The organism is uncultured Aquimarina sp. (genome assembly GCF_947500065.1).
GTDB lineage: Bacteria > Bacteroidota > Bacteroidia > Flavobacteriales > Flavobacteriaceae > Aquimarina.
The window spans coordinates 57,672-173,014 of sequence record NZ_CANMQT010000003.1 but is presented as its reverse complement, the minus strand read 5'-3'; the positions used below and the strand labels follow the sequence as shown (position 1 = coordinate 173,014).

The window sequence follows — 115,343 nt, the reverse complement described above, 5'->3', positions numbered from 1 at the left end:
GGCTTTGTAAAAGAAGAAAACATGAGTTCCAGTAAAATTAAACCCCTCAAAATTCAATTGAATTTTGAGGGGTTTATAATTTATAAAATGTTGTAACGAATTAGCTATTTATACAATAAACTTTTTAATTTTCTTCTTAGACATTGTTTTTACCTTTTTGAGCTTACACTGTAAAGAGTAAAACAAATACGATAAGATAATTTATTGTCATTAATTAATAGCTATCGTAGAACCACATCCCGAATTTGCACTATAGACCTTATTAGTTGTAGTACTATAATTGTAGCTTCCACCAGACTTTGTTTCTATTTGTAAATAAGCATTTGTATCACAACTCCAAGTTGCTGTACTACCACTATCAATTCTAGTACCTCGATTACTACTCCCAGATTTACCTATATAAATGGTGTTCCCTGTATTATTGCGTAGTGTTACTTTATTTCTTGCCTTTGCGCCTTGATAATTTTCCTCGTTTTGCTTTATTCTTCTCTGTAAATCTTTGTACTCAGGTGTTGCTTTTATAGAGTCGTTATAACGTTTAATCTCTTCATCTCCCGCATTACGTGCTGCTTTAATTTTAGCAATATCACTCTTATCCTTAGCTGTAAGTGTATAGGCAGTTTGTTTTGCTTGCATAGCTTTTACATAATTGGTAAATTTTTCCACAAGGTTTATACTTTTTAAGTATTTATGAGTTGGGCTAAGTCCCGCGCTGTTAAGCTTTTGTTTCATTTTTCCTAGAAAACCACCTTTCTTTTTTTTCTTAGTAGTAGTTTCACCATTTTTAACCAGTGCATATACCTTAGTTATATCATTAACAGAAGGTACTCCTCCATCTGGAATTTTATCTAAAATAAAAATAATGTCATCTACAATAACATACCCTTCTTTTGTGTAGGTATGTTTCATATTCATGGTATGAGGATAACTGTCCATTCTACCATAATCACTTAATTCTGTTTCGCCAATTTCTCCCCAATCTTTTGATACTGGTTTTCCAACAAAACCAACAGGAATTCCACCACCTATTCGCAGTATGCTTACTTTAACTTTAGGTAACGACCTTGCAAAGTTACAGGTGCCTCCTCCATTTGGCGATATATCAGTAAAACCTTCGTAAATTGCATTTTCCCCATTGGCTTCAAGGGCTTCGAAGAATGATTTTTGCGCCTGCAAGGTTATTGTACACAAGGCACATATGGTAAGTAAAATTATTTTTTTCATGATTTATTTTGTTATGTTAATTTTTTGATATGGGCTATATCTTAACTCGCTTGCTGAAGAACCTTTTAATCTTAAAAAATATTCTCCTGTGTTTGGAATATAAGTTGTAAAATTTGATGTAATGAATGAATAACCTACTACATTATTGTCTGTTACAAATCTATTTGTTGCAACCTCTCCTAACTTATTTAAGTCTAAATCATAGATTTCAACACTTAAATCTAGGCCATTGGCAAGAGCCCAAGACCCTCCAAAGAAAAAATCGAATCTTTGTCTAGTCGGTAAGTTTAATTCGATCAAAACTGCAGAACTTGTATTTCTTTCTACAGAGAAGAAAAAATTATATAAAAAACCATCTTCATCTCCGTCAACCATAATGTAAGGTCTATCAGGTGAAATGGCTGGAATATTAATTTCTAATTCGGTGTTACTTTCTTTTTCTATAATAAAAGCTTTGTAAGTATCTACTTTAGCTTCAAATAACTCTTTAGTAAAGTTTAATATGTTTATACTTGGGTTAGTATCATCTTCTGTGTTTGAAAATTGAAGAGGTAACGTATATTCTTCCTTTAATACATCTCCTTTAATTTTTATTTCATAACTGTAAGCACTATTATATCCTTCAACTGATATCTCTGCATCCCAAGAGTTGTTGATTACATCTCCTAAATTAAAAAGAAAATAGGTGTCTCTAAAGTTCGAGACTGTTTTTGTGAAATAGGCTTTTGTAATGCTTTTGTCTTTTGGAGTATCTTCAATATTGTCATCACTACCTCCACACGATGCTAATTGCAGTCCAATTATTAAAATAAATAATCCCTTTTTTAAATTTTCCATTTTATATCATTAATAATTAATATTTATGCTAATTAACTACTAGAATATAAAATTTCATCAATCCACTTTATGAACTGCGAATTGGATTCATCAAGTGAAAAAAGTCACAGTCTGGATATTATATTTGTTATAAACTCTTCTTGTTAGGCATCGTTAAAATAACTTTGGTGCCTATAGCACCGCGATGTTCGTCGTATAGATCTTCAATGACATAGCCTATGTTTTGATCAAAACGTTTATTAAGAATAGTAAGACGTTTATTAATAGCGCTTAAAGCAAAAGATTCGTGATGATTACCTTGTCTTTTTCTTATGGCCTCTGCCCTTTTTCTGCCTACCCCATTATCTATAATTACACAGTATAAATAATCTTCTTTATACTCAAACGACACATTAAGTCTTTTTTGTCCCTCCTTATGTAATAAACCATGCACCAAAGCATTTTCAAGAAAAGGTTGTATCATCATAGACGGGATATATAAGTCTTGTTCTCCCTTATAAGAAATGGTATAATTAAAAGAATCTCCAAAACGTAATTTCTCAAGTCTTAGGTAAACTTCTAAAAATTCCAATTCTTGATCAACAGCTATAAAATCTTGATTTGAATATGTTAAAGTATTCCGTATAAGATTAGCAAACAAAACGATATAGTCATAAGAAGTTTCAGTGTCTTCTTTTAAGACTAAATCCTGAATAGAATTTAATGAATTAAATATGAAATGAGGGTTCATCTGAGAACGTAAGGCCATTAAGTTGATAGTTAATAGCTCTTTTTCTAACGAAATTTTTTCGAGTTGGGCCTCACGTTCCTTTTCTTTTGTTTTTATCTTTTTTCTTAAATAATATGTGACCAAAGAGATAGAACATACTATAATTCCAAGAAAGAACCACCACGTTTTCCAAAAGGGGTTTCTAATAGTAAAATCTAATGATTTTGTAGCACTATTATTTTTAAAATTTTCGAGATAAGGTTTTACTTCAAAAGTATAATTCCCTGCAGGAAGACTATTATATTTCACAAAATTTACTCCTGTTGTGGTCATAAACCAACTATCATTAAGTCCTTTTAACCTATATTGATAAGTTCCTTTGTGATTGAACAAAAAACCATTTACATTGAATCCAATTTCGATAGTGTTCTTGTCATAATCTAATTTATACTTATCCGTAAGGCTTGTATCCGTATCATTGATCTTAAATGCATTAAAATACACTTCAGGATTCTGATTTTTGAAGCTATTCGCACTATTAATTGAAAACAAACCATTACTTGAGGCAAAATATACCTTATTATCAAATATTTCAATACCAGTTATATCATAAGATAGAACGCCTTCACGTTTTGTGAGCGTTTTAAATGTTTTAGTTTTTAAACTAAGTAATTGAATACTATTGTCAGAGGCAATCCACAATCCATCTGCATCGCCTTTAATTTTTTGAATATTATTGGATGTTAAACCACTTGAAGTCGAAAAATGATGTCTAACCTCATTATCTTTGATACCATAAACACCATCTTTAAACGTACCTGCCCAAATAATACCATCAGAAGTTTGGCTTATGGTTTTTACAAAAATAGGTTTGTCTTTGTATCTAATGGTCTTAGATTGCCATAAAGTATCAAAAACTTTGAGTTCATCAACGTATGCAATCAGTGTTTCTTTTGTTTTAAAATTGTAATGAGAAGCATAGGTTCTTTTGTTTCTAGAAATAAATGTTGGTTGTTCATTAAACTTACCTTCTTTTATCAGTCCAACTCTATAGTAATCGGTATAAAGAAGCGTGTTGTTTTCTAAAATACATATACTTTTAACAGTTTGAAACTGTTCAATTTTCTCAATATTCAGTGAATCATAGTCTAAAACATAGCCGTTTATATCTTTACCTATCAATAATTGATTATAAGAATGATAGAACTTTATTGCCGAAACTCTATCTTTTGTTGGTAGTGTGATCCTTGTATTTTTGTTGGTTATTAAATTATAAAACCCAACATTTCCTTTTGTAGTACCATAAACAACAACAGAATCATTCACCTTATCCAGAGCGGTTATATTAGCATCTTTTGTAGAAAGGTCACTGATCTCTATAGCGATGTTTGGCACAACATAAACTCCGTTATTTAAAGTAGTAAACCAATAATTATGTGCACTGTCTTTTATTATTTTTGAAACATTTAGCGATCCAAAAATTCGTTTGACAAAATTCAATTTTCCATAAATCAATTTATAGATCCATACTCCAGAATTAGTAGCAATCCATATTTCGTTGTTATTTTCAAAGTAATCATAAATTCTTTCGTTTGAAATATCATTTAGTTCATAAATGGGTTTCGCCATTTTAGAGTGTAAATCATATTGAAAAAACACATTTTTATCATTTAAATTTTGATTAAAAAATACAGACGTTCCTATTTTGAAAAACCTTGATTTACCTCGTTTATTTTTAGAAGATTTATTTAATGCCGATTCACGTATCTGAAACAATGGAGCTATATTAACGTTTGATTTTAGATTTAAAATGATATCATTATCTTCTACATAAAAAGTATCATCAATTTTAAATGGAGATCCGAACTTCTTTTTGCTCTGTATTTTTTTGCTGTATTTTTTATCCTTAATATCTATGGTAAGAATGAAACTCCCAGAAAAGACCAACAAATTAGAGCCTGAAATTTCGAACTCGGCAAGTTCTCCTTTTAGTTCTTCACTCAAGTCTATAAATAATTCTAAACGGTTATCTTTTACATAAAAGAATTGACCCGAGATATTGTTGCACCATATCTTACCTGATGCGTCTTGTTTGACACCAAAAACAGATAGACCACGTTGCTGTTTATTGCTATAATTTACAAAGTGTTTACCATCGTATCTAAAAAAACCCTTATCTGCGCATAACCAAACAAAGCCCTTATCATCTTCTATTATATTATAAAACTCTTTATCCGGTAAGCCATCTTTTTCTGAAAGTTGTATAGAAACAGGTTCTTGCGCATCACTATTAAAAACACAAATGAGACATACTATGAATGTAATCTTTTTTATCAATTTAAGGGGTTTGAACTTAGTTTTTTCTGAAATGCTTCAATCCTTGTTCTTGAAATCTTCACTTTGACCGTTTGATCAATCATAGTGATAGTTTGAGCCGTTTTATTAAGTAATTCTACATGATCTAAATTTACAATCCATGTACGATGCGCACGAAAAAATGAGGCGTCTTTTGGTAAAATTTCTTCAAAATATTTTAAGTTTTTACTGGCAATAATAGTTTTATTTCCTATTAACAGTAATTTACTGTAAGCTCCTTCTGCTTGTATCGCTAGTATATCACTTAGATTCACAATTCGCCTGTCACCAAGTTCGGGAATTACAATTTTATTAAAATCTTTTTCTTTTATAGATTTAAGTAAGATATTATAATCGGTTAATGCAGATTTCTGCTTTAGTTTTACTTCTATTTTTTCAATAGTACTATCGAGTTTTGAGCGTTCTATGGGTTTTACTAAATAGTCGATAGCATTAAGTTCAAAAGCTTTTATAGCGTAGTGGTTAAAAGCGGTAACAAAAATGATTTCAAAATTAATCACATCAAAAAATCTCACGATTTCATAGCCAGCATAATTAGGCATTTGTACGTCAAGAAAAACCACATCAGGCTTAAATTTCTTGATTTGTTCAACACCTTCTTCCAGATTACCACAGGTAGTGATAACCTCAATGTTTTTATTTGTTCTGGATAATAAATTACTCAACACATTTCTTGCGCTTAGTTCATCATCTATAACTATTGCTGTAATTGTCTGCACAAAACAAATGTAATGGTTAAATACAAATTCTTGCACTGTATTTTTATAAATGGTAGAATTAGTTTATGAACGCTAAAAGATAAAGTTGTTTTTATAATAGGTATTATCACTAAATAAAGTTATAAATAGTTTCATTTTACACTAACTTTATCACGAAGTATAACATTCTTAAAATCTAAAGATGCTTCAATCATAAAATTGAAGCATCTATTCATGAATAATTAGTTAGTACTTAATTATTTTATTTAACAATTAGTTTTTTAGTAACATCTCTATTTCCTTCGGATTGGATTTTTACTACATAAATTCCGGTATTAAGCCCTAAGCTTTTGGCAGAGAAATTGTTTACACCAGAATTTAATCTAGCTTCGTATTTCTTCTGTCCCAATATAGTATATATTCTAACCATTATCTCTTTAGTACTTTCTGAGTTTATATTAAGAGAGAATTGATCGATTGTCGGGTTAGGGCTCATTTTGAAAGTACTTATACCTTCATCTTCGTTACCCAAAATAGGGGTCAAATCAATAGCATCATTAGTTCTTTCTGATACTAGAGAGCCTCCGCAAGATCCTTCATAAATCTTTACGTTAGAGAATATAGAATTGTTTCCTGAACCAGCATCGTTATCATTGATAAATACTAATCTGTCCATATCTCCTGTATAGAAAGCACCTACTGGTATTACATATGTTGTCGTACCACTAGAATAGTTATCAAAATTTGTTACTCCATAATTTTGAGTACCATGTACTTTGAAATATCGTGACGATGTTAAGGAATTATTATTTTCAAAACCTACTGCGTGAATTTCTCCTTGGGATGTGCTACTAAATTCGAACTCGATAACCGTATTAGCCGTTACTGTATAATTAAGACCAATGTATTTCCAAGTATTATTTGATAAAGACAACGCATCTCCACCACTTCCTATAGAAAAATCTCCTGCACTATCCTGATTAGAGAAAGAAGTAATTGCAAAATCATTAAAATTAATACTATCACAGGTTGGGTTTGGATCTCCAGAACCATTTTGAATACTTACTGCATCAATGGCAATATCACTTTGCCATCCACTATTACCAGATCCTGTTACCACATTAAATCGTAATTGTACACTAGCATCTCCTGCAAATGTAGCAAGATCAACATTAGCTGTAATCCAGTTATTACCTTGTGCGCCATTTCTGCTAAACACAGATTCCCAGGCTCCTTCATTATTTTTTCTTGCTTCCACAGTTAAACTATTTATAGCACTTCCAAACATATGGTATTGAAAACTAAGTGTCGGAGTAGTCAAACTACTAAAATCAAGACATGGTGAATTAAGAATCGCTCTTTTATTAGGGAATCCTGTACCATTGCCAGATGCTTCAACATAAACATATGTGCTTCCGTCCGCTGCGCTACTTGGTCCTGTTTGATTAGAAGGAGTACCTCCAGAGTTTCTTGTGAAGTTTATATCATCACCGGATGTAGCATTGCTCCAATCACCAAAATTATTTTCAAAACTTTCACTGAAAGGGAAAGAAGATATATCTCCAGAACAAGTATCCGTTGGAGGAGGTGGCGGCGGTGTTCCATCAATTGCTCCATCGATATCAAATCGCGAAAAGAAGTCCCAAATTTCTTGAGAAGTACTTACATTTCCTCCATTCCAGCTATGTGCTTTCCCTTGAACTCTAATAAATTCTGCAGTCACACCATTATCTCCATTATCCCAAATAGAACGAGTAGATCCGCCTCCTAATTGAATAATGTCAGGTGTGGAGTCACCATTATTAACTGCAGCCCAATATTCCATTACTTGCTGAATAGAATTATTTGAACCATTACCATTTATAGAAATAACATTGTCATTGCTACCTGTTATTTGCAATACAGCTGTTGGATGTTGGGGTTGGCATTGATTATTAGTTATCCAACTTCTTGTCATACTTCCAGCCACTGAAGCAACAGCCGCAATTCTTGGACTTAATTCACAAGCTAGTCGATAACTAAAAAAACCACCATTTGAAAATCCAGTCGCATAAATACGTTTTTCATTGATATTATAATCTTCTTGGATTTTATCAATTAAAGCATCAGAAAATCCTAAATCGTCCTCATTACCCCCAAAATTATTATTTATTGCCCATCCAGCTAAAAAGCCCAAGCCTTGAGGGGTAACAAATATAAATTGATTGTCTTCTGCCAATTGCCTAAAGTCACTTTGGTTATACTGTGTATCAATATTATTGGTAAACCCATGAAAATTTAAAATAAGTGGAGCGGGTTTACTTGCATCGTAACTTTGGGGAACATAAAGCCGGTATTGTCTTGTTCTTCCATCATTCTGAATGGTGGCATTAATAACCTGTTGCGCATAGGTAGCTGCGGTGGTCATAAATGTAATTGCTAAAAGCAATAAGGTTTTTTTCGTAACGCTTAGTTGAGTTTTCATTTCGAAAGTTTTAAGATTAATTAATTTGTGTTAAATAATTTGCGCCAAATAGTTTAAAAGTATTATGCGTGAATAATAAATAATTGAATGCGGCAAATATAGTTAATTTTATATAACTGTTAATTTTATTCTTAATTTATTACAAAATTCATAATTATGTTATATAAAAAATAACATAACTTCAATTTTTTAAGATCTCTCGTCCATCAAAATCTAGAAGACTTATCCAGCCCAGAGATGCTATACTAGCATTCCTAACATTTTATTTATAGTTTTTTTATTGAAAATTATACACTTATTTATCACTTGGCTTATCACCTCTCTCCTACCTTTTAAATCGGTATGGAGAAATCATTTTAGTCCATAAGTCTATTACTCGGAATGAAATAGTGTAGTATCTATTACACTGTAATAGAAAAAGTAATTACATCCATTTATTTAGTTTCTAGGTAGTATATTTGCCCTGATCATAATGAATATTTCGCGAAAAACAGTCATCTCCTTAAGTACTATGCCTTTTAAAAAATTACACTCCAACATACTAGAGATGCTAGCGTATCTAGAAATAGCAACACCTACCTCTTTTCAGAGCAAGAGTATTCCTGTAATAAAAAGCGGTGCCAATGTATTTTGTACAGCCGAAAAAGATAGTGGAAAAACAACAACACTTATACTTACTACCTTGCAAAAATTAAAATGCGAGGCAGTTGGAAATGCTCCAAGAGCTATAGTTCTTGTAGAAAATAAAGAAAGAGCTGCGGAATTATATGACACTTTTTTAGCATATACTAAGCGTAATTCGTTACGAGTATATATAGCCCACGAAAAGTTTCATATTGATTTGATAAAATCAGAAATTTTTGAAGGTATAGATATTCTTATTTCCACACCTAAGACACTTAATAAGTTGTTTTTATCAAACGGAGTAAGTACGTCTCAATTAAAAATATTTAGTGTAGATGATGCTGAGTTTTTAACTGAAAATTCGGCATATACAGCTATTCTTTCCATTACTCGAGTAATTAAAAAATGTCAGTTTGTGTTATACTCAGAAAAAATACACCCAAAACTGAAACGCTTTGAGTCTAATTTTATGGAATACGCTAAAAAAGTAACCGCTTAGCATTGTATCTGATTTTTGATCTATAACAAAAACTAAAACATGATTATACCAAAACTACACTACATATCACAAGGAAGTTCTCCAAAAATGCATCTGGAAAACATTCAAAAAGCATGTACATCTGGTGCAGAATTAGTACAATTACGTTTAAAAAATCTTTCAGAAAAAAAAATCTTAAAATTAACCGAAGAAGCTAGAGAAATCACATCTCATTTTCAAACCAGATTAATTATTAATGATTATTATAAAATAGCAAAAAAGGTAAAAGCAGATGGTGTTCATTTAGGAAAAACAGACACTTGTCCTACAATAGCGAGAAAAGATTTATATACTTGGCAAATTATTGGTGGAACGGCAAACACTCTAAAAGATTGCGAAACATTAATTGAAAAAGAAGTTGATTATATCGGTTTAGGTCCTTTTAGATACACTATAACAAAAGACAATTTAAGTCCGGTTTTAGGTTTAAACGGTTATACCGAAATTATTGGTGCTTTAAAAACTAAAACACCAATTATTGGTATTGGTGGCATTACTGTACCAGATGTTACTGACATATTAAAAACAGGTATTTCTGGAATAGCAGTTTCTGGAGAGATTACCAAAGATTTTAATACTATTAAAACATTTAACCAATTGCTAAACGCATCTTCAACAGAAGAACAACGTTATACATTCAAATAAAATGATAACGATATTTCATTAGTAAACATAATTTTATATTTCTAATTTCAAATTGTACTAGTAATCTAATTACAAAATGAGTTAAAAACTTATATTCGCGCCATGTGGATGTATTTAGGCCTATTGGCTGCGCTTTTTTTGGGATTACACAATTTATGTAAAAAACATGCGGTTCAAGGAAATGAAGTTTTTCCTGTACTTCTAGGAACAATAGGTTCAGGACTTTTATTACTTCTTCCTGTTTTTATAGGTTCCATCTATTTTCCTGAATATACTCAACAAATAGGATTTCATATTGATAATATCTCCTGGAAGACACATGGTTTTATTTTTATAAAATCGATTATAATGACAACATCCTGGGTACTGGCTTATCAAGCTTTAAAGCATTTACCAATAACCATAGTAACTCCGATACGTTCTGCTGGTCCTTTTTTCACTTTTATTGGCGCTATTTTAATTTATCAAGAGAAACCTAATTTGTTGCAATGGATTGGCTTTTTTCTTATTATTTTTTCCGTTATACTATATTCTAAAATAGGAAAAAAAGAAGGGATTAACTTTAAAAGAAATAAATGGGTATTTGCTATTATAGGCGCAACATTTTTAGGAGCTTCTAGTGGTTTATATGACAAGTTCTTGATTCAGAACTTATCATTGAATCCTCAAACTTTACAATTTTGGTTTTGTACATATACGGTACTAATTTTAGTAGGTATTTTATCTATAACCTGGTTTCCTAATACTGAAAAGCGAAAAAAATTCACCTGGCGCTGGACGATCATTGCGGTTGGTGTTTTATTACAAGCAGCAGATTATTTTTATTTTAAAGCTTTACAAGATCCTGATGCTTTAATTATGCTATTATCCGCTATTAAGCGAAGTCAGATATTAATTGCTGTTGTTATAGGTGGACTTGTTTTTAAAGAAAAAAACAAACGAAAAAAATTAGTTCCATTGTTTGGTATTATGATGGGAGTATTTTTGATTTTGTATTCATAAATCAGTAAAATATACAATCTGATAATATTGATTTTATGCGAGGTGTCGTAATACATACTTTAATGTACTGATATTAATCATCAAACTTTATACACGAATCTTAATTAGTAACTATTTTACTTTCAGCATCTAAAGCAGATACAGTTCCTGCGTATCTAATAAAAGTTCTATGAGTACTATTTACGGTAATGTTACTACTCCAATTTGGAAATAAGGTGATAATCACTCTGTAAGATTCCATATTATTATTTGCTGAAAATTTTATTACATGCTGTTGTCGTTTTTCATCTTTTATCACTTCATAATGATCTGGTATCCCTTTAAATACAATACCTCCTCCATTTCGTGTAAACCGTCTAGGAAGTTGTTGTTCTCCAAAGTATGGTAAATTCATAGCAATACTATCTCCATAAATTTTAATATGATTCGAATTACCAATCAAAGTGATGCCACCAGAAGAACTTCCAGGTGGAAGTAATCCACTATTTGCAATACTATTCATACTGGCTGTTCTCAATGGATACGCCCAATCCGATTCAATGCTAAAGCTTTTTTTCGAAATCAATACTTGCAATGCTTCACTTTTTGCGGTTGGTACTATTGTCTTTTTAGCACTATTACATCCAATCAGCATACCTCCTATCATTAACATAAAAACTAAACTCCTCATCTCTCTATCATTTTGTTTTACAATAAGTTAATAATCAATTTTCATACCGTAATTTACGAATTTTATCCTTTATGGTTCCGTTGTTGACCGCTATTTTAATCTAATTTTGAAATTTATAAAGCTTCATCGCCAGCGTATTCTAAAAATGTACTTACGAATTCTAAAGAGACACCTACCTATACTCTATGATTATATATATTTATAAATTGGTTGACCAAAATAAATTTTGGTTAACCAATAAAAGAATTAACCAACTAACTAATTGACACAATGAACTACTCTTATCCTATTAAAAAAGTCATTTTATTATTCTTTTTTCACATCATAGCTATACATTTTGCAGAAGCTCAGATGGTACATCCTGGCATATCCCATAAGAAATCAGATCTTGATAGGATGAAATATATGGTGGAAGCAAAAATAGACCCTTGGTATACTTCCTATCAAAATATGATTGCTGATTCTAAATCCAGCTATAATTATAATGTTCAAGGAAATGAAAGCTTTACATTATTAGCAAGAGATTCTCCTCGAACCAATTATAATGCTTGGAATAGTGATATTCGTGCTGCATATTATAATGCCATTAGATGGTATGTTAGCAAAGATACTAGACATGCCGAAAAAGCAATAGAAATTTTTAAAGCTTGGTCTAATTTAAAATCAGTAACCAGTAACGGAACAGAAGCACTAAGTGGCGGTATTGCTCATATAATGATTGAAGCCGCAGAAATTATAAAAAGCACCTACTCTGACTGGTCAGCATCTGATATACAAAAGTTTAAAGATATGTTAGTGTATCCTGGATACTCTAACACAACCGTTCCTTCTGATATCAGGTCTAATAGCACATTTTATTGGAGTTCCTATCAAGGAGATCCTGGACGTCACGGTAATCAGGGATTGTCAGGTTGGCGTACGGTTATGGCGATGGGAATCTTTTTGGATAACGAAATCATGTATGATCGTGCACTTAGATATATAAAAGGACAACCACACCGTTCTGATGATTTATCGTATCCATCAGGTCCAAGAACACACACAAATCTTATTGATTCAGGAGAACACGTAGATACCTATAATACTTCACAAGGAAACTCTATCCCTGATTATGGGTATAATGAAGTATTGACCAATTATATTTATGAGACGGGGCAATGTCAAGAATCATCTAGAGATCAAGCACATGTAATGTTTGGTTTGGGATTATTAAACGCTATGGCAGAAATGGCATGGAATCAAGGAGATGATTTATACAGTCACGAAGATGATCGTTTGTTATTAGGATTAGAATATTCATTACGTTATAATGTATCATATCTAGCTTCATATCCTGATCAAACCTCTCCCTGGGAACCAAGTACTTTTCTTCAAGGTTTTGATAGAACTGAAAGATGGTACAGTAAGTCTATAAGTCCAGACGGTATTGGAGGTTTTACAAAAAATCGTCCTAATTGGGAGATGTCTGTAGGACATTATATCGGTAGAGGATTTAAATCAGAAGATGAAGCGAAATGGACATTACGTGCTCGAGACAAATCAATAGAAATAGATGGATATGAACAAGCTGGTTGGACCAATGATGCTCTTGGTTGGGGAGGTCTGACTTATAGGAGGCCATCTGGTTGTTATGGAGATCCAATCAGTGGGTTTACAGCCGGATTACCTGATTATAATATGAATGTTTTACCTATGACCATTGAGGCAGAAAACTATGATTACTCTCCTGTGATTGGAGAAGGAAGAACCTATAAAGATTCTTCTAATGGTAATTCTGGAAATCAATATCGTACTGATGAAAATGTAGACGTACAAACTCGTACTGGAGGTGGTTATAATATAGGTTGGATAGCCTCAGGAGAATGGTTGGCATACACAGTGTATGTGCCAGAAACAGCTACCTATGATATATCTATAAACTACGCAGCGAACAGTGCCAGTGGTAAAATCAAATTCGAATTTGGAGGCAATGATAAAACAGGAGAAGTACCCTTAGCTGCAACGGGAGGAACACAAATATGGAATGATCTTACAGTTAAAACAGGAATCACATTATCTAAAGGGGTACAAAGCATGAAAGTTCTGGCTAGTGGAGCTTCTAACTCATTTAATCTTAATAGTATTAAAATTTCCAGAAATAATGATAATGGAGGATCAGACAACCTCGCCTTAGGAGGAACAGCTACACAGTCATCGACCAATCAAGCACATGGAGGTGCTGCTCCAAGAGCTATAGACAATAATACCAATGGATCGTGGTCAGGAGGATCTGTAACTCATACAGAAACAGAGGTAAACCCTTGGTGGCAAGTGGATCTGGAGTCCAGTTATAGTATTGATGAAATTGTCGTTTTTAATAGAACCGATTGTTGTACAAACAGGTTATCAAATTATACCGTCTCTATTATAAATTCGGATGGAGACACTACATTTTCTAAGTCTTTTACCTCTGCTCCTAACCCTTCAATCACTGTAAATGCAGGTGGAGTAACTGGTCATATAATCAAAGTGCAAATAAATGGAAATGGTACTTTATCTCTTGCTGAAGTAGAAGTATATGGAGAAGCTATTACGACTGGTGGAGGCAACTTCCAATTAATAAAAAGAAATGCTACCGGATTTGCTATTGATGGTGGTAGCGGAGCTGTTGTAGGCAGAAGTGTTGAATTGTATACCAATGTGCAGCATAATAATTTAACATGGACAGAAATTGATCGCGGAGGAGGTTATTATTCATATCAAAAATACAATACCAATGTATGCTTAGATGGAGGATCTGGAGGTACTAATGGACAAGATGTGACACTACAACCTTGTGACGCTTCAGACTATGGTCAGCAATGGGAAAAAATAGATGCTGGTTCAGGACATTATCGATTACAAAAACGAGGAACGAATTATTCATTAGATGGTGACCGTGGCGGCGCTATTGATCAAAACGTATATCTATGGACCTCTGGTAGCACCAATCAAAATCAACAATGGAGGTTTGATACAGTCGAAAATTCTAGATTAGGAACCAACGAAATTAAAAAAACTTATATTAATCTTTATCCTATTCCGCTCTCTGATCTACTTCATATTAGTATTGATGGTTCGAAAACTGCTAAAATATACATCTTCAATAGTGTAGGTCAAGCAGTGCATAATGAGCAAATAGAAAATGGAATCGGTTCAATCAGTTTAGGACATTTACCAATTGGATTATATATCGCAAAGATTACAAATGGAAAAGAGATAATTAACCGAAAGATTTTAATCGAAAAATAATTTAAAAAAGCTTTTGCATATTTTGAAATTGATAATGCAAAACGATCAATAAATTAAATCCAGTTTTAATACTAAAAATACGTTGCTACTAAATAAAGGTTAAATAGCAATGATGAATATTACAATGTATTACTAAATGAGCTACTTTTGCCGGATGCTCAAAAAGAAATATGCACAGTTAGAATTCATTGTCCTGATGGCTTCATTAATGTCTATTGTAGCGTTGGCGATTGATGCGCTATTACCCGCATTAGATATCATTGGAATTAATATTGGTACAACCGAATTAGCAGATAATCAATTACTGATTACTATGATCTTTTTAGGTCTAGGTATCGGTCCGCTAATTTTTGGACCTATTTCGGATAGTGTTGGTAGAAAACCTGTTGTATATATAGGTTTCGCTCTTTTCATTTTAGCTAGTTTTATGTGCATTAATGCCACAAACCTAACAGTTATGATAGCAGGTAGGATTCTTCAAGGAATAGGCCTTTCTGCTCCCAGAACTATTGCAATTGCTATGATTCGTGATAGTTACAGTGGCGATTATATGGCTCGTATTATGTCATTTATTACTGTAGTTTTTATCCTGGTTCCTATTATTGCTCCAGCTTTAGGAAAAACGGTATTAGATCATTATAATTGGCAAGCAATATTTTATATTCAATTAATATTTAGTGGATTAGTTTCTCTCTGGTTTTGGAAAAGACAAGCTGAAACCTTAGAAGTTTCTAAACGAATTCCATTTTCTCCACGTATTTTTATTAATGGAATAAAAGAATTATCTAACTATAAAGCAACCATTGGATATACCCTTATTTCTGGATTCATTGTAGGTTCTTTTTTGGTGTACCTTAGTAGCTCTCAGCAAATTTTCGAACAGCAATATCAACTAAAAGATGAGTTCCCGTATATCTTTGCGTTATTAGCTATTTCTATTGGTACTGCAACTTTTTTGAATGGCACATTGGTTCTAAAATACGGAATGGAAAAACTAGTTTCTATTTCGTTATACGCTTTCTTTGGTATTTCCTTATTATATATTGTCTTATTTTATGGAGTTACAAATCCTAATGTAACCGTCTTATTAATTTTCTTCGGATTACAATTCTTTTCGATTGGATTTTTATTTGGAAACTTAAGGGCATTAGCCATGGAACCTGTTGGTCATATTGCAGGAATTGCGGCTGCGATAACGGGATTTATAAGCACACTAATGGCTGTTCCTATTAGTACTTATATAGGAAGATTTGTTGAAAACACAGCACTCCCCTTATTTTTAGGGTTCTCGATTTGTGCTGCAATATCCATTGGGATTCTACTATATCTAAAAGCTTCCATGAGAAAGATAAAACAATAACTATTAGTTAGTAGAACCTTTATCGTCTGTATTCTTTTTTTCGGGAACGGACAATTCACCATCACCAGCGATAGCAAATTTATCTCTCTTGGATCCATATCCGAAATTAGAAGATCGACGATACTTGTTTTGGAAATCTGCAAACTTTCTTTTTGACCAGGATTTCTCTTTTTTTTGACTTTCCATATGTAAATGTTTATGGTTTAGTTACCTGACTGGTATTCAATTTCCTTTCTAAGTTATATTTTTTTTCAGAGTTAAATAGAAACGTTAACATCAAATTATAATTATTCACCTCATTTTAAATGTTTTAGAACCTTTGATCTGTTAAAGCTTTTGGAATAATTATTGTTTATTTATATATTATAAAAAATAACTTGCAATATGAAAACCTACATTAATTTCGTCCTTTTCTTAGTCTTTTTGATCACTTTCGGATATGGTCAATTTCCAGCTTCTTCTAATGATATTACTAATGTTTCTGATGGTTATGTTGGACATGAAGATGCGCTTATTAATGATGTTATCAAATTAGAGTTCGATAAAAAAAACGCAAAAATTTCTTTTGATTTTGTTTCCGAAGAGACTGGCGGTACTATTAGTGGTCTTGATTTCAAAATATCTTTTAATCCTGAAGATTCTGACAATGCTAGTTTTAAAGGTACAGCTCTTGTAAATACTCTAGATACTGACAATTTTTTAAGAGATGGACATCTGATGTGGGAAAAGTTTTTTTACAAAAAGAAATACCCTAAAATAGCCTTTGAAAGTAAAGAGGTAGTTCATTTTGGTGATAATAACTACAAAGTAATCGGTAACCTTACTATCAAAGGTATTACGAAAGAAGTTATTATTAATTTCACCCTTGATATTACAAAAAACCTTTTAGGTAAAACTACTATATATACTAGCGATTATGGTGTAAATATTCATGATGAAAGGGAGAAAAACAAATTGAATATTGTTTTTGATTTCCCAATCCTTAAATAAATATACTATTAAACATATTTAATGCTCTCATCAAATATATCATAATGATACCTTATATATTTATATTATAAGCTTTTGCAAGCTTTTTTGAGGTTTTCAAAAGTCCATTATTGACAATATTCATCTCTTTTAAACGTGTAATTTCAATCTTATTATCACGTTTATCTTCCCCTTTAGTTATTAATTCTGTAATCATTTTGAATTGTTTTTGTGTATTCATTTTCCCTTTAGTAAAGATACTGATGATTCACAAGGTGTGTAAGGGTATAAATACGGTATTTATGAGGGGCAAAACCCCTATAAAAATAAAATGGTCAGATGTTTTTACATCCGACCATTTTAATAAATACAATATTAGTCTGTTATTAGATTTTATGTCCGTGAATATCTAATTCTGTGACTATTTTATTAAATTTTTTAATTTCTTTTAATTGTGTTGCTTTGTCGCCTACAATTACATATATCATTTTGTTTTCCTGAATATACTTGGCTATGATCGCTTTAAAATCTAGCGCTGTCATAGCAACTAATTCTTTTTGATCATCTTCAATAAACGATGCTGGTTTATTGTATTTACTCATTTCTCTGAGAATGTTAAGCTTATCTCCCAAGCCTTCATAAGCTCTGGTACTTCCTTTCAGAATTTTTGTTTTTGTAATCTCTGCAGAGGCTTCATCAAAACTTTCTCCATAATTAGTAATCATGTCTTCAATGATTTTTAATGATGGTAAGGTAGCATTTGCACGGACACTTGTTCTTACAGTAAAAGGACTTATATTTTTTAGTCCTCTGATACCAGAATATGCTCCATAAGTATATCCTTTTTCAATTCTAAGAGTTTGAAACAATCTACCACTAGATCCTCCTCCTAGAATTTCATTTGCATATTCTAAATTATTAAACTCTTCATTAGTCGATGATAATGCTAAGTTTCCAATAAAAATTACGGATTGTTTTGCATTAGGAACATCTATAAAATATAGTTGATCTACTTGGTTATTTTCAACAGTTTTGAAATCAGGAATTTCCACCTTTTCGGTATTCCAATTTGATGCTAAGGATGATAATGCCGTATTTACTTCTTCTTGATTTATGTTTCCTGCAACATGGAAAACCGCATTTTTAGAAGAAAAATTCTTATAGTGAGCTTTTACATCATCTAATGTAATATTATCAATAGTCTCCAGTGTACCAGAATTCGGCACTCCTAAGATGTGCTGATCTCCATATACAAGTTTATTAAAATTAACCGATGCAATTGCATTAGGATTAGCTTCACGACCTTTCAAACTCGTTTGTAAAGCTTGTTTTAATCGATTGTACTCTTTTTCATCCCATCGTGGTTGTAATATAATTTCTTCTACCAATGCCAGCGTTTCCTTAAAATTCTTAGAGAGACAAGATGCGGTAATTCTAATTTCTTCACTAGAGCTAAACATATTAATAGATGCCCCTAATAGACCGATAGCTTCTTCTAATTCGGCTGGTGTTTTAGTCGCTGTTCCTTCCATCATCAAGCTCGTCATTAAACTTGAAACTCCCGCTTTATCAATAGGATCTAAAAGATGTCCTCCTGCAACAGTAATGTCAAAATTCACTAACGGAAGTTCTGTATTCTCAATTCCGAATATTTTAACACCATTAGCCGCTTGACTTGTCCAGACTTCTGGAGACTTAAACAATGGCAGTTCTCCAAATTTAGGTTCGCTACGATCATGTGCTGAAGGTGTTTTTTCATAAACTGCTTCCTCTCCTTGGCTAACTTCTTCGCTGGCAACATCATTTTTAACCTCTTCAATCCATACAATAGCCTGATTTGAGTCTGTAACAGCAAGATCCAATTGTCCCTTCGGAACAACACTGGTCATTACATAATTTTTATCTTTTATATATGTATTGAATACACGCATAATATCATCCTTAGTAACTGCATTTGTCAATTTTACGGTCTTCGTGATATATCCTGGATCACCATTAAATTCATTGTCTTGTACTAATTGAAATGCTTTACTTAATACTTCACTAAACCCTTGATACAATCCAGTTTCTAATTCCGCTTTGATTTTTTTTAATTCATTATCATCAAATCCATCTCTTTCGAATCTAGCCAACCCTTCATCTATAGCAGCTTTAACACTATCAAGATCTACCCCTGCATTGGCACGTACTCCAAATGTAAATTCTCCAGCTAATTCATTTGATCGTTGAAAGGTAAATGGTCTTGGAGCTAATTTCTTTTCCTCCACAATTACTTTATATAAAGGCGATTTTTTACTTCCGGTCAATAATTGTCCTAAAATCTGTAGTGCATAAACATCTTTATGATATTCCTCTACAGAAGGAAATACCATTCTTAGCTCAGGAAGTTTTGCAAAATTATCTTCAAAATATAACGATTTGCTCTCTGATAAACTTACAGGCATTGGTTTTAACGGAGCAACATCCGGTCCTTTTTCAATCTCTCCAAACCACTTTTTAACCAATTCTTTAGTTTCTTCGATATCAATATCTCCAGCAATAACTAAAGAACCATTACTAGCGCCATAATATTGCTTATAAAATTCTTTAACATCTTCTAGTGTTGCGGATTGTAAATCTGGTAATGATCCTATTACCGTCCAACTATATGGATGACCCTCTGGATATAGATTTTTCCTTACGATTTCATCTGTATATCCATAGGGTGCATTATCTACACGTTGACGTTTTTCATTTTTAACCACCTGTTTTTCTCTTTCTAAAGCTGCCTCAGTAACCGTATTAATCATGTATCCATAACGATCTGAATCTATCCATAAGATTTTCTCAAACGCATCTTTTGGAACTACTTCATAATATACTGTTCCATCGCTCCAGGTTCCTCCATTTCTTTGTCCACCCCATTCCGGAATTAGTTTTCTATTAGCTCCAACAGGTGTATTCTCTGAATCATTAAATGACATATGTTCAAAAAAGTGGGCAAAACCAGTTTTACCAGGTTTTTCTCTATTAGAACCTACATGCATCATCGTAGCTACCGCGACAATTGGATCACTATGATCCTCATGTAGAATAACTTCTAAACCGTTATCCAAGGTGAATTTTTCGTAATCTATTTTAAATTCTATTGTTTCTGAAGCATCCGAAACTTTAGCTTCTTGTTCTGTTTTTGAGCAGGAAAACAGAACCATTGTAATAGCCGTTATTACAATAGTTGATTTAGGAAATGACATAATATGTGCAATTGTTTTGATTAATGAATTATTGAATTTGTTAAAACCAAATGTATAAAAACAAATATTATTTTATTACAAATTAATGGTAAAAGCCGAGAATGAGCCGTGACTAGATAAAGAAAGAGGGATATCCGTAAATTTATTATGTATTTTGACGCCAGGAATACCATTGTCATCTTTTTTTATAGAGACAGCGGATAGATTCACATCTAATATATCAGCAATATAATATTGAAGTGTTTTTTTATACTCTAAAGATTTATCCGTAAAAACTTTCGAAATGAAATTCGTGTCATCAGTATACGCAATGGTATAAACGTACTTTTTTGTTTGTTTTGAAACAGTTTGATACCAATACGTATCAATACCTACCAATGTATCTGCGCAGATAAAATCCCGAGGGTTGTATTTGGGAGATAATGAAAAACGTCTCTGATGTGCTTTGTACACAGCCTCTTTCATACTCCATAACTTCCATACCATTTGATTAGGATTTTCTGCCTTCCAAATTCTATTTTGTTCTGATTCAGTAAAGATTTTTTGTAACCAACCTTTTCTCTGCCAATTACTTTGTACGGCAGCGAGTTCGAGATCTACAATATCATTACCTATCATTTGGCTACTAGTTTATCCTGAATCACCTGTATAGATGCTTTTACTGTGAGCATTTTATCCATACCATCATTATCTATTTCGATACCAAATTCGTCTTCTACATCCAAAATTACATCTACCAGATTAGCAGAATTGATCTCCAAATCGTCAATAAAGTTAGTATCTTCAGAAAGATGCTGAAATTCTTCTTGATTTTGAACATAAGGTTCTATAATAGTTTTTAATTTAGATAGTAATTCTTCTTTTGTCATGAACTTATGATTATGAATATTTTTTAAAGATAATACAAGCATTTACATCTCCAAATCCAAAACTAGCTTTTACCGCAATATTAACGTGTTTGGATAAGGTTTTAGTGGGAATTCTTTCCCTTGCTACGATAGCCTCAATTTCTGGGTGTAAATCTTCGCAATTGATATTCCCAAAAACGAAATCCTCTTTTAGCTGAAGTACTGTAGCTACACTTTCTATACTTCCTGATGCTGCTAAACAATGACCCACCATACTTTTTAATGAATTTATATACGGAAAATCTTTTCCTTTCCTACCTAATGCTTCGCTCCAATTCTGAATCTCTATAGTATCTTTTGTGGTGGCTGTTAAGTGGCCATTAATTACATCGACATCATTGACATGAATTCCAGAATTAATAACTGCTTGTTTGATGCATTCTTTTACCGCCAAACTATTAGGTGCAGTCATACTGCCGCCACTTCGCTGACCACCACTATTTACATGACCACCTAATATTTCCGCATAGATCTTAGCTCCTCTTTTTTGAGCATTTTCTAAACTTTCTACAACAAGTGCTCCTGCTCCACTTCCTGGCACAAAACCACTAGCAGTTGCACTCATAGGTCTAGAAGCCGCAGTAGGATTTTCATTATACTTATAAGGCAGTATTCGCATAGCATCAAAACCTCCCCAAACGTAAGGTCCACTATCACTAGTGCTCCCCGCTAGTATTATTTCTGCTTTTCCAGACATAATACGATCATATGCCATTAAGATTGCCTCTGTTCCTGTACTACAAGCAGAGGAATTGGTCGTGGTTACATTTCCACATCCAATCATACCTCCTAAAAATGCACTAATACCACTTGCCATGGTTTGTATAACAGATGTGCTTCCTAATCTTCTTACATTACCCTCATCTACTTTATAAATTGCTTCTCTAAATTTATCAACTCCTAACACACCTGTTCCGAATATAATTCCTGCATCCCAAAGTGGATCTTCTGTTTTATCTGTGATTGCTAATCCAGCATCTTTCCAAGCATCCAATCCAGCAATTACCCCATATTCTAAACCAGAAGCATTCAAACCTTTTAACTGAACACTATTAAAGTAATCATTTAAGTAATCTTTCCTATATATTGGTTTTCCAGCAATTTGACATGAAAATTTTAATTGATTCAATTCATCAATAAATTGTATACCTGAGGTACCACTTCTGATCGCATTCTTAAAATCTGAAACGTTCGTTCCATTTGGAGCTACCACTCCTAAACCTGTAATCACTATCCGTTTATTATCCATACGATTTAGAAGAATTAATGATAGTAACTATTTTTTTAAACGCCATCTTAGCTTCAGACATAAAAGGTAACAACGGCCAAACATGTGGCATATTTTCTCCAACAATTACTTCCAAAACAACATTACTCCTTTTTAATTTCTCAATAAAAATCTCCTGATCTGGAGCTAATATATCGTCTGTTGCTAAAAATAGATATACTGGCGGGAAATTATTAAAATCTCCATACAAAGGAGAAATAATAGGATCTTTTAATGATTTTTCGCCTGCACACATCTTATTTGCAGATAAAACACCTTTCATGCTTAATATTAGATCTTTATGATCTATTTCTTTTATTTTAGGATTTGTTAAACTAGCATCCATTACAGGTGTTATCGGTATTATCTTATTCGGAAGTTCTAGTTTTTCTTTTATTAATCGTTGTACTAAGGTTATTATTAAATTACCACCCGCAGAATCTCCTACTAAAACAATATTGGATGCTTTGTGACTTTTTAAAGCTTCTTGATATACTTCATAAACACTACTAGTGATTACCTCTATATTGTTTTCTGGTGCTTTGGGGTAATCGACTAACCATGCTATGCTATTAGTTTTAGAAACTATTTTAGATATAAAACCCCAATGTTCTTTAGTCGGACCATATACAAAAGCACCTCCATGAAAATAGAGTATCAAAAGATCTTTGTCCTGCATTTTGGGTTCAATAACCTGTACAATACTCTTCGCTATTTTTAAAGTTGTCGTTTCTTTTCCTCCTACCAATTGTTTATTAGAAACATGAATATCATCTCTTCTCTTTTTTTTATAATTGATAGGATCTTCTGACCAAGACCTTTTTACGCCCTTTAACTTCAGTACTAATTTCACTATTGAATACCCAAAACTCATACACCAACCCTTATTAAACTATCATTCCGGCTATTTCGCCTTTTGCTATTAATTTCTGTTCTTCATTATACATTTCTACCTTACACTTTAGTTTATTAAACCTAAAATATTGTTTTTCCGATTTTACTAATACCTTTTCTCCTGGTAGCACAGATTTATAAAAATCGATTGCAGTACTGCTCATTGCTACTTGAATCTCTTCTTCATTTAATTGATCCTTACGTATAAACATTCCTAAGCACACTAAACCGATTTGAGCCATAATTTCTGTTAGAATAACTCCTGGAGTAATAGGCTGATCTTTAAAATGTCCTTCATAAAAATACTCGTCTGGTTTTAACGTGTAATAACCTTTAACACCATCATTATCTATTTCCAAAATTTCATCTACAAACAAAAAAGGAGCTTGATAAGGTAATTTTTCAATGATTTGTTCTTTTGTCAAAATTTTTACTATTTTTTAAAAGGCACACCCGTCTGGTAATGGCTGAGTTGTTTCTAATTCACTTGCAAAACTAGTTTCTAGAGTTTCTTGCACAAAACCATTTAATACATTTCCTTTAAACACAATATCGCCATATCCTTTAGTATTCATATGTGCTCTTATATACACTATTTGATCTTTAGCAATATCTACTGGACCTCCAGATCGTGTAAAAGGTTGTTCATTTACATGGCTATGTGTTAATATTCTTCGATATAACAGCAATCCATCTTCAGAAATGATTTCCCACCAATCTGCGTATTGATTACATCCCAAATCTGGGCTTTCTATTTCTACATTAAACGTATAACTACGCTCATCTCCTGTAACAGAAACATTTGTGACAGCTGCCGTAACTTCTGGTGATGAAATATCAGTCTCTACACCAGAATCATCATTTTTGGTACAGGCTGTTAATTGCGTAACAATAAAAAACAGATACATCCATGTATTTTTCATATCTACAATACTTTTTTCTTTTTAAGAATTATTTTGACGCCATCCTTTAGGGTAATTGTTAAATCTATTGCCTTAGCAGATACCTCTTTCTGAAATTTTTGTAAACTACAGAAATCATCAAATGTTTTCCCATTAATCATTTGCACATCATCTCCTTGCCTTAATCCTTGCTCCCAGGCTTCGCTATCTACAATTACTTTTACAACCGTTATTCTATTGTTATCATATACAAAAGCACAACCGTAATCCTTACGGGATTCTTTAATCTCTTTATGATCTGTATACAACATATCTCCTTCCAGGCTTAAGAACAAAGTGTTATCCTTCCATAATGTATTACCAATCTTACTGCTCTTTTTACTAAATTCAAAGATGCCATCTACATCTATATCCTCTGCAGTAACTGATGGAAATCTCATAATAGTGGATTTTGACTTATTTAGAGTGCCTCTAAAATCAAAAAAACCAGTATACACTACTCTTTTGGTATGGTTTATATTTTGTATTCGACTATAATCCTTAATGTATATATCAGAAAAAGTAGCACCTGTATCTAATAAAAAGCGTAGTCGCTCATTACCAAAATTCAGAAAAGCATATGGCCTCCTATTATCATAATCGAAATCAATCTTATGCATATTTTTAAGACTATCAGGAAAGAAGTCTTTAGCACGCATAATCAAATATTTTTGATCATAGTTGATTACCCAATTAAACTGCGCTATAATATCTACTCCTAGAACTCCATCGATATTATAGCAAGAAAATATATTGCTATCATTGGTCGCTAGAATTCTATGTTTTGTGATTTTTGCAGAGGCCAAATTTACAGAATCACTCTTATAGTATCGTAATCTACTTTTCTTTCTGCTTGATGAAGTTATTTTTAATGTTTTTGACGTCTTAACGAGTTCACTCTTTACCCAAGAAAAACCAACTGAAACCGAAGCTCCTGTATCAAAAACAAAATTTTTCTCTACACCATTAAACTGAATTGGAATAATAATTAATCCCAGATCATTTCTAAAAGGGATTGTATCATTAAATTGTTTTTGAGCAACTACTAATGTGCTACACACTAACAATAAAAGTAAAATAGCTTTTGTTTTCATACTATTCGATATCATATTTACCACTCTAACAATATTCTTTGGGCAGAGAATCCAGGGCCAAAACTAAGCATAAGGCCTGTTTCTCCTTTGGCAGGTTTTTTATTCATAAAACGTTCCAAAACGTAAAGAACAGTGGCGCTACTCATATTACCATATTCACTCAATACCGACTTAGTATCATCAATATTCTTCCCAAGTTCTCCAAAAAGACCTTCTACAGTTTGCACTATCTTTTTACCTCCTGGATGAAAGATTAAATGGTCAATTTCTTCTATAGATTTATTATGTTTTTTTAGAAAAGGATGTATAATATCCGGAAAATGCTTTGCTATTTTCTCAGGAACCTCTTTATCCAGCACCATCTGTAATCCACCATTTGTCAATTTGAAACCCATCATTGTCGTAGCATCATAAAAATGATACATCTCATCTGCGATAATCTTTGGACCAATAGCCTCTTCTTCGGATGATAGCAAAACACAGGCTGCTCCATCCCCGAAGATAGCGGCACTAACGATATTTACCATACTAAAATCCGTATGCTGAAATGTAGCTGTTGGTGATTCTACCGCTATAACAGCAGCTCTTTTACCTGGATTGGCCTGCAGAAAATTCCTAGCATAAATTATCCCGGAAACTCCCGCTGCACATCCCATTTCTGTAACAGGAAGTCTCACGATATCTTGCCTAAGACCTAATGTGTTAATAATATATGCATCTAACGAAGGAATCATGATTCCTGTACAACTAACTGTAATGATATAATCCAAAGATTTTGGATCCCATCCTGCTTTATTTAAGGCTGTTTTTACGACCGATTCTCCTAGCTTTTTTACTTCTCGAATATAGATGTCATTTTTTTCTTCAAAAGAAGTTGCCGTAAAAACTTCTTCAATACTCATAATACCGTATCGTTTGTCTACAGCAGCATTTTCAAAGATTTTCAAAACCTTTCGCCTAAAACGATCTTCCTGACCTGTAAGCCATTGTGATACGAAAGGAATTATCTCTTTTGTCTCTCTAACATATTGTGGCAGCTGTTTAGCAACCGTTGTTATTTTTACACTCAATTTATTTCCCTTTAATTTTTAATTACTAATTATCCAGCGATATCTGAACGCCCATTTCCAATGTAATTGATAGCTAGTCAATTGTAATTCTTTTGCAAAATATATTAATTCTTTTCTTTTAAAACCCCTTTTTATAGACACTAATCCATCATTTTTCGCAATATATCCTTTGATAAAAAAATAGCTAAACACTTTAAATAAATAGTATGACAATCTGTTTCTATGGATATCATTAATAATGACTATTTCTGAAACTAATTCCATACTTTTCTTAAGTACTTTTTTTATCTCTTCATCCTTAAAATGATGCAATGTTAATGTGCAAATGACAATGTCACAATAAAAATTCTCCTTAGTTAAGTTCATTATGTTTTTATTATAAAACTCTATGTTCTTATATGGAGTACTTAGATTTCTAGCTTGCGATAAACATTTATCATTATTATCGATTCCTATTAACCTTACTTTTATGCCTTTCTTTTCGAAAACATTAGCTAATTGTCTTAACATCTCCCCATCACCGCACCCCAAATCCATAACAACCCATTCCTTTGAGCCATCCTTTTTTCTTATTCGATCTAAGACTGCATTTATTGTGATGTGATTACCTCCTAATAATCGATTAACTCTCGAAATATCTGAAAGCGCCGTATTCAAATCCGTTTCATTAACTTCTGGATCATCCATCAACTCTTCTTCATCGCTTCTATGTGTAAGATCCACTAGCATACTAAAGGCTTTCCGTGTGTTTGTTTTATAATTTGAGGAACAATCGATGGTATCCTATTCGCTACACTTTGAGCAACTTGCTGAAATTGACTATTTAATAACACTTTTTGCAATATTCTACCAGCGAATAATCTCTTAGAAAAAGTGGCATTCCATTGTTTTACATATAGATTCTCCATCTCTTCAGAAGAATATGTTTTTAAGATATAATTCTTAATCAATAATTCGCATAATATCTGTGAACTTTGAATAGCCATTGCCATTCCGTTGCCACAAAGAGGATGTATTAATCCTGCAGCATCACCTATCATAAAAACATGATTTTCGACAGGGTTTTTCTTATCGAAATTAATCTGACTAATCGTTATAGGTTTTTCAAATACTGGTTCTGAGTTTTCGAAAAAATCTTTTAGATATGGGTTTTGACAAAGCACTTTGTTTTCAAAACTCTTAATATTTTTATGTTTTTTAAAACTATTATAATTAACCAAGTAACAAGCGTTTACAGTATTATTTTCCACAAGAGACAATCCACAATAACCACCTTCAAAGTTATGCAACGCCACTATTTTAGAATCAAAACTCGCCTTGTAATGAGCTTTTACAGCTAACCAAGGAGATTTTTTTTCACTAAAATCTCTTTTTAAATTCTTGTCTAATCCAGAACGCTTACCATAAGCTCCTATAGCATAATCACTTGTTATTATGCCATTGTTTGCCGTTTTTACTTGAAATTTGTTATTATCACGGCTGATATCCAGAACCTGATCATTCATTGTCTGCACTCCTAAGCCTTTAGCCATGTTCCATAGATAATGATCCAGCGTATATCTACTTATGCCAAAACCACCTAAAGGAAGTTTACTTTTGATTACTTTGCCTTTTAAAGTACTAATATTCAATTCCGAGATTTTCACAGGATTCAACTCCGGCATATTTATTCCTAAAAACTCTAAATACGGTAATACTTCATTAGAAATATATTCTCCACAAACTTTATGTTTTGGATACACATCTTTTTCTATAAGTATAACAGGTATTTTTGACTTTGCCAGATGAATGGCACTTATTAAACCAGCCAAACCGCCTCCTATAATTAGTATGTGTGTATGACCATCCATCGATTGAAGATACATAAATTTTGAGCATAAAAAAATCCCGATTATTAAGTCGGGATTTATCATTCTCAATTACAGTATTTTACTCTTTTATTTGAGCAACTGCTTGTCGCCTTAACTCTTCATTTGGTGAAATAGTTACCTCTACTCTTCTGTTTTTCGATTTTCCTTCTGTAGTTTCATTATCATATTTGGGCTGTGACTCGCCATAATATTTAACCGTAAATCTTTGTTCATCAACACCTTCAGCGATCAAATAATCTCTAACCGATTGTGCTCTATATTTTGATAACAGAAAATTAGATTCTTCTTTTCCCACACTATCGGTATGACCTTCTATTAAGATATTCGAATTAGGATATTCTTCTAATATTTTCGCTAATTTTTTAATTGTTTCTTTAGATGACTCATTTAAATCATGTTTATTGGTATTAAAATAGACACCACTTTCTTCATCAAAAACAATATTAATGTCTTCTTCGACTCTTTGTACCGCAACACTCGGCATTTCTTCTTCTATTTTTTTGGCTTGTTGATCCATTTGATTACCAATAATACTCCCTACTGTAGCTCCAACAATTCCACCTATAACCGCTCCAAGTTCGGTATCTCCATCTCCTACATTATTTCCTATAACTCCGCCTATAATTGCTCCTCCTGCTGCTCCAATAAACCCACCTAATTCTGCGTTTTTCATGGATTTACAACTTACCATAGTAATCAATAGTATTCCTAAATATACTAGCCTTTTCGTGTTTTTGATTTTGTGTGATTTCATACGTATTATATTATTTGTTGGTTATTATTTTTTGAGTATTATTTATTGTTTATTGAAATTTAGTTTGATTGTAAATTTTTCTCCATCCACAATCATATCATAACTCCATATCATTTTATTTATATCCAGTTCGTACAATTGCATACGATACCCTTTATTATTAATATCACTTTTCATTTGTTGATTTACAGGTTTTAGCATAATACTATGATGAAACCCATACATTTCTGTAGGAATTGACCAAATAAAATTCTGATTACCTGTATTCGGGCAAGAAGAACCCGATAAAGCATAGCTACCAGTATGGTTATTAGAAATAAATTCCCAATTAGTATCTTCCAAACACTTCAGTGGAATATTATCTAGCACAGTAACGTTATAGGTTCCTTTAAGATCTGTGTCGAAATCAACATCTTTTAAGATCCATACTCCATTAATTGAACTTTCTGCAGCTCTGGTTAATTTATTCGACGCACCGCAACTAAATAGAAGAGTACATATACATATTATTAGAATTGTTCTCAAGGTTTAGAGTTAAAGAGGTTATTATGATTTGTATAGTACAAATATCATTATATAACACTCTTTAAACTACATCATAAATGGTGAAAACAAGCACCCTGTTTTCAGGGTAAAGGGTTCGTTTATAACCAAAAAATTCCCAATAGAAATATATTCTATTGGGAATTTCACGTATAATATAAAGTATAACTTAGTCTACTTTTTTCTTAGCATCTTCGATCATTTTATCATTTGCTAATACTCCAAACTCCACTCTCCTATTCTTTGCTCTTCCTTCTGCTGTCGCATTATCATATTTAGGTAAAGTTTCTCCATGAAAATAGGTTGTTAACCTTGTAGCGCTAATACCTTGAGAAATTAGATAACTGGTCACTGAATTAGCTCGTTTTTTGGATAACTCCAAGTTATACCCATCATCACCAGAACTATCGGTATGTCCTTCTACTATAATATTAGTATCTGGATAATCTTTAAAAATCCCAACAAGTTTGTTTAGGTTTTCTCTAGATTTGGTATTAATATTAGACTTATTTGTATCAAAATACACACCACTCCTTTCATCAAAAACAATATCAATTCCTTCTCCTATTCGAGTAACTTCTGCTCCTGGAATCTCTTCTTCTATTTTCTGTGCCTGTTTATCCATTTGTTTACCGATAACACCACCAGCAACACCTCCTACTACACCACCAATTACAGCACCTAATACTGAATTCTCCTTGTTTCCTATGTTATTTCCAAGTACTCCACCAAGAACAGCTCCAGCAGTTGTACCAATTACAGCACCTTTTTGAGTATTATTAGCGTTCTGTACTGCATCACAGCTACTTAGAACAACTACAGCTATAAGTACGAATGCTATTTTATTAAAATTTGATTTAATCATTGTGTAAAGATTTGAGTTATTGTAGTTTATTAAAATTCATTGTAATCACAAACGGTTTGCCTTCTAGACTTACGGTCTGTGTCCAGGTCATTGTAGTATCATCCAAATGTTTTAAAGTCATTCGATACCCTTTATTATTATTGGTACTTCTCTTCTTTTCGTCTATAGGTTTAAAAAGAAAACTATAATCTCCATTCTCTGAAGGTTCTGGGATCGTAAACCTAAAACTACGAGCTCCTGTTGAAGTACATTGATTTTCATTTACTGTATACTTACCCGTATTATTATTAGGAATAAATTTCCAAATACCACCAGTAAGGCATTCTGCAGAAGCATCATTATATAATTTCACTTCAAAAACACCTGAACGATCGTAGGATATTTTATCCAATGACCACTCGCCTTTTAATGTTTTTTTTGCCGCAATGATTGTTTTCTTACTAGCGGAACAAGAAGCAAGTAACGCAATTGTTAATACTAGAATTATTTTTTTCATAATTATAAAATTATTTGTGTAATTAAAATGATTGGTTGATTGGTATACAAATGTGGTGCCATTTGAACATTTATACTAAAATTCCTTTACAATTATGTATGAGAATTAGATAAAACGCAAAGAATTTAGATGAAAATCATTTGAAAGTTTTGATACAGTATCATGGTAAGATTTTGGTTTTAAAAGTTATCAATGTAATGTACATAAGTTCTAAAACGAAATAAACAATATTATCATATATTAACTTGATACTGTTAACAGAATTTAACAGTATTAAACTAATTATAACAAAAAATGAATTTACTCTCTCTCTTTAGGTACTCTAAAAAGTAACAATACACCAATCACGAAAAATATGATAAAGAATAAAATCGAATATCTAACACTTCCTGTTAATTGTGCCACGATACCATAAGAAAACATTCCTATTACAATACCAATCTTTTCAGAAACATCATAAAAACTAAAATAAGATGCAGTGTCTACGGCATTCTCTGGTAACAATTTTGAATATGTTGACCTTGATAATGCTTGTATTCCACCCATTACCAAACCAACAATGGCAGCAGCGAAATAAAATTGAGTAGGAGTCGTAATTGTATATGCATAAATACATATTACAATCCAGATAAAATTAATAACTATTAATGTTTTTATATTACCATATTTACCTGATGCTTTTGAAGTTAGAAATGCTCCTGCAATTGCTACTAATTGAATTAACAGAATACTTATAATAAGACCTGTTGTTGCATCTTGATCTCCCCAATCCAACTCTTCTATACCAAAATATGTTGCGATAAGCATAATAGTTTGAACAGCCATACTATATACAAAAAACGCTAACAAGTATCGTTTTAATCGGATATTGTGTTTAAGCTTATTCCATATTAATTTTAATTCTTTAAATCCGTTAAACAAGACATCTTTGGATAATGTTTCCTTTTTATTTCCTTTAGGCAAATAATAATAGGAGTATTGACTAAAACCTATCCACCAAACTCCAACCATTAAAAATGAAAGCCTAGTTGGCACACCTTCACTCTCAAAACCAAACCATTCATATTTTAATATCATTACCAAGTTAATTATCAATAGTATCACACTACCAATATATCCCAAAGAATATCCTTTAGCACTAATAGCATCTTGCTGTTCGGGAAATGCTATATCTGGCAAATAAGAATTATAAAAAACGATACTACCCCAAAAACCAATAAGTGCAAAAAGGTAACACAACAAACTGAAAAACAAATTTTCTAAAGAAAACCAATACAATCCAATACAAGATAATGCACCTAGGTAACAAAAGAATTTTAAAAAGTTCTTTTTATTACCAACATAATCTGCAATTCCAGAAAGAAAAGGGCTAATAAATGAGACCAATAAAAAAGCTAATGCCGTAACATAACTAATCAAAGAATCATTATTAAAATCATATCCTAAAAAAGAGACTGTATCACTTACAATTTCACCTTGATCATCTCTAATAATTGTCAGTGCTCCCCAAAATATAGGAAACACTGCTGATGAAATAGTTAGATTATATACAGAATTCGCCCAATCATAAAAAGCCCAGGCGTTTAATAATTTTTTATGTCCTTTAGGAAGTACTTCTCGCATATGATAAAAAAAAGCTGTTCCAGGTTATTCTGGAACAGCTTCTAAAATAAGTATAATCTTTTTAAGAATTGAAAGTTTACAATTATTTAAAGGTGGTAACACCAAATTTCTTTGCTTCAGCCTTTGCTGCCGGCGCCCAAGCTGTAAGATTAGCTATACGTGTATCATTTGATGGATGTGTACTCATAAACTCTGGTGGTGCTTGTCCTCCACTGTTTGCTTTCATACGTTTCCATAACTCAGCAGCTTCAGAAGGATCATACCCTGCTATAGCCATTAAAGTTAATCCTACTTTATCAGCTTCTGTTTCATGACTTCTACTAAATGGCAACATAACTCCTAACTGACTTCCTAATCCAAAAGCAGTTCCTATAATTTGTTGCGTTTGTTCATTCTGCCCACTCGCAGCAACTGTAGTAGCTACTCCAGCCACCTGTTGGATTTGTCCTGCACTCATACGTTGCTGTCCGTGATTGGCGATTGCATGCACTACTTCATGACCCATAATAGCAGCTACACCTGTTTCAGTTTTGGCTATTGGTAAGATTCCTGTATAAAAAGCTATTTTTCCTCCAGGCATAGCCCAAGCGTTTACTGCTTTATCATCTATTAGGTTATACTCCCATTTATAATCATTCAAATAACCTTGATGACCATTTGCATTCAACCATCTTTCTGCTGCTTTGGCTATCTTTTGACCTACACGTTTAACCATTTCGGAATCTGATGTACCTTTAAGCACCTTGCTTTCCTTCAGTACCTGATCATATTGAGCAAAAGCTGCTGGTAAAATCTGAGAATTAGGTACTAGAGCCAATGTTTGCTTACCCGTAAAAGGATTGGTTGCACAAGAAAGAAATAGAAATATTGATCCTAATGCAACTATTAATTTTCTCTTTTTCATAATATTCATGGATAGATGTAAATTTTGTATGTTAAAATTACAAAATTCAACACTTCCTTTTCAATAAAAAATCAAGTATTTATACACTAAAATCTATATATGACAATAATTATCGATAAACTGTTTTTATTTAGCAATAATATGTAATTCTGCAAAATTTTTGGGAACCACTACTGTATTGTTTTTTATATCAAATTTTAGATCTTTTAAAGGCACTACGACATTATCTATTTCAATTTCTTTTATTTGAAAAGGTAATCCAATCAATTCAATCTTCATGCTTTCATAATCGGTAATATAAGTACCATTTTTATGCTGCTGAATGATAACTTCATTCTCTTTTCCTGTAAAAGCAAAACTTCTTAAACTGAATCGCCCTTTGGTATAGTCATAACCATCTTGTGCATCTTCATACACTTTAGAAACTTCTTTATTTCCTAATTTATAATATACTTCCAATTTCAATTCTTCAATCTTCTTCTCACCTACATATTGTTGGATTGGGTATTTAGGAATAATAGCACCTTCTTTAACAAATAGAGGAATTGTATCTAAATCAGCATCTACCCATTGTTCCATGCCTCCTTTTACATACTCTCGAGTCCAGTAATTATACCAATTTCCTCGTGGTATATACAATCTTCTTCCCTTTGCATTAGGTTCTTGCACAGGACACACTAATATTTGATTACCAAATACAAATTCATCGGTTCTATAGTGTGTTTGCGGATCTAACTGATCATATAACACTAATGATTTTAGCATCGGTATCCCTCCTTCTGCATACTCCCAAAACATTGTATATAAATATGGTAGTAATTGATAACGTAATTCTACATATTTTCTGGTAACATCTACAACTTCTTCACCAAAGGTCCAAGGCTCTTGATTACCATGATCTCCAGATGAATGGGTACGACAGAAAGGGTGGAATACTCCTAATTGAATCCAACGAGCATATAATTCTCCTGTAGGATGCTCTGCAAATCCTCCAATATCACTACCTGTAAAAGACATTCCACTCATACTCATGCGTTGTGCCTGAATATTAGCAATCCAAAGATGCTCCCAGGTTGCTACATTATCACCCGTCCACGAAGAAGTATACCGTTGTGCTCCGGAATATGCTGATCGGGTAATTACAAAGGGCCTTTTTGGATATCCAAATCTTTTGATACCTTCATAAGTAGCTCTCGCCATTTGTGTACCATAAATATTATGTGCTTTTCTATGACTACAAGGGTTTCCATCATAATTATGACGTACATCATCAGGGAATGTTTTTCCTGGAACTTCCATCACTGCAGGTTCATTCATATCATTCCACACTCCTTTAACCCCTATTTCATCAATAAGCTCCTTAAATAATCCTGCCCACCACTCTCTTACTTCGGGATTAGTGAAATCAGGAAAGAAACATTCTCCAGGCCACACTTTCCCTCTCATATAGGGTCCATCAGCACGCTTACAGAAATAATCTTTTTCCATGGCTTCTTGATATACCCAATATTGATCATCAATCTTAATTCCTGGATCTATAATTACTATGGTCTTATAACCATCTTCTGCTAACTCCTCGACCATTCGTTTAGGATCCGGGAAATACTCTTTGTTCCAAGTAAAACATCTAAATCCTTCCATATAATCTATATCCAGATAAATGGCATCACATGGTATTTTTAGGTCTCTAAACTTAGTAGTCACCTCTTTTACTTTGCTTTCTGGGTAATAACTCCATTTACATTGATGGTATCCTAATGCCCATAATGGTGGTAGTTCTGGTTTACCGGTAAGATCTGTATACCTGGTAACAACGTCTTGCATGTTAGGACCATAAAAGAAATAGTAATTCATTTCGCCTCCATGAGCCCAAAAGCTAGTTACATTTCTGCGTTCATTACAAAAATCAAAATACGTTTTGAATGTATTATCAAAGAAAATCCCATACGCTCTTTCCTCATACATTCCGATATAAAATGGAACACTCTTATATAAAGGATCTTGATCTTTCCCGAATGCATACTGATCTGTAGCCCAGTTCTCAATTCGTTTTCCTTTTAAATTAAGATGCATCGGTTTATCACCTAATCCATAATAACATTCTCCTTGCGGAGCCGATTTACTCATTTTTACGATGTTACCACCATAATCATAGCTTTGTTCCCAATGAAAACCCCAATCATCTTTACAAATGATATTTCCTTCTCTATCCTTTATGAGTACATGTATGTTTGCTTTGGCTATACAAATCGTTATTTTTTTAGTGGTAATCTCGTATTCATCCTCCAGCTCCTTAACTTCTAATTCACTATACCCTCTTACGCCTTTTTCGCTAATAGCATACGAGAAATCATTTTCAAAATTATTATCTGTAGCATATCTAAAACGAACAACACTTCCTCGTATAATGGTCACTTGAAGGATTACCCCATTTTCTGTAGTAAAATTAATTTTATCTACGTTCTGTGAAAAGGAGATGATTTTTCCAGGAAACAAATTCCCTTTAACTTCTAACTCTGTATTGGTTATCATAGCTGGTTGGTTTCTTTTTCTTTTACTCTTGTGTTTTGTAAAAAAACAATATCTATCGCAATAAATAAATTGTTTTAATTAGTATTTATTAAGAAAATTTCACGAAAACGTTTGAAACTGAAATCAATTAACAATTGTTTACTATGACAGTTTTAAAGTTTTAGATATTATCTAATATTACTAATGGTTTATCAGCTTTTAGCACTACTATTAATTCCAAATACAATAGATCCCAATGGAGGAATATTAATTTCTGCGGAATACTTTCTATGATGCCAGTTCATTTTTTCTATAGCAACTTCATTCGTTATAAAATCTCCGGTTCCTCCATAACTTTTGTTATCACTATTAAATAACTGAACTAACTTTCCTTCGGTTGGTAATCCAATACGATAGCCAGTTCTAGGTACTGGTGTAAAATTACAAGCTACCACTAAAAAATCTTCTTCTTTATTTCCTTTTCGTATATACGCTACTACAGAATTTTCGTGATCATTATAGTTTATCCATTCAAAACCATCTGCGTTAAATTGTTTCTCGTATAATGCTGGATACTTTTTATATAATGCATTAAGGTCCGTAATTAGATTTTTGATTCCTTTATGATAATCATATTGTAATAAGTGCCAATCTAAACTACTTTGGAAATTCCATTCATCTCTTTGTCCGAACTCTGATCCCATAAAAAGCAGGTTAGTTCCTGGATGCGTAAACATATAACTGTATAACAATCTAAGATTAGCAAACTGTTGCCACTCATCTCCTGGCATTCTGCCTAGGATACTCTTTTTACCATACACCACTTCATCATGAGATAAAGGCAACATAAAGTTTTCTGTAAAAGCATATGTCATACTAAAAGTAAGATCATTTTGATGATGCTTTCTATAAATCGATTCTTTTGCAAAGTACTGCAAGGTATCGTGCATCCAACCCATCATCCATTTCATACCAAAACCTAGTCCTCCAACAAAAGTAGGTTTAGAAACCATAGGAAATGAAGTAGATTCTTCTGCTATAGTCTGTACATCTGGAAAGCTTTTATAAACTTCTTTATTTAAATCCTTCATAAAAGAAATGGCATCAAGATTTTCTCTACCTCCATATATATTAGGCTCCCATTCACCCTCTTCTCTTGAGTAATCCAAAAACAACATCGAAGCTACCGCGTCTACTCTTAATCCATCTGCATGATATTGATCCAACCAAAAAATAGCATTGCTAATCAAAAAGCTTTTTACTTCATTTCTATCATAATTGAATATCAAACTCTTCCAATCTGGATGATATCCTTTTCTTTTATCTGGGTGTTCATACAAACAAGAACCATCAAAATAGCCTAGTCCATGAGCATCTTCAGGGAAATGAGATGGCACCCAATCCAGTAAGATTCCAATATCATTTTGATGTAATTTATCAACGAGCAGTTTAAATTCTTCTGGATACCCAAAACGCGAAGTAGGTGCAAAATATCCTGTAAGTTGATATCCCCAAGAAGGATCATATGGATACTCCATAATTGGCATCAATTCCACATGAGTAAAATTCATTTCTTTTACATAGGAAACCAATTCATCGGCCAATTCCACATAAGAAAGTGACCTGTTTTCATCAATTTTTCTTTTCCACGATCCTAAATGAACCTCATAAACAGAAAAAGGAGCGTCAATAGCATTATTATTTTTTCTCTTTTTCATCCACTCTGTATCCTTCCAATCATAAGAATCTTCCCAAACTACGGATGCGGTTTTTGGTGGATGCTCACATCTACGAGCATAAGGATCGGCTTTTTCAGTCTTTATATCATTATTATGAGAGTGAATTTTATACTTATAGATACTACCCTTTCCTACTTCTGGAACAAAACCTTCCCATATTCCTGATTCATCCCAACGAACATTTAATTGATGCTCTCCTTCTGTCCAAAAATTAAAATCTCCTATAACAGAAACAGATTTAGCCGATGGAGCCCAAACCGAAAAGTACGTTCCTTTTACACCATCAACTGTAGTAATATGTGATCCAAACCTCTCGTATAATCTATAGTGCTTTCCTGTTTTAAAAAGATTGATATCAAATTCAGAAAATAAACTATGTGTTATTACTTTACTCATATATAACTGATTATTAATCTCAGTTTACTCGACATAACAAAAACTAATTCATTTATTTATAGCTAACTACAATAAAAATATAAAGTAATCATTTAAGTAAAAAAAGGTTATTGTATTCTAAAATTATCCGGAATTACTGCTCCTTTTTTAACGACAACTATTCCATCTTTAACAACATATCGTTCATCGTCTTTATCTTCTAAATGTGATCCTCCATTAATAATAACATCATTACCAATTCTAGAATCTTTATCAATAATAGCATTATTGATACTACATCTTTCACCTACTCCAATATAAGGTCTATTATCATTAACATCCGTTTGTAACTCCTCTAAATCTTGGTATTTATCACTACCAATCATATAGGTGTTTTTTATCTCAGTATCTTTACCTATTCTGGATCGAATACCTATAACTGATTGTTCGATTTCCTTTGCTTGTATTAAACAGCCTTCGGCAATCATTGCTTTATTCAATAAAGTTCCTGATATTTTTGATGGAGGAAGTATTCGTGGTCTAGTAAGAATATTTCGGTCATTATTAAACAAATCAAATTTAGGAATATCATTTGCTAACTCAATATTAGCTTCAAAAAATGAAGATATTGTACCAATATCAGTCCAATATCCTTCATATTGATACGCTAATACTTTATGAGTATCGATAGACTGCGGAATAATTTCTTTACCAAAATCAATTCTACTAGGATCAGAAAGAAGATCAACTAACAGTTGTCTATTAAATATATAGATCCCCATCGACGCCAGATAATGACGATCCTGATTTTTCATTTCTTCACTCACCTCAGATTCCCAACCAGGTAATTTATCCGCACTTGGCTTTTCTGTAAAGGAATTGATAAAGCTATTCTCATCTGTTTTTAGGATTCCGAAATCCGTAGCATCTTTAGGATTTACAGGTAAAGTTGCAATAGAAATATCTGCTCCTTTTTCTATATGCGCTTCAATCATATCATTAAAATCCATTTGATATAATTGATCACCAGATAAAATCAATGCATATTCAAAATCATGATTTAAAAAATGATGCATGGATTGTCTAACCGCATCTGCAGTGCCCTGAAACCATGTCTTATTATCCGGAGTTTGTTCTGCTGCAAGTACATCGACAAAAGCTTGACTAAAAGAACTAAAAATATAAGTGTTCTTGAGATGGCTATTTAGAGAAGCAGAATTGAATTGTGTAAGTACAAACATTCTTTTAATATCGGAGTGTATACAATTCGTGATTGGAATATCCACCAATCGATATTTACCGGCAATGGATACAGCTGGTTTTGATCTGCTTTCTGTCAATGGTGCTAATCGGCTTCCTTGCCCTCCACCAAGGATAATCGCGAGGACTTTTTTGTTAATCATTTTAGTTGTTTTAAAGATTTGTATAATTCGATATATTGCTTTGCTGAATTATTCCAAGAATGATCAATTTTTACTATTTCTTTTTGTATTTCCCTATATTGTTTTTGATTATTATACAATTCAACTCCCCTTTTTATTGAATTGTAAACATCCTGAACGTTTACTTGATCATGACAGATTCCAAAACCATGATCACTAATATCTATCACTGTATCTTTTAACCCTCCTATACGTCTAACAATAGGTATTAATCCATATCGCAATGCGTACAATTGATTTAAACCACAAGGCTCTACTCGCGAAGGCATTAGTAGAAAATCAGCTCCTGCATATATAATATGTGATAGTTTTTCATCATAACCTATATATGCATTATATGAATTCGGAAAGCGTTCTTTTAATTCCTGTAATCGTGACTCTACAACAGGATCGCCAGATCCTAATAGTAGGATATTGGCATCCAAGTGCTGCAATGCTTCTGATACTATCTCTGGCAACAGATCGGCTCCTTTTTCATATACAAGCCTCCCAATAAACGCAAATAGTGGTTTGTTTATGTCCAAGTTAAACTCCTGGCACAACCATTCTTTATTAGCTTTTCTGCCAGAAACTATATTTTTTGCTTCATAGTTTTTTATAACCATTGGATCCGTTTTAGGATCCCAGGTATCATGATCAATTCCGTTTAAAATCCCAACACATTTAGGATTCTCATGAGACAAAAGTCCTTCCAAACCATTAGCCTGATGCTGCAGTTCCTTCATATAAGCAGGAGAAACTGTAGTTACTCTCCAAGCGGATTTAATACCGGCAGCCAATGGATTGATACAATGATCCCAATCCAATAATCCAATATTATGAAGATCAAATTGTGGTATATATTCTAATTTATCATATCCAAATTGTCCTTGGTATTGAGCATTATGAATCGTAAGTATAGTAGGTATATCTCTTAAACTTTGATATTTGTTTACTTGTGAAACCAAGAAGGGTATCAATCCCGTATGGTGATCATGACAATGTATAATATCTGGTTGCACATCAGCCACTAATAACCAATCTAGAACCGCTAGTTGAAATGCTACAAATCGTTCCGTGTCATCATCATAACTATAGACATCGGATCTATACAAAAGTTCTTCTTGATGTACCAAATACACCTGAAACCCAAATGCTTTAGAGATTGTTTTTTTAATTGTAAAATCATAATTATCAGAACCCAGATTCAATGTACCCGAATAAACATCTTCACAACTAAGTTGATTAATTTTGTCATTATTATAAAAAGGAATAATGACATCAGTAGTACAATCTAAGGCTGTGAGATATTTAGGTAAGGAACCTACTACATCACCTAACCCTCCAACTTTTGCCAAAGGATAACACTCTAAACTTGTGTGAAGTACTCTCATCAACTATTCTTTTTATAAAATAAACTATTGTTAATATCTTCTATCGGAGTTTAAAACTATAAAAAACATTAAGACATTTAACTAAAAAGAATTGAAAAAGGGTGAGTTTTAATGATAATTTAATAATTATATAGCATTCTAATTTTTGATTTCACAATAAAACGTTATAGTTACGAAATCAATAATAGTTAATAACTCATTTTTAACTACTTATTAATCGTTCGCAAAGCTTTTTTTATAATGTAAGCAGTATCTTTATTAGAAGATTCTTTTTTCCATTGATTACAAATATTTCCTACCCAATCAGGTCTGGTTTTACTGGCATCATTTAACCAATTGCCAACGGCATCCTTCACATATTTAGAAGTATCCGATTTTAAAGGTTCCAAAATATCTATTGCTTTTTCTGGAGATTCTTTTAAATCATCTATTTTTTTGGTCCAAACACCTATAGGCCGAGTTGTTTCCACTGCATAACGTCTAATATTTTCATCATCATCCTTTGTCCAGTTAGACAATATCATAATTGCTGGATCCAAATCCTGAATGATATATTCCTTTGTTGCAAAAATAGCAACTTCTCTAACCCCAAAATGAGGATCCGCTGCAAACGGTTTAATAGTATGCAACCTTTCTGTTATAGACATCTCTATTGCACTGTAATACTGAGCCGCCCAACACCTAGGTATATCAGAAGTATGATTAGATAAATAATCGATGATCTTGCCATCATTAGTTAATTGAGAAAAAGTCATTCCAATTACTTTGGCATTAGCATTGGCGCTTGGCTTTTTTTGATTCGAAACAACTTCATAAAAACTATCATACCATTGTGGTTTATCTAGTTCTTCAAGTATTAGCTTTAATAATTTTAATTGATCTACTGCGAGCCATTCCATAAGATTGGCGGTTTCTATAAGGCCTTGATTTAGATAGTCTATAACTTCTTGATCAAGATCTTTAAAACTCCTTGCTCCTTTTCTGTTGAGAATATGTTCAGGAATCATGCTATTATGATGTGTGATTGGTTTTAAGTCTAACAAAACAATGGTTTTTAAATATAAGATTATTCTTCGAACTGATTGAAAACATCCATGTGAAACATCTGCATAGTCTCTGGTTGAATAACTTGAAAGATTGCTACAGCTTCCGGATTTTTCATAATTGACTCACCAGCCATTTTAGCAGCTTTGATATCTGTCCAATATAATAGATCAATATATCTGCCATCATCATTACTGGCAGTTGTTCTATCTATAAATCCATCGTATAATTTTACAATATCGTTTAAAGAGGTTAATGCAGTTTTTGCCTGCTCTTTGGAATAACCAGGATTGACTTCGAATAATACAACTTCGATTGCATAAGGTTTACTTTTCATAAGATTTTGATTTTGACTAAATGTAGTTGCACAGCATAAAAACATACTAAGCATAATTGTGTGAATTAGGTGATACATTATTAATTTTAGCCAAAACTACAAGTGACCTGTGACAACCTTATGTCAGTAGTATATCACTAATTTTCCATATATTTTTTAAAATAATTTTCGAGCGTGAAAAATTTAGGAGGAAATAGTTCCGAAGTTTCTATCAGATTAACAATTCTATCCGTTCTAAATTCCCGATAATCTTTGCGTAATCTACAGTAAGCAATCAGTACCCAAATGGAATTGGTAAAATATACTCCAAGTGGTTCTATTGAACGCTTGGTATACTCTTGCGATGCAGCAGTATATTGAATTTCTAATACTCTTAAATCCGTAATCGCTTTCTGAATCACGGATAAATAAGTGCTAGAAGGAGACTTTTTATAAGATGGACTAACGATTCGTTTTTCTAAAAGCTCTAGTTTCTCCTTTTGAGTTGAATTGAGAATTGCTTTTACTTTTTCAATAGCTTCAGTATATTCTGAAATTAACGACTCATCATTATTTGTTTGTATAATTTTAGAAGCTGTTATTAAAGCATTGGCTTCTTTTTCTGTAAACATAATTGGCGGTAATGAATATCCATCCACTAAAAAATAACCAGTACCTGCCTCTGCTCCGATAGGAACTCCTGCATCAGACAATGCCAGCATATCACGATAAATGGTACGTATACTAACATCAAACTTGTCCGCCAAATCTGAAGCTTGTACAACTTTTTTCGATTGTAATTTTACTAAGATTGCCGTCAGTCTATGTAATCGCTTCATAGTAATGCTTATTCATAAGATTCTTTGTCCTCAGAAGAAGATTCTTCTATTTCGCTAAGATCTGTAGTAGTATTCATTATAAACTCGACTTCTGCATCCGCTGCAGCTTCAATTTCTTCAGGAGTTGGTATTGCTCCTTTTATTTTTTTGTCTCGTATCATTCCACCTGTCATAATTAAACTGGTTCCAATAATTACGAACAGTAAAATTCCAGGTTCAAATCCTGGAATAATTGCTTCTACTGGTATTGCATAAAATAAAAGCACTGTAATTAATCCTCTAGGCGCAATGAATACTTGCGGTGAAATATCTTTACCTACAAACAATCGCAACAACCCATATCGGATTACATAAATAGATATAATAATCAAGATACTAATTAAAGTAACTTTAAGGTTTAGTAATGATGAAAGTGTGATGGTAATTCCAAAAATCACAAAAAATAATGTTCTTACCACAAAAGCCGTTTCTGCAGTAATTACGTGTAATTCATGATAAATGGATTTGGCTTTTTCGAAATCCAAGAGACCTTCCAACTTCCATTTAAAAAACAACTTCATGTTGGCGATCACAAGTCCGAATATTAATACGATTATCAGCGAAGATAAATGCATCTTTTTACCCAAACCATATAACAACAATAAAACCGCGATTAATAGAAATAGCTTGACCTGGCTTTTGATCTTCTGAAAAATTAGAATAATTCCGTAACTCGCTATTAAAGAAATGATAATGGTAAGAATTAAATTGAAAGCAAAACCTGCAACTCCAGCATCTTCGGCAGGATTTAACTTACCTGTAAGGAAATAGAACATCATGATCCCCAGAATATCAGAGAACGTGCTTTCATACACATGAAATTCCTTTTTAGCTTCTGATAATCCTGCAACACTCGGTATAATAATAGCACTAGATAAAATAGATAAGGGCGTAGCATACAATAATGCAGATTGCCAGGTCATCCCTTCTATTAGGGCTTTTAATACTACCGCAGCAACATAAGCCGAAGCAACGAGACCAATTAAAGCAATAGCGAACGATTTTAGAATAGGAATTAATTTTTCACGTTTTAATTTTAATTCTAATGCTGCTTCCAGTACGATCATTATTAAACCAACAATCCCTAATACTTCTAGCATAGGAAAGAAATTAATCTCCTCTCCTCCAATAGCTTTGATACCATATTGATAAATGATTCCTAAAATAATCAGCATCAACACCGCTGGAATATTCGTTTTTTTAGCAATTCCGTTAAAAATAAATGATAAAATAATAGTCAAAGAAATGCCTATGATTACATTGTAAGAAGAAAATATTTCCATTGGTTAGTTTAGGTTGTTTAAGATTGGTCGGGAAAAGATAGTAAAATAAATTAACCTACTTCATACCCATATTTATTGTATTGCTACTTAATATATATTTAACTAAATACTCTTGTCAAAAAATGTATTTTAGAAGTTCTAAACGTCAAAAAAACTGTTTTAATGTCTAATCAAGGATTAATAATTGAAGAACGTAGTCGAGATATTGGTGATTTTTTGGTAGGCAGACTTATTCCTTTCAGAAAAAAAAGAATGGTTGGACCTTTTATATTCATTGATCATATGGGACCTACAATGATTAAAAAAGGAAAGTACATGGATGTAGATCAACATCCACATATCGGTTTATCTACCTTAACCTATTTATTAGATGGTGAGATTATACATCAGGATAGTATAGGAACCAATCAGCGGATATCTCCTGGTTCTGTGAACTGGATGATTGCAGGAAAAGGAGTTACTCATACAGAACGTACTCCTAGGGATATGAGAGATGGCTCAGAATTTTTAACACACGGTTATCAAATCTGGGTTGCTTTACCAAAAGAATTAGAAGATATACAACCAGAGTTTCATCATTTGGATAAAAACGATTTACCGCATTGGACAGATGGAACTACTGAGTTTAGATTGGTAGCTGGGAAAGGATATGGCAAAGAATCTCCATTACCGGTACATTCAGAGCTCTTTATGGTAGAAGTAAAAAACACGGAACGCTATGAATTGCAAATTAAAGGGGAATTACAAGGAGAAATAGGCATCTGCATTGTGGATGGCGAAATACAAGCTTGTGAAAATGTAATTTCTAAAGGAAATATGCTGGTTTCAAAAATTGAAGATAGCTGCTCCATTATCTTAGAACCAAACTCACATTTATTATTGTTTGGAGGTCAACCATTCCCTGAAGAAAGACATATCTATTGGAATTTTGTCTCTTCTAGTAAAGAAAAACTAGAAGAAGCAAAAAATCAATGGCGAAACAAACAATTTCCAAAAGTTCAGCATGATGATAGTTATGTAGTGATGCCAGAATAATATCGTTTCTAATAAGCTGCCAATTCCTGTCGTATCTCCTGCAATGACTTATTAGTATTGACTAGTTCCAGAATTACTTCTTTTCGAAATTCATCTAAATCATCATAGTCATAATATTTAGCCCATTTATGATCTTCTAAGAGGTTTTTGATTTGCTTAATCAGTTTACGGGTAGCATCTACAGGCCTAACAATTGCTATCTGGTCGTAGGCCGGATTATCTTTATGCTTATAACTAACTGTTTTAGTTTCGAAATCTACAGCAATATAATACGCATCTACATCTTCATCTAAATTTTCTCTGAAATCTGTCCAATCTGCATATCCCAAACGAAGATCATCTATCTCTACAGGAATTTCTGAAACCAGTCGCCAATTGCATTTAGCAGCTCTACCCCAATGATTGGATAATCGATATACTCCATTCGTAGTATAATAGTACGTACTACCAGATTCGCTACGATAATGCAGTTTTCTTCTGGAGATCTCTCTTAATCGAACTCCTTTAAATACACAATAAGTATTCTTGAAGAAATTATTTCGCGTAAATTTCTTCGTTGTTATAACTTGTTCTTCCAATGACTCTTTTTTTTCCGGCAACAAAGAACTTGTTTTTTTGGGAGAAAAAGAAAACAAGTTTTTAACAGATTATTGTTGGGAAATAGATTCAAACCTTGTTTGACTTTATTTCATAAGGAATTATTCACTTTTAGCTCCTAAAATTAAAAACATACTATACCCTACTAGATTACCAATACCTATCCCTATGTAATGAGGAACTACAAACAATTCCTCATAAAAACTCCTGCACCTCTACCCAATTTTCTGGTACATGCACTTCCTATAAGGCATTCTCCACCAATGTATCGTCTTACGACCATCACGATATACTTCTTTTCCAGTAGTATACACATATTTTAAGTGCCCTCTTAAGCTACATTGATCCACAATAGCAAATTCACCCATCGAATGATCTTTTTGACCTATATGCTTTTTCATATCAAAATTAAAGAGTTTACTAAATATTCTAGTAGTTTAAAATTGGCATTACTTACCATTAATGTAAGTAATTATATTACAAAAATAGGGTTTTTACACTGCTGACTATTAGTTATTTAACTCTTTTAAAAGCAGTTATAAGACGATAGATTTGACATATTCATACAAATCTTAAAACAAATTACTATGAGTTTTATATTAAAAGGCAATCTTTCTGCTAGGATATGCAGAGATTGCAAAGAACCATTAATTGGTTCAACTATACGTTTTTATCAGGTAGAAAACCTTGAAATTGGAGTAGTTGGTGTTGCGGCTAACCCTAAAAAAACACTAGAAGTATTAGGAGATACAGTTATAAAAGCTAAATCAAAATTATTACTGGCAGAGGCCGAAATAGATGAAAAGGGCAATTATGAAACTGTGCTAGATGATAGTTATCAGGATTATGGTGGTCCTTTGGTAATTGATGTTCTAACCAAAAGAGTTCCTAATCAAAAAAGTGAAGACAGAGAACCTATACAATTTACAATTACTACAGTACAACCAGAATGGAGAGAAGTTGATAATGATTTGATATTCGCTTGGAAGTATTGCATCAATTCCAGATTTTGGTGTTTCATTAGAGGTCTTTTTGATGCTTGGGTAATCTGCGGACGTTTACTTTCTTGCCTAGACGAGAAAACACCTATTCCTGGAGTAAAGGTTATTGCACTAGATGCTGATTGGTTTACAGATGATGAATTAGGAAGCGGAATTACCAATAGTGCAGGATATTTTAGGATTGATTATACCAGCATAGATTTTAAACAAACATTCCTTTCTCCCATTATCAATGTAGAAACACCTTTTCCTCCTTTTAATAGTGGTCCAGATGTATATTTTCAATTAGAAATAGGTAATTCTAGAATAGCAATAGAGACGGATGCCGATAAAAGAGATAATGTAGGACATTGCCTTTGTGTCGAATTATGTGTGGATGACCTCGATATAATACCAGATCCAATTCCAGCATCCTTTACAAACTTTGGGTTACTAAAAAAAATACATATTCAGTCTGAGATTAACACAGCCAATGGTAAAACCTTACGTCCAGGTTTTAACGATTATGCATTTTATAGAACTATTAATTTAATAGGAACTATTAGTAAAACACTGAATGGTAATCCTATGGAATATATGTTCGAATATCAGGAAGTGGCTGCACCTACTGATATTCCAACGGTTGGAGGTTGGCAAGCAGTAGTACCGAATATGATTCCGAAAACGGTAATTGGTAATTTATTTACCTTAACAGGTGATCCAATGAATCCAGTGGATAAAGAGCCTTACCACATTAATGCACTGGCTCCAGAATTATCAATTTCATTTAATGGCAATTGGATTCCCGTTCCACAGAATTCTAATTTTGAGCCTCATCAGGATGCGGAAATTTTAAAACTAAATACAGTAGCATTAACAGGATTAACATCTATTGACATGAGTTCGCCAACATCTGCCATTGGCGCTCCAACTGTTTCACCTGCAAGACCTCATTTATTGAATAGATACTTTGCAATCAGAATGAAGCAACGTGAAATTAATAATGCTGCAACAGAGGTTATTGCTGGAACATCTAAACCTATTGCGATATTTAATGCAGAATACGACAATGTAAATAGACATGGTAGTTGGGCACCGAAAACTGTAAATAACAGAGTCGCTGCTGTCTCTGTAGACGTACAAGAGATCGTTTCGGCCGATTCTGATGGTTGTAGTAAAATAACTACTGATTTAAACGTGAAATATAGTGCAAGAAACGAAAACCTGAAAGCCGTGTCATTATCCATTGTTGGACCAAACAAACCTGGACAAAGCTTTAGTTTTCCGGCTATACCATTAATGGCCGCACCAGAAACATTTGGTACTTCTCAATTAGTATTCACTCCTGCAGGACAAACCGTTAATGATCTGTTGCCTTGTGCATATACAATATCACTTTCGGCAACGGTTGCATTAACTAATGGTGAGGGAGAACCAAATCCAATAACAGATTTTGTATCCTTCTGCAAAGTTTAGGAATTTTAACATAATGTATAAAACAGAGCATTTTGTATATCAATATGAAATGCTTTGCTTTTACACTGTTATATTACTTTATGCCAAAATACTCTAACTCTTCCGTATATGTTGAGTTTATAAGCGTATTCTTATTCGTATCGTTAACATATCTCACTATTTCATCGGTTTTCATGCTATCTATATTCTCTTTAGAATAAAGTTCTGGGAAAAAATCGATCAGCGTATTCTGGATATTAGCTATAAATTTTATAAGATCTTTACAATAAACAGATGGATTATTAAAACCATTTTCTTTTTTAAATCGATGTACTAATCTTCCTCCTTGACATACTTCTTTAATCGGACAATCAAGGCATTTAGCACATAATTTAGTCGTACTATCTTCAAAATATAATTTTCCTAATGGTGAGTTTTTAATATCAGAAAAATCATGGGATAACACATTCATTCCAGATTTGGTAAATCCATGACCACAGGCTTTTAACGAATCAATTGCCTCAATTTCGCCATTAGTTTCAATGACTAATACTGCTGATTCATTATTAATATTCTCCGTGACCCCCAATAACCTATTGATCAATCCAATAAACATTGGTATTTTATATCTATCCTGATCCTTTATCCAAATATTAAATAGTGCAATCAACCAATCTGCCATTTCAGTTTTTTCTGTATCAAAAGGAAAGTTATTATGTGTGAAATCAGGAATAAGAAAATTCACAGAATTTACCTGCATCTTTTTAAAACTTTCATAAATAGCCTTTGGTTCTTCTTCGATATTAATTACACAGACCGTATCTGCGTATCCAATCTGATTTTTAAGCAATTTTACCGCATTAAAAACAGCATCATAACTTCCATTACCCTTATGATCTACTCTAAACATATCATGTGCTTTTCGAGTTCCATCTACACTAGTACTTGGATATATATGCAATTCTCTAAATAATGCACACCAATCTTCATCTATCAATACTCCGTTTGTCTGTATATCATATTTAAAAACAACATTTGGCAATTGCTCCTGAATTGCATTAGCCTTGGTAACGAAAGTTCTGTAGAATTTTTTTTCTATTAATAAAGGTTCTCCTCCATGAAAAATGAATGAAAACTCTTTTTTATCATACTTTAGAACGTATTTTTTTGTCTTCTCCAGAATTGAATCAATCATATCATAGGACATAAATTTAGGTTGCCCTTTATAGGTAGTATCTCCTAGGTTATACATAAAACAATAAGAACAATTAAGGTTGCATCTACTGGCAACTTTGAGTATTAAAGCATCGAATTGCATGAGTGTTTTTTTATGAGATTAGTGTAGTTTATTTATAGTACTAAGCGAAGTTCAGATTTAAAACAATTGTACAAGTTTCTCTGGCTTCGCTTAGTTTAATAAGGATTTTATAAACAATCCTTTTATTAATTAATTTTACCTAGGTCCGTCTGGAACTCCTACTGCTACAACAACACATCGTTGTAGTGTATCAGACCAAACCTGACCTTCTGCACATCGCCTACCTCCACTCGTAGGGAAATATATAACATCTGGCACATTCTCAACTCCACCTAAAATGTATTTCATGTTTTTAAGTTCCTGTGCTGAAAATTTTTCTAAGCCTCTGGGTAATAAGAATACCTTTTTCATTATTTGTATGTTTAGATTTTGCCTACTCTTGATGATTTTCGGCGACCTCAAAAAGTAATGTATATATCAAGCGCGCTTTTTGACACTACACCTTTATATACTAGAGGAATTATTTTGTTACCCTTTTAGGATAAGAAAGTTTTAGGTGAGGGAAATTCTAAATAGAATATATACTATTGAAGAAAGAGAATTTATAAAGATTTAGAAAGGCTATACTATTTTTTAAATAGTCCTTTTTCGCTCCTTTAATTCAAAAAAGAGTAATAACAAAATGGCTAATACAAAGCCTTGTAAGGATATCACTATAAAGGCAAACATTGGAAAGCTTAAAAAACCCAAATTCCAATTATCAGGAAGATAATCTCTGTGTAATCTTGTTACTATAATAACAAAACGTTCAAAATAAACTCCTAATTTCATGAAAACGGCAATAAACAAAATATACCAAGGTTTGGTCGCTAATTTTCTAATCAATAATGTAAAAGGTAGCATCGTGGAAGAAAAGAACATCAACCAATATATTACCCAATATAGTCCTGTTGCCCTATTAATAAATGCAAACTCGTCTGGGAACAAAGTAATTCCGATTATAAAATGAAGAATTGATACTGCGGTATAGATAACAATACTCCATCGTATCAAATTAAGAGCTTGTTTTGTTTTAAATCTATTTTTGAAGACTAACGCTATTAGAATTAGAGTAAGTATTAATGGAAATAGGCAAAAAATAAAATTTGCATCTACGATCCTTATAATCTTGTCGTATAATTCCATTGATTACTTATTCCTAATTAGTAGTTATTAAACTTCTCCTAAATAGACCCAACTTCCATTCTCTTTAACGAATGCAGAATTTTCATGGATTACTTCTAATGTACCATTTTCGAAATAAAAAGCCTTAAACTCCACCGCACCGTCTTCATCAGATATAGAGCCTTTAGTGGTATGTAAAACTTCTAGCTTTACCCACTTTACAGATTTAGCCCATTTTACGATAGATTTCTTTTCTTTTAAAGGACGTGTAGAACTATGGTGACTTTTCATCAAATAATCACCATTAGCCAAAACAAATGCACTATAGCGGGATCTCATTAGGTCTTCTGCAGTAAATGCTATCGTACTATCTTTATGGATACTACCACAACAGAGATCATATGCTTTCTGTCTTCCACAATAACATTTACTCATTATTGGATTCATTTTGCTTAGACGCATTCGCATTCGCTTTTTTCACAATTGCTTTTAACCGTTCTGCTCTGAGCTCTTTTTCTTTTCGGAGCTTATTCTTTTTACGGTTCATAAGCTTCGTATGTTTAGCTTTATTCTGAGTATTTTTTTCTCTTCCTTTTTTAGCCATTTATTAGATACTATATTGTTTAATTTTTAAAAATAAAGAATATAACCCTGAAAATCAGGTTATTTCCATCTTTTCAAAACAGCATTAATATCCGATCGGATTTCAGATCTAATCTCTTTTTTGCGCTTCCCTTTGCCAAACTGCTCATCATAATTGGTTTCGGTGTGTCTTATATTTGCTTCTACAGCCAAGTCGATCATTTTAAGATCAAATTCTTTTGCATTAGCAGTTCGTCCTACTCTTCCGCTATATTTTTCGCAGGCATGTAAAGCTATTTCAAACTCTCTCTTTTCTGGGCAATTAGGATATTGAGCTCTAATCGCCAATGCAAAATTAAATATAAATTCGCGATCCTTCTCCGCTCTTACAATTGCCGCTTTTTTATTTTTAAGATCTCTAGAAGCTTGATCTTTCTCGCACGATATACGTGCTTTTTCTATAGCACTTTCCTCTACTAATTGTCCTCTACGTTCATATCGTTTCCTCTTTTGATTCCAAGCCAAAACTACGCCACAAAGTGTAGAGTACTTCTTTGATCTTCTGGTCATTGCAGCATTACCAGGAGGTAATAGCACATATCCTAGAAAAGGTGAGCAACTAAAACAAGTACCTTTATGATTTTCACTTTCTGCAACAAAAGATTTTCCTAATGGTATTTTTTTACCACAAGAAATGCAATGCAATTTTTCCTTTTTGGTGAGAAAGATATTTTGAGAAACAGTAGCCAATACTATACATTTTTCGGATGCGAAAATAAGATATTATTCTATTCTCGCTACTGATTATTTCGACTTCTTTAGTTAGCTTTTAATAAATTTACTAGTAACAAATGGGGAATTTTTAGATTTTTTCTGTTTTTGTCTTTGTTTTTTTACGGTTTTTCCGTAGTTTAGAGCTGCCTTAAATTTTTTAAAACCCTGCTTATGCAAAAAACTACCCTTGAAACGCGGTTTAATTCGCAAGACTTATCAGAAAAATATCATCACATTTGGAATAAGGGAATTCACCTATTTTCCATCAATGACGCTAACAGAGATTTTTACTATAGTGTTTTTTATATAGACTTTCTATTTGCAGAAGTAATTTATAACAAACTAAATGGTGAAATCATTACTATAAAAAGTTTTACAGACAAAGCTAAACTAATGTTCTATCTAAGAGAGGATTTTAATTAGTAGTTCACGATTTTTTTGAGCGTATGGGTGTCATGATTCTTAATTTACTTTCTATATTAAAACATTTTGCCCCACTTATTGTAACCAAATTTGAATAATTTGCCCTAAATAATTCACCAAATTCCTTGGTACTCGTATGCTCATTTATTATTGTTTTAGGAATTCTGCAATAAGAATAATTATATAAATCCAAAAATTATATAATAGTGTATAACTAAATCCATAACCTATACTTTTCATTAGGTTACTCTTACATATTGGAGATTTTTTAAAAACTAAACGCAATGCTCTAAAGAAAATCCAGTAAAGCATTGCTAAAAATACAATTACCATAGTCCACAAGACTCCTCCAAATAACCATAATAATAATCCTATTACTATAGTAATTAAAATCCAAAGTAGAATACTCAATACTATTTCTTCAAATCCATCTGCAATATCTGGTAACTCAATTTCTATATCGAAAACATCAGGTATATCGTCCTTATCAAGCTTTAAACGATCTGTCATGTTCCCTAAATTATCTTTTAGCTTTACTCCCTTATACAAACCAATTGTTATGAAAAGAAAAAACACAACTGATAATATCGTTGTGGATAGTATAGAATTTTCAATGATAGTTCTTTCTTTTCCAAGTCCAAATTGCCAGATACAAAGTATAGTAATAGCGATAACTAATAGTGTTATGTAAAATATTCCTTTAGTAGTTATATAATTTAATTTGGATTTATTTTTAAAACTCATGTATCATATTTTTTTTTTAAAACTGTACATCTTTATAAATTTGTTCTAAAGGCTTTTTGCAACGTATCTGCCTGTTTAGAAGGAATCCCTGCTTTTTCGGCATAATAATTCCAATTATTGACTACATCTAATACTTGCTGTATTTCAGTTTTGCTATTCTTATAGCTTATTTTGCTCCCTACATTAAGTAAATCTTCTGTAGTAAAACTATCTCTTTTTCCGTTTATAGACATCTGATGCATACTTGTCCAGATACCTGTAGGATTATAAGAATAAGTAATATCATATGCTGGAGCTAGTTTCCAAACTCCTTGTTTATTCATCAAAAATGAAATATTCTTAGTATGATCATCTTGATTTCTAGCTATGACATTTAGCAACATCCTTTTATACAATTGAATAGCATCCCGATGAGGTAATCTAAGTTCTCTCATGATTTCGAATGCGTTTTCATAAGAATATGTTCCTGGAGATTTATAATCGAAATGCGCTAAAGAACACAATGTTTGCATATGCAATTTCTCGTTATTTGGTAATCGATCAAATCGTTTAGTCATAAAATGCGCTCGATCATGCTCTTCGAACAGCTGAGAATGTTCCATATCAATTCCACAATCCAAAGCCATCAGATAATATGCATATTCGATCCTACCATATCCTTGTGGATCACCTAGAGACACATCATCCACTCCATCAAACTTAAAGAGATAATGTTCAAACCCATCTGGAACATCCGTTTGCCCTGATCTGATTTCATTGGTTTCGGGATTAAACGCAATAATCGCTTTAGCTCTTTGCCCTCCAGCAGAAGTACCAACTTTGATCAATTCATTTAGGTGCTCAGTTTCAGAAATGTTTAGCTCTATCTTCTCACGTGAATTCAATACTTTCTGAGCAAGCGTTACGAGTTTATCTATTGCTACGGTACTTGATACTTTCTTACCTATATTTCTTGCAGGTTGAAATTCTAATGCTCCCATTCCACGAGTTCCAATATAGCATAAGCGATCCAAAGGTGTAAATTGAGCTTTAGGAATGTTATTTAGCAATAACCACTGATCAATCAAGCGATTCCCAAAATCATCGGGCAATACATCCGATAACATTCCTGGCAACCCTTTGTAAGTATCCTCATTAATACGAGGAAAACTATATATTCGTTTCTCAGAATTACGAATAGGCATATGTATTGGCGAAACATCCCAATTATTCTTCAGGAAATCAGAAAAAAACTCAAAAGAAGCATACTTTTTATCGGTATCCCAACTTAAAGCTCCTAGTTCTTGACCCCAAAGTGTTATTTTGATAACATCTACCATGATGATTTATTTGATTTTCCTTTAGAGCTTCCTGAAGCTCGTTCTCTTTCTTTACCTTTTAATTTTAGTAACTCTACAGGACTAATTCCTGGATCCGGCAAAAACAAACTCAAAGCATCAAGTTCTCCAAATGCTCTTAAAATCTGGATAAAAGTAAGTAATGTTGTCGCCTTACCTGATTCAAAATTCTTAATTGTCTGCACGTGAACTCCTGCCTTTTTAGAAAGCTCTTCTTGTGTTATATTGAGATTGAGCCTTCTTTTTTTTACACGTTGTGTAAGTTCTAATAAGACATCATCATCAGAAAGTCTATTTAAATCCATATTTTCAATTTTAAGTATATAAAAATATACATTATGAATTGATAAATTACTTTAAGTATAAATTAATATACCTAATAAGTATTTACTAATACAAATATACTAAAGTATATACTAATATACTTTGAAATGCTTAAAATAATTTAATGTATAAAAAATTATACTTTAATATCACATTTATCTTTAGCTATAAATCATCAAATACTGACAAAAAAAACAGTTAAAACCCCCTTTTTAAATATCTTTTATATGTTTAATTTTAACACCTAACGTATTCACTCCCAATCACGTCTAAATTGCCTCTAAAAACTATGAGGTATGCAAAATTATATTCGATTACGAAGTATTAGTGTATTACTAATACTTATGATGTGTTTCCAAAACTGTATGTCCACACGTGTTGTCAGTGAGTATGACAGTGACTCAGTAGCAAAACACACTAAAACTTCCTGGAGTTATGCATGGGGACTAGTAACACCAAAAGACATCGATCCCGACTGTGAATCAAAAAAAATGAACTCAGTTACGAGCTCCACCAATTTAGGCTATATCTTAATATCAGCCATAACCATTGGCATCGTAGTACCACAGACTGTAACATGGGAATGTGCTCCTGTAGACACACCTATAGAGGATTTGTAATGTATAAAAATTAAAAACTATTAAAATGGCGTTACCTAAAGGCATAGAAATACTACCGATCACATCTTGGCAAAACAGGCATAAGAACTTTACACAAAAACTAACTAAGGACGCATCTTTTAAAATCAGAAACGACCATTCTTTATCTAAAAGTGCTGAAAAATATAAAGCAACTACCAAAAACATTCAATGGTTGATTGGACATGCTATCAAAAACAAAATCAGACTAAGAGCTATGGGCAGTGGCTGGTCTTTTTCGAAAGTAGCAGTATCCGAAGGCGGAATTATCGACACGAAATCATTACGCCTTTCTTTTTCTGTTTCAAAATCATACGTTGAGGACACATATCTTGATAAAGGTGGAATACCCGAAAATCTATTCTTCACCCAATGCGGAATGTCAATACTACAATTAAACTCAAAACTTGAGAAAGAAAAAAGACCTAGTAGATCTATTAAAGCTTCTGGAGCTAGTAACGGACAAACCATTGCTGGAGCCTTATCAACAGGAACACATGGTGCTGCATTTAATGTTGGAGCACTACAAGATTTTGTAGTAGGATTACATTTAGTTGTTGGCAAGGATAGACATATTTGGCTAGAGCGCCATTCTAATCCAGTAATGTCTGATAAATTTGTAGATTGGCTAGGAGCAGAACGAATTCAGGATGATACTATGTTTAATTCAGCTATTGTAAGTTTTGGTAGTTTTGGTTTCATCCATGGAGTATTGATAGAAACAGAACCTAAGTTTTTATTAGAAGAGCACAAGATTGATAAAATTGCTTATAATGATGCGTTAAAAAATACCATGACAACTCAGGAATTTTCAGCTATCCAAGACCTGCTACCTTTTCCACAGTTTTCTCCTGACCGAGAACTATATCATTTTGAAGTACTCGTAAATCCATATGACTTCAAGCCAAATAATAAAGATAAAGGCGTATTTATAAAAGTTGCCTATAAAAGAAAATATCGTGATGATTATACCCGTAGAACCAGAGATAGTAATGGGCTAACATATGGTGATGACTTATTAGGCCTAATACAAACCATGATGGACAGTCTAGGAGCATTGTCTGTAAAATTAGTGCCAAGTCTGGTAAATTTATTGTTTCCTCTTGCATACAAAGAAACAGCCGCACTAGAAGGCACTATAGGCGAAACATACAACAACACTAAGTTCAGAGGAAAAGTAGCCAGTGCTGCACTAGGCATAGATATTAAAGACAGTGTGAAAGTTGTACAAGAGATACTAGACATCATTGATGACGGCAATCCTTTTCCTGGCGGAATCTCCTTACGATACGTAAAAGGAACAAAGGCATTATTAGGGTTTACAAAATTTCCAAAATCTTGTGTATTGGAATTAGATGGAGTTGATTCTAAGGTAACCCGGAACTTTTATGAAAAAATATGGAACAGACTTGAAACTAAAAACATACCTTATACGTTACATTGGGGTAAAATAAATTTTAATCTTAATTTCAATAGAATACAAAAAATGTATGGTAGTGCTACTGTACAACACTGGATAGATTCTCGTAATGAATTATTGGATGAGGATGCAAGAGAAGTATTTACCAACAAGTTTGTAGAACAATGTGGACTGAATAAAAAACCTGGAGTGATAGTTTAAACAAAGATGTATAATTACTTTAAAAACAGTACTTTATGTTTTATTTAGATCTATAAAACATATTTAGAACTAAGCCTGTAATTACCATAGCAGTACCTAAGATACTTAGTAAAGGATACTTGTCTCCGAACAAGAAAATCCCAGCAATCATAGTGAAAATCACTTCCATATATTTTAGTGAAACCACTTTATTGGTAACCTGTGATTGAAAAGCTTTTGTCATAAACAATTGTCCAAAATAACCAAAGACACCCAAGCTTAGCAATAAACCCCATTCCATCCCTTCTGGGGTTTTATTCCAATTAAAAACAGAAAGAATTCCTCCTAAAACTGTTGCAATCCACATAAAATAGTTTACAATAACTACTGGATGATCTCTTACTCCTATTTTATTAATTAGCACATATACTACACCACTAAACAAAGCGGATAAAACAATCAATAATAATCCAAAAGAATTGATCTCCGTATCAAAACCTTTGATTACTAAAACACCCGCAAAGGCAAGTAAGAAAAATAACCATTGTATGTTTTTTACTTTCTCTCTAAGAAAAATAACCGCTAATATTGTTGCGAAAATTGGAGAAAGATATCGTAACGACACTGCAGAACCAATTTTTAGATACTCGACAGACATAAAAAACAATCCCATTGAAGTTACTCCTGCTAAACCACGAAAAATTAATAGTTTCTTTTGATTTCCTAGTATTGAAATTTTATGGTAGAACAGAAAAGGCATCGTAAAGAATAATGTACCTATAGATCTAAAGAAAACAAGTTGATACGCACTAAACCCAACTAAATATTTAACAAGCAGATTCATAACCGTAAAGGATATGGTGCTTAGAATCATAAAATAAATAGCTTTTTTCAAATATGCGTAATTTTTAAGCTTATAGAATACATATATAATATAAATCAAAGATAGAACTTGCTATTATATTATTTGCTAAACATTGAATACGTTATTCTTAAAAATAGATACCTCATAATGAGGATTTTCTTTTTTTTGGCTTCCTTTTTGATTATAAAAAATTAAGAAATCTAATGATAAAAATGATTGAGCGTTATGAGACTAATTAAATCAAAGACAGTTTTTAAATTATTTTTATTAATTTAACGCAATATTTAATGCCCCTAACCTACTATGAAAAAAGTATTCCCAATACTTGTATTACTAATATCTAACAGCATTTTTTGCCAAGTATATACAATTCAGGATTCAATACAAAAATTCCCCATATCCTATGCAACTATTTCGTTTGGTAATGGTAATGGATTGTTTGCAGATGAGGATGGAGTTTTTAAATTCTCTAAAAAACGGTATCAGGACATCGATTCTTTATACATTTCAGCACTTGGACATAAAGAAATAGCTTTAAGCACAAATAATTTACCTAAAACCATTTTAATGGTTCCGGATATAGCTGAACTTCAAGAAGTAGTGGTAAAAGCTGAAAACCTAGGAAAATACAAAACAAAGAAAAAAAGCTCTAAAATACACGATGACTACTTTAGATGTTGGTTACCTACAGTAGAATCCGAAATAGCAGTATTTTTCCCAAGAGACCCTCTAAAATCTACTAAAATCGCATCAGTGTATCTACCTGTAATGATGGAATCCTCTAATGGATCTTCCTCTGGAAGAAGGCAATCTTTTTCTACACTATTTAAAATGCAGTTTTATGAAAATCATAATGGTTTTCCAGGTAAAAGGTTATCAGGTGATGATATTATTTTTAGGATAACTAATAAGGATAAGACTAATTTCGAACTTGATATCTCAGAATACAAAGTATTTATCCCTAAAAACGGTCTTTTCGTTTCTGTCCAAGTACTGGGATATACAGATAAAGAAGGAAAACTTCAGCATACTAAAAAATATCACGAGGTAGAGACTAGAAAAGGAATTGTAAAAGTTTCAACTACATTTAGACCACTACTACCTTTCACCAATAAAATAGAAGACAATATTACCTTTACCAGAAGAATATTCTTTAGAAATAGAACCTGGCAGCGTTTTGATAAAAAGTACAGTGAAAACAATACATTAATACAAAAGAGCTTTATGAATTACGGTATTGGAATGAAAATGCATGTGTATGAGAAATAGTATTGCTAATAATTATAAATGAAAATTTTACTATTTATTATAATAGCATTAGCATCATGCTTTGTTCTCATTTTATTGAGATACCAAATTACTCATCCAGAAATCATTAAAGGAACTTCGACAATAAAGTATAAATTAATCGATATAGGACATAATGATTTTTTTAGATATTCTTTTGAATCTTTAATTCTAAAAAGAAGAAGAGTATTCCTAAAAACTGCAATAAGAAACAATGACTGGATCTATGTAAATCTAAAAGATTTCAAGAAATTACATCCAGAAAGTCCAATAAAAATGATAGAAAACAACTATACCATTACGTTTGATTTTCAAATTAAACGCTTAGTTTTTGGAGGTTATAGCAGTGCGAAAATCATTTCTACAGAAAAAATTAATGAGAAACCTGAAGTTTCCAAATCTTAAAAACGAACTTTAGCTCTTTAGTATTATAGAACACCTATAACTAAAACTAATCCAGAAAAGATCGATTCTTATTATATTGAACAGCAACTTCTAAAGAGTTTCTCTGTATCTTTTTATTTTCTGTATAATTTACAGCATCTTCAATCGTAAGGAAATTATGTTCTCCTCCTAAATTATCTGTAAACCCTGATCTTTTGAGAAAATCTCGTACAGGTCCAATGGTTCCGGAGATTAATAGCTGAACACCTAATTCCTCTAAGTATTGATGTACATCCTCTAAAATATGTAAACCTGTACTATCGATATCATGAATATTAGTACTATCTAAAATTAAAAACTCAGGCAATGCTTCACGCTTTTGGATATAACTTAAGATTGCATCCTTGAAATAACTAGTGTTTGCAAAATACAATTGATCATCAAATCGAATGATCAAATACTTAGAAGATCGTGTTGCTTCTGGAAATCTATTAATATTACGATAATAATTAGTCCCTGGAATATTTACTAATTCTGCTACATGAGGCCTGGAGCTGTAGTATTGTAAAAAAATATACGACAATATCACACCAATAAAAATTCCTTTCTCTACCCCAAAAATCAAGGTTCCGGCAAACGTAATAATCATTACGATAAACTCTCTTCTTCTTAATTTTAAAAGGTGTTTCGCCTCACTATAATTAATCAAACCAAAAACAGAAACTAATATGATAGCCGCTAATACGGCTTTGGGTATGTAATAAAAGAAAGAAGTTAAAAACAATAAAGAAATAACCACCATAATCACCGTAATTATGGAAGAAACAGTAGTCTTTCCTCCTGCTTCATCATTGATAGCTGATCTACTATAACTTCCGGAAGAAGGAATTGCCTGAAAAAATGCTCCAACCAACTTAGCAATCCCTAACGCTAATAACTCTTGGTTAGGACGAACCATATGATCTCTATTCTTCATTTCTAAGGATTTAGCAATACCAATACTACCTACATAGCCAATAAAAGTTACTGTAAGTACTGAAGGTATTAACGCAACCATAGAATCATAGCTCATTTCGGGAATACTGAAAGATGGAAGACCTTTAGGCACATCCTCTATCACAGAAAGACCTAAGCTTTTCAAATCAAAAATAATAGTAATAACAGTAGTTATAATCAATACAAAAAGTGCACCTGGAAATGACCTTTTCCATCTCTTAAGAACATACATCACCAATATAGATCCCAAGCACATACCAAACGTAATAAAATGCACTGAAGAGAGATTATGCACAACATACCACAATGATTCATGAGTGTACTCAAAATTTGGAACTTCTATCCCGAGTGATTCGCCAAGCTGAGAAATAATAATAATAATTGCCGCTGCAGAGATAAAACCTGAAATTACAGGTTGAGAAATAAGGTTCACTAAAAACCCCATCCTTAATAAGCTCAATCCTATTTGCAACAACCCGATCAGCAACCCAGAAAAAATAACCAAATTAGTAAACTCCTCTGTAAAAGGTGTAGCAATCTGACTAACCCCACTCATCACTAAAATAGCGGTAACCGCCACTGGTCCAATACTTAACTGTCTCGATGTTCCGAAAAATGCATACAGAATTAATGGAATTAGACAAGCATACAACCCATATATCGGTGGTGTCCCCATTAACAATGCATACGCAATAGCTTGAGGAATAAGAACAACTCCAACCGTTATACCTGCTATAGCATCAGAACCAAAAGTAGCTTTATTATAGCCTTTAAAAGACTCTAAAATTGGAAGTATTTTGTGTATCGCTTTGACTGTTCTCTAATTTTTAATTGGTATGGTAAATCTACGACAGTTTAAGAATTTATACTAAATGAATTACAAAAAGCATCAGTATTTTTTAGATTTACTTATTTTTGAACGGTAACATAACCTAATGAACGAATCATTACTTCTTATTCTTCTAGCCATAGTTGGTTTCATTGCCGGAGTCATTAATACTATTGCAGGAGGTGGATCTTTGTTGACACTACCAATGTTAATTTTTATGGGGTTACCACCATCTGTTGCTAATGGAACCAATAGAATTGGGATTTTTATCCAGACTATTACCTCTGTAGCAGGTTTTAAAAGCAAAGGAATACAACCTACTTTCTTTAGTATTTATCTAGGTTTATCAGCACTTGTTGGATCTTTAATTGGTGCAAGAATAGCAATTGATATAAAAGGTGAAACCTTTAATAGAATATTAGCCATTGTAATGTTGATAGTTGTATTATTTATGGTTTTTAAACCCAAAGTAAATCTCGAAGACTTTGTAGAACGAATTCAAGGTAAATATCGAATAGCATCCATTCTTGCTTTTTTTATTATTGGGATTTATGGAGGCTTTATACAAGCAGGTGTAGGCATTTTTATTCTTTTAGCACTCACTTCTATCAATAGAATGAATCTAGTGAAATCAAATGCTGTAAAAGCTGTGGTAGTTTTTATCTATACGATCGGAGCATTAGCCATTTTTGCTTTTGACAATCAAATAAATTATCTATACGGATTTGTCCTTGCATTTGGAAATGCTTCTGGCGGTTGGATTGCCAGTAGATGGTCTGTAAAAAAAGGAGATGGAATCGTTAAGGTCTTTTTGGTGATTATGGTTATCGCCATGGCTATTAAGTTATGGATAGATAGTTAATCTTACATTAAAATGTTTCCGGTTTTATGGTCATTTTATACCTTGTTAAGATAACTAAAACCAAATGTAATGAAATCATATACCCTATTCTTATGTATCTTTAGTCTACTCATAGTTAGTTGCAAGGAAACTAAGAAAGAAGAAATAACAGCGAACACAACTATAGAAGAAACGGTTGTAACTGATAATGAGTCAGCAAAAAAATCGGTTTCTGATCTGAAAATTATTCCTATCCAACACGCTACAACCGTATTAGAATACAAAGGAAAAACCATCTATATAGATCCCACTGGTGGAACCAAAGCTTTTGAAAATCAAAAACTTCCGGATATCGTTCTTATAACCGACATTCATGGAGATCATATGAATATAGAAACCTTGGACAGTCTTAATCTCTCTAAATCAAAATTAGTTGTCCCTCAAGCTGTTGCCGAAAAACTTCCTGCAAATTACACTAAGAAATTGGTTATTATTAATAATGGAGAAATAAAAGATGTCAACGGAATATCAATCGAAGCCATACCCATGTATAATTTAAGAGAAGAAGCATTAAAGTTTCACAATAAAGGACGTGGTAATGGATATGTAATTACCTTAGGAGATGAACGTTTGTATTTTTCTGGAGACACAGAAGATATTCCAGAAATGAGAGCTCTTAAAAATATCGATAAAGCTTTTGTTTGCATGAATTTACCTTATACAATGACTGTAGAAAGTGCTGCGAATGCAGTTTTAGAATTTAAACCAAAACAAATTTATCCTTATCACTACAGAGGTACTCAAGGACTAAGTGATATTGCTAAATTTAAAGAAATCGTAAATAATGGTAATGAAACCATAGAGGTTATACAATTAGATTGGTACCCTAATCGAAAATAATGTCAAAAATAAAAGCATTTACAGATTCTAATCTGTAAATGCTTTTATAGTTTTATGAAAATAGTTTTATTCTATAGGAACAAAATTAAATCTTTTTTACTCTTACGGCGTTTAATCCTTTCATCCCCATCTCTAGTTCAAACTCCACTTTATCTCCTTCTCTTACTTCCTGCATTAAACCATTAACGTGTACAAAATATTTTTCTTGAGATTCCTGTTCAGTAATGAAACCATATCCTTTAGAATCATTAAAAAAGGCAATCTTACCTTTTTTGATCGGATCCTCTTCTACATGTTCTCTTTTAGGAATACCAATTTCTATATTCTCAGCTTTTACTTTTTTCTTTTTTGATGGATCTGGTGGAGTATCAGTAAGGTGGCCATTTTCATCAACATAAGCAATCATATTATCGAAACCACTTCCTTTTTTAGAATTCGCTCTACGTTCCTCTTTCTTTTTCTGCTTTTCCTCGCGTTTCTTTATTTTCTTTTTTTCCTTTTCAATCTTGCTAAATGTCTGTTGCGATTTTGCCATTCGGTCTACTTGTAATTTATTTGTTAAACATTAATTGTCATCGAAATACTAAACGAATGATTGGAAAAAGACAATTCTAAAAGAATGATTTACCTAATAATTACCCCAGTTGTTACAACGACTATGTACATAAGATATCATGTACTTATTTGCTACAAAGATAGATTATACATTTTAATTTAGGCAATGTTATAAGTAATTTAATCTATATCAGGATAGAAATCATCGATAATTAAGAAATATTTAGTGATTATCTTTCTCTAAAATTCATTATTTCTGAAGGAGATAACATTCGTGAAGAAAAAGCAGGACATCTCCTTAACGCTGCACGAGTCTCAGAACTTCTTTCCAATATTTGTGGTCTCCTACCAAACAGTCGTATCGATGGAACTGAACTACTGTAGCAGATAAAATACATATATGCATTGCACAATGCCTCTAAAGTTCCCGGATTTCTAGAAACTCTAGTATTAGACAAGGTTTCTCTAGCGGTTTCAGAAAAATATCGATAACTGATTTTACCAGCATGAGTCATTACATGCCCTATTTCGTGAAGTAATGTTGGAGAAATTCCTAGATTTTGATATCTCCATAACGCACCATAGGTTATCAAAATACCTTCTCTTTCATCAAAAAAAGAAGTGCTTCTATCATCATAACCAGGATTTAAACCTCCTGTATACCTCTCTGAACTTCCTCTTCCTGCAGAATTAGCGAAAATTATACCTGCTGGTTTACGCTCTTTTAACCATCTTAAATGTCCAGAAGGTATTAAATCCAATGTTCTTTCCACAAATAATACTTCTGATCGTATAACCCGGTATATATTAATAGAAACATTATTTTGAGACATATAACATATATCTACTAAATCTTCATCCTCTACCATTTGATAGAAACCTCTTACTCGATCATGTTCCCACGAATCTAAAAGATTAGGAGCAAAATAATTAGGCGCTCTGTTTCTACTTCTTCCTGAACCATATCCTCCTATAATAATATCTTGACTATATGGCTGACCAATCAAATGAATTGACATAATGGTAATTGTTTAGTTAATTATTAAAAAGATAAGTAAAACTGATTATTAATTAGTTACTCTTTTAATACAAAGGTTAACCTAAAGAACCAAAAAAGTTTTCCTGAGCTATTATACAATCATTACATTTGAATGCATTTAATAATTATATTCAGTAATGTTACAAGACAAAAAGGAAGATCATAAACATTTTATGATATATAAGCCTTATGGATACTTAAGTCAGTTTGTGAACAATGGACAAAAGAAAAATTCTAAAAGATTACTCGGTGAACTTTTTGATTTTCCTGATGGAACTATGGCTATTGGTAGGTTAGATGAAAAATCAGAAGGCTTATTGTTACTTACCACAGATGGAAAAACAAGTAATTATATATGTAGTGGTAATGTAGAGAAAGAATATTATGCTCAAGTAGATGGGAATATAACCAATGAGGCCATTGCCATCTTATCAAATGGTGTAGAAATCGGTTTCGAAGGAACTAAGTACATAACGAATCCATGTAAAGCCTTTAAAATAAATGAAGCTCCACTTTTCCCAGAAAGATCAAGAAAAATAAGAGATGAAAGACACGGACCAACTAGTTGGGTGTCTATTACATTAAAAGAAGGTAAATTTAGACAAGTACGAAAAATGACCTCCGCTGTAGGCTTCCCAACATTGCGATTAGTAAGGGTAAGAGTTGGGGATATTCAACTAAAAAACATGCAATCCGGAGAGGTAAAAGAACTGCAAACAGTATTACAGTAACCCAACTACGGCAATACTTTATTGAATTTGGTGCTAAAAAAATCAATATAAAACAAACGTCACTCAAACAACAACATTAGTCCACAATTTCCCCTAAAAATTCCACAGAATAATTTAAAAAGATGTTATAAGACACATATTTGATGTATCTAAACATAAATCATTTTAAATTATGAAAACTACATTAAAGTTATCAATCGTATGTACAGCAATATTTGCTGCAATGACCTTTACATCTTGCGAAAAAGATGAAATTCAAGCGGAAAACACAGTATCCGAAGATCTTGACACTTCTTCAGACATTCTAGGCAAAGCAAGCGCTATATCTGCTGTAAGCCGTTATTATTCTGGTGGATCAAATACAGTACACACTTATAGAGTGTTAAATCTTGGGATTGGAATCGGGACTTATGAAGGTAGGCCTTTTAAGTTGGGAACTTATGATTTTAATCAAGCAGCTCCTTCAGGAACCAAACAGTTATTTCTTTTACTTAGTCCGGGGAACAGAGATTTTGTAATGACCACTAGTGGTGCAGAAAAATTCAATCTCTTGAGAAGAGGATGGAGAGATTATAGCGTTAGAACTCTATATGGAAATATTCAAAAAGCTGCTTACATTCATAACAGTGGAGGTAGCGGAAGAGTAAAGCTCTACAGGTTTTATGGATCTTCCAACACAGATCATTTATATACTACAAATTACAATGAAGGTGTAAGCGCAGGATACGCCTATGAGGGTGTTATAGGATATGTATATCGATAAACAATAACATCATTTGTATAAATAAATAACGGTTATTTATATGAATAAAGGGATGTCTAGCTATTAGACATCCCTTTCACTCTTTCTACTATATTACTAATATCTGTCTTTTATTTTCTTTTTATTTTTAGAAACTTTTCTTCCAGCTTTTTTTGCTTGCGTGGCATTTCCATTTTTAATTTTACTTTTCTTGTTACCATTTGCTTTCTTAACCGCAGATGCTCTTTTCACGGTTCCATCTACTTTTTTCACACCAACGGACCTCTTTTTGGTACCATTAGGTTTATTTACGCCACCAGCTCTATATGTATCTCCATCAGCCTGATTAACTCCTACTCTACGTTTCTTAGTACCATCAGCCTTGTTTACTCCTGCTGCTCTTTTTTTAGTTCCATCTGCCTTATTAATGCCAACTCCTCTATATGTATCTCCATCGGCTTGATTTACACCTACCGCTTTTTTTACATTTCCATCAGCATCTTTTTTAGCGATCTTAACCTTTTTATTACCTTCAGCATCCTTAGATTTTACCACTTTTACTTTTTCTCCATCTTTATTCTTGCCATACTTTACAGTTTTCTCTTGAGTATAACCTACTACTGTAATTCCAAAAACAAATACTATTGCTAAAATTTTACTTATTCTCATAATTCCGTTGCTTTAATGTTACATCTTTAGGACACGCTTCATCTTAAAAGGTTTAAAATAAAGTTAAAAAAAATGAAATAATCTTTATCTAAAATCCGAATCTATTCGAAGTTTCTGTGATACTTCTTTTCTAAATTTCTTCATGGAACAATATTCTATAAATAATGCAATAAAACACTTTACAAAGAACAAAAAACTATAAACCACCATTAAAAAGACTAATATTCTATTTTTATATAATTATTTAGAAAATAGATCTACAGTCTATATTTTTGCGCAAAATTCAGACGGTACCATGAAATTACATAATGAGGAACAACAACAACTAGATCAATTATACCAGAGCATTAAAAATACAACTCATAATTTTCTGGGATATCCTGTCTCTAAAGATTTTGATTATTCTGAATTAATGCCATTTCTACAGTTTCCATTAAATAACTTAGGTGATCCATTTAGTGAATCTACGTATCGGGTTGATTCCAGAGAAATGGAGCGCGAGGTGGTAAATTTCTTTGCTAATTTGTTTAGGGCTCATGAAAATGATATTTGGGGATATGTTACGAATGGTGGTTCTGAAGGAAATTTATATGGTTTATATGTAGCGAGAGAATTATATCCTAAAGGAATGGTTTATTTTTCTGAAGCTACACATTATAGTATTCAGAAAAATGTAACCTTGCTCAATATTGATTATGTTATCGTAAAATCTCTACCAAACGGGGAAATGGATTATGAAGATTTAAAAGAAGCCATTGGATACCAAAGACATAAACCAGCAATAGTAGTTGCTAATATTGGTACAACCATGACCGAAGCTAAGGATGACACAAGAAAGATTAAATCTATTCTAGATGATATGGCTATTGAAAAAAGTTACATTCATGCAGATGCAGCTTTAGCAGGAGGTTTTGCTCCATTTATAACTCCTCGTCCAAAATTTGATTTTGAAGATGGTATCGATAGTATTTCAATTAGTGGTCATAAATTTATTGGATCACCAATGCCTTCAGGCGTTGTTATTGTAAAAAAAGATAATCGAGATAGAATCGCAAGGCGCATAGCATACATCGGCAGTTCTGATGCTACCATAACCGGATCAAGAAATGGACATACTCCTTTATTTTTATGGTACGCTATAAAAAAACTAGGAGTTAAAGGATTCAAAAAACGAACAGAACATAGTCTAGCGGTTGCTTTATACACAGAAAACAAGTTAAAAAAACTTGGAATTAAAGCTTGGAGAAATGATAATGCTATTACCATTATTTTTCCTGCTCCTAGTGAAGAGATTATTAATAAATGGCAATTAGCTACAGAAAATGGACAATCTCATATTATTTGTATGCCTAATGTATCTATTGAACAGATTGATAAATTTATAGCAGACATGGAATCAGAACTATGTGAAGTAGTATTTTAATTAAATATGCCTTAAGGTTTCTCTATAAAATTAAATTATTCATTCAATAATCGCTGAAACTCTTCGAGGTATACACCAACATGATATCCATCCATTAACCCATGATGTACATGGATAGATATAGGAAGATTAATTCTCCCATCTACTTTGGTATATTTTCCAAAGGAAATTTTGGGTACACTGTCTTTATACTTAAAATGTCGAGCATGTGAAATTCCGGTAAAATTATACCACGGGATCGATGAGATATGTACAGTATCTATTCTTTTTGCATTATCATTATGACGCAATCCTGTACTATTCTTAACTGCCTCTATTTCTTTTCGGGCATTAGCTAGAAAAATATCAAAACTTTCATTAAACTCTATAAAAGAAAATCCAAAGGTATGATCCTCGCGCCCTATCGTGGCAGAACCATGAATTTGATCATACACATATACTTCTTCCTCTTCTATCCTATATTTAAAAGGATCTATTGTATTAACAGCTTTCAGAGCTTTATACAAATAATATAGAAAATAAGGATATCCATTGTCTTTAATTTCCTGATATCCTTTGGTAAAATCCACAGTAGATACAATCCCAAAAAAAGGTTCATCAAAACCACTGAAGAACTCAAAATGTTCTCTTCTATTCCAATTATTAAGATCTAACGCTCTCTTTTTCATTACAAATATTGCAATAGTTCACCGGACTTCGTAAGGCTTTTAAAATTAGGATGATCAATAGTGCCGTTATGTACTTCATGTGCCCAAGTAGTATGAAACGGAATATGGCACGCATGCGCACCAATATTAAGTACCGGTAGAACATCTGATTTTAAGGAATTTCCAACCATTAAAAACTCAGATTCCTTAATATCCAGATGATGTACCAACTTTTGATACTGCTTTTCTGTTTTGTCAGACACTATCTCAATATGATGAAAATATGCTGATAATCCCGATTTAATTAACTTTCTTTCCTGATCTAACAAATCACCTTTGGTTGCCATCACTAACCGGTATTTCTCAGATAAGTATTGAAGAGTTTCCTCAATACCATCCAGCAATTCTACCGGTTCTTGTAGCATTTTTTTTCCTTTTTCTATCAGTTTTTCTACAAGCTGGATATCCATATTACCATTAGTAATCTTAATTGCCGCTTCAATTAAAGAAAGCGTAAATGGCTTAATACCATACCCGTATAAATCAAGATTTTGCATTTCTACTTCAAAAAGCAACTTATTCGCTTCTTCTTTAGGAAGATGGTCTGATACAAGTTCACAAAATTCTTCTTCAGCTTTTCTGAAAAAAGTTTCATTTACCCATAAAGTATCATCTGCATCAAAAGCTATAACCTTAATATTTCTTAATGGCATTGTATAGTATTTGAGTATGTTAGAGGCAAGTACGCTTTCCTTTGAGTGACAGGTAGTGTGGTCAACCTACGATTTTCCTACCCAAACACTCATATATCAAACAGACTCTACCTTACTAGTTTTTTATACTTAATTCGTTTTGGCATCAAATCTCCTCCTAAACGTTTCTTCTTATTTTCTTCATAATCCGAGAAACTACCTTCAAAGAAATAAACTTGAGAATCTCCTTCAAAAGCTAAAATATGTGTACATATACGATCCAAGAACCAACGGTCGTGAGATATTACTACGGCACAACCAGCAAAATTCTCAAGCCCTTCCTCTAATGCTCTTAAAGTATTAACATCAAGATCATTGGTCGGCTCATCCAAAAGTAAGACATTACCTTCTTCTTTGAGAGTCATTGCTAAATGCAATCGATTACGTTCTCCACCAGAAAGTGTAGATACTTTCTTGTTTTGCTCGCTTCCACCAAAATTAAAACGACTTAGATATGCTCTGGAATTTACTTCTTTACCACCCATCATCACTAAATCCTGCTCATCACTAAAGTTCTGCCAAATGGATTTATCAGGATCAATATTAGAGTGTGCTTGATCTACATAAGCGATCTTAGCAGTCTCACCCACAGAAAAACTTCCTTTATCAGGAGTTTCTTCTCCCATAATCATTTTAAAAATAGTAGTCTTTCCTGCACCATTAGGTCCAATGATTCCTACTATTCCCGCTTGAGGAAGTTTAAAATTAAGATCTTCATATAACAGTTTATCTCCATACGCTTTACTAATTCCAGCTGCTTCTAAAACGTTCGTTCCTAAACGTGGGCCATTAGGAATATATATTTCTAGTTTTTCGTCAAGCTGTTTTTGATCTTGACTCATCAATTTATCATAATTCTTTAAACGCGCCTTTTGCTTGGTTTGTCTTCCTTTTGCTCCTTGACGCACCCATTCTAGTTCTCGTTCTAACGTTTTTTGACGTTTAGAAGCTGATTTACTTTCCTGAGCTAAACGTTTAGATTTTTGATCTAACCAAGAAGAATAATTTCCTTTCCAAGGGATTCCCTCTCCTCTATCCAATTCCAAAATCCAACCTGCAACATTATCTAAGAAGTATCTATCGTGAGTTACTGCGATAACAGTTCCTTTATATTGCGCCAAATGATGCTCTAACCAATGAACAGATTCAGCATCTAAGTGGTTGGTTGGTTCGTCTAATAACAATACATCAGGTTCTTGTAATAATAAACGACAAAGCGCTACTCTTCTTTTCTCTCCACCAGATAAAACTCCTATTTTCTTATCAGAATCTGGAGTTCTTAAAGCATCCATTGCTATTTCTAGTTTAGTATCAAGCTCCCAAGCGTTACTAGCATCAATCTGATCCTGTAATTTGGCTTGCTTATCCATTAACTTTTCCATCTTATCAGCATCGCTGTAGACTTCTTCTAAACCAAACATATCATTGATCTTATTGTACTCATCCAGCACAGCAACAGTTTCGGCCACTCCTTCTTTTACAACTTCTAATACTGTTTTTTCCGGATCCAACTGTGGTTCTTGTTCTAAATATCCAACAGAATAATCTTGAGAAAACACCACGTCTCCCTGATAATTCTTGTCAGTACCAGCAATTATCTTCAATAATGTAGATTTACCGGATCCATTAAGTCCTAGGATTCCGATTTTCGCACCATAGAAAAAACTTAAGTATATATTTTTTAGAACTGGAGTATTTGCGCTTTTATACGTTTTTGTTACTCCAGACATAGAAAAGATTATCTTTTTATCATCAGACATAAGCCCCTAAATTTTAATATAATATTAGTTAATTAATTTGTGTTAAAAAAGTAGTTATACTCTACCTTTTAAAGCATTGAACACCCAGGCATTTGCCAGAAATCCTACGCCAACTGCTGCGAATCCCCATCCGGAAACATCTCTATATCTAAATGCTCCTAAAGCTATCAACCCCAGTCCAGCTAAAATCATTATAAATGTAGCCCACGCCAATACCGTATTTTTATTCATTCCCATAGCAAGTTATTTAGTTAACCATTCTTAATCTGTAATCAAAAATAGCATGCAAATATCGGTATTTTATCGTCAAAAAACAGGATTTTAAAGAGATCTTCGGTTACTTTAATACCTTACATATTGTTACACAAATAGTTATAAAAATGATTTATCAAAAAACGGGTACTTAATTTCTAAATACCCGTTTTTACTTAGTTAGAAATATACCTAACTGGATGGGCCATTATCAATGTTTGATTCTAAAACAGATTCTACAGAATTTGTAATATTCTCCAAAAGATCATATCCCGTTAGGTTTTCGATTGAATTAACGGATGTCCTAAATTGAGTCCAATCACTGCTTATACCCTGATCGTTAGGAACGTTTATCGCAATTACTCTTGTAGATGTGGTTACACGATTGATATCATTAGTACCATTTGGTAAAATAAGGGCAACTTTCCAAAATGAATCTGGTACCGTAATATTACCTCCATCAATCGTAGCTGCAAAACCATTTCTACCTGTTCCTCCACTTCCTGCAACTCCAGCTATAACATGTACTTCATTGCCCTCTAAAGTCAAAGACCTTAGATATGTTTCAAAATTAGCCCAACTCCTTTGATTATTATCTGGCGCTTGTGGAGCAATATTACTCATGTAAAAAGTATTCTCATTAGCTCCTGAAGTATATGTTCTATCCGCTGATGGACATAAATGACCTCTATCAAATCCTGAATTCGTGTAGTCACTGGAAACAGCTCTAAAAAAATTACTTGGTAATGAAGTATCTCTTTTAAAGCAATTACACCTAGAAGCATTTCCTGTCCAGGCAGTGCTTAAATGCCAACTAACCCAATTAGCAGTTCCTCTATTATTGTTATAAGACAAAATAAAATCTGGTTTTGATAAATAGTAATTGGTAGCACCCGAACCAGCATTTGATGGATTACCAAAAGTGATGTTACTATCTCTGGATGCAGAACCTCCTCCTCCTGTGGATCCTGTGGTAATTTCAAAATTATCAATATTAATTCGATTAGAACCTCCAGATGTTTTGTATACACCATAACGCACACTTCTGGTTTCATTTACATTAAAAGTTACAGTATTTAAAGTCGTAGAGTTTGTGGTAATTGTAGATCCTACATAAGACCAAGAAGAACCGTTATCATAAGAAGCAATAAGACGCCAATTAGAATTTCCGTTACTTCCATATTTAGCGTGACGAATTCTAACAGTTTGTGCTCCATTATCCATATTGAATGACATAATTGCATATCCAGTATTCCTAATTCTAACTGATTTAGCACCAAATTTACGGTCATTCGATAATGTTCCAATTAGAGCATCACTTAGATACCAACTACCCGAAGAAGATAGATTTACACTACCGCCGGCATAACTACCTTTAGAACCTGACTCATAAGTTTCTGTAAAGCCATTAGCTCTTTTTTCTGTAAAATTATGTTCATGAGGGCCTTCATTATCATAATAATTTGTCTGGACTTTAATTTCATCATTTATTTCTAAAGGAATTGATGAGATATCCTCATAAAAAGATTCATCTTCTACATTACAGCCAACAAAAGAAAGAGTAATAAAAATAAAGAAAAAGAACGTGTTTAATTTAAATAGTTTCATAGTTGAGTTTTGATTATAGATTAGTATTTTAAATAGTTGGTTTTAAGTTAGTTATAAAACCACCTCACCATTGTTAATTATCTAATAATCAATTGTTAGCAAACTGTTATAAAACAAAATATCATAGTATTCACAGTTAACATTTATGAAACTTTACTATTGAAAATATATCTGCACTATTGGTTTTACTATTTATCATTTAAAAATTACTTGATTTTTGTATTTTCGTGCAAACAATACACACAAATGGATATAAACTTCAATAAGAACGAAGATCACAATAAACTCTTGGTCTCTGCATTACGTCAAAAACTGGCAAAAGTAAAGTTAGGTGGTGGAGAAAAACGAATAGAAAAGTTACATGCCAAAGGCAAAATGACTGCTCGAGAAAGAATCGAATATTTATTAGATGATGATTCTAAGGCAATAGAAATTGGAGCATTTGCTGGAGATGATATGTACGAAGAACATGGTGGATGTCCTAGTGGTGGAGTTGTTATTAAAATAGGACACATTAGTGGTAAGCAATGTATTGTAGTTGCAAATGACGCTACTGTAAAAGCAGGTGCCTGGTTCCCTATTACTGGTAAAAAAAACCTTAGAGCTCAAGAAATTTCAATTGAAAATAAGTTACCCATTATATATCTTGTAGATAGTGCCGGAGTTTACCTACCGATGCAAGATGAGATTTTTCCAGATAAAGAACATTTCGGAAGAATTTTTAGAAATAACGCCGTTATGAGTAGTATGGGGATTACTCAAATCTCTGCTGTTATGGGAAGCTGTGTTGCAGGAGGTGCATATTTACCCATAATGAGTGATGAAGCATTAATTGTAGATAAAACAGGAAGTATTTTCTTAGCTGGTAGTTATCTTGTAAAGGCAGCCATAGGAGAAAGTATTGATAATGAAACCTTAGGTGGTGCAACAACACATTGTGAAATTTCTGGTGTTACAGATTATAAATCGAAAGATGATAAAGATGCACTGGATACCATAAAAAATATAGTTTCCAAAATAGGAGACTTTGATAAAGCGGGTTATAATAGAATCAAAGCTGAAAAACCTAAAAAGGATCCAAAAGATATTTACGGAATTTTGCCCAAAGCACGTAATGAACAATATGACATGATGGAAATCATTCATCGACTGGTAGATGATTCAGACTTTGAAGAATATAAATCTGGGTATGGACAAACCATTATAACGGGATATGCTCGTATCGATGGTTGGGCTGTTGGTATTGTTGCCAATCAACGTAAATTGGTGAAAACAAAAAAAGGAGAAATGCAGTTTGGCGGTGTGATCTATTCTGATTCCGCAGATAAAGCTACTCGCTTTATTGCCAACTGTAATCAAAAGAAAATTCCTTTAGTTTTTCTACAAGATGTTACTGGGTTTATGGTAGGTAGTAAAAGTGAACATGGAGGTATTATAAAAGATGGTGCAAAAATGGTAAATGCTGTTAGTAACAGTGTGGTTCCTAAATTCACCATTGTTATTGGTAATTCTTATGGTGCCGGTAATTATGCTATGTGTGGTAAAGCATATGATCCGAGATTAATCTGTGCTTGGCCAAGTGCCGAATTAGCAGTTATGGGAGGTACGCAAGCTGCCAAAGTACTATTACAAATTGAAACAGCTTCTTTAAAAAAGAAGGGTCAAAAACTATCTGAGGAAGACGAAAAAGCATTGTTCGATAAGATCAAAGCTCGATATGACAAACAAATTTCTCCATATTATGCAGCAGCAAGGATTTGGACAGATGGAATTATCGATCCGTTAGACACCAGAAAATGGGTTTCCATGGGTATCGAAGCTGCCGACCACGCTCCTATTGAAAAACCTTTTAACCTAGGAGTTATACAGGTGTAAAAAATAAAGAATGTTAATGTTCAACTAAAGTATTAGTTATACTTTAGTGATTTTACAGTGATTGGGTATTTTATCCAATTACTGTACAACATTAAATCAAATACATCTTAATCTTTTATAGATATATTATCTTTTTACTTATGAGAGTTATTACCGTACCCTTATTATCAATAATACTCTTGCTATCTTTCTATAAAGGATTAGCTTTTCAAGAAAAAAATATCTCTAAAGCTGATATAGCGTTTATTTCCAATGAAAAAGACACTGATTCTATACAATCTTTTCTAGCTCAAAGAATAAATATAGACGTAGATCAGGCCGAATTAGGTTATAAAGTTTATTTAGATCGAGGTATCAAAGAAGATAACGATACGATCCAATTCTGGGCTAACTTCTATTTAGGGAATATAGCGTATTCGAAAAAGAAATATGATTTAGCTATTCAATATGGTAATAAATCTGTGCACTTTGGAGAGAAATTAAACTATGGAGGTTATATCATAAGTGGCTTGTCAATTCTTGGCGGTGCATATCAAAAAAAAAGGGATCGTAAAAATGCACTGAATCAGTACCTATATATGAAAGAGGTTATTAAAAAATATAATCTTAAGCAATATGAAATTGATAATTTAGTAAGTATTGGTCAAATTCGAATACGATTAGGTCAAAATGAAAAAGCTTTGGTTTCTTTAAAAAAAGGACTGGAATTACTTCAAAAACCAGCATATAAATCTCAGAAGAATTATCATGCCAAATACTTATCTACCATCCAAGGCATTGGGGTTTGTTATTATAAGATGAATAACTATGATGAGGCATTAAACTATGATTATAAAGGATTGCAATACGCCGAGAAGCATAATCTAAAAGAATATATTATTGATTTTAACCTTAACATAGGAGAAGCATATATTGGAAAGAAAAAATATAACAAGGCACTTTCTTACTTAACTATTGCGAAATCTGATATTTTACAAGGAAACAAAAAAAATGACCCTGATCTTTTTACAGCTAACCTACATATAGCAACTTGTTTTTATGCGCAAAAAAAATATAAAGAAGCTAGAGAATTATTACTTGACAATTTTGAACATATAAAAGAGAATGTTGAAGTTGAAAAAATAAGAGAAGCTTCTGATCTAGCAAAAAAATGTGGCGAAAAACTAAATGATACCGATTTACAGTTTAAATATATCACGGCATATACTAAAATTGTCGATTCATTATATCAAAATGAAATGAGTGCGCAGGAAAAACTGTATGATCACGATATAGAAAATCTAGAGGAACAAAATCAAGATCTTATCTCTAAAAACACACTTTACATCATTAGTTTTCTACTTGCTCTTATTGCTGCCATTGCCGCCTTAATCTATAACCTCAAAACCAAACAAAAAAATAAGCTTTTATACGAAGAGCTGAAAAAGGAAAGAATACAGGAATTCAAATTAGAACCAGAAATTTTAAGTGTTGCTAAAAAGGAATACATAACAGACAAAAAAGCAGAGAGTTTATTACAAAAATTGTCTGCTTTAGAAAAAACAACGTTTTATTTGAATATTGATTGTAACCTTTATAACACAGCAAAAAACATAGAAACAAATACAACCTATTTATCTAAAATAATTAATGAATATAAAAAACAATCATTTAATGATTATATAAATGAATTAAGAATAAAATATTTTAGGAATCGATTAGATACTGATGCTAAATTTCGTTCCTATACAATTAAAGCTATTGCAGGTGAATTGGGCTATGGAAGTGTAAATACTTTTGCTTCGGCATTTAAAAAACAAACGGGACTAAGTCATTCATATTATATTAAGAAGGTGACAACAGAAATAAATATATCGAAACAACAAAACGAGGGTATCATCTCTTAAAAATATAAAAAAAATAACATCAATTTTATAAAATTGATGTTTCTAACATCCTTATGTTCTTAGTTCTAACTATACAAGTTTTATTTTTACAATACAAAAACAAAAAAACTTTATAATGAATTATAAAAAATTACTCTCCACTATAATTTTCTTGATCTTTTATTCAACATATTTTTATGGACAAAACCATGAAGATTATTCTGAAATAAACATAGATGTAGATGTCAATGTAAACTCTGGAGAAATAGAAATTAATCCATCGGATATAGCAGATCTAAAAGTCTTGATTCACGGATCCGTAACCTTAAATATATATGGAGTATATGATTCCACCCAATCAGAAGAACTATCCACAGAGAAAAGTATTACTCTATTTGTATCTCCAAACTTTATAGATACAACATTAGAACCTATTATAATTCCTCCTCCTACTAGATCACAATCAACAAAAACAGATAAAATTTTCCTTGGCTTTTTTGAATTAAACCTTTTAAATAATAATTATAATGTTACAACAGGAGATCATATATTTACTTTAAGAGTAGAAGAAAACTCTGATAATACGATAGTAGATGAAGAAAGTATAGATATAGATATTTATGATTCAGATTTTTTAGCGGATCTCGAGGTAACTAATGCTGAAATATTAAGAAATGACCTAAGGATTTCTAGAGAAGGAGTACTAATTAAAAGTTATATAGAAAACAGTGGAAAAAAAGATGTGATCAAGAAATCTAAGGTTAATTTTTATTCAAAAAAAGAAGAAAAATTTCGGTTATTAGGTTCAATAACATTAGGACCATTAGCCAAGGGAGAACGGAAATCTGTTACCCTGCCAATTGATGGTAATGCTTATCAAAACATTGTTAACGATTACATTTATATTTTAGCGGATGCCGATGATGATATATTCGAAAGAGATAGTTATAATAATAGACTTAGGTATTACGTCCCCCAAATACAATCAGGTAACACTACTATAAAAGCATATCCCAATCCATTTGAAGATACCGTAAATTTCACATTTTTTGTAAGTGATGAATCTCATCCTTTAGTTATTTTAACTATTTATGATCAAAAAGGGAATTTTCGTGGCAAACAAGGTTACATAGAATCTCCAGATAATAGTTTCGCAACTATATCGTATTCCAATAGTGCGCTCCCTGCAGGAATATATACATATGGCCTTTTGGTGAACAATATTCAGTATTACGGTACTATTATGAAAAAACAATAATATTTACAAAATATAAATACCTAAAAGCGATTTCTTGAGTAAAAGAAATCGCTTTTTTCATGGATAAATAAATCATACAGATACGTTGTTCATAAACAACATCAAATTTATAAAACTGACTTTCCTTCCTTTTTATAATCAATGTTTTACCTATAGTTTTACGAATGTATTCTAGTCGACGAGAATCATAAATCATTTTAAAACTAAAATTAATCTCATGAAAAATATTTTAAAAAAAGCTGTATTCGCGCTCCTTATACTAGCGGTAATTAGTTGTCAAAAAGAAGATGATGGTACTCTCGAAGAGAACCTCTTAATAGAAAGTGAAATTAGCGAAAAAAGTAACTCTGACATCCTCATAGTATGTTCTGTAGACGGAATTCCTAATGGATATATAGTCCAAGAATATATATACAATAGTCAATGCCCAAATTCTAATCTATTTTTGGGAACCTATAATGCTGCTATTGTCGAACGAAACGGAACACCAAAAATAATCAGTGCAGGAGCAGGTTGTGCGGATAATTATTGTATATGGATTGTTGGAACTAATTTTGAAAACGGCTCCTATGTAGATGTGCGTACTACTTCTGGCTCTAGTATAATAGGAACTTATCGAGGAGCTAACCGTACTTTAACAACAAATGCTCAAGGACAACAGGTCATTACATTACGATTGGGATCGGCCTATGAACGTAATCAATTTGCTAGTAGTGGATTACGAATTTGGGTAGTAAATCCAGTAGCAAGAAAATGGGCAGATGGCAGAACTGTAAGAAGACCAGGTGGTGGAAATGGAAATCCTATTGATCCTCCATGTAATCCAAGATGCCCATAATCAAGAGCTTTCTATTTATTTTAAAACTACAATTAATTAAAACCATAAAACTATGTTAGGTAATATTTTAAAAGTAAGCGGAGTTAGAATCCTTAATAAAGAGCATCAAAAATCAATTCAAGGAGGTACTTATGGATGTCAAAATGTAGCAAGAAGATGCATTGATGATAGTGATTGTTGCTCAGGTAGTTGCGGAGTTGAAAAAATAATCAATGGAAATCCTATTACACTTTCTATATGTTCATATACTTAAATAGTAAGTAAGAGTATTTTGAACAGATTCAATTAAAATCAAAAATTAAGAAAATTCTAGAAAAAACAGACAGAAAACAGCAACTGTCTTAAAATGTTTGCTACACTAATAAAAACAAATAATCTTAAAAAAATGAAAAAATTAATGCAAGTAAAAGGCGCTCAAGTTTTAAACAAGCAAGCACAAAAATCTATTAATGGAGGTAACACTGGTATGCGTTGTTATAGTCATACTGATTGTAATATTTTAAGTTCTTTACCAGGTTTTGAATATGAAGAATTCTTTTGTTTTTGGGGAATGTGCCAAATAGCATAACGGTTTTTTATTTCTTTAAAAGAATATTCCAAAGGCGATGCATACTTGCATCGCCTTTATATATTTATCTATAAGTACCACTTTTATTGCTAAAAATATTATTCATAACATACTAAAATCCGTATTATCTAGTTCAATATTTATAACTTAAAAGCAAAAGTAATGAACAAACCATTTTTAAAAATTAAAGTATTAAGTATTGCAATACTAGCCTGTCTATTCATTGTTAGTTGTAGTGACGATGATAGTAATAGTAATGCTAATCCAGATATTACTCAAGAAGATGTTATGAAAAGTCTGGAAGTAGAAAAGATTTCTAATTTCATTGATGACATGACGTTGGATAATATTTCTATGAATAGATCCAATGCCGAAATTTCTTCCAAATTTGGAAGACCAGATTGTGCAGAATTTAGTGTTACCGATACGGGATACACACTTACTTTCACTGATTGTACTAACGAGGATGGCGAAACTATAAGTGGTTCTATTAACGTAAGTGTTGTTATAGAAAACAATGCAGTTTCTACAACAATAACTTTTGATAACTTAACATTTGCAGGAAACTCAGTTAATGGAAGTAAAACTACTTCCTATTCTTTAGACACTACTGATGGAGGAAGTTTTACATATACTGTTACTTCTGACCTATCAATCACTTTAGCAGATGGAACAACTGCTTCAGAACAAGGAACTAAAACCTATACAATTACTGGACTTGGTAATGCTGATGCCGCCTACACTCTTGGTGGAAACTGGACAGTAACTTTAAATGCTGATAGTTATTCATTATCTACCGATCCTACATTAGAAGGAACTCTAAGTTGTGGATATATTACTACAGGAACTTTAGTAATGACCAAAAACGATTTATCTGCTTCTATTAATTATGGAGATGGTACTTGTGATAATAAAGCAACAGTGACATATCCTGATGGTACTACTGAGGAAATTGATTTATAGTTTATTTATAAATTAATTCTAAGAATTTTTAACATCCGTAAAATTATATTTTACGGATGTTTTTTTTGACGTTATCTCTTGGGAATAGTAATTAATTCAGTTTGTCTTTCATTAACATACCTAAAGCCTTTAGCGCCCCAAAATCCAGCTTCTTCAAGCATAATTCTGATATCTTTTTTCCACTCTGGTATAGTTACAGTAGTATTTAATTCTATAGCATACACTGTGTTTTCATATAATGGATAATCCCCATTAACAGGAACACCGCCTTGAGAATCCCACATACCAATAGTTGTACCGGAAGAATGTCCATATAACCCTAACGGATGTGTATATATTGACGGTTTTAAACCTTCTGCTCTACCCGCTTCTAAGGATTTTAATAAAATCTCATTTCCTGTTTTTCCAGTTTCAAAGTTTGATGTAAAAATATCCTGAATGCGATTTCCATCGGAGAAAGCCTTAGTCAAAAATTCTGGAGGAACCATTTCTTCGTTATTAAGGATATATGCATGCTGCTGACAATCTGTATTTAGTCGTAAATATGTAATTCCGAAGTCACAATGAATTAAATCTCCTTTGCGAATAATCTTTTTATCGGGACGATTAGAAAAGGAAGTGATATGACTTTCTAACGCCTCTCCTGCTCTTTGAATATCCACGGTAGGGTGAAACCAGGTTTTTAATCCCATATCAGTTACCTTTTGGCGCAACCACCATACTACATCATCAGTTGTAGTTGTTCCTGGTTTTATAACCTTGGTACTAAATGCTTCCGCTATGATATCATGTGTTATTCTAACCAATTCCTTATACATCTCCATTTCCTGTTCTGTTCTAGTCTCTATCCAGGCAATGGCCAATTTCTCAGCAGAAGTAACTCTAGCTCTATAATTCTCAGGAAGTTCTTTCATAAACTCCTCATAATCAGTTTTCACAATACCATCTACAATTCCAAAATGTTCGGAATAATTAATTCCAATTTTTTTAGGGTCTCTTTTTGCAATAATATCTACTAATGCTTTCCACTGATCTGGTTGTCTCTCCTTGTCCCAGGCAGAATCAATATATTTCCCCACATTATATCTAGCCACAGCAAGATGTTCTATAGTATTCTTTTCTTTATTTCTATAAAAAACTAATATGGTTCGTCTCCTAGCATTTAACCATTTAGCAGGAAGCATAGTCCGAAGCACTGGATCTTCATTATACTCTCTAGAAATCAATATCCACATATCCATATCTGTTCGATCCATTAACTCTGGTAATAGGTTATTGAAACGATCTGCCAGAATTTGATCTATTACTTCTGCCCTATCCCTTTCTGGAAGAATTTGGGCATTGATAAGACAGGTAAACAACAATAAAATAACTAATAACTGTTTTTTCATAATGATCAGTGTGCTAAATTTTAAAACTGGTAAATATTATATTTCTATTTATAGTATCCAAATTGATTAGATGTGTCGTAAGTTTTACATTTTGTCGACCAAAATTGGAATACACTTTAATTCTAACAAATTTTGGGGCTTTAGAATCAGGTTTATAATTATCAGGAACAATTAAATTAAGAAACCATTCTCCTTTATCCGTTTCTGATAAAACGAATTCTTCCGAATTATATCCTCCTTTTAACTCTTTTAATAAGGTTTTCTTGTTCTGTTCTAAGGTGTGACTAAGATTAAAGTATTGCTTTTTGGGATTAATATATTGCAACTCATATTCTGTCTGAGGATGGGACCATTCTACAACTACTCGTACGTCATATTTTGGTAACACAAAGTATTTTGATGGTATATTTTCAGTCTTCCAACCTTGGTTTCTTTTTGATAATAATAATTTAAAATCATTAGAGATTTGATCATTTAAACCACTAAATGAAGGTATTTCCTTTATTTTACGATTTACTATTTTGTTAAATTGATCAATAGAATTTTGACTTTCCTTTCCTTGTGCATAGTTTTTAGCTACATCAAAATAAGTTTGTGATAATGACGGAGAAACTTTAATAATACGAGTATATATCTCCTGTGCATTATCATACAATTGATACTTTTCGAAAGTAAAAGCTACAATTTTTAAAATAGAAGTATCATTAGGAAATAACTCTACTAAATTCGATAAAATCTGAATCCCCATATCTGATGCCCCTTCATCAAAAAAATAAGAAGCACTCTCCACAAAAAAGTTTACATCGTCTAACTTTGTTGGTTGTAATGACAGATAATGATTATATGTTTCTTCAGTACTAGTAAAGGTTTCTAATCTCTTTATATAATTAGAAACTGGAAGATTTTCAACTACCAGATTATCTTTAAAAATCTTATAGTCTATTACAAGTTTTTCTTCTTCTTTCTTTTTAGGGGTATACTTTGATTTTCCAGATTTAGTAGTCACAATTACTACTCCGCTAGATCCTAGCGAACCATACCTATTCGTTGCTGCTAATCCTTTGAGGACAGTAATATCGGCAATATTATTAGGATCTATAAAATCCATGTTTGCACTAGAAGTTATCGAACTGCGAGGTATTGGAACACCATCAATAACAAACAAAGGATAATTAGTCAATACAAAAGATCCAAACCCTCCACGAATCTGCATTTGACCCGCATCATTGTTATTTCCCATTTTTACTCCAGCAAACTTTCCAGCCATAGCAGATCCCAATGTAAATTCATCATCACTTATTTCATCAGCACTAATATTCTGAACATCATAACCTAATGAACGCTTATCAACCATTCTGTCCCCTATAATTACTTTTTCTTGCCCGTCATCAGATTTATTGGATTTTATAAAAACTGTCTCCAATACATTACCAGCATCCAGCATCTGTACATCGATTAATTTTTCATTTCCTATTTCTATACTGATCTTTTTTTTCGAAACATAATTAAACAACAATACATCTCCAGGATCTGCCTGAATTGTATAACTACCATCTTCTGCTGTTATCGTTGTTATATCTTTATTTACAATGGTAACAGAAACACCGGACAATATTCCTTTTTCATCTAACACAGTTCCTTTTATATAATTTTTATCTGTATCAATTTTTGAAACAAATTTCAATCTTGGTAGTATCTTTTCTTCTTTAATAGCCTTTACACTTTCTACTATATTAGATTCAAGTAAATTTACATAATAACCTCTGTTGTAAAAAGCCGTTTCATATAGAAATTTCTTATCAATATCTTTTTGGTTGCTAACGGTAATTATTCTAGGACTGTACAAACTAGATTTTAAATCTTGTAAATAACTTTTACCATCAGAAAATAAGAGTAACATATCTCCTTGTACCTTTGTGTCTACTAGGCTAAAGCTGGCAGCACTGTCATAGGTAACTTTTTGTAATTGTGACTTAATGGGATTCCAATTACCCGTTTTCACATCAAAATCTCCTTTAAACGTAATCAAAGTGTTAAAAACAACTAGTTTAACCTTGGAGTTTGGAAAAGTTTGAAAAAATGCGTCTAGAAACTCTAGTTCTTTGTTAATATCCTTATTCTTTTGTGAAAGAGAAGCATCCCAATAAATTACGATATCTTTTTCCTTCGAAATATTCGCAAAAGAAGTATTAAAAAAAAGTAACGAACTAAATAGCACTCCAATAAGAATATATGATTGTTTCATAATTTGTGTGTTTTTTATTTTCATATACAAGTATGATATAATCAAAATTCTATTACTTCGGTAAGTCAAACTTTGACGGTTCTAACAATTAGTTCCTTAATGTGCTAAACGTTACCATAAATTTGGATATTTTATGCTACTCAATATCAATAATTAGGATAAAAATTAGATGAAATAATTATATTGAATAAATGTATCACAAAAAAGAGACACCTGCAATGCTTTGCCTGTGTCTCTTTTATCATAAAATAAATTACTTTCTTTTACAACAATATAAATTTTATAGATACACCATATGTAAGCTCAATTTTTTTGAAACTAGCTCTGGGAACTTCAGCTATTGCCCTTCTGGAAGCATAAGAATTAGAATTTAATTGATAATTTATGTTTGATTGAGAAGGTTGATATGCATTGCTTAATTCCTGAATATAAATAGCTTTTCCTATTTCCTGATCAATCGCCGCTGTTAAGAAAATCGCTTTTTCCCTAGCTGCTTTAATCGCTTTTATTTTCACATCTTTTCTAAATTTTTCCATATCAGAATGATCAACTCTATCAACAGAAACGTTAGAAATATTATTTTTCTCTAACGCAGCAATAACATTCCCTACTTTTTCAGCATCTTCAACCAAAACTTGATATTCTCGACTTTTTCTAATATCAGTCTTTTTAAGGAAACCAAAATTAAAGGTACTTGAGAAATCAGCTACTGAAACATTTTTTTCTATGTCAATACCTATTTCTTTTAGTGTCATTATCATTTTCTTTTCTAGTATTTCTACTTTCTCTCTCCCTTTATTATCATTTTCATTCAAAAACACCTTTAAATAGATTTGATTAGGGATGATTTTCATTTCTGCTCTTCCCGTAACATCAATATAATTTTGATCAATAAAATTTTTCCCATTGGACACCTGACTAAAACCATATGTAATAGTTAATAGCAATATTAATAGTACAATCTTTTTCATTTAATTTATTATATAAGATTAATAAAGTATAAGTTATTACTATTTTCTTTTACATCAACACTTTTCTAAAAACATATGTCAAAAACAAGCAGAATATGAACTCGTTTAATTGAGACTACATTACCTGATAGCTATTCATCAACCGAATAAATTCTGCTCTATATCCTTGATTATCTGTTGCTTTATTTTCTTCCGCTAACGCAATGATATCTTTAATATCTTCATTACTAATGTATTTTGATTTCCTGATTTTCATCCCAAACCATGCTACAGAAGCTGCAAATTTAAAATCCTTTGACACCTTATTTTCTTTAGTTTTCAGTACATGTACCATCTCTATACTTTTGTTTTCTTGAGGTTTCTTATATCGAAACTTTACTGTTAATAATTCATCACCATAATTTTTAGTGATTTCAGCGTCTGTATATTTAAGCTCTGGAATATGCATTAGGTATTCGCTTTTTACTCCAAACGGAATTACTTCATATAACGCAGTAACTGTATGTCCACTACCCAATTCACCAGCATCTTTAGTATCATCCACAAAATCTTCATCTGCAAGCATTCTATTTTCATATCCTATAAGACGATATGCCTGAACTTTTGCTGGATTAAATTCTACTTGAATCTTTACATCTTTAGCTATTGTATACAGAGTTCCTCCAAATTCTTTACCTAGAACTCTTTGAGCTTCCTGCATAGTATCTATATACGCATGATTCCCATTACCTTTATCTGCCAAAGTCTCTAGTTTGCTATCTTTATAATTATGCATTCCGAAACCTAAACACGTTAAGAACACTCCGGATTTACGTTTTTCTTCTATTAAAGTTTTCATATCTTTATCACTACTCATTCCTACATTAAAATCCCCATCTGTAGCAAGAATCACTCGATTATTACCATTTTTTATAAAATTTTTCTGTGCAATCTTATAGGCAAGTTGAATACCAGCTCCTCCTGCAGTAGAACCTCCAGCACTAAGATTATCTAATGCCTGGTTAATTTCATTTTTATATGCTCCAGATGTAGGTTTTAATACCATTCCTGCAGCTCCTGCATACACTACTATAGAAACCTTGTCCTTCTCTCTTAATTGATTTACCAATAATTTGAAAGCTTTCTTCAGTAATGGTAATTTATTAGCTTGATTCATAGAACCGGATACATCCAATAGAAATACCAGATTGGATGCAGGAATTGCATCTTGTGGAATTTCCCTTCCTTTTAAACCAATTTTCACTAATTGAGTTTCAGTATTCCAAGGAGTATTACCGTATTCCGTATGAATTGCAAAAGGATGATCATCTTTTGGTTGCTTATAAGCATACTCAAAATAGTTTATCATTTCTTCCACCTTTACTGCATCTGCTGGAATTTGCTGCCCATTATTAATCATTCGTCTTACATTACTATAAGACGCTTTATCCACATCGATAGAAAATGTAGATAAAGGAGATGTTTTTACTTTTTCAAAGCTGTTTTCCACAATCTCTTCATATGATTCATTGTTTTCTATTTTATAATTCCCTTTATGTGTGGTAATCACAATACATCCATGAATCGCTCTTGTTCCATATAGAGAAGTAGCTTTTTTATCTTTTAGAACTTTTACATCAGCAATTTTGGCAGGATTAATATGCTGAATCTTTGCTACATCTTTATTTGCTATGGCTATTCCATCTATAATATAAAGAGGTTGCTGAGTATTAGAAATACTGCTGTTACCTCTGATTCTAATAGCATTACTTGAAGTTACATTAGCTGAATTGCTAGTTATTGAAACTCCGGCTATTTTTCCGCTAAGTTTATTTTTCCTATCTCTTTTTCTTTCTCTTCTTGATCTAGGTTTAGAAATTTCCTGACTAGAAACCCTAGAAACCGCATACCCCATAACTTTTCGTGTTCTTCGGGCACCATAAGCTGTAACTACAACTTCATCCAGTTCTGCGGCGGATATAATCATCGAAACATTAAGAATAGTCATATTTTTTTCTACTTTAATATCCTGGTTTTCATATCCCAAATAAGAAAAGGATACAATATCACCAATGGTCGATTGAATGCTGTAATTTCCGTCAAAATCTGTTTGTGTTCCTGTGTTAGCACCTTTAATAAGGACATTTACTCCAGGCAAAGGAGTTCCAGTTCCATCCTCTGTTACGGTTCCTGCAACCGTTATTTGTTGAGCAGTAGTTATTCCCATACAAAAGAATAATAAGATAAGGTAGTGTAGTGATTTCATAATTGATTGTTTTTAATTATGAAATAAAACTACGCTGAGATGTATCTAATTACAATCTATATTTAGGGAAGTGATAATTTGACTGAGGGAAAATCCTTAAGTAATTAGGATAGTTTATTATAAATAAGCTCTAGTGTCTTAGTGCGTTGTACCTTACCATTATCAGTTTCTATAAATTTTGGTAAGAAATGAATCTCCTTTGGATTTTCGTATTTGGATATCGTCTGTATATGTTTTATTCTTTCTTCTAAAGTTTCTTTTACCTTTACATCACCATCTCTTTCTACTATTAAAATCAGCTTATCACCTAAGACATCATCTGAAATACTGGTAATAAAAAAACGGTGTCCAATAAGCAATTGAAGTTTTGTTTCAATCTCTTCAGGATATAATTTAACACCACCACTATTAATCACATTATCGTGTCTTCCTTTCCAGATGAATTTTTTATAGGTTTTCAAATCCACAACATCATTGGTCACTATCAATTCTTCATTTAATTGAGGTGCTCTTATGATTAGGCAATTTCTTTCATCTACACTTAAAGTAATATTAGGTAATGCCTTAAAATATTTGGCATCTTTTCTTTCTTTTTTCTTAGGGTTAATTCTTCTGGCAGCAATATGAGTTACCGTTTCCGTCATTCCATAGGTTTCAAAAATCTTTGTTTTAATTCCTTGGACTAATTCCTTAAGATTTTCAGACACTGTTCCTCCTCCTACTATTAACTTCTTAATCAAATGTAGTCTATTGATAGAATTATCAAGTTGTAAAGGAACCATTGCACAAAAATCGTATTGCTTATACACAGTATCCAAAGGATTGGTTTTGGGAGGAACTAAATCAATTTTCCATCCTAAAACCATTGCACGCACTAACATCATCTTTCCGGCAATATATGTAGCTGGCAAGCATAATAAAGCGGTAGTTTCTTCTTTTACCTTAAAGAATTTACCAGTAGCTTTAGCACTATTGATCATGTGCTGTTTATATATTTTTATTTTCTTAGGCTTACCTGTAGAACCTGATGTTTGAACTATAATATGATCTTTATCATTCAACCAATCCAAAAGAAAACTACCAACTTCTTGTTCATAAAATTCTCCTTCTTTAATAAAATCATACGCAATTCGTTCTAAGCCTAAATTATCTAGAGACTGTTTATTGATACTGAAATTTTCATGTACCCTAGGAGTAGAAAAAGTGTCTTCTGTTAGCATATCCAAATTTCAATTTTCTAATATATTCACAGGTTATGATTACGTAAATTATGTGTTATGAATTTGTTATTTTTCCTCTAGTAAAGGTTCTGCTTCTATTTTTCCAAACAACTTATCTTTCCATCCAGACCACTTATACTTTTTAGCTAAAATCAATAAAAATATAGGAAATACCACCAATACTGGAATCATAATCTCAAAATTAATCTCCGGTTCTGCTGTATACAATAATAAAGAATCTGTTTGAAAAGCTGTCCAGGTAGATGTTACCAACAAGGCAGTTACCAAGTTATTTGCTGCATGAAAACCTAATGCTAATTCTAAACCTTCATCCATTAGGGTTATTATCCCTAAAAAAAATCCGGTTCCAATATAATATACCATAATAATAGGACCAATCATCTCTACTTCAGGATTAGCGGAGTGCATTAGTCCAAAAATTACAGAAGTTAATAATAATGGTATCCATCTTGTTTTTGTTGCCAAACCTAAACCTTGCATCAAATATCCTCTAAACAAATATTCTTCAAAACTGGTTTGTATCGGGACTAGAATGATAGCAATTGTAGCAAGAATAAAAAATGGTTCAGCATTGAAATTTATCTCATAATCTTCTGGGACCATGAAATAGGTTATTCCTGTGGTAATTAATATATATAGTGCCATCAATCCGAACATAAAAAAGACCCGTTTCCAATCTATCTTTTTTCTGGAAGTAGTTAACGATCTGATGCTTTGCTGATGAACATACTTTACCCAGAAAAATAATGCTCCAAGGAATACGGCAAAAACAATAAGGTTTTCTGCAAAAAACCTATTCTTACCTTTAGCTAGGATTTGTTTTTCCATAAAGGCATTCATATCCAGATCCATTATGGATGCTAACCAAAAATTTAATCCCATTAAACCTAAAAAAGCTATTGGTATTGGAAGATACTTCCACATTCCCAATTTTCCTTTTCTTCCTTGTTCTATATACATCTACAATTATTTTATTAATCTAAATATGATACTTTCCATTCGTTCTTTGGTTCATATCGCAATGTGCCTTTTTCTACTATCAAAGGAGCTTCTATATTATTAGTATATAGACTTCCTGTTCCTAACCCTTGTGGCATTTCGCTATGTAAGCTATAGGTATACTGGGCAATAGCATTTAATCCTATATTACTTTCTAATGCACTTGTAATCCACCACCCTATGCCTAATTCATCTGCTATATCGATCCACTCTTGTGTACCTCTAAACCCTCCTATCAAACTTGGTTTTAAAATTATATATTGAGGTTGTATAGTTAGTAGTAGTTTTCTCTTTTCTGTTACACTAAAAATGCCAATTAACTCTTCATCCAGTGCAATTGGCAAAGGTGTTGCCGCACATAGTTTTTTCATTGCTGCTTGCTGTCCTTGCTTAATTGGTTGTTCAATACTATGAAGTTGATACTCATATAATCTCGATAACTTTTCTAGTGCATCATTTGTATTAAAAGCACCATTAGCATCTACTCTAAGTTCTATGGTATCCTCAGAAAACTGAGAACGTATATAAGAAAGAAGTTCTAATTCTGCTTCAAAATCAATCGCTCCTATCTTCATCTTTATGCAATCAAACCCTTGCTCTAATTTATCGGTAATTTGATTTTTCATAAATTCTTTCTCACCCATCCATATTAATCCATTAATAGGAATAGTATCTTCTCCACTAGTAAACTTAGAAGGAAATAATAAAAATGGTGATTTACTTTCTAAAGATCTAAAAGCCATCTCCACGCCAAACTGGATACTAGGAAATTCTTTTAGCTCTTTCCAGAGTTGATTAGTGCCAAGATTAATGTTAGTACATGTCCACTTCAGTTTTTCTTCATAATCAGGCCTATCATCGATACTTAAAGTTCTTAGGATACCACATTCACCAATACCTTGTTTTCCTTCAGAAGTAATAACAATAAACCAGGTTTCTTTTGTTTTCAATACTCCTCGAGAAGTACCACTTGGTCTTTTAAATTCTAAAATGTGTTTATAATAGGTCGCTTTCATTATAATACGATACTATCACCAACTTCTAACAACATAAGATCTTTATTCTTAGCAAAAAACTTTCTTTTAGCTTCATCTTTATCAATTTCTATATATCCAAAGGTATCATAATGAACCCCCAATACTTTATCACATTCTACAAAATCACTAGCAATAATTGCATCGTCAACTCCCATAGTAAAATTATCTCCAATAGGCAATATTGCTAGATCCAATTTAGTAGATAAAGGGATTAATTTCATGTCCATTGTAAGTGCTGTATCTCCTGCTATATATACATTTTTATGTTCTCCTTCTATAATAAAACCTCCTGGTTGACCTCCATAACTTCCATCTGGAAAGCTACTTGTATGAATTGCATTTACGTATTTTACTTTCCCAAAATCAAACTCCCAATTTCCTCCATGATTCATAGGATGCACCTCTATACCTTTTGCCTGATAATGTGTAGCAATTTCATAATTAGAAACAATGATTGCATTATTGTTTTTTGCAATAGCTTCCGCGTCTAATGTATGATCTTGATGAGCGTGAGTTAATAATATGTAGTCAACTTCAAAATCGTCGATGTTTAATTTGTCTTTGGTCAATGGATTACCCGAAATAAAAGGATCAATTAATACTTTAGTTTCTTTGATTTCTAGCAACAACGTATTATGACCGAAAAAAGTAATTTTCATTGTGTGAGGTTTTTGCTTATTATATATAGATCCCGCTCTACAGTGGGATAAGTTCCATTAACAATTTTAAATTCGCTTTACAAGCTCTTTAAAACTCAGTGTCACTAAATTATAAAATCTGACCTAAACTAAATAATATGGCTAACAAAAAAGTTGATAATGCTACTTTTTTTAGTTCAGGATCTAAATTCACTGTGTTTTCAGTTTTAACAACTTTAATTAAATGAACTAATAATGGTATATAGGCTATTAAAAATAGTAAATTAGTATAATCTTCATAGGTGAAAAATAAAAAGAAAAGCATCACCGCCATGGCTCCTAGGATTAGGAAATAATGATACATTTTTGCTCTAATCAATCCCATTTTTACTACAATCGTGTTTTTTCCAGCTTTTTTATCGCTATCGTGATCTCTCATATTATTAAGATTTAATACAGCCGCGCTTAAAAAACCAATCGTTATTGCCGGAAGAAATACAATCCATTGCAAATTTTTGGTAAATAAGAAATAGCATCCTACCACACTAACGAGTCCAAAAAATATAAATACAAATACATCTCCTAAACCTCTATAACCGTAAGCAGAGTTCCCCATTGTATACTTTATAGCTGCAATGATTGCTGCTAGACCTAAAAGAAAAAAGAAAACTGAATACAAAAAATATGCTTGCCCAAAAGACACGTAAATGAGTAAAATAGCAAGAGCTAATGTGATAATCGCAGTAATAACAATACCTCTAAACATTTCTTTTTGAGAAATAGCACCACTCTGTAACGCTCGTTGAGGCCCTACTCTATCTTCATTATCAGTTCCTTTTACTCCATCTCCATAATCATTAGCGAAATTAGAAAGTATTTGTAATCCTAAGGTCGTGAGTATAGCTAAAAAGAAAATATCGGTAATATAAAAATTCGGACACCCAAAACAACAAAAAAAACCATCTAATGATTCTATTTTATCTTTATGTCCCATTGCTGATCCAACAATAATTCCAGATACAGATAAAGGTAAGGTGCGAAGTCTTGCAGCAGAGATCCAAGCTTTGAATTTAGTCATTCTAATTAAATTATAGTCAAAGGAACAGTATTTTAATTAAAAAAAAAATAAAAAATACTTCTGTGAATTATTTAAATTAGCATTATGCCAATTCCAATACCTTTAGAATTTCCATCTTTCAATTTATATAGTACACCATTGTTATTATTGGTATTACAAGCCTTTGTGTTTGCTTTCCTTCTTTTAGGAAGATATTTCAAAAAGAAATATGTTTCGGCTTTAATATTGGCCATACTCATTTTTATTACGGGATATCATAGAACAACCTATACTATTGGTTTTATGGATTGGTATGATACCTATCGTACTACAAAAATTAATTATTGGCTTATTGCCTTATCATTGGCGACAGGCCCCTTACTTTATTTTTATGTCAAATCCATAACCACTTCTAATTTTAGATTTAGAAAAAAGGATTTCATACACTTTATTCCCGTTGGTATATATGTCATATATAAGATTTCTATTTTTGTATATGATGCCGCTCAACCGGGATTTGGTGATACACAAAATGGGTATCTAAAAGTGTTTCTGGATGAAAAATATGTAAATCCATTGATCGGAATTGTGGAGAATCTACAGATGTTATTATATCTGGCATTTACTATTCAACTTTATTACATGTATCGAAAAAAAATTCAGCAGTTTTTCTCTAACACCTATAGTTTAGAGTTAAACTGGATTAGAAATTTTCTTTTCATCTATTCTTTTCTCTTTTTATACAGTGTTTTTCAAGGAGTTATTGACTCCATTATTACTGACTTACATTGGACTCAACGATGGTGGTATCATTTTTTTACTGCAGTGGCGATTATCTACATCGGAATTAAAGGATATTTTACGGACACTAATAAATTGAATAATTTAAACTTTTCAGTCACTGTAAAAGAAAACACTACTCTTCAACCAACTGAATTGAGTGAAGACATCCTTAAGAATAAAGAAAAAATTCAGGAATTTATGGAAAATGAAAAACCTTTTCTTAATCCTGATTTGAACCTTACGGAACTTTCTAAAATGCTAAAAATCCCTGCACCAACCTTATCAGATACCATCAATACAGGATTTGATAAAAACTTCAATGATTTTGTAAACTCATATCGAGTTAGAGCCGTACAAACAATGCTCCAAGAAGGAAAACAACAACAATTATCATTATTAGGAATTGCTTATGAATGTGGATTTAATAGTAAAGCAACCTTTAATCGAGTTTTTAAAAAACTAACAACTACCTCTCCTTCTCAATATTTAGCATCACAAAACAACCCTTGATTTTGTGATTTTTATGAATTTCGCAATTCCCTAGACATGGTTTTTTATGTGCATTTTTATAGATTAGCAGCTTAAACCAGTATTTATTATTGTTTCAAATCTTCTATTACCACTTATTATTTTGGAAAAAAAGAATATTTTGAAACGTAAAATCAAACACATGAAGCATTTATTAACAACTAGCTTTTTGATATTATTTAGTGTTTTTATTTCTTGTAAAAGTGACACTAAAGAAACATCAGAAAAAACCGCAATTACAGAATCAAAAACTATTAAACCAGTAGCAACAGAAAGTATGCCTTTTATTTGGGAAGGCGCAAACGTTTATTTCCTTCTTGCTGATAGATTTAAAAATGGAGACCCTACCAATGATGAAGTTCTGGAAAGAACTAAAGAAACAGGAGTTTTACGTGGTTTTGAAGGTGGAGACATAAAAGGTATCATCCAAAAGATCGAAGATGGATATTTTAAGAATTTAGGGATTAACGCACTTTGGGTAAACCCTTTGGTAGAACAAATTCATGAAAGTGTTGATGAGGGTACCGGTAACACCTATGCTTTTCACGGATATTGGGCAAAAGACTGGACCACCATCGATCCAAATTTTGGAACCTATGATGATCTTAAAAAATTAGTTGAAGTCGCTCATCAAAATGATATTAGAATCCTTATGGACGTGGTTATCAATCACACAGGTCCTGTAACAGATAAAGATCCCGTTTGGTCGGATGATTGGGTACGTACCGGTCCACAATGTACCTATAAAGATTACGAAACTGCGGTAAAATGTACTTTAGTGGAGAATCTTCCTGATATAAAAACAGAGAGTGATCAAGAAGTAAAACTCCCAGAAGCATTGGTTGCTAAATGGAAAAAAGAAGGAAGACTTGATGCGGAGTTGGATGAATTAGAAATCTTTTTTGCTAAAACAGGTCTTAAACGATCTCCAAAAAACTACATCATTAAGTGGTTAACTGATTATGTTAAGGAACTAGGAATTGATGGATATCGTGTGGATACAGTAAAACACGTAGAAGAAGGAGTTTGGAGCGTATTAGCAGAACAAGCTAAGCTTGCTTTTTCAGAATGGAAGAAAAACAATCCTAATAAAGTATTAGATAACAATGAGTTTTATGTCCTAGGAGAATTATATGGATACGGAATTGATGGAAAACGTTTTTATGATTTTGGAGATCGTAAAGTAGATTATTATGCTAATGGATTTGATAACCTAATCAATTTTCAGTTCAAATATGATGCAAAACGATTAAGCTATGAAAAATTGTATAGTAAATACAGTGCTGCAATGCAAACGGGTTTAATTGGTAAAAGCGTAATGAATTATATCACTTCTCACGATGATGGAGACCCATTTGATAAGGAAAGAAATAAAACCTTTGAATCTGCTACTAAACTTTTATTAACTCCTGGCATCTCTCAGGTATATTATGGTGATGAAACAGGAAGATCTTTGATCATAGAAGGAGCACAAGGAGATGCAACACTGAGATCTAATATGAACTGGGATGATTTAGAAAAAGAAGAAACTAAAGAATTATTACAGCATTGGCAAAAACTAGGGAAATTCAGAAAAGATCATCCAGCGATTGGTGCAGGAAAACACAAAATGATTAGCGAAACTCCTTATGTTTTTTCTAGAACTTTCAGTAAAGCTAATGCCAGTGATGGTGTTGTAATAGGATTAAACCAAAGAAAAGGTACAAAAACCTTAAAAGTTAGTTCAATCTTTAAAGATGGTGCTGTTTTAACAGACACCTATTCTGGAACAACAGCCACTGTAAAAGAAGGAAGTGTAACGATAAAATCTGATTATGAAATTGTACTGTTAGAAGCTAAAAAGTAGTACGTTAACATACTGTCTCACTTTAAATAGGACGGCTCAAATTATAATTTGAGCCGTCCTATTTTGTTTTGGGGCGCAGGATTCAAGACTGATTAAGACATTTGGAGCATCAAATAATCTAAAATCATTTCAGTCATGAAAAATGTAATTAAAAAAATTATCGCTCCGATCACTATGGAACATTGGTCTTCGGATTTACTATTTGCACTCCCAAGAATAATCTGTGGCTATTTATTAGCAGTAAATTTTGGAGGAAGTAAATTCGGAGTACCGTGGAGTCCTGAAGGATCTCCTGATCTTGCTTTTCTAGAAGTTGTAGAGTGGTTTCCAAAAGATATTGCAGAATACGGAGGAGTTTTCGCAATGTCCCCAGTCTTCTTTGCCTGGATAGGTGCAGCAAGTGAAGCTATTGGAGGTGTATTCCTCGCTTTAGGTTTCAAAACCAGAGTCGCTTCTTTCTTCATTATGTGTACCATGTTAGTCGCAATCATCTTCCAGAAATCCGATAGCGGAATATGGGGTATGTTACCCGCATTTGGATTCTTATGGATAGCTATTTACAATTTAATCTTAGGTTCTGGGAGATTCGGAATCGATTATTTAATCACAAAAAAGTGGTTTACTAAAAACTAATCACAACATTATTAAAAACTTAATTCAAAATATAAAATCATGAAAAAACTTATAAATATAGTGTTACTAGTAGTTGGATTCACTGCCACAGCACAAATAAAAGGAAATAAAGAAATTACAACCAAAACCTTTGATGTTACTACCATTGAAAACATAAAGATCAATTTTTATGCTCAAGTAATTATTGATCAATCTAAAGAAGAAAGTCTTACAATTACCACAGATGCTAATCTTTTTGATTACATAGAGAAAGAAGTAGTAGATGGTACTTTACATTTGAACCAAAAAGAATGGATACAGCCTTCAGAAAATGCAAAAATAATTATCGGAGCTCCTAATATAAAAAGAGTAGAAAGCGGAACTCACGATATAACCAGAATTATTAACCTTGATAATGATTATATTCAGGTTATAGCGCCAATAGGTAAAATCTTTATAGATGGTAAAACAAAAGAACTACGCATTGCAGCAGAACTCGCTGCTATTGATGCATCTGGTCTGATTGCAGAAAATGCAAGAGTAGATATCTGGAGTCGTGGTTCTGCAAAAGTGAATATTACAAACGAATTAGACACCAAATTAAGCAAAGATGCAAAACTTAGTATTTTAAATACTCCTAAAACGATTAAAGGTGATGCGAAAAAAATAGCCATTAAAAAGAATAAAGCTAAAAATCCTTCCGCAAACTATATAAAGTTTAAAATTAAAAACAATTCTTTAACAAGGAATAACTTTTTAGTTATCGGCCCAAAACCAGATGGATCTACGTTTAGCTATGGTTTTCCGATGATGCCACAGACTATAAGAAAAGAAAACTGGACAACGGGAACAAAAGTTTATAAAGTTAGTACTCTTGGAAAAAGAAAATTATTAATAACAATTAAAGAAGAATATAAGGATCTAACTGTTGATTTATTTTAAATACGAAATACCCCAAGAAGAACTTACCTCCTGTATTCAAGGAGGTAAGTGTTGGGGAAAACAAAAAAAGTAAGGGAAAAATTGTAATTGGAATACTTTTCAAAGATAAAGAGGATTAACGAATTTTGGTTACGGTTAAACCTCAAACTTTAGCCGGAATACTAGCACAGCAAGGCGTTTTACTGAATAACCTATTATAAAACAGTTAATTACAGGGAAAATTCCTCCATTCATCAATTGTTGCTTTTTGAAAAAAAAATTTATTTAACATTAAAAAAAAAATTAATTGTTTTAAAAGATTTTAAAGATTTACATAAAGAGTTAAATTTGCCGTAATCATTTTTTAAACCAAACTAATTCTATAATCCTTGGAAAATAAAAAGGCACTCAAATTAATTGACAAAATTCTGACAGATCTGGAAAAATCCGGAATCAATACAAACACACTAATTGAAGATCTTAAAGCATTGAGATCCTATGCTTTAGAACAACAAGTACCTCTAGTGGTTAAGGTATTAAGACTTACCTACGAACATATCGAAGAAAATGATAGTTTCTTAATCCCGATTCCTGATGATGAACCTATCGAAGATGTAGAAGAAGGTGAAGAAAATGAAAAACCATTAGAAAAAAGTGATGATGTAAATCCTGTTGAAAGTCTAATGTACCTTATTTCCTTATTTAAGGATTTAAAAAACAAGATGAATGTTATGGATTTAGCTGATTATAGGGATGCCTTAAATGCTTAGAATATAAATAGAACGAATACTTTCTCTGATATATAATAAAAAAACCTTGATTTTTCAGGGTTTTTTTAGTTTACATACACAGGTTAAAGTGTTTATGAAATTAATTATAACAACAATTTTATAAGATTCTATTCATATATTGTAATTATAACAACAAATTTTCGACAAACTTTATGATTTTTTAAACGTGAAAAAATCAATTAAATATTATTTTTGTCCCCTTGTGGAAAAATTGTTATGAAAATGAATCCCCGATCTGTAAAAAAAACACGATTGCAATTACTGCATCAATATTATAGTTATACAGGTTTCTATAAATTCTTAGGAACTAGCTTAAAAAAAGCACTACCACCAATACTGTTATTTATAGCAGGCCTGCTGCTGCTTAACTATTTCGTTATTAATATCAATGATTTACTGATTTATGTAACAGAAAATTACGCTGATTATATAGTTTTTGGCGTGTTTTTTGCGTCTGAATCTTTTTTAGGCTTGATCCCTCCAGAAATTTTTATTGCTTGGAGTGATAAAGCATCCAGTCCAATTTTATACCTCACTATATTAGCTATGTTATCATATGCAGGTGGTATTATATCCTATTATATTGGAAAATTAATCACTAAAATACCTTCAGTGCATGATTATCTGGAGGTAAAAATGGCTAAACATATCAAAAACACTCGCAAATGGGGTGGTTTTTTAATCGTTGTTGGAGCTTTACTTCCAATACCATTTTCTATTACTAGTATTGCCGCAGGAATGATAAAGTATCCATTTATCAACTATTTACTTTTTGGATTATTACGCTTTGTTAGATTCTACTTATATGCAGTTGCAATATTTAATCTGGTATAAACTTGTTTAGGAAAACTCTTCAAGCTTAATTTGCACACTATCTAATTATTGATTGATTTATATTTTATGGAAGAGTTAACACGTTATTTTTATAAACTCCTAGTAAACAATGGAGTTTCTGAAAGTATAGCAGAGTATCTAAATGTAATTATAGGTTTTTTCGCATTATTAATAATCGTATATGTTTTAGATAGAATTATTAGAAAAGTAATCTTAAACCTTTTCAAAAGATACGCTTCTAAATCAAAAAACACTTTTGATGATTATTTGGTAAAGAATAAGACTTTCGATTATTTGTCTCATATAATACCATTATCGATAAGTATATGGATAATACCAAAGCTTTTTATAGCCTTTCCTATTGCAGAAGGTTACTTAGAAATTCTCTTTGATATCTTTGTGATTGCTCTGGTCATTTGGATTGTAAGAAGTATTCTTAGAACCTTTAGGGATTTCTTAAAATCCTTAGAATCTTTTAAGGATAAGCCAATAGATAGTTATGTCCAGGTCTTTATGATTATTGTATGGCTAATTGGAATAATTTTTATCTTTTCATCCATTACTGGAAAATCTATCTGGACATTTTTAACAGCTCTTGGAGCTATGTCTGCTGTTATACTGCTGATATTTAAAGACACTATCCTGGGTTTTGTTGCTAGTATACAAGTAGCTGTAAACGATACCGTAAGAATTGGTGATTGGATTACAATGGCTAAATATGGAGCAGATGGAGATGTAATTGAGATCAATCTATCCTCCGTAAAAGTTCAGAATTTTGATAAGACTATCACCACGATCCCTACCTATCACTTAACATCTCAATCCTTTAGGAATTGGCGAGGAATGATGGATTCTGGTGGAAGAAGAATTAAAAGAGCTATTTTAATAAAAGCTTCGAGTATTAAATTTTTATCAGAAAATGATGTAGATCGTCTTAAAAAAGTAGAAATAATTAAAGAATATCTTGAAGAAGCACAGCATAAAGTAACATCTTTTAATACTGAGCATCAAATTGATAAGGAAGTTTTAATGAATGGTCGCAACCTATCAAATATGGGGGTGTTTAGAAAGTATGTAGAATCATATCTAGAGAGTCATCCGTATATCAATAATGAAATGACTATTATGAGTCGACAATTAGCTCCTACTGCTCAAGGTACTCCTTTAGAGATCTATGCTTTTAGTAATGATAAAGTCTGGAAAAACTATGAGAAAATAGTAGCGGATATTTTTGATCATTTATTATCGGCTATTCCTTATTTTGATCTTGAAGTATTTGAATTAGATTATAGTAATAAAAAATAGATAATAGATAGCACAACTATATCTATAACGTTTTAAATTTGTGTATTACTTTTATTAAATAAAATTTTATGGTTAGTATTTTCAGGTTAATTAGTTATCTCGAAGGAATTTCATATTTACTTATCTTATTTATCACTATGCCATTAAAATATTTGTTCGCATCACCAGAACCTAACAAAGTGATTGGTATGGCACACGGTTTTTTATTTCTTATTTATATCGTATTTGCTTTTTTAGTAAAACCAGAAAAAAAATGGAATAATAAAACCTTAGGAATTGTTTTATTATGTTCTGTAATTCCATTCGGAACTTTCTGGATGGATGGAAAGTATTTGAAGAGTTAGGATCTTTGGATTGTTGGATTGTCAGTCTATAACTAGTGGAAATACTATTATTATGAAGCATATTCATCTAACTCGCGGCTCATACAATGTATCATTTAGAAATAGCCAAAAACTCCTTTACTCAATCACTCACAGGCTCAATTACTACTCTGGATACTCTATTCTAAGATGGTATATGTTCGTTAATTTACGTTTGAATACCTTTTTTACTTGTTGAATTTCCTTAAATGTGATATTAGCATTAAGAAATTGTCCATCTTCCATTTGCTTCGTTACAATTTTCTCAACAAAAGAATCAATCAAACTACTAGTTGGATTCTTTAAACTTTTGGAAGCTGCCTCTACACTATCACTCATCATCAAAATTGCTGTTTCTTTAGAAAAAGGTTTCGGCCCTGGATACTGAAAATCTTCTATATTCACATTCTCATTAATTTCTTTGGCCTTCATATAAAAATAATACACCGTACTTGTTCCATGATGAGTTCTTATAAAATCAATAACTCGATCTGGTAATTTGTTCTTTTTGGCTATTTCAATACCTCTAATCACATGGTTTATAATAATTTTAGCACTTTCTTTTGGGGACAAAACATCGTGTGCATTCCCAGATGCTGTTTGGTTTTCTGTAAAATAAGTAGGGTTTGCCATTTTACCAATATCATGATATAGTGCTCCTACCCTAACCAACATCACATTTGCACCTATTTCACTGGCCGCAGCTTCGGCTATATTGGCAACATTAAGAGAATGATGAAATGTTCCCGGTGCCTTATCTGATAACTCCTTTAATAAAGAAGAATTGGTATCACTTAACTCTAAAAGGGAAACATCGGATATTAATCCAAACATTTTTTCATATGCATAAATCAATGGATGCACAATTAATGTTGCAAAACCACATATTATAAATAAACCAACAGTTGTCCAATCAATATCACTAACACTTCCTTCATGAATTATATGAAAAGCAAGGTATGCTAAAATATAAATCATAGTGATCTGACCAACAGTAATAAACAAGTTTGCTCTTTTATAGGATTCAGAAATAGTTAATATGGTTACAATACCCGCTATAATTTGTAAAAAAGTATACTCATAACTATTAGGAACTACAAAACCGAGAATTAACACGGTTACCACATGTGTAAATAACCCAAGTCTTGAATCAAAGAACGCTTTTAAAATTAATGGCAAAATACACAAGGGAACTATATATGTATAATCTGACTTATATTTTACGACCAGCGTAGTAATCAAAACCATGATCAGAATATTAAATGCTATAAAAGTAACTTGCGTATTATTATCATAAATATCTCTTCTGTATTTTCTAATAAAAAGCAACAACATCAGTAACGCTAAAGAAACTAGTATACCGTATCCAAAAACAATCCAATAAAAATTCTTATCGCTCCAAACTTGAGACTCATATTCCGCTTTAAGAGAAGTTAATATTTGTAATCTATTACCTTCTACCACTTCCCCTTTAGCTATAATTCTACTACCTTTAGAAACGCTTCCTCTAGTAGTTAGCACTTGAGCCAATTCATTATCAAGTGTACTTTCAGTTAATTTCTGATTAAGGGATACATTAGGTTTAACCAAATCATAAAACAACGCGACAAAGCCACTTTTAAATTTGACGTACTCGCTTTTATCAATTCTAGAACTAATTAATGAAGTAACAGAATTAGGAGTTAATATTTGACCAAAAGTTATGGCTTCAGCTTTATTTCCCTTATTTAGAAATATCTGTCTCTTGCTTTCATAAGAATATGACTCCTGTAAAACACCATATCTATAAATATCATTAAGTAATATCCTACCAAAAAGCCTTGCTTGTTTTGCCGAACTGCTCTGATCTAGGATTTCTAAATTACTTTTAAATGCAGCATCATAAGCATCTTTAGAAGTATTGGCAACGATAGTATCATATTCAAAATAAGGAATGTTATTATCCTTAATTCTTTTCTTCTCAGCATCTATATCTTCTTGAGTTTTTGCTATAGCAAAATCAAAAGGAGCATATAAATTTTCATATTGCCACGGCTTACCTTTCGTAAACTCATACTTAAACACTCCTCCTTTTGGGAATAAATACACTATGAGAATCAAAGTACTTATAAAAAGAAAACCTTTATAAAAAAAGGATTGGTTTCTATAAAAATTATTTAAAAAATTTTTCACTAGAATATTGATATAAATTACTCAAAAGTACTAAAAAATAAGTCAGTACAAAGAAGCTCAGAAAATAGCAGTTTCTTCTAATTCAAGCTTTATAAATCCTATGGATAACTTAACTATGTATATCCTTCAAAAATCCTTAAATTCGCAAAATAACATATACACATATAGTAAATCAAATATAATGAGCAAAGAAGTTGTAATAGTATCAGCAGCGCGTACACCAATAGGCAGTTTTTTAGGGAGTTTATCTACAGTTCCTGCGACCCAATTAGGATCAATAGCTATCAAAGGTGCATTAGACAAGATTAATTTAGATCCTTCATTGGTTCAGGAAGTTTTTATGGGTAATGTGGTTCAAGCCGGAAACGGACAAGCACCCGCCCGACAAGCAGCTTTAGGTGCTGGTGTTAGCGATTCTGTACCTTGTACTACTGTTAACAAGGTTTGTGCTAGTGGAATGAAAGCTGTTATGCATGCAGCGCAAGCTATTGCTTTAGGAGATGCGGATATTATAGTAGCTGGTGGAATGGAAAATATGAGTTTAATTCCTCATTATGTAAGATTAAGAACTGGCCATAAATTTGGTTCCCAAACACTGGAAGACGGTATGCAACGTGATGGTTTGGTGGATGTATATGATCAAAACGCCATGGGAGTTTGTGCTGATCTTTGTGCTACAGAACACGATTTTAGTAGAGAAGATCAGGATGCTTTTGCGATTCAATCTTATGAACGATCAGCAAAGGCTTGGTCAGAAGGTAAATTTGCAAATGAAGTTGTACCTGTTCCCGTACCACAACGTCGTGGAGAACCTGTTATGATTACAGAAGATGAAGAGTATAAAAACGTAAAAATGGAGAAGATCCCAGCTTTACGCCCTGCTTTCTCAAAAGACGGAACAGTTACTGCTGCTAATGCTTCTACCATTAATGACGGTGCTGGAGCTGTTGTAGTGATGAGTGCGGAAAAAGCAGCCGAACTTGGATTAAAACCTTTAGTAAAAATTAAAAGTTATGCAGATGCAGCACAGGAACCTAAATGGTTTACAACTGCTCCTGCAAAAGCATTACCAAAAGCAATTGAAAAAGCAGGAATTACATTAGATGATGTTGATTTCTTTGAATTTAACGAAGCTTTTTCTGTTGTTGGACTTGCAAATATGAAAATACTTGGATTAAATGATTCTAACACCAATGTTAATGGTGGAGCGGTTTCCTTAGGTCATCCATTAGGATGTTCTGGTGTTCGTATTCTGATTACTTTAATGAATGTCTTAGAGCAAAATAATGCTAAAACCGGAGCAGCAGCAATTTGTAACGGTGGCGGTGGTGCTTCTGCCATGGTAATTGAGCGTGCATAGCCTAAAAAGCTAAGCAACCTATAAGTAGTAATTTTATTAAATGTCTAATATCTAGTACCTATAAACATTCATGCTATACGGTATTTGCAATCTTAGTATTGTCCCTTTACGTTTAGAACCAAGTGATCCAAGTGAAATGGTATCTCAGGTTTTGTATGGTGAACACTTTAAAGTTTTAGAAAAACGAAAAAAATGGAGTCGAATCCGTTTGGCTTTCGATGCCTATGAAGGTTGGATCGACAATAAACAATATATAGAAATTACTGAAGAAGAATACAAAGATTTCGATACAAAATCTTTAAATCTTACAGCTGATTTAATTGATTTTGTAAGTTGTGAAGATAATCAACTAATGCCTATAGTACTAGGATCTTCATTAGGAGCTTTAGATTTTTTCAAACACCAATATGATGGCAATAGAGTCATTGATATGCGACCAAAAGAAACATTGGTAGAAACCGCGTACCTTTTTCTAAATGCTCCGTATTTATGGGGTGGCAAAACAAACTTTGGTATTGATTGCAGTGGTTTTACCCAAATGGTGTACAAATTAAATGGATACAAACTCTTACGTGATGCTTCTTTACAAGCGACACAAGGAGAACCATTAAGTTTTATTGAAGAAAGCGAACCAGGTGATCTCGCTTTTTTTGATAATGATGAAGGTATGATTACACACGTAGGTATTATTATGAAAGATAACTATATCATCCATGCGCACGGTAAAGTGCGTGTGGATCGTATAGATCATACAGGTATATTTAACGGAGAAAAACGTTTATATACTCATAAGTTAAGAGTTATTAAACGAATTGTTTAAAAAAATTGAATTATGGAATCCAAAGAATTAAAAATAGTAAAAATTCTTCCTGAGGATAACCATAAACTTCTGGAAATTGGTCGTAAAACATTCTATGATGCTTTCGGTCCTCCACATAATACGCCAGAAAATATTCATTATTATTTAAGTCAAAAATTTACATTAGAAAAAATCACCAATGAAATTCTACATCCAGAATCTCAATTTTTCTTTGTCATGCATCACGATCAAATTATTGGTTATGTAAAACTTAATTCCGGAACAGCCCAAACGGAAGTTATAAAAGGAAATTCCATAGAAATTGAAAGGATTTATGTGATAAAATCTTATCAAGGCAAAGGTGTGGGACAATACATTTTTGACGAGGTAATGAAAATTGCTGAAGAAAAAAAGGCTATATTCATTTGGTTAGGAGTTTGGGATCAAAACACCAGAGCAATCAAGTTTTATGAACGAAATGGGTTCAAAACCTTTGATAAGCATACATTTATGCTAGGTTCCGAGAAACAAACAGATGTTATGATGAAGTTAGTTTTATAAGAAATTTTAAAACTTTAGTATTTTTATAACATTAGGAACTCAGAATTATAATTAATTTTGGAACGATCATTTCATTAACACATGCCAAAAGTAGAAACATTCAATAGAACCAATGTCTTGCAGAAAGCAACAGAAGTATTCCATAAAAAAGGATACAACGGCACTTCTATGCAAGATTTAGTAGACGCTACTGATCTTAATCGATCTAGTATTTATAATTCATTTGGGAGTAAATTAGGTATATTTATGGAGGTATTGGCCTTCTATCAACAAGGTGCTAATCAAAATTTTGGGAAAGGTCTAGCGGAAGCTTATAATGCTACAGATGCTATTGAAGCTATTTTTAAATTAACTCTTAATGACATTATTGGAGATGATGATAGAAAAGGATGTCTTATTGTTAATTGTAAATCTGAAATGGCGAATCAAGATCATACTATTAAATCATTCATAGAGAAGAATCAGGATAGAATGATTGCAATGCTTGAAGATATTGTTAGTAAAGGTCAAATGGAAAAGATATTTAACACTGATCAGAATCCCAATCAATACGCATTGTACTTATATACTTCTATTCAAGGATTGAGAATGACAGGTATTTTAAATAAAAATGAAGAGGATCTACAAAACATAATCAAAACAGTACTAAAAGTACTATACTAATATTTTTTTAACTTAATTTGAAACGATTGTTTCAAATAAACAACATATAAAATGAGCAAATTAAAAAACAAAGTAGCCGTGATCACAGGAGCAAATAGCGGTATTGGATTAGCAACTGCTAAATTATATCTTAAAGAAGGAGCTAAAGTAGTGGTTTCTGGAAGACGACAAGAAGCACTGGATGAAGTCGCTAAAGAGTTAGAAGGTGACTTTATTACTGTAAAAGCAGATGTAGCAATAGCAGAAGACAATAAACGTCTTATTCAGGAAGCAACTAACAAATACGGAAAAATTGACATACTTTTTCTAAATGCTGGAATTGCGCCTGTTACTCCTACCACAGATATTACTGAAGAGCATTATAATCACATATTCGACATCAATGTCAAAGGTCCTATTATTGCCACAAAAGAAGCATTACCACATATCAATGATGGTGGTACGATTTTGTTTACAAATTCCATTGTACATCAAAAAGGTTTTGACGGATTAGGGATCTACTCTGCCTCAAAAGGAGCTTTACGAGCATATCAAAGAGTACTTACATCTGAAGTCAAATCTAGAGGAATACGAGTGAATGCAATTGCTCCCGGACCTATTGAAACTCCACTTTACGGAAAAATGGGGCTTCCAGAAGACGTTGTAACCGAAATGGGAAAAGGATTTGCACAACAAGTGCCTCTTGGTCGTTTCGGAACTTCAGAAGAAATCGCAAAAACAGCTTTGTTTCTTGCATCAGATGATGCTTCGTATATAAACGGAATAGAATTAGAAGTAGATGGTGGATTAAGTCAGATTTAATATATTCTACTAGCGAACTTAAAAAGGGTTGATTAATTAGTCAACCCTTTTTTTGTGTTTGTTATCTAAAAAAAATTAGTAACTTTCATAGAGTCAAAACATTTATGAACACCACTAACCTGAGTATTTTACTCGTAAAATACTACGGATTAAATAACTAAACCATATAAATTAAGAACTATGAAATTAGGAGCATTTTCAATTAGTCTGAGCGTAAAAGATATACATGTATCCAAAAAGTTTTATGAAAACTTAGGATTTGAAGTATTTGCAGGAGATATTGAAAAAAATTATTTGATTATGAAAAATGAAAATGCTCTTGTTGGGCTTTTTCAAGGAATGTTTGAAAACAATATTATGACGTTCAATCCTGGGTGGGATACTGCAGCTAATAAACTCGAAAGTTTTGATGATGTAAGAGAAATTCAAAAAGATTTGAAAAACAAAGGCATCAAACTAGAACAAGAAGCAGATGAGAATTCAAGCGGTCCAGGAAGTGTTGTAGTCATCGATCCTGATGGTAATACAATTTTATTAGATCAGCACGTTTAAAATTAAATATTAAAAAGTATTCTATGATTCTATTTTCGTTTTGTTAGTTTTATAAGAAAATCTCACAAATCCAATTTCATGAAAAACCCCGACTTATCAGAAATCCCTGGCAAAACTTCATCTTTATTGCCTTGGGGAGATTTAATGGCTTTTTTTAAGAACTATCATAGGTTTAAACAAAAAAAGTTAAAAAAATATGGGGATATTTATAAAGTTAGGATCTTAAATAGAGAGATTTGCACGCTCCATGATAAAGATTCTGCTCGTTACACTTTAGTAGAACACGACAAAGATTTTAATAGTAAAGAAGCGTGGGATTTGTTATTAAAGGACTTATTTCCGAATGGCTTGATGTTAATGGATGGCAAAAAACATAAACATCATCGTTCCATTATTGCGGAAGCTTTTAAGAAAAAACCTATGGAAGGATATTTAGATATGATGAAAAATATTGTTCCAAATCATATTAAAAAATGGAACGATCCTCATCCTAAAATGTTTCCATTATTAAAAGAATTCACATTAGAGATTGCTTTAGAAGTTTTTTTTGGGATTGATAAGAACCAACAGTTTACTAAGATTAATAAAGCCATAACCGATATTGTTGATGCTAGCTCTGCCCTACCCATTAAACTACCTTTTACCCCATATACTAAAGGAATCAAAGCTCGAAAATACTTAGTAGCATTCTTCAAAGATTTATTGCCAGAAAGAAAAAATAATCCAAAAAAAGATCTTTTTAGTATTCTGGCAACTGCCAAAAATGAAGACGGTGAATCATTAAACGATGAACAAATCATTGATCATCTGATATTTATTTTAATGGCCGCACACGACACTACAGCCAGTACACAGACTAGTTTTTGTTATTTCCTTGCAAAACACCCAGATTGGCAGGATAAATTAAGAACAGAAGCTATTGATTTTTATAAAGAGCATGGTGATGATTTTACGGCAAAAGATCTTAGAAAATTAGAACAATTTGGATTAGCACTAAAAGAAACACTAAGGCGTTTTCCTCCACTTACATCTGTAGGGAGAGTAGCTACTAAGGATCTTAATTATAAAGAATATAGCATTCCTAAAAACACACATGTATCGGTTGATATTGAGCAAAATCATCACAATCCAAACGTATGGTCTTGTCCGAACAGCTTTGACCCCGAACGATTTTCAAAAGAAAGAAGTGAACACACTAAATGCCCTTATACCTATACTCCATTTGGAGCAGGTGCTCATTACTGTATCGGTTTTTCTTTTGCAGAAATGCAGATAAAATATGTAATTAGCACTCTATTACTGTCTCATGAATGGTCTGTAGATCAAGCATATGAAATGCCTGTACAACCTGTTCCGTTACAAGTTCCAAAAGATGGTTTACCTGTAAGGATGAAAAAAATAAAAAGAAGTTAATAAGCACTGGTTACATCATTTATTTTTTGAAACCTTTTTCCTTTCTTTGCATTTATGCCAGAACAAGAACAAATCTTATGCACATTAAAGGAATATTTTGGGTACGACAGCTTTCGCCCTTTACAAGAAGAGATCGTTAACTCTATCTTTGAAGGCAATGACAATATGGTTATTATGCCCACTGGAGGCGGAAAATCTATTTGTTTCCAATTGCCAGCTCTATTACTTCCTGGTATTACTTTGGTGATTTCCCCACTAATTGCTCTGATGAAAGATCAAGTAGATGGATTATTAGCTAATGGTATACAAGCTGCTTTTGTAAATAGTAGTCAAAATGAAAATGAACAACAGGAAATTTATCAAAAACTTTTAGATAAAGATATTAAACTACTGTATGTAGCTCCTGAGAGTTTAAGTTTTCTGGATACTATACTTTCTCAAATTACAATCAGCTTAATTGCTATTGATGAGGCACATTGTATTTCGGCTTGGGGACATGATTTCCGACCAGCTTATACGCAATTAGGCTATCTGAAAAACAAGTTTCCTGATAGCCCAGTAATAGCATTAACAGCTACTGCTGATAAGGCCACTCGACAAGATATTTGTAATCAACTAAACATATCGAGTGCAAAACAATTTTTAGCTTCTTTTGATCGTAAAAACCTTAGTTTAGAAGTTCGTCCTGGAAATAAAAGAATCGAACAGATTATGGCTTTTCTTGAAGATAAACCAAATGATGTTGGTATTATCTATTGTTTAAGTAGAAAAACTACCGAAATGCTGGCAGAAAAACTACAAAGCCAAGGTTTTATTGCTGAAGCGTATCACGCGGGTATAGATCATCAAAAAAGATCCGCGGTACAAGAGGGATTTATTAATGACACTGTACAGATTGTCTGTGCCACTATTGCTTTTGGTATGGGAATAGACAAATCTAATGTACGTTGGGTAATTCATTATAATTTACCTAAAAATATTGAAGGATATTATCAGGAAATCGGAAGAGCTGGCCGTGACGGATTACCTTCTGCTACGGTACTTTTTCACAGTTATGCTGATGTAGTACAATTACAAAAGTTTGCAAATATGTCTGGTAATCAAGAAGTCCAAATGGCAAAGCTAGACAGAATGAAGCAGTATGCAGATTCTCTTAGTTGCAGAAGAAAAATATTACTTAGCTATTTTGGAGAATTAATTGAAGAAGATTGCGGTAATTGTGATGTATGTAAAAATCCTCCTAGTTTTATAGATGGAACCATTATTGCTCAAAAAGCATTATCAACAGTTGCTAGAATAAAAGAAGAAGAGCCGATAGGAACTGTAATAGACGTGCTTAGAGGCGCTCAAAATGCAATCGTATTGGATAAAGGATATCAAAGCCTAAAAACGTATGGCATTGCTAATGATATTTCTTGGCGAGATTGGCAACAATATATTATTCAACTGATTAATCAAGGGTATCTGGAAATTGCCTTTCATCAAAATAATAAGCTTAAACTGACGGCACTTTCTAAAAAAGTGCTTTTTGAAAGTGAAACGGTGAGTCTTGCAAATCTGGCGGAATTTGAAAAAATTAAAGAAGTAGCCACCCAACAACTTACAAAAACCAAAACAACTAGCCTATTCGATAAACTAAGAGAACTACGATTAGAACTAGCAAAAGAAGCCGGTATTCCTGCATATCAGATTTTTAATGATGCATCCCTAAAAGAAATGGAAAAATCCAGACCGATGAGTGATGAAGAATTTATGCAAATTAGTGGTGTAGGGAAAGTAAAAATGCAAAATTACGGATATAAGTTTATCAAAGCTATTATTGATTTTTCTACAGAAAAAACCAAAAAGAAGAAAAAAACCAACAAAAACAAGGGTAATTCTTATAAAGAAACCCTGAATTTATATAAGCAAGGATTATCAATAGAAGAAATTTCACAAGAAAGAAAACTAGCACAGTCAACTGTTTTTTCTCATATTATGAAGTTACATAATGATGGAGAAGATATTGATTTAAAACAATTTGTAAGTAAAGAAGATATTAATGCTGTAAAAGATGCAAAAGAAACGCTAGATAATCCTGATACACTAAAACCATATTTCGAACATTTTGAACAGGCAATGGATTACAATACTATAAAACTGGCTTTAGCTGTTTTAGATAATAACAAATAGTTACTCCTTAGCAATAGGAATCATCTGATAAAAGGGACCTTGATCACAACCATCTGCAACTTGCGCCAACCCGGTTACGATCAATAACATATGATGTTTAATGGATAATGAAACATTTATAATCGTTTGATCTAGTAGACAATCTTCCTTTATATCAGTGCCTCCGTTACAACAAAAACCATTAGAAGGTAATTGAGATATGATAAATTTTTCACTTTTATACACTTGGTTTTCTATACCAATTTCAAGATAGATACTATCATCTGAAATTTGTTTGAATCCCCCAACTTCTTTTAATGTTTGATAATCATTGCTTGCCAAAAGTTGTTTTACATTTCTATAAATAGTTTTTTGTTTTTCAACCATAAAATCAGGCGCTTCCTCGCTTGGTGATAAATTAATTTCACTTAAAACTTTCCCATCTTTAGAGTGTATTTTTTTCAAGGTAAATCCTAAATCTATGCAACAGGAATATTCATTGTAGATAATCAGATAATGTGAACCATCTTCAGAAATAGCTGGAAAATTATCCCAAACTAGGTTATCTCCATATTGATCGATAAATGGCCGAAAGGTTTCCTGAGCTAATGATTGGTATCCAATGAAAAGAAGCATGATGATTAAATATTTATCTTTCATTTTACTTCTCTCTTAAATTTGGAAAATTATCCAAGTCTATGTTCTTAATTTCGCCATTACAATTTTTAACAATTTTTGCTAGAAGCGGTTTTTCCGGAGAATCATCTATATTTCCAATTCTTATTTTCGTGTAGCAGGAATCTTTATAATTTGAATATTCTGTTGAAAAATATCCTACATTTGAACGCTGATCTGTATCAGATTCACTTCCAAGAAAAAAATATATTCCTAAATCTGCAATTCCATTTTCCATTTTATTTGATTTACCAAATTCTACCATTTCAATTCTATATTCTATAGATGTATAATTTATTCTTTTAATGGTTAAAGCAATTGCTAAATCATCTTTTCTACCTGTAAGTACGCTTCTCTTATCTATCTTCGGAAACTCCGGGAACTGAACCGTATCTTCTTCATTTAAAATCATTACATCTTCAGTAAATTCAATCTTTTTCATTCTTTTGGCTGATCTAAGTTTAGATATGAATGTACTCGAATACAGATGCTCATTATCAAAAAAAAATTCTGTAAAACTCTCATTTTCATTTATTTTTGATGATTCAGACTCTTGATTTGATTGATTTTGAAATATTTCTAATGTATCTTTTTCGTTTGGAATTATATCTTTATTTTCCGATTTCAGTTGAGTTATCGAATCGGACTTAGGGGATTCTTTTTTCATTTCTGTTCTTGACTGACATGAAATAAAGAGCATAATTATTATGAATATGTATATAGTAAATTTGAAAAACATATGACAAACTTCGTATAATAATGATACATCTAATACACGGTAAACCGTGAAGTTATCTATATCTCTTAAAAATCTCATCGACAATAGTTTTAGAATCATTAACTATGGTCCCTAATATTCCTCCTAGTTTGTAATTATCAAAACCGACAAAAAATAGTCCCTTATGTTCTCCTTCTCCAATGACTCTTTTAGGAACGCCATACGGATCCAATAATCCATTTGTATTCTCGATAAACTGTTCTACTTTAGCACGATATCCCGTAGCAAGTATTATAGTATCTACTACTAACCCTATTCCTTCTTTTAATTGAACCTTATTCTCATAAAATGAGTCTATATCACCAACAATTTTAATATTACCTGATTTAATCTGTTTCACGGTTCCAAGGTCTATTACAGGAGTCTTTCCCGTTTGTTTTAAGTGATCAATAGGATCTTTTTTAGAAATTGAAATTCCATACTTAGAAAGATCACCTATAACAATCCTTCTTACCTGCTTCCCAATCCATCTTCCTAACCCAAAAGGTAATTTTTCTAATTTCTTGGCGGTTAATTGTACTGGACGTCCATTAATATCTCTAGGAACGATCAGTAAAGGGCTTCTCACAGAAACCGTAACATCAATATTATGCTCACTTAAGTCCAGCGCCAATTCGGCTCCAGTATTACCCATACCTACTACGAGTACTTTCTTGCCTATAAAAGGTTTTGCGTTTTTATAATTTCTACTATGAACAAACGCTCCTTTAAAACTTTCCTGATTCTTCCATACAGGTGAAAAAGGAACTCTATTCACTCCAGTAGCCACTATAACATTTTCTGTTTGGTAGCTTTGCTTATTGGTATTTATTAGCCAATGATCATTTTCTCGTTTTATAGAGTGCACTTCCACATTAAATTGAGGTTTGATATCAAAATGCTTCGCATAAGTTTCATAATATTGAGCCAGCTTTGCTCTAGGAACATATCTAGGATAATCTTCAGGGAATTCTAAATGAGGTAAATGTGAAAGTTCTTTTACTGTATGCAATAATAATCGATCATAGTGATTATGCCAACTCCAAGCAATCTTATTGGTTTGCTCCACTATTTCGAAAGGAATATTCTGCTTTCTAAAACGACCAGCTACAGCTAATCCAGCTGGTCCAGCACCAATGATTAGGTTTTTTGTTTTTTTTAAACTCATAAATTATCTAGAAATAGAACTTCCATATCTGTTTAATATACTTTTTTTATTATTTATAGTAATAAAAGGATTATCAAGTGCCTTTTTAGCTAATTCCAGATGTGAGTTTTTATCATACAATAACACATACATATCCCGGATGGATATTCCATCATCTGACACCTCTTGAGGAATCAAAACATCGTCCATTTTGACAAAACCAGAAGTTAAAACTCTAAGATAAACACCTGGTAACAACGCTTCAATAAACTGTTTTAAAACTGTCTGTGTTCCGAAACGCACTCCCAGTTTATAACAAGGCTGTCTTGGTTGTGAAACTTGAACTATGGCATCTCCCAATTGATATATATCGCCAATTTTAATAATTCGTTCATCAAGTCCAAGAACTGTTAGATTTTCTCCAAACATTCCATAATTCCAGTCAAGATCAGGATACTTTTCTTTCCAATACGGATAATGCTCTGCTGCATATAAATAACAAGCTTTATCTACACCACCATGAACCCGTCTATCAACCACATGATCTCCTTTTACATCCTCCGTATCCAGAAAGATTGGTTGATTAACTGGATATTTATAGATACCTGTTTTTACATCTTTCCCTCTCCAAGAAATTACCTGAGGTTCTCCAATATTGGTAGATACTACTTTCATATTATTCTTTTTTAAGTTCTACAGCATTTAATATTAATCCAGAACCTGGTACAATATGTTCTAAAACAATTTCATCTGCATCAGGATTCAATGTCTTTTTAATAAAATTAATATCTACCTTACCTTTTCCTAAATCCAACAATACGCCCATCATCAATCGAATCTGATTTCTTTTAAAGCCTTGTCCTTTTACTCTTAACAAATAGCTTTCTTCAGGAAAAAAACTAGCTGTATATATTGTATTCTTTACAATCTCGCATTGTTTGATTTCACCGTGAACAATAGTATGCTCATTTGGTCTATGGCAATAAGATCTAAAATTATGTTTCCCTTCGAATAATTTTGCCGCCTTGATCATAACATCAATATCCAACTCTTCGGTAATATTATACATAAAAGGAGCACTAAATGGATGAAACTTTTTACCAAAAGAAAACAAGTAT

At 32.4% G+C, this 115,343-nt stretch carries 110 protein-coding genes (1 of these 110 only partly in view); 41 read left to right on the top strand and 69 right to left on the bottom strand.

What is annotated here, in order from left to right:
- Window positions 1-210: 210 nt before the first annotated feature.
- The 5 genes from Q0975_RS10875 to Q0975_RS10855 form a co-directional block, all read right to left on the bottom strand.
- The gene (locus tag Q0975_RS10875; RefSeq protein WP_299436395.1) at window positions 211-1,224 is read right to left on the bottom strand and encodes a hypothetical protein; all 1,014 of its coding nucleotides are present in this window, start codon (window positions 1,222-1,224) and stop codon (window positions 211-213) included.
- A 3-nt stretch (window positions 1,225-1,227) separates the two neighbouring features.
- Window positions 1,228-2,061 carry a hypothetical protein gene (locus Q0975_RS10870; RefSeq protein WP_299436392.1) on the bottom strand — a complete coding sequence of 278 codons (834 nt, stop codon included), beginning with the start codon at window positions 2,059-2,061 and terminating at the stop codon, window positions 1,228-1,230.
- A gap of 127 nt (window positions 2,062-2,188) precedes the next feature.
- The gene (locus tag Q0975_RS10865) at window positions 2,189-5,107 is read right to left on the bottom strand and encodes a histidine kinase (RefSeq protein ID WP_299436389.1); all 2,919 of its coding nucleotides are present in this window, start codon (window positions 5,105-5,107) and stop codon (window positions 2,189-2,191) included.
- Window positions 5,104-5,865, bottom strand: coding sequence for a response regulator (locus Q0975_RS10860; protein ID WP_299436386.1), 762 nt, complete (start codon window positions 5,863-5,865; stop codon window positions 5,104-5,106). Before Q0975_RS10860 ends, Q0975_RS10865 begins: the two co-directional genes overlap by 4 nt.
- 241 nt (window positions 5,866-6,106) lie before the next feature.
- Window positions 6,107-8,308, bottom strand: a complete 2,202-nt coding sequence (locus Q0975_RS10855; RefSeq protein ID WP_299436383.1) for a T9SS type A sorting domain-containing protein — start codon at window positions 8,306-8,308, stop codon at window positions 6,107-6,109.
- A 547-nt stretch (window positions 8,309-8,855) separates the two neighbouring features.
- On the opposite strand from Q0975_RS10855, the gene Q0975_RS10850 reads away from it, so the two are divergent.
- The 3 genes from Q0975_RS10850 (at window position 8,856) to Q0975_RS10840 (ending at window position 11,117) form a co-directional block, all read left to right on the top strand.
- Window positions 8,856-9,431 carry a DEAD/DEAH box helicase gene (locus tag Q0975_RS10850; RefSeq protein ID WP_299436380.1) on the top strand — a complete coding sequence of 192 codons (576 nt, stop codon included), beginning with the start codon at window positions 8,856-8,858 and terminating at the stop codon, window positions 9,429-9,431.
- Between the two features lie 39 nt (window positions 9,432-9,470).
- Window positions 9,471-10,115: a thiamine phosphate synthase gene (gene thiE, locus Q0975_RS10845; RefSeq protein WP_299436378.1), complete on the top strand. Its 645-nt coding sequence runs from the start codon at window positions 9,471-9,473 to the stop codon at window positions 10,113-10,115.
- A gap of 102 nt (window positions 10,116-10,217) precedes the next feature.
- Window positions 10,218-11,117: an EamA family transporter gene (locus Q0975_RS10840; RefSeq protein WP_299436375.1), complete on the top strand. Its 900-nt coding sequence runs from the start codon at window positions 10,218-10,220 to the stop codon at window positions 11,115-11,117.
- Between the two features lie 100 nt (window positions 11,118-11,217).
- Here the strand turns inward: Q0975_RS10840 and Q0975_RS10835 are convergent, their stop codons facing one another.
- Window positions 11,218-11,787: a DUF4251 domain-containing protein gene (locus Q0975_RS10835; protein WP_299436373.1), complete on the bottom strand. Its 570-nt coding sequence runs from the start codon at window positions 11,785-11,787 to the stop codon at window positions 11,218-11,220.
- A gap of 270 nt (window positions 11,788-12,057) precedes the next feature.
- Here Q0975_RS10835 and Q0975_RS10830 point away from each other — a divergent pair, with 270 nt between their 5' ends.
- The gene (locus tag Q0975_RS10830) at window positions 12,058-15,057 is read left to right on the top strand and encodes a carbohydrate-binding protein (RefSeq protein ID WP_299436370.1); all 3,000 of its coding nucleotides are present in this window, start codon (window positions 12,058-12,060) and stop codon (window positions 15,055-15,057) included.
- Window positions 15,058-15,211: 154 nt separating this feature from the next.
- A complete protein-coding gene (locus tag Q0975_RS10825) occupies window positions 15,212-16,417 on the top strand; it encodes a multidrug effflux MFS transporter (RefSeq protein WP_299436367.1) in 1,206 nt (401 codons plus the stop codon).
- Between the two features lie 3 nt (window positions 16,418-16,420).
- Here the strand turns inward: Q0975_RS10825 and Q0975_RS10820 are convergent, their stop codons facing one another.
- Window positions 16,421-16,603 carry a hypothetical protein gene (locus Q0975_RS10820; protein WP_299436364.1) on the bottom strand — a complete coding sequence of 61 codons (183 nt, stop codon included), beginning with the start codon at window positions 16,601-16,603 and terminating at the stop codon, window positions 16,421-16,423.
- A gap of 198 nt (window positions 16,604-16,801) precedes the next feature.
- Here Q0975_RS10820 and Q0975_RS10815 point away from each other — a divergent pair, with 198 nt between their 5' ends.
- Complete coding sequence (locus tag Q0975_RS10815; protein WP_299436361.1) at window positions 16,802-17,407, top strand: YceI family protein; 606 nt, start codon at window positions 16,802-16,804, stop codon at window positions 17,405-17,407.
- Between the two features lie 52 nt (window positions 17,408-17,459).
- Here Q0975_RS10815 and Q0975_RS10810 read toward each other — a convergent pair whose 3' ends face one another.
- The 26 genes from Q0975_RS10810 to Q0975_RS10685 all read right to left on the bottom strand — a co-directional run bounded on the left by Q0975_RS10810 (window position 17,460) and on the right by Q0975_RS10685 (window position 44,810).
- Window positions 17,460-17,603, bottom strand: coding sequence for a hypothetical protein (locus Q0975_RS10810; RefSeq protein ID WP_299436358.1), 144 nt, complete (start codon window positions 17,601-17,603; stop codon window positions 17,460-17,462).
- A gap of 169 nt (window positions 17,604-17,772) precedes the next feature.
- The gene (locus Q0975_RS10805; RefSeq protein ID WP_299436355.1) at window positions 17,773-20,619 is read right to left on the bottom strand and encodes a pitrilysin family protein; all 2,847 of its coding nucleotides are present in this window, start codon (window positions 20,617-20,619) and stop codon (window positions 17,773-17,775) included.
- Window positions 20,620-20,694: 75 nt separating this feature from the next.
- Entirely contained in the window at window positions 20,695-21,237 is a 543-nt protein-coding gene (locus Q0975_RS10800) for a 4'-phosphopantetheinyl transferase superfamily protein (protein ID WP_299436352.1), read from the bottom strand.
- Window positions 21,234-21,488: a phosphopantetheine-binding protein gene (locus Q0975_RS10795; protein ID WP_299436350.1), complete on the bottom strand. Its 255-nt coding sequence runs from the start codon at window positions 21,486-21,488 to the stop codon at window positions 21,234-21,236. The genes Q0975_RS10800 and Q0975_RS10795 overlap by 4 nt, the downstream gene beginning before the upstream one ends.
- Before the next feature lie 10 nt (window positions 21,489-21,498).
- The gene (locus Q0975_RS10790) at window positions 21,499-22,776 is read right to left on the bottom strand and encodes a beta-ketoacyl-[acyl-carrier-protein] synthase family protein (protein WP_299436347.1); all 1,278 of its coding nucleotides are present in this window, start codon (window positions 22,774-22,776) and stop codon (window positions 21,499-21,501) included.
- Window positions 22,769-23,647, bottom strand: coding sequence for an alpha/beta hydrolase (locus Q0975_RS10785; protein WP_299436344.1), 879 nt, complete (start codon window positions 23,645-23,647; stop codon window positions 22,769-22,771). Before Q0975_RS10785 ends, Q0975_RS10790 begins: the two co-directional genes overlap by 8 nt.
- A gap of 34 nt (window positions 23,648-23,681) precedes the next feature.
- The gene (locus Q0975_RS10780; protein WP_299436342.1) at window positions 23,682-24,113 is read right to left on the bottom strand and encodes a 3-hydroxyacyl-ACP dehydratase FabZ family protein; all 432 of its coding nucleotides are present in this window, start codon (window positions 24,111-24,113) and stop codon (window positions 23,682-23,684) included.
- A 15-nt stretch (window positions 24,114-24,128) separates the two neighbouring features.
- Window positions 24,129-24,611, bottom strand: a complete 483-nt coding sequence (locus Q0975_RS10775) for a hypothetical protein (protein ID WP_299436338.1) — start codon at window positions 24,609-24,611, stop codon at window positions 24,129-24,131.
- 2 nt (window positions 24,612-24,613) lie between these two features.
- On the bottom strand, window positions 24,614-25,723 hold the full coding sequence (locus Q0975_RS10770) for an aspartyl protease family protein (protein ID WP_299436335.1): 1,110 nt from the start codon (window positions 25,721-25,723) through the stop codon (window positions 24,614-24,616).
- A gap of 17 nt (window positions 25,724-25,740) precedes the next feature.
- Window positions 25,741-26,793 (bottom strand): type III polyketide synthase, encoded by a 1,053-nt coding sequence (locus Q0975_RS10765; protein ID WP_299436332.1) that lies wholly within the window; start codon window positions 26,791-26,793, stop codon window positions 25,741-25,743.
- Between the two features lie 18 nt (window positions 26,794-26,811).
- On the bottom strand, window positions 26,812-27,522 hold the full coding sequence (locus Q0975_RS10760; protein ID WP_299436330.1) for a methyltransferase domain-containing protein: 711 nt from the start codon (window positions 27,520-27,522) through the stop codon (window positions 26,812-26,814).
- Window positions 27,516-28,658, bottom strand: coding sequence for an NAD(P)/FAD-dependent oxidoreductase (locus tag Q0975_RS10755; protein WP_299436327.1), 1,143 nt, complete (start codon window positions 28,656-28,658; stop codon window positions 27,516-27,518). The genes Q0975_RS10760 and Q0975_RS10755 overlap by 7 nt, the downstream gene beginning before the upstream one ends.
- Window positions 28,659-28,722: 64 nt before the next feature.
- Window positions 28,723-29,418, bottom strand: coding sequence for an OmpA family protein (locus Q0975_RS10750; protein WP_299436325.1), 696 nt, complete (start codon window positions 29,416-29,418; stop codon window positions 28,723-28,725).
- A 42-nt stretch (window positions 29,419-29,460) separates the two neighbouring features.
- The gene (locus Q0975_RS10745; protein WP_299436323.1) at window positions 29,461-29,943 is read right to left on the bottom strand and encodes a lipocalin family protein; all 483 of its coding nucleotides are present in this window, start codon (window positions 29,941-29,943) and stop codon (window positions 29,461-29,463) included.
- A 187-nt stretch (window positions 29,944-30,130) separates the two neighbouring features.
- Entirely contained in the window at window positions 30,131-30,826 is a 696-nt protein-coding gene (locus Q0975_RS10740; protein WP_299436320.1) for an OmpA family protein, read from the bottom strand.
- 16 nt (window positions 30,827-30,842) lie between these two features.
- Window positions 30,843-31,322 (bottom strand): lipocalin family protein, encoded by a 480-nt coding sequence (locus tag Q0975_RS10735; RefSeq protein ID WP_299436317.1) that lies wholly within the window; start codon window positions 31,320-31,322, stop codon window positions 30,843-30,845.
- A 300-nt stretch (window positions 31,323-31,622) separates the two neighbouring features.
- Window positions 31,623-32,945 (bottom strand): MFS transporter, encoded by a 1,323-nt coding sequence (locus Q0975_RS10730; RefSeq protein ID WP_299436314.1) that lies wholly within the window; start codon window positions 32,943-32,945, stop codon window positions 31,623-31,625.
- A gap of 82 nt (window positions 32,946-33,027) precedes the next feature.
- The gene (locus Q0975_RS10725) at window positions 33,028-33,849 is read right to left on the bottom strand and encodes a M48 family metallopeptidase (RefSeq protein ID WP_299436311.1); all 822 of its coding nucleotides are present in this window, start codon (window positions 33,847-33,849) and stop codon (window positions 33,028-33,030) included.
- Window positions 33,850-33,975: 126 nt separating this feature from the next.
- The gene (locus tag Q0975_RS10720; RefSeq protein ID WP_299436308.1) at window positions 33,976-36,381 is read right to left on the bottom strand and encodes a glycoside hydrolase family 31 protein; all 2,406 of its coding nucleotides are present in this window, start codon (window positions 36,379-36,381) and stop codon (window positions 33,976-33,978) included.
- 191 nt (window positions 36,382-36,572) lie between these two features.
- On the bottom strand, window positions 36,573-38,495 hold the full coding sequence (gene glgB, locus Q0975_RS10715) for a 1,4-alpha-glucan branching protein GlgB (protein ID WP_299436305.1): 1,923 nt from the start codon (window positions 38,493-38,495) through the stop codon (window positions 36,573-36,575).
- A 107-nt stretch (window positions 38,496-38,602) separates the two neighbouring features.
- Complete coding sequence (locus Q0975_RS10710; RefSeq protein ID WP_299436302.1) at window positions 38,603-39,877, bottom strand: glucose-1-phosphate adenylyltransferase; 1,275 nt, start codon at window positions 39,875-39,877, stop codon at window positions 38,603-38,605.
- Window positions 39,874-41,289 carry a glycogen synthase gene (locus tag Q0975_RS10705; RefSeq protein ID WP_299436299.1) on the bottom strand — a complete coding sequence of 472 codons (1,416 nt, stop codon included), beginning with the start codon at window positions 41,287-41,289 and terminating at the stop codon, window positions 39,874-39,876. Before Q0975_RS10705 ends, Q0975_RS10710 begins: the two co-directional genes overlap by 4 nt.
- 206 nt (window positions 41,290-41,495) lie before the next feature.
- Entirely contained in the window at window positions 41,496-42,332 is an 837-nt protein-coding gene (locus Q0975_RS10700) for a DNA alkylation repair protein (RefSeq protein WP_366888578.1), read from the bottom strand.
- A gap of 23 nt (window positions 42,333-42,355) precedes the next feature.
- Window positions 42,356-42,670, bottom strand: a complete 315-nt coding sequence (locus Q0975_RS10695; protein ID WP_299436296.1) for a hypothetical protein — start codon at window positions 42,668-42,670, stop codon at window positions 42,356-42,358.
- Window positions 42,671-42,807: 137 nt separating this feature from the next.
- Window positions 42,808-43,488: a YafY family protein gene (locus tag Q0975_RS10690; protein ID WP_299436293.1), complete on the bottom strand. Its 681-nt coding sequence runs from the start codon at window positions 43,486-43,488 to the stop codon at window positions 42,808-42,810.
- 8 nt (window positions 43,489-43,496) lie between these two features.
- Window positions 43,497-44,810 carry a cation:proton antiporter gene (locus Q0975_RS10685; protein ID WP_299436290.1) on the bottom strand — a complete coding sequence of 438 codons (1,314 nt, stop codon included), beginning with the start codon at window positions 44,808-44,810 and terminating at the stop codon, window positions 43,497-43,499.
- 162 nt (window positions 44,811-44,972) lie between these two features.
- Between Q0975_RS10685 and Q0975_RS10680 the strand changes: the two genes are divergently transcribed.
- Window positions 44,973-45,845 carry a pirin family protein gene (locus tag Q0975_RS10680; RefSeq protein ID WP_299436287.1) on the top strand — a complete coding sequence of 291 codons (873 nt, stop codon included), beginning with the start codon at window positions 44,973-44,975 and terminating at the stop codon, window positions 45,843-45,845.
- 8 nt (window positions 45,846-45,853) lie between these two features.
- On the opposite strand, the gene Q0975_RS10675 is transcribed toward Q0975_RS10680, so the two are convergent.
- Entirely contained in the window at window positions 45,854-46,423 is a 570-nt protein-coding gene (locus tag Q0975_RS10675) for a hypothetical protein (protein ID WP_299436284.1), read from the bottom strand.
- A 234-nt stretch (window positions 46,424-46,657) separates the two neighbouring features.
- Window positions 46,658-46,843, bottom strand: a complete 186-nt coding sequence (locus Q0975_RS10670) for a hypothetical protein (protein ID WP_299436281.1) — start codon at window positions 46,841-46,843, stop codon at window positions 46,658-46,660.
- A 186-nt stretch (window positions 46,844-47,029) separates the two neighbouring features.
- Between Q0975_RS10670 and Q0975_RS10665 the strand changes: the two genes are divergently transcribed.
- Window positions 47,030-48,898 carry a hypothetical protein gene (locus Q0975_RS10665; protein ID WP_299436278.1) on the top strand — a complete coding sequence of 623 codons (1,869 nt, stop codon included), beginning with the start codon at window positions 47,030-47,032 and terminating at the stop codon, window positions 48,896-48,898.
- A gap of 73 nt (window positions 48,899-48,971) precedes the next feature.
- On the opposite strand, the gene Q0975_RS10660 is transcribed toward Q0975_RS10665, so the two are convergent.
- The 6 genes from Q0975_RS10660 to Q0975_RS10635 form a co-directional block, all read right to left on the bottom strand.
- Entirely contained in the window at window positions 48,972-50,195 is a 1,224-nt protein-coding gene (locus Q0975_RS10660) for a radical SAM protein (RefSeq protein WP_299436275.1), read from the bottom strand.
- A 135-nt stretch (window positions 50,196-50,330) separates the two neighbouring features.
- Window positions 50,331-50,546: a hypothetical protein gene (locus Q0975_RS10655; protein WP_299436272.1), complete on the bottom strand. Its 216-nt coding sequence runs from the start codon at window positions 50,544-50,546 to the stop codon at window positions 50,331-50,333.
- Window positions 50,547-50,768: 222 nt separating this feature from the next.
- On the bottom strand, window positions 50,769-51,320 hold the full coding sequence (locus Q0975_RS10650; protein ID WP_299436270.1) for a hypothetical protein: 552 nt from the start codon (window positions 51,318-51,320) through the stop codon (window positions 50,769-50,771).
- 27 nt (window positions 51,321-51,347) lie between these two features.
- Window positions 51,348-51,734, bottom strand: coding sequence for a YchJ family metal-binding protein (locus Q0975_RS10645; protein WP_299436268.1), 387 nt, complete (start codon window positions 51,732-51,734; stop codon window positions 51,348-51,350).
- The gene (locus tag Q0975_RS10640; protein WP_299436265.1) at window positions 51,727-51,903 is read right to left on the bottom strand and encodes a hypothetical protein; all 177 of its coding nucleotides are present in this window, start codon (window positions 51,901-51,903) and stop codon (window positions 51,727-51,729) included. Before Q0975_RS10640 ends, Q0975_RS10645 begins: the two co-directional genes overlap by 8 nt.
- Window positions 51,904-51,962: 59 nt before the next feature.
- The gene (locus Q0975_RS10635; protein WP_299436262.1) at window positions 51,963-52,631 is read right to left on the bottom strand and encodes a DUF2293 domain-containing protein; all 669 of its coding nucleotides are present in this window, start codon (window positions 52,629-52,631) and stop codon (window positions 51,963-51,965) included.
- A 195-nt stretch (window positions 52,632-52,826) separates the two neighbouring features.
- Here Q0975_RS10635 and Q0975_RS10630 point away from each other — a divergent pair, with 195 nt between their 5' ends.
- The gene (locus tag Q0975_RS10630) at window positions 52,827-53,078 is read left to right on the top strand and encodes a hypothetical protein (RefSeq protein ID WP_299436259.1); all 252 of its coding nucleotides are present in this window, start codon (window positions 52,827-52,829) and stop codon (window positions 53,076-53,078) included.
- A 147-nt stretch (window positions 53,079-53,225) separates the two neighbouring features.
- On the opposite strand, the gene Q0975_RS10625 is transcribed toward Q0975_RS10630, so the two are convergent.
- The 3 genes from Q0975_RS10625 to Q0975_RS10615 are packed head-to-tail and all read right to left on the bottom strand — an operon-like array spanning window position 53,226 to window position 55,464.
- Window positions 53,226-53,822: a hypothetical protein gene (locus tag Q0975_RS10625; RefSeq protein ID WP_299436256.1), complete on the bottom strand. Its 597-nt coding sequence runs from the start codon at window positions 53,820-53,822 to the stop codon at window positions 53,226-53,228.
- A 32-nt stretch (window positions 53,823-53,854) separates the two neighbouring features.
- Window positions 53,855-55,141: a type II toxin-antitoxin system HipA family toxin gene (locus Q0975_RS10620; RefSeq protein ID WP_299436254.1), complete on the bottom strand. Its 1,287-nt coding sequence runs from the start codon at window positions 55,139-55,141 to the stop codon at window positions 53,855-53,857.
- Window positions 55,135-55,464 (bottom strand): helix-turn-helix transcriptional regulator, encoded by a 330-nt coding sequence (locus Q0975_RS10615; protein ID WP_299436251.1) that lies wholly within the window; start codon window positions 55,462-55,464, stop codon window positions 55,135-55,137. The genes Q0975_RS10620 and Q0975_RS10615 overlap by 7 nt, the downstream gene beginning before the upstream one ends.
- 315 nt (window positions 55,465-55,779) lie before the next feature.
- Between Q0975_RS10615 and Q0975_RS10610 the strand changes: the two genes are divergently transcribed.
- Both Q0975_RS10610 and Q0975_RS10605 read left to right on the top strand, forming a co-directional pair.
- Window positions 55,780-56,103, top strand: coding sequence for a hypothetical protein (locus Q0975_RS10610; RefSeq protein WP_299436248.1), 324 nt, complete (start codon window positions 55,780-55,782; stop codon window positions 56,101-56,103).
- A gap of 25 nt (window positions 56,104-56,128) precedes the next feature.
- The gene (locus tag Q0975_RS10605) at window positions 56,129-57,742 is read left to right on the top strand and encodes a hypothetical protein (protein WP_299436245.1); all 1,614 of its coding nucleotides are present in this window, start codon (window positions 56,129-56,131) and stop codon (window positions 57,740-57,742) included.
- A 40-nt stretch (window positions 57,743-57,782) separates the two neighbouring features.
- Here Q0975_RS10605 and Q0975_RS10600 read toward each other — a convergent pair whose 3' ends face one another.
- Window positions 57,783-58,616 carry a DMT family transporter gene (locus Q0975_RS10600; RefSeq protein WP_299436242.1) on the bottom strand — a complete coding sequence of 278 codons (834 nt, stop codon included), beginning with the start codon at window positions 58,614-58,616 and terminating at the stop codon, window positions 57,783-57,785.
- A 273-nt stretch (window positions 58,617-58,889) separates the two neighbouring features.
- Here Q0975_RS10600 and Q0975_RS10595 point away from each other — a divergent pair, with 273 nt between their 5' ends.
- Both Q0975_RS10595 and Q0975_RS10590 read left to right on the top strand, forming a co-directional pair.
- Window positions 58,890-59,855, top strand: coding sequence for a hypothetical protein (locus Q0975_RS10595; RefSeq protein WP_299436238.1), 966 nt, complete (start codon window positions 58,890-58,892; stop codon window positions 59,853-59,855).
- Window positions 59,856-59,873: 18 nt separating this feature from the next.
- Complete coding sequence (locus Q0975_RS10590) at window positions 59,874-60,278, top strand: hypothetical protein (protein WP_299436235.1); 405 nt, start codon at window positions 59,874-59,876, stop codon at window positions 60,276-60,278.
- Window positions 60,279-60,324: 46 nt separating this feature from the next.
- On the opposite strand, the gene sulP is transcribed toward Q0975_RS10590, so the two are convergent.
- Window positions 60,325-62,040: a SulP family inorganic anion transporter gene (sulP, locus tag Q0975_RS10585; RefSeq protein WP_299437226.1), complete on the bottom strand. Its 1,716-nt coding sequence runs from the start codon at window positions 62,038-62,040 to the stop codon at window positions 60,325-60,327.
- Between the two features lie 148 nt (window positions 62,041-62,188).
- On the opposite strand from sulP, the gene Q0975_RS10580 reads away from it, so the two are divergent.
- Window positions 62,189-62,944: a sulfite exporter TauE/SafE family protein gene (locus Q0975_RS10580; RefSeq protein ID WP_299436232.1), complete on the top strand. Its 756-nt coding sequence runs from the start codon at window positions 62,189-62,191 to the stop codon at window positions 62,942-62,944.
- Between the two features lie 69 nt (window positions 62,945-63,013).
- Complete coding sequence (locus Q0975_RS10575; protein ID WP_299436229.1) at window positions 63,014-63,823, top strand: MBL fold metallo-hydrolase; 810 nt, start codon at window positions 63,014-63,016, stop codon at window positions 63,821-63,823.
- Window positions 63,824-63,908: 85 nt separating this feature from the next.
- Here Q0975_RS10575 and Q0975_RS10570 read toward each other — a convergent pair whose 3' ends face one another.
- Window positions 63,909-64,358: a cold-shock protein gene (locus Q0975_RS10570; protein ID WP_299436226.1), complete on the bottom strand. Its 450-nt coding sequence runs from the start codon at window positions 64,356-64,358 to the stop codon at window positions 63,909-63,911.
- Window positions 64,359-64,608: 250 nt separating this feature from the next.
- Window positions 64,609-65,397: a hypothetical protein gene (locus Q0975_RS10565; protein WP_299436223.1), complete on the bottom strand. Its 789-nt coding sequence runs from the start codon at window positions 65,395-65,397 to the stop codon at window positions 64,609-64,611.
- 157 nt (window positions 65,398-65,554) lie between these two features.
- Here Q0975_RS10565 and Q0975_RS10560 point away from each other — a divergent pair, with 157 nt between their 5' ends.
- Both Q0975_RS10560 and Q0975_RS10555 read left to right on the top strand, forming a co-directional pair.
- Window positions 65,555-66,148, top strand: a complete 594-nt coding sequence (locus Q0975_RS10560; protein WP_299436220.1) for a pseudouridine synthase — start codon at window positions 65,555-65,557, stop codon at window positions 66,146-66,148.
- A gap of 172 nt (window positions 66,149-66,320) precedes the next feature.
- Window positions 66,321-66,911 carry a hypothetical protein gene (locus tag Q0975_RS10555; protein ID WP_299436219.1) on the top strand — a complete coding sequence of 197 codons (591 nt, stop codon included), beginning with the start codon at window positions 66,321-66,323 and terminating at the stop codon, window positions 66,909-66,911.
- A gap of 96 nt (window positions 66,912-67,007) precedes the next feature.
- Here the strand turns inward: Q0975_RS10555 and Q0975_RS10550 are convergent, their stop codons facing one another.
- Complete coding sequence (locus tag Q0975_RS10550) at window positions 67,008-67,559, bottom strand: hypothetical protein (RefSeq protein ID WP_299436216.1); 552 nt, start codon at window positions 67,557-67,559, stop codon at window positions 67,008-67,010.
- A gap of 295 nt (window positions 67,560-67,854) precedes the next feature.
- Between Q0975_RS10550 and Q0975_RS10545 the strand changes: the two genes are divergently transcribed.
- Window positions 67,855-68,982 (top strand): histidine decarboxylase, encoded by a 1,128-nt coding sequence (locus tag Q0975_RS10545; protein WP_299436213.1) that lies wholly within the window; start codon window positions 67,855-67,857, stop codon window positions 68,980-68,982.
- 35 nt (window positions 68,983-69,017) lie between these two features.
- Here the strand turns inward: Q0975_RS10545 and Q0975_RS10540 are convergent, their stop codons facing one another.
- The 5 genes from Q0975_RS10540 to Q0975_RS10520 all read right to left on the bottom strand — a co-directional run bounded on the left by Q0975_RS10540 (window position 69,018) and on the right by Q0975_RS10520 (window position 74,001).
- A complete protein-coding gene (locus Q0975_RS10540; RefSeq protein WP_299436210.1) occupies window positions 69,018-69,650 on the bottom strand; it encodes a chloramphenicol acetyltransferase in 633 nt (210 codons plus the stop codon).
- Window positions 69,650-70,342 carry an HAD family hydrolase gene (locus Q0975_RS10535; protein WP_299436207.1) on the bottom strand — a complete coding sequence of 231 codons (693 nt, stop codon included), beginning with the start codon at window positions 70,340-70,342 and terminating at the stop codon, window positions 69,650-69,652. Before Q0975_RS10535 ends, Q0975_RS10540 begins: the two co-directional genes overlap by 1 nt.
- A 107-nt stretch (window positions 70,343-70,449) precedes the next feature.
- On the bottom strand, window positions 70,450-72,141 hold the full coding sequence (gene ettA / locus Q0975_RS10530; protein ID WP_299436204.1) for an energy-dependent translational throttle protein EttA: 1,692 nt from the start codon (window positions 72,139-72,141) through the stop codon (window positions 70,450-70,452).
- Window positions 72,142-72,195: 54 nt separating this feature from the next.
- A complete protein-coding gene (locus tag Q0975_RS10525) occupies window positions 72,196-72,378 on the bottom strand; it encodes a CAL67264 family membrane protein (protein WP_211073417.1) in 183 nt (60 codons plus the stop codon).
- A gap of 207 nt (window positions 72,379-72,585) precedes the next feature.
- Window positions 72,586-74,001, bottom strand: coding sequence for a DNA/RNA non-specific endonuclease (locus Q0975_RS10520; protein WP_299436201.1), 1,416 nt, complete (start codon window positions 73,999-74,001; stop codon window positions 72,586-72,588).
- Window positions 74,002-74,247: 246 nt separating this feature from the next.
- On the opposite strand from Q0975_RS10520, the gene Q0975_RS10515 reads away from it, so the two are divergent.
- The 7 genes from Q0975_RS10515 (at window position 74,248) to Q0975_RS10485 (ending at window position 81,368) form a co-directional block, all read left to right on the top strand.
- Window positions 74,248-75,876 carry a carboxyl transferase domain-containing protein gene (locus Q0975_RS10515; RefSeq protein ID WP_299436198.1) on the top strand — a complete coding sequence of 543 codons (1,629 nt, stop codon included), beginning with the start codon at window positions 74,248-74,250 and terminating at the stop codon, window positions 75,874-75,876.
- A gap of 140 nt (window positions 75,877-76,016) precedes the next feature.
- Window positions 76,017-77,762 carry an AraC family transcriptional regulator gene (locus Q0975_RS10510; protein ID WP_299436195.1) on the top strand — a complete coding sequence of 582 codons (1,746 nt, stop codon included), beginning with the start codon at window positions 76,017-76,019 and terminating at the stop codon, window positions 77,760-77,762.
- A gap of 115 nt (window positions 77,763-77,877) precedes the next feature.
- Entirely contained in the window at window positions 77,878-78,999 is a 1,122-nt protein-coding gene (locus Q0975_RS10505; protein WP_299436192.1) for a hypothetical protein, read from the top strand.
- Window positions 79,000-79,216: 217 nt separating this feature from the next.
- The gene (locus tag Q0975_RS10500) at window positions 79,217-79,837 is read left to right on the top strand and encodes a hypothetical protein (RefSeq protein ID WP_299436189.1); all 621 of its coding nucleotides are present in this window, start codon (window positions 79,217-79,219) and stop codon (window positions 79,835-79,837) included.
- Between the two features lie 52 nt (window positions 79,838-79,889).
- A complete protein-coding gene (locus Q0975_RS10495) occupies window positions 79,890-80,090 on the top strand; it encodes a hypothetical protein (RefSeq protein ID WP_299436186.1) in 201 nt (66 codons plus the stop codon).
- Between the two features lie 132 nt (window positions 80,091-80,222).
- Window positions 80,223-80,405, top strand: coding sequence for a hypothetical protein (locus Q0975_RS10490; RefSeq protein WP_299436183.1), 183 nt, complete (start codon window positions 80,223-80,225; stop codon window positions 80,403-80,405).
- Window positions 80,406-80,567: 162 nt separating this feature from the next.
- Window positions 80,568-81,368: a hypothetical protein gene (locus Q0975_RS10485; protein ID WP_299436180.1), complete on the top strand. Its 801-nt coding sequence runs from the start codon at window positions 80,568-80,570 to the stop codon at window positions 81,366-81,368.
- Between the two features lie 71 nt (window positions 81,369-81,439).
- Here Q0975_RS10485 and Q0975_RS10480 read toward each other — a convergent pair whose 3' ends face one another.
- From Q0975_RS10480 to menA, 9 genes are all read right to left on the bottom strand, one after another.
- The gene (locus tag Q0975_RS10480; RefSeq protein WP_299436177.1) at window positions 81,440-82,759 is read right to left on the bottom strand and encodes a M24 family metallopeptidase; all 1,320 of its coding nucleotides are present in this window, start codon (window positions 82,757-82,759) and stop codon (window positions 81,440-81,442) included.
- A gap of 13 nt (window positions 82,760-82,772) precedes the next feature.
- The gene (locus Q0975_RS10475) at window positions 82,773-85,004 is read right to left on the bottom strand and encodes a TonB-dependent receptor plug domain-containing protein (RefSeq protein WP_299436174.1); all 2,232 of its coding nucleotides are present in this window, start codon (window positions 85,002-85,004) and stop codon (window positions 82,773-82,775) included.
- 263 nt (window positions 85,005-85,267) lie between these two features.
- Window positions 85,268-85,975 carry an SIMPL domain-containing protein gene (locus Q0975_RS10470; protein ID WP_299436171.1) on the bottom strand — a complete coding sequence of 236 codons (708 nt, stop codon included), beginning with the start codon at window positions 85,973-85,975 and terminating at the stop codon, window positions 85,268-85,270.
- A 115-nt stretch (window positions 85,976-86,090) separates the two neighbouring features.
- Window positions 86,091-88,220 carry a von Willebrand factor type A domain-containing protein gene (locus tag Q0975_RS10465; protein WP_299436168.1) on the bottom strand — a complete coding sequence of 710 codons (2,130 nt, stop codon included), beginning with the start codon at window positions 88,218-88,220 and terminating at the stop codon, window positions 86,091-86,093.
- A 104-nt stretch (window positions 88,221-88,324) separates the two neighbouring features.
- On the bottom strand, window positions 88,325-89,440 hold the full coding sequence (locus Q0975_RS10460; protein WP_299436165.1) for an AMP-binding protein: 1,116 nt from the start codon (window positions 89,438-89,440) through the stop codon (window positions 88,325-88,327).
- Window positions 89,441-89,506: 66 nt separating this feature from the next.
- The gene (locus tag Q0975_RS10455; protein WP_299436162.1) at window positions 89,507-90,421 is read right to left on the bottom strand and encodes a CPBP family intramembrane glutamic endopeptidase; all 915 of its coding nucleotides are present in this window, start codon (window positions 90,419-90,421) and stop codon (window positions 89,507-89,509) included.
- 14 nt (window positions 90,422-90,435) lie between these two features.
- On the bottom strand, window positions 90,436-91,476 hold the full coding sequence (locus tag Q0975_RS10450; protein WP_299436159.1) for an o-succinylbenzoate synthase: 1,041 nt from the start codon (window positions 91,474-91,476) through the stop codon (window positions 90,436-90,438).
- Window positions 91,476-92,156: a metal-dependent hydrolase gene (locus Q0975_RS10445; RefSeq protein WP_299436156.1), complete on the bottom strand. Its 681-nt coding sequence runs from the start codon at window positions 92,154-92,156 to the stop codon at window positions 91,476-91,478. The genes Q0975_RS10450 and Q0975_RS10445 overlap by 1 nt, the downstream gene beginning before the upstream one ends.
- Before the next feature lie 109 nt (window positions 92,157-92,265).
- Window positions 92,266-93,213 carry a 1,4-dihydroxy-2-naphthoate octaprenyltransferase gene (gene menA, locus Q0975_RS10440; protein ID WP_299436153.1) on the bottom strand — a complete coding sequence of 316 codons (948 nt, stop codon included), beginning with the start codon at window positions 93,211-93,213 and terminating at the stop codon, window positions 92,266-92,268.
- A gap of 84 nt (window positions 93,214-93,297) precedes the next feature.
- On the opposite strand from menA, the gene Q0975_RS10435 reads away from it, so the two are divergent.
- The 8 genes from Q0975_RS10435 (at window position 93,298) to Q0975_RS10400 (ending at window position 101,156) form a co-directional block, all read left to right on the top strand.
- Window positions 93,298-94,485, top strand: a complete 1,188-nt coding sequence (locus Q0975_RS10435; RefSeq protein ID WP_299436150.1) for a helix-turn-helix domain-containing protein — start codon at window positions 93,298-93,300, stop codon at window positions 94,483-94,485.
- A gap of 160 nt (window positions 94,486-94,645) precedes the next feature.
- Window positions 94,646-96,349, top strand: a complete 1,704-nt coding sequence (locus Q0975_RS10430; protein WP_299436147.1) for an alpha-amylase family glycosyl hydrolase — start codon at window positions 94,646-94,648, stop codon at window positions 96,347-96,349.
- Between the two features lie 135 nt (window positions 96,350-96,484).
- Window positions 96,485-96,982 (top strand): DoxX family protein, encoded by a 498-nt coding sequence (locus Q0975_RS10425; protein ID WP_299436144.1) that lies wholly within the window; start codon window positions 96,485-96,487, stop codon window positions 96,980-96,982.
- A 39-nt stretch (window positions 96,983-97,021) separates the two neighbouring features.
- On the top strand, window positions 97,022-97,903 hold the full coding sequence (locus Q0975_RS10420; RefSeq protein WP_299436141.1) for a DUF2807 domain-containing protein: 882 nt from the start codon (window positions 97,022-97,024) through the stop codon (window positions 97,901-97,903).
- A 368-nt stretch (window positions 97,904-98,271) separates the two neighbouring features.
- Window positions 98,272-98,652 (top strand): hypothetical protein, encoded by a 381-nt coding sequence (locus Q0975_RS10415; RefSeq protein WP_299436138.1) that lies wholly within the window; start codon window positions 98,272-98,274, stop codon window positions 98,650-98,652.
- Between the two features lie 237 nt (window positions 98,653-98,889).
- A complete protein-coding gene (locus Q0975_RS10410; protein ID WP_299436135.1) occupies window positions 98,890-99,507 on the top strand; it encodes a VTT domain-containing protein in 618 nt (205 codons plus the stop codon).
- Between the two features lie 66 nt (window positions 99,508-99,573).
- Complete coding sequence (locus Q0975_RS10405; protein WP_299436133.1) at window positions 99,574-100,812, top strand: mechanosensitive ion channel domain-containing protein; 1,239 nt, start codon at window positions 99,574-99,576, stop codon at window positions 100,810-100,812.
- Window positions 100,813-100,880: 68 nt separating this feature from the next.
- Complete coding sequence (locus Q0975_RS10400; RefSeq protein ID WP_299436131.1) at window positions 100,881-101,156, top strand: DUF3817 domain-containing protein; 276 nt, start codon at window positions 100,881-100,883, stop codon at window positions 101,154-101,156.
- A 144-nt stretch (window positions 101,157-101,300) separates the two neighbouring features.
- Here the strand turns inward: Q0975_RS10400 and Q0975_RS10395 are convergent, their stop codons facing one another.
- Window positions 101,301-103,346: an HDIG domain-containing metalloprotein gene (locus Q0975_RS10395; protein ID WP_299436129.1), complete on the bottom strand. Its 2,046-nt coding sequence runs from the start codon at window positions 103,344-103,346 to the stop codon at window positions 101,301-101,303.
- Between the two features lie 181 nt (window positions 103,347-103,527).
- Here Q0975_RS10395 and Q0975_RS10390 point away from each other — a divergent pair, with 181 nt between their 5' ends.
- From Q0975_RS10390 to recQ, 8 genes are all read left to right on the top strand, one after another.
- The gene (locus Q0975_RS10390; protein ID WP_299436127.1) at window positions 103,528-104,706 is read left to right on the top strand and encodes an acetyl-CoA C-acyltransferase; all 1,179 of its coding nucleotides are present in this window, start codon (window positions 103,528-103,530) and stop codon (window positions 104,704-104,706) included.
- A gap of 70 nt (window positions 104,707-104,776) precedes the next feature.
- On the top strand, window positions 104,777-105,526 hold the full coding sequence (locus Q0975_RS10385) for a C40 family peptidase (RefSeq protein WP_299436125.1): 750 nt from the start codon (window positions 104,777-104,779) through the stop codon (window positions 105,524-105,526).
- A 12-nt stretch (window positions 105,527-105,538) separates the two neighbouring features.
- Complete coding sequence (locus tag Q0975_RS10380) at window positions 105,539-106,066, top strand: GNAT family N-acetyltransferase (RefSeq protein ID WP_299436123.1); 528 nt, start codon at window positions 105,539-105,541, stop codon at window positions 106,064-106,066.
- Window positions 106,067-106,147: 81 nt separating this feature from the next.
- Window positions 106,148-106,729: a TetR/AcrR family transcriptional regulator gene (locus tag Q0975_RS10375; protein WP_299436121.1), complete on the top strand. Its 582-nt coding sequence runs from the start codon at window positions 106,148-106,150 to the stop codon at window positions 106,727-106,729.
- Between the two features lie 51 nt (window positions 106,730-106,780).
- On the top strand, window positions 106,781-107,530 hold the full coding sequence (locus tag Q0975_RS10370; RefSeq protein WP_299436119.1) for a glucose 1-dehydrogenase: 750 nt from the start codon (window positions 106,781-106,783) through the stop codon (window positions 107,528-107,530).
- Between the two features lie 180 nt (window positions 107,531-107,710).
- On the top strand, window positions 107,711-108,082 hold the full coding sequence (locus Q0975_RS10365) for a VOC family protein (RefSeq protein ID WP_299436118.1): 372 nt from the start codon (window positions 107,711-107,713) through the stop codon (window positions 108,080-108,082).
- A 78-nt stretch (window positions 108,083-108,160) separates the two neighbouring features.
- A complete protein-coding gene (locus Q0975_RS10360; RefSeq protein WP_299436116.1) occupies window positions 108,161-109,495 on the top strand; it encodes a cytochrome P450 in 1,335 nt (444 codons plus the stop codon).
- A gap of 54 nt (window positions 109,496-109,549) precedes the next feature.
- Window positions 109,550-111,667: a DNA helicase RecQ gene (recQ, locus tag Q0975_RS10355; RefSeq protein ID WP_299436114.1), complete on the top strand. Its 2,118-nt coding sequence runs from the start codon at window positions 109,550-109,552 to the stop codon at window positions 111,665-111,667.
- Here the strand turns inward: recQ and Q0975_RS10350 are convergent, their stop codons facing one another.
- The 5 genes in view from Q0975_RS10350 to Q0975_RS10330 are tightly spaced (at most 25 nt apart) and all read right to left on the bottom strand, a layout consistent with a single transcriptional unit that may run on beyond the window.
- On the bottom strand, window positions 111,668-112,282 hold the full coding sequence (locus tag Q0975_RS10350; RefSeq protein WP_299436112.1) for a hypothetical protein: 615 nt from the start codon (window positions 112,280-112,282) through the stop codon (window positions 111,668-111,670).
- Window positions 112,283-112,307: 25 nt separating this feature from the next.
- Window positions 112,308-113,138, bottom strand: coding sequence for a hypothetical protein (locus Q0975_RS10345; RefSeq protein WP_299436109.1), 831 nt, complete (start codon window positions 113,136-113,138; stop codon window positions 112,308-112,310).
- The gene (locus Q0975_RS10340; RefSeq protein ID WP_299436106.1) at window positions 113,113-114,246 is read right to left on the bottom strand and encodes an NAD(P)/FAD-dependent oxidoreductase; all 1,134 of its coding nucleotides are present in this window, start codon (window positions 114,244-114,246) and stop codon (window positions 113,113-113,115) included. Before Q0975_RS10340 ends, Q0975_RS10345 begins: the two co-directional genes overlap by 26 nt.
- A gap of 3 nt (window positions 114,247-114,249) precedes the next feature.
- The gene (locus Q0975_RS10335; RefSeq protein ID WP_299436104.1) at window positions 114,250-114,900 is read right to left on the bottom strand and encodes an MOSC domain-containing protein; all 651 of its coding nucleotides are present in this window, start codon (window positions 114,898-114,900) and stop codon (window positions 114,250-114,252) included.
- Between the two features lies 1 nt (window position 114,901).
- Window positions 114,902-115,343, bottom strand: partial view of a tRNA pseudouridine(38-40) synthase TruA gene (locus Q0975_RS10330; protein WP_299436101.1) — the 3' portion only. It continues 350 nt past the right edge of the window; only the last 442 of its 792 coding nucleotides appear in the window; its start codon lies off the right edge, out of view — the gene reads right to left on this strand; its stop codon occupies window positions 114,902-114,904.

Coding starts and splice junctions, on each gene's coding strand:
- Q0975_RS10750 (WP_299436325.1), bottom strand. CDS start 29,418: ATGAAATCACACAAAATCAAAAACACGAAAAGGCTAGTATATTTAGGA.
- Q0975_RS10410 (WP_299436135.1), top strand. CDS start 98,890: ATGAAAATGAATCCCCGATCTGTAAAAAAAACACGATTGCAATTACTG.
- Q0975_RS10735 (WP_299436317.1), bottom strand. CDS start 31,322: ATGAAAAAAATAATTCTAGTATTAACAATTGCGTTACTTGCTTCTTGT.
- Q0975_RS10435 (WP_299436150.1), top strand. CDS start 93,298: ATGCCAATTCCAATACCTTTAGAATTTCCATCTTTCAATTTATATAGT.
- Q0975_RS10475 (WP_299436174.1), bottom strand. CDS start 85,004: ATGAAACAATCATATATTCTTATTGGAGTGCTATTTAGTTCGTTACTT.
- Q0975_RS10855 (WP_299436383.1), bottom strand. CDS start 8,308: ATGAAAACTCAACTAAGCGTTACGAAAAAAACCTTATTGCTTTTAGCA.
- Q0975_RS10335 (WP_299436104.1), bottom strand. CDS start 114,900: ATGAAAGTAGTATCTACCAATATTGGAGAACCTCAGGTAATTTCTTGG.
- Q0975_RS10760 (WP_299436330.1), bottom strand. CDS start 27,522: ATGCTAGTGGATCTTACACATAGAAGCGATGAAGAAGAGTTGATGGAT.
- Q0975_RS10875 (WP_299436395.1), bottom strand. CDS start 1,224: ATGAAAAAAATAATTTTACTTACCATATGTGCCTTGTGTACAATAACC.
- Q0975_RS10620 (WP_299436254.1), bottom strand. CDS start 55,141: ATGGTAGATGTTATCAAAATAACACTTTGGGGTCAAGAACTAGGAGCT.
- Q0975_RS10520 (WP_299436201.1), bottom strand. CDS start 74,001: ATGAAACTATTTAAATTAAACACGTTCTTTTTCTTTATTTTTATTACT.
- Q0975_RS10610 (WP_299436248.1), top strand. CDS start 55,780: ATGCAAAATTATATTCGATTACGAAGTATTAGTGTATTACTAATACTT.
- Q0975_RS10795 (WP_299436350.1), bottom strand. CDS start 21,488: ATGACAAAAGAAGAATTACTATCTAAATTAAAAACTATTATAGAACCT.
- Q0975_RS10670 (WP_299436281.1), bottom strand. CDS start 46,843: ATGAAAAAGCATATAGGTCAAAAAGATCATTCGATGGGTGAATTTGCT.
- Q0975_RS10730 (WP_299436314.1), bottom strand. CDS start 32,945: ATGCGAGAAGTACTTCCTAAAGGACATAAAAAATTATTAAACGCCTGG.
- Q0975_RS10655 (WP_299436272.1), bottom strand. CDS start 50,546: ATGAAAAAGGTATTCTTATTACCCAGAGGCTTAGAAAAATTTTCAGCA.
- recQ (WP_299436114.1), top strand. CDS start 109,550: ATGCCAGAACAAGAACAAATCTTATGCACATTAAAGGAATATTTTGGG.
- Q0975_RS10445 (WP_299436156.1), bottom strand. CDS start 92,156: ATGAAAATTACTTTTTTCGGTCATAATACGTTGTTGCTAGAAATCAAA.
- Q0975_RS10625 (WP_299436256.1), bottom strand. CDS start 53,822: ATGAGTTTTAAAAATAAATCCAAATTAAATTATATAACTACTAAAGGA.
- Q0975_RS10665 (WP_299436278.1), top strand. CDS start 47,030: ATGAGTTTTATATTAAAAGGCAATCTTTCTGCTAGGATATGCAGAGAT.
- Q0975_RS10485 (WP_299436180.1), top strand. CDS start 80,568: ATGAACAAACCATTTTTAAAAATTAAAGTATTAAGTATTGCAATACTA.
- Q0975_RS10510 (WP_299436195.1), top strand. CDS start 76,017: ATGAGAGTTATTACCGTACCCTTATTATCAATAATACTCTTGCTATCT.
- Q0975_RS10430 (WP_299436147.1), top strand. CDS start 94,646: ATGAAGCATTTATTAACAACTAGCTTTTTGATATTATTTAGTGTTTTT.
- Q0975_RS10570 (WP_299436226.1), bottom strand. CDS start 64,358: ATGGCAAAATCGCAACAGACATTTAGCAAGATTGAAAAGGAAAAAAAG.
- Q0975_RS10660 (WP_299436275.1), bottom strand. CDS start 50,195: ATGCAATTCGATGCTTTAATACTCAAAGTTGCCAGTAGATGCAACCTT.
- Q0975_RS10705 (WP_299436299.1), bottom strand. CDS start 41,289: ATGAGAGTACTTCACACAAGTTTAGAGTGTTATCCTTTGGCAAAAGTT.
- Q0975_RS10835 (WP_299436373.1), bottom strand. CDS start 11,787: ATGAGGAGTTTAGTTTTTATGTTAATGATAGGAGGTATGCTGATTGGA.
- Q0975_RS10560 (WP_299436220.1), top strand. CDS start 65,555: ATGTTACAAGACAAAAAGGAAGATCATAAACATTTTATGATATATAAG.
- Q0975_RS10870 (WP_299436392.1), bottom strand. CDS start 2,061: ATGGAAAATTTAAAAAAGGGATTATTTATTTTAATAATTGGACTGCAA.
- Q0975_RS10595 (WP_299436238.1), top strand. CDS start 58,890: ATGAAAAAAGTATTCCCAATACTTGTATTACTAATATCTAACAGCATT.
- Q0975_RS10575 (WP_299436229.1), top strand. CDS start 63,014: ATGAAATCATATACCCTATTCTTATGTATCTTTAGTCTACTCATAGTT.
- Q0975_RS10825 (WP_299436367.1), top strand. CDS start 15,212: ATGCTCAAAAAGAAATATGCACAGTTAGAATTCATTGTCCTGATGGCT.
- Q0975_RS10465 (WP_299436168.1), bottom strand. CDS start 88,220: ATGAAATCACTACACTACCTTATCTTATTATTCTTTTGTATGGGAATA.
- Q0975_RS10390 (WP_299436127.1), top strand. CDS start 103,528: ATGAGCAAAGAAGTTGTAATAGTATCAGCAGCGCGTACACCAATAGGC.
- Q0975_RS10770 (WP_299436335.1), bottom strand. CDS start 25,723: ATGAAAACAAAAGCTATTTTACTTTTATTGTTAGTGTGTAGCACATTA.
- Q0975_RS10800 (WP_299436352.1), bottom strand. CDS start 21,237: ATGATAGGTAATGATATTGTAGATCTCGAACTCGCTGCCGTACAAAGT.
- Q0975_RS10605 (WP_299436245.1), top strand. CDS start 56,129: ATGGCGTTACCTAAAGGCATAGAAATACTACCGATCACATCTTGGCAA.
- Q0975_RS10380 (WP_299436123.1), top strand. CDS start 105,539: ATGGAATCCAAAGAATTAAAAATAGTAAAAATTCTTCCTGAGGATAAC.
- Q0975_RS10450 (WP_299436159.1), bottom strand. CDS start 91,476: ATGAAAGCGACCTATTATAAACACATTTTAGAATTTAAAAGACCAAGT.
- Q0975_RS10810 (WP_299436358.1), bottom strand. CDS start 17,603: ATGATTACAGAATTAATAACTAAAGGGGAAGATAAACGTGATAATAAG.
- Q0975_RS10405 (WP_299436133.1), top strand. CDS start 99,574: ATGGAAGAGTTAACACGTTATTTTTATAAACTCCTAGTAAACAATGGA.
- Q0975_RS10775 (WP_299436338.1), bottom strand. CDS start 24,611: ATGAAAAATACATGGATGTATCTGTTTTTTATTGTTACGCAATTAACA.
- Q0975_RS10375 (WP_299436121.1), top strand. CDS start 106,148: ATGCCAAAAGTAGAAACATTCAATAGAACCAATGTCTTGCAGAAAGCA.
- Q0975_RS10650 (WP_299436270.1), bottom strand. CDS start 51,320: ATGGAATTATACGACAAGATTATAAGGATCGTAGATGCAAATTTTATT.
- Q0975_RS10680 (WP_299436287.1), top strand. CDS start 44,973: ATGTCTAATCAAGGATTAATAATTGAAGAACGTAGTCGAGATATTGGT.
- Q0975_RS10695 (WP_299436296.1), bottom strand. CDS start 42,670: ATGAAAAGTAAACCTTATGCAATCGAAGTTGTATTATTCGAAGTCAAT.
- Q0975_RS10830 (WP_299436370.1), top strand. CDS start 12,058: ATGAACTACTCTTATCCTATTAAAAAAGTCATTTTATTATTCTTTTTT.
- Q0975_RS10645 (WP_299436268.1), bottom strand. CDS start 51,734: ATGAGTAAATGTTATTGTGGAAGACAGAAAGCATATGATCTCTGTTGT.
- Q0975_RS10815 (WP_299436361.1), top strand. CDS start 16,802: ATGAAAACCTACATTAATTTCGTCCTTTTCTTAGTCTTTTTGATCACT.
- Q0975_RS10460 (WP_299436165.1), bottom strand. CDS start 89,440: ATGCTAACAGAAGACACTTTTTCTACTCCTAGGGTACATGAAAATTTC.
- Q0975_RS10580 (WP_299436232.1), top strand. CDS start 62,189: ATGAACGAATCATTACTTCTTATTCTTCTAGCCATAGTTGGTTTCATT.
- Q0975_RS10590 (WP_299436235.1), top strand. CDS start 59,874: ATGAAAATTTTACTATTTATTATAATAGCATTAGCATCATGCTTTGTT.
- Q0975_RS10425 (WP_299436144.1), top strand. CDS start 96,485: ATGAAAAATGTAATTAAAAAAATTATCGCTCCGATCACTATGGAACAT.
- Q0975_RS10535 (WP_299436207.1), bottom strand. CDS start 70,342: ATGCCATTAAGAAATATTAAGGTTATAGCTTTTGATGCAGATGATACT.
- Q0975_RS10495 (WP_299436186.1), top strand. CDS start 79,890: ATGTTAGGTAATATTTTAAAAGTAAGCGGAGTTAGAATCCTTAATAAA.
- Q0975_RS10550 (WP_299436216.1), bottom strand. CDS start 67,559: ATGAGAATAAGTAAAATTTTAGCAATAGTATTTGTTTTTGGAATTACA.
- Q0975_RS10500 (WP_299436189.1), top strand. CDS start 79,217: ATGAAAAATATTTTAAAAAAAGCTGTATTCGCGCTCCTTATACTAGCG.
- Q0975_RS10820 (WP_299436364.1), bottom strand. CDS start 16,603: ATGGAAAGTCAAAAAAAAGAGAAATCCTGGTCAAAAAGAAAGTTTGCA.
- Q0975_RS10630 (WP_299436259.1), top strand. CDS start 52,827: ATGCAAAAAACTACCCTTGAAACGCGGTTTAATTCGCAAGACTTATCA.
- Q0975_RS10350 (WP_299436112.1), bottom strand. CDS start 112,282: ATGCTTCTTTTCATTGGATACCAATCATTAGCTCAGGAAACCTTTCGG.
- Q0975_RS10400 (WP_299436131.1), top strand. CDS start 100,881: ATGGTTAGTATTTTCAGGTTAATTAGTTATCTCGAAGGAATTTCATAT.
- Q0975_RS10470 (WP_299436171.1), bottom strand. CDS start 85,975: ATGAAAAAGATTGTACTATTAATATTGCTATTAACTATTACATATGGT.
- Q0975_RS10365 (WP_299436118.1), top strand. CDS start 107,711: ATGAAATTAGGAGCATTTTCAATTAGTCTGAGCGTAAAAGATATACAT.
- Q0975_RS10690 (WP_299436293.1), bottom strand. CDS start 43,488: ATGAAGCGATTACATAGACTGACGGCAATCTTAGTAAAATTACAATCG.
- Q0975_RS10790 (WP_299436347.1), bottom strand. CDS start 22,776: ATGGATAATAAACGGATAGTGATTACAGGTTTAGGAGTGGTAGCTCCA.
- Q0975_RS10555 (WP_299436219.1), top strand. CDS start 66,321: ATGAAAACTACATTAAAGTTATCAATCGTATGTACAGCAATATTTGCT.
- Q0975_RS10640 (WP_299436265.1), bottom strand. CDS start 51,903: ATGGCTAAAAAAGGAAGAGAAAAAAATACTCAGAATAAAGCTAAACAT.
- Q0975_RS10740 (WP_299436320.1), bottom strand. CDS start 30,826: ATGATTAAATCAAATTTTAATAAAATAGCATTCGTACTTATAGCTGTA.
- Q0975_RS10340 (WP_299436106.1), bottom strand. CDS start 114,246: ATGAGTTTAAAAAAAACAAAAAACCTAATCATTGGTGCTGGACCAGCT.
- Q0975_RS10720 (WP_299436308.1), bottom strand. CDS start 36,381: ATGATAACCAATACAGAGTTAGAAGTTAAAGGGAATTTGTTTCCTGGA.
- Q0975_RS10345 (WP_299436109.1), bottom strand. CDS start 113,138: ATGAGATTTTTAAGAGATATAGATAACTTCACGGTTTACCGTGTATTA.
- glgB (WP_299436305.1), bottom strand. CDS start 38,495: ATGAGTAAAGTAATAACACATAGTTTATTTTCTGAATTTGATATCAAT.
- thiE (WP_299436378.1), top strand. CDS start 9,471: ATGATTATACCAAAACTACACTACATATCACAAGGAAGTTCTCCAAAA.
- Q0975_RS10805 (WP_299436355.1), bottom strand. CDS start 20,619: ATGTCATTTCCTAAATCAACTATTGTAATAACGGCTATTACAATGGTT.
- Q0975_RS10490 (WP_299436183.1), top strand. CDS start 80,223: ATGAAAAAATTAATGCAAGTAAAAGGCGCTCAAGTTTTAAACAAGCAA.
- Q0975_RS10480 (WP_299436177.1), bottom strand. CDS start 82,759: ATGAAAAAACAGTTATTAGTTATTTTATTGTTGTTTACCTGTCTTATC.
- Q0975_RS10615 (WP_299436251.1), bottom strand. CDS start 55,464: ATGGATTTAAATAGACTTTCTGATGATGATGTCTTATTAGAACTTACA.
- Q0975_RS10525 (WP_211073417.1), bottom strand. CDS start 72,378: ATGGGAATGAATAAAAATACGGTATTGGCGTGGGCTACATTTATAATG.
- Q0975_RS10755 (WP_299436327.1), bottom strand. CDS start 28,658: ATGTATCTTCAATCGATGGATGGTCATACACACATACTAATTATAGGA.
- Q0975_RS10850 (WP_299436380.1), top strand. CDS start 8,856: ATGCTAGCGTATCTAGAAATAGCAACACCTACCTCTTTTCAGAGCAAG.
- ettA (WP_299436204.1), bottom strand. CDS start 72,141: ATGTCTGATGATAAAAAGATAATCTTTTCTATGTCTGGAGTAACAAAA.
- Q0975_RS10370 (WP_299436119.1), top strand. CDS start 106,781: ATGAGCAAATTAAAAAACAAAGTAGCCGTGATCACAGGAGCAAATAGC.
- menA (WP_299436153.1), bottom strand. CDS start 93,213: ATGACTAAATTCAAAGCTTGGATCTCTGCTGCAAGACTTCGCACCTTA.
- Q0975_RS10505 (WP_299436192.1), top strand. CDS start 77,878: ATGAATTATAAAAAATTACTCTCCACTATAATTTTCTTGATCTTTTAT.
- Q0975_RS10840 (WP_299436375.1), top strand. CDS start 10,218: ATGTGGATGTATTTAGGCCTATTGGCTGCGCTTTTTTTGGGATTACAC.
- Q0975_RS10540 (WP_299436210.1), bottom strand. CDS start 69,650: ATGAAAAAGAGAGCGTTAGATCTTAATAATTGGAATAGAAGAGAACAT.
- Q0975_RS10545 (WP_299436213.1), top strand. CDS start 67,855: ATGAAATTACATAATGAGGAACAACAACAACTAGATCAATTATACCAG.
- Q0975_RS10710 (WP_299436302.1), bottom strand. CDS start 39,877: ATGATTAACAAAAAAGTCCTCGCGATTATCCTTGGTGGAGGGCAAGGA.
- Q0975_RS10455 (WP_299436162.1), bottom strand. CDS start 90,421: ATGTATATAGAACAAGGAAGAAAAGGAAAATTGGGAATGTGGAAGTAT.
- Q0975_RS10685 (WP_299436290.1), bottom strand. CDS start 44,810: ATGGAAATATTTTCTTCTTACAATGTAATCATAGGCATTTCTTTGACT.
- Q0975_RS10515 (WP_299436198.1), top strand. CDS start 74,248: ATGGATATAAACTTCAATAAGAACGAAGATCACAATAAACTCTTGGTC.
- Q0975_RS10385 (WP_299436125.1), top strand. CDS start 104,777: ATGCTATACGGTATTTGCAATCTTAGTATTGTCCCTTTACGTTTAGAA.
- Q0975_RS10420 (WP_299436141.1), top strand. CDS start 97,022: ATGAAAAAACTTATAAATATAGTGTTACTAGTAGTTGGATTCACTGCC.
- Q0975_RS10725 (WP_299436311.1), bottom strand. CDS start 33,849: ATGAAAAAGAGAAAATTAATAGTTGCATTAGGATCAATATTTCTATTT.
- Q0975_RS10565 (WP_299436223.1), bottom strand. CDS start 65,397: ATGTCAATTCATTTGATTGGTCAGCCATATAGTCAAGATATTATTATA.
- Q0975_RS10360 (WP_299436116.1), top strand. CDS start 108,161: ATGAAAAACCCCGACTTATCAGAAATCCCTGGCAAAACTTCATCTTTA.